General features: G+C 44.1%; 116 protein-coding genes, 14 tRNA genes, 1 pseudogene, 3 riboswitches and 2 other annotated features (1 of these 136 only partly in view). Of the genes and pseudogenes, 37 read left to right on the top strand and 94 right to left on the bottom strand.

The window, feature by feature from the left end; translation table 11 throughout:
• A protein-coding gene (gene dnaE / locus AC4EG4_RS16385; RefSeq protein ID WP_490988396.1) for a DNA polymerase III subunit alpha crosses the window boundary here: on the bottom strand, positions 1–1,922 show its 5' portion. It extends 1,135 nt beyond the left edge of the window; the window shows 1,922 of its 3,057 coding nt (coding positions 1–1,922); the start codon lies at positions 1,920–1,922; its stop codon lies off the left edge, out of view.
• A 17-nt stretch (positions 1,923–1,939) separates the two neighbouring features.
• Positions 1,940–2,884: a DHH family phosphoesterase gene (locus AC4EG4_RS16380; protein WP_490978819.1), complete on the bottom strand. Its 945-nt coding sequence runs from the start codon at positions 2,882–2,884 to the stop codon at positions 1,940–1,942.
• 93 nt (positions 2,885–2,977) lie between these two features.
• Between AC4EG4_RS16380 and AC4EG4_RS16375 the strand changes: the two genes are divergently transcribed.
• Positions 2,978–3,283, top strand: coding sequence for a YtpI family protein (locus tag AC4EG4_RS16375; RefSeq protein WP_490978820.1), 306 nt, complete (start codon positions 2,978–2,980; stop codon positions 3,281–3,283).
• 93 nt (positions 3,284–3,376) lie between these two features.
• On the opposite strand, the gene AC4EG4_RS16370 is transcribed toward AC4EG4_RS16375, so the two are convergent.
• A complete protein-coding gene (locus AC4EG4_RS16370; protein ID WP_490978821.1) occupies positions 3,377–4,684 on the bottom strand; it encodes a DRTGG domain-containing protein in 1,308 nt (435 codons plus the stop codon).
• Between the two features lie 346 nt (positions 4,685–5,030).
• Positions 5,031–5,711 (bottom strand): metal-dependent hydrolase, encoded by a 681-nt coding sequence (locus tag AC4EG4_RS16365; RefSeq protein ID WP_490988395.1) that lies wholly within the window; start codon positions 5,709–5,711, stop codon positions 5,031–5,033.
• A 224-nt stretch (positions 5,712–5,935) separates the two neighbouring features.
• On the opposite strand from AC4EG4_RS16365, the gene AC4EG4_RS16360 reads away from it, so the two are divergent.
• A complete protein-coding gene (locus tag AC4EG4_RS16360) occupies positions 5,936–7,033 on the top strand; it encodes a M24 family metallopeptidase (RefSeq protein WP_490988394.1) in 1,098 nt (365 codons plus the stop codon).
• 36 nt (positions 7,034–7,069) lie between these two features.
• Here the strand turns inward: AC4EG4_RS16360 and ald are convergent, their stop codons facing one another.
• Positions 7,070–8,188 (bottom strand): alanine dehydrogenase, encoded by a 1,119-nt coding sequence (gene ald / locus AC4EG4_RS16355; protein ID WP_490988393.1) that lies wholly within the window; start codon positions 8,186–8,188, stop codon positions 7,070–7,072.
• A gap of 255 nt (positions 8,189–8,443) precedes the next feature.
• Between ald and AC4EG4_RS16350 the strand changes: the two genes are divergently transcribed.
• Positions 8,444–8,950 carry a universal stress protein gene (locus AC4EG4_RS16350; RefSeq protein WP_490988392.1) on the top strand — a complete coding sequence of 169 codons (507 nt, stop codon included), beginning with the start codon at positions 8,444–8,446 and terminating at the stop codon, positions 8,948–8,950.
• A gap of 144 nt (positions 8,951–9,094) precedes the next feature.
• Positions 9,095–9,469: a VOC family protein gene (locus AC4EG4_RS16345; RefSeq protein ID WP_490988391.1), complete on the top strand. Its 375-nt coding sequence runs from the start codon at positions 9,095–9,097 to the stop codon at positions 9,467–9,469.
• A gap of 79 nt (positions 9,470–9,548) precedes the next feature.
• Here the strand turns inward: AC4EG4_RS16345 and AC4EG4_RS16340 are convergent, their stop codons facing one another.
• Positions 9,549–10,487 carry an NADP-dependent oxidoreductase gene (locus tag AC4EG4_RS16340; RefSeq protein ID WP_490978827.1) on the bottom strand — a complete coding sequence of 313 codons (939 nt, stop codon included), beginning with the start codon at positions 10,485–10,487 and terminating at the stop codon, positions 9,549–9,551.
• A gap of 153 nt (positions 10,488–10,640) precedes the next feature.
• Positions 10,641–10,684, top strand: a riboswitch (PreQ1 riboswitch).
• 6 nt (positions 10,685–10,690) lie between these two features.
• On the opposite strand from AC4EG4_RS16340, the gene queC reads away from it, so the two are divergent.
• Genes queC through queE form a run of 3 tightly spaced genes read left to right on the top strand, consistent with a single transcriptional unit; the run spans position 10,691 to position 12,482 of the window.
• The gene (queC, locus tag AC4EG4_RS16335) at positions 10,691–11,356 is read left to right on the top strand and encodes a 7-cyano-7-deazaguanine synthase QueC (RefSeq protein ID WP_490988390.1); all 666 of its coding nucleotides are present in this window, start codon (positions 10,691–10,693) and stop codon (positions 11,354–11,356) included.
• Positions 11,353–11,778, top strand: coding sequence for a 6-carboxytetrahydropterin synthase QueD (gene queD / locus AC4EG4_RS16330; RefSeq protein ID WP_490988389.1), 426 nt, complete (start codon positions 11,353–11,355; stop codon positions 11,776–11,778). The genes queC and queD overlap by 4 nt, the downstream gene beginning before the upstream one ends.
• Positions 11,775–12,482 carry a 7-carboxy-7-deazaguanine synthase QueE gene (gene queE / locus AC4EG4_RS16325; protein WP_490988388.1) on the top strand — a complete coding sequence of 236 codons (708 nt, stop codon included), beginning with the start codon at positions 11,775–11,777 and terminating at the stop codon, positions 12,480–12,482. Before queD ends, queE begins: the two co-directional genes overlap by 4 nt.
• 85 nt (positions 12,483–12,567) lie before the next feature.
• Here queE and AC4EG4_RS16320 read toward each other — a convergent pair whose 3' ends face one another.
• The 14 genes from AC4EG4_RS16320 to ezrA all read right to left on the bottom strand — a co-directional run bounded on the left by AC4EG4_RS16320 (position 12,568) and on the right by ezrA (position 25,561).
• Positions 12,568–12,909 carry a zinc ribbon domain-containing protein YjdM gene (locus AC4EG4_RS16320; protein ID WP_490988387.1) on the bottom strand — a complete coding sequence of 114 codons (342 nt, stop codon included), beginning with the start codon at positions 12,907–12,909 and terminating at the stop codon, positions 12,568–12,570.
• A 97-nt stretch (positions 12,910–13,006) separates the two neighbouring features.
• Complete coding sequence (locus AC4EG4_RS16315; protein WP_490988386.1) at positions 13,007–13,426, bottom strand: universal stress protein; 420 nt, start codon at positions 13,424–13,426, stop codon at positions 13,007–13,009.
• A gap of 143 nt (positions 13,427–13,569) precedes the next feature.
• On the bottom strand, positions 13,570–14,955 hold the full coding sequence (gene nhaC / locus AC4EG4_RS16310) for a Na+/H+ antiporter NhaC (RefSeq protein ID WP_490988385.1): 1,386 nt from the start codon (positions 14,953–14,955) through the stop codon (positions 13,570–13,572).
• 347 nt (positions 14,956–15,302) lie between these two features.
• Entirely contained in the window at positions 15,303–15,824 is a 522-nt protein-coding gene (locus tag AC4EG4_RS16305; protein WP_490978834.1) for an RDD family protein, read from the bottom strand.
• Positions 15,825–15,848: 24 nt separating this feature from the next.
• Complete coding sequence (locus AC4EG4_RS16300; protein ID WP_490978835.1) at positions 15,849–16,709, bottom strand: pentapeptide repeat-containing protein; 861 nt, start codon at positions 16,707–16,709, stop codon at positions 15,849–15,851.
• 129 nt (positions 16,710–16,838) lie between these two features.
• Positions 16,839–17,024 carry a hypothetical protein gene (locus AC4EG4_RS16295; protein WP_480335036.1) on the bottom strand — a complete coding sequence of 62 codons (186 nt, stop codon included), beginning with the start codon at positions 17,022–17,024 and terminating at the stop codon, positions 16,839–16,841.
• A gap of 76 nt (positions 17,025–17,100) precedes the next feature.
• Entirely contained in the window at positions 17,101–18,024 is a 924-nt protein-coding gene (locus AC4EG4_RS16290) for a class I SAM-dependent methyltransferase (protein ID WP_490978836.1), read from the bottom strand.
• A 54-nt stretch (positions 18,025–18,078) separates the two neighbouring features.
• Positions 18,079–18,585 carry a thiol peroxidase gene (tpx, locus tag AC4EG4_RS16285; protein WP_490978837.1) on the bottom strand — a complete coding sequence of 169 codons (507 nt, stop codon included), beginning with the start codon at positions 18,583–18,585 and terminating at the stop codon, positions 18,079–18,081.
• 35 nt (positions 18,586–18,620) lie between these two features.
• Positions 18,621–19,199, bottom strand: a complete 579-nt coding sequence (locus AC4EG4_RS16280) for an RDD family protein (RefSeq protein WP_490978838.1) — start codon at positions 19,197–19,199, stop codon at positions 18,621–18,623.
• Positions 19,200–19,211: 12 nt separating this feature from the next.
• Complete coding sequence (gene sppA / locus AC4EG4_RS16275) at positions 19,212–20,225, bottom strand: signal peptide peptidase SppA (RefSeq protein ID WP_490978839.1); 1,014 nt, start codon at positions 20,223–20,225, stop codon at positions 19,212–19,214.
• Positions 20,226–20,301: 76 nt separating this feature from the next.
• Positions 20,302–21,219: an EamA family transporter RarD gene (gene rarD / locus AC4EG4_RS16270; protein WP_490978840.1), complete on the bottom strand. Its 918-nt coding sequence runs from the start codon at positions 21,217–21,219 to the stop codon at positions 20,302–20,304.
• A 267-nt stretch (positions 21,220–21,486) separates the two neighbouring features.
• Positions 21,487–22,689 carry a tRNA uracil 4-sulfurtransferase ThiI gene (gene thiI, locus AC4EG4_RS16265; protein WP_490988384.1) on the bottom strand — a complete coding sequence of 401 codons (1,203 nt, stop codon included), beginning with the start codon at positions 22,687–22,689 and terminating at the stop codon, positions 21,487–21,489.
• A gap of 6 nt (positions 22,690–22,695) precedes the next feature.
• Entirely contained in the window at positions 22,696–23,799 is a 1,104-nt protein-coding gene (locus tag AC4EG4_RS16260; RefSeq protein ID WP_490988383.1) for a cysteine desulfurase family protein, read from the bottom strand.
• Positions 23,800–23,857: 58 nt separating this feature from the next.
• The gene (gene ezrA, locus AC4EG4_RS16255) at positions 23,858–25,561 is read right to left on the bottom strand and encodes a septation ring formation regulator EzrA (RefSeq protein WP_490978843.1); all 1,704 of its coding nucleotides are present in this window, start codon (positions 25,559–25,561) and stop codon (positions 23,858–23,860) included.
• Between the two features lie 153 nt (positions 25,562–25,714).
• On the opposite strand from ezrA, the gene hisJ reads away from it, so the two are divergent.
• Positions 25,715–26,515 (top strand): histidinol-phosphatase HisJ, encoded by an 801-nt coding sequence (gene hisJ / locus AC4EG4_RS16250; protein ID WP_490978844.1) that lies wholly within the window; start codon positions 25,715–25,717, stop codon positions 26,513–26,515.
• Between the two features lie 52 nt (positions 26,516–26,567).
• Complete coding sequence (locus AC4EG4_RS16245) at positions 26,568–27,047, top strand: GAF domain-containing protein (protein ID WP_490988382.1); 480 nt, start codon at positions 26,568–26,570, stop codon at positions 27,045–27,047.
• A gap of 48 nt (positions 27,048–27,095) precedes the next feature.
• On the opposite strand, the gene megL is transcribed toward AC4EG4_RS16245, so the two are convergent.
• On the bottom strand, positions 27,096–28,304 hold the full coding sequence (gene megL / locus AC4EG4_RS16240; RefSeq protein WP_490978846.1) for a methionine gamma-lyase: 1,209 nt from the start codon (positions 28,302–28,304) through the stop codon (positions 27,096–27,098).
• A gap of 329 nt (positions 28,305–28,633) precedes the next feature.
• On the opposite strand from megL, the gene rpsD reads away from it, so the two are divergent.
• A complete protein-coding gene (rpsD, locus tag AC4EG4_RS16235; protein ID WP_142829379.1) occupies positions 28,634–29,236 on the top strand; it encodes a 30S ribosomal protein S4 in 603 nt (200 codons plus the stop codon).
• On the top strand, positions 29,217–29,546 hold the full coding sequence (locus tag AC4EG4_RS16230; RefSeq protein ID WP_490988381.1) for a hypothetical protein: 330 nt from the start codon (positions 29,217–29,219) through the stop codon (positions 29,544–29,546). Before rpsD ends, AC4EG4_RS16230 begins: the two co-directional genes overlap by 20 nt.
• Here AC4EG4_RS16230 and AC4EG4_RS16225 read toward each other — a convergent pair.
• Entirely contained in the window at positions 29,543–30,385 is an 843-nt protein-coding gene (locus AC4EG4_RS16225) for an STAS domain-containing protein (protein ID WP_490978848.1), read from the bottom strand. The genes AC4EG4_RS16230 and AC4EG4_RS16225 overlap by 4 nt on opposite strands.
• Positions 30,386–30,734: 349 nt before the next feature.
• Here AC4EG4_RS16225 and AC4EG4_RS16220 point away from each other — a divergent pair, with 349 nt between their 5' ends.
• Positions 30,735–31,556, top strand: coding sequence for a cobalamin-binding protein (locus tag AC4EG4_RS16220; protein ID WP_490988380.1), 822 nt, complete (start codon positions 30,735–30,737; stop codon positions 31,554–31,556).
• A 47-nt stretch (positions 31,557–31,603) separates the two neighbouring features.
• On the opposite strand, the gene tyrS is transcribed toward AC4EG4_RS16220, so the two are convergent.
• The gene (gene tyrS, locus AC4EG4_RS16215; protein WP_490988379.1) at positions 31,604–32,869 is read right to left on the bottom strand and encodes a tyrosine--tRNA ligase; all 1,266 of its coding nucleotides are present in this window, start codon (positions 32,867–32,869) and stop codon (positions 31,604–31,606) included.
• Positions 32,870–32,944: 75 nt separating this feature from the next.
• Positions 32,945–33,132: a binding site (T-box leader), on the bottom strand.
• Positions 33,133–33,236: 104 nt separating this feature from the next.
• On the opposite strand from tyrS, the gene AC4EG4_RS16210 reads away from it, so the two are divergent.
• Positions 33,237–36,233, top strand: a complete 2,997-nt coding sequence (locus AC4EG4_RS16210) for a transglycosylase domain-containing protein (protein WP_490988378.1) — start codon at positions 33,237–33,239, stop codon at positions 36,231–36,233.
• Between the two features lie 96 nt (positions 36,234–36,329).
• Here AC4EG4_RS16210 and acsA read toward each other — a convergent pair whose 3' ends face one another.
• Positions 36,330–38,048: an acetate--CoA ligase gene (acsA, locus tag AC4EG4_RS16205; RefSeq protein WP_490978852.1), complete on the bottom strand. Its 1,719-nt coding sequence runs from the start codon at positions 38,046–38,048 to the stop codon at positions 36,330–36,332.
• Between the two features lie 166 nt (positions 38,049–38,214).
• Between acsA and AC4EG4_RS16200 the strand changes: the two genes are divergently transcribed.
• From AC4EG4_RS16200 to AC4EG4_RS16185, 4 genes are all read left to right on the top strand, one after another.
• Positions 38,215–38,847 (top strand): GNAT family N-acetyltransferase, encoded by a 633-nt coding sequence (locus AC4EG4_RS16200; protein ID WP_490978853.1) that lies wholly within the window; start codon positions 38,215–38,217, stop codon positions 38,845–38,847.
• A gap of 23 nt (positions 38,848–38,870) precedes the next feature.
• The gene (locus AC4EG4_RS16195) at positions 38,871–39,515 is read left to right on the top strand and encodes an acetoin utilization AcuB family protein (protein WP_490978854.1); all 645 of its coding nucleotides are present in this window, start codon (positions 38,871–38,873) and stop codon (positions 39,513–39,515) included.
• On the top strand, positions 39,512–40,663 hold the full coding sequence (locus tag AC4EG4_RS16190; RefSeq protein WP_490988399.1) for an acetoin utilization protein AcuC: 1,152 nt from the start codon (positions 39,512–39,514) through the stop codon (positions 40,661–40,663). Before AC4EG4_RS16195 ends, AC4EG4_RS16190 begins: the two co-directional genes overlap by 4 nt.
• A 285-nt stretch (positions 40,664–40,948) precedes the next feature.
• On the top strand, positions 40,949–41,083 hold the full coding sequence (locus AC4EG4_RS16185) for a hypothetical protein (RefSeq protein ID WP_490988377.1): 135 nt from the start codon (positions 40,949–40,951) through the stop codon (positions 41,081–41,083).
• Between the two features lie 150 nt (positions 41,084–41,233).
• Here the strand turns inward: AC4EG4_RS16185 and ccpA are convergent, their stop codons facing one another.
• The 13 genes from ccpA to AC4EG4_RS16120 all read right to left on the bottom strand — a co-directional run bounded on the left by ccpA (position 41,234) and on the right by AC4EG4_RS16120 (position 53,467).
• Positions 41,234–42,232, bottom strand: coding sequence for a catabolite control protein A (gene ccpA / locus AC4EG4_RS16180; RefSeq protein WP_490978856.1), 999 nt, complete (start codon positions 42,230–42,232; stop codon positions 41,234–41,236).
• Between the two features lie 100 nt (positions 42,233–42,332).
• On the bottom strand, positions 42,333–43,418 hold the full coding sequence (locus AC4EG4_RS16175; protein WP_490978857.1) for a bifunctional 3-deoxy-7-phosphoheptulonate synthase/chorismate mutase: 1,086 nt from the start codon (positions 43,416–43,418) through the stop codon (positions 42,333–42,335).
• A 170-nt stretch (positions 43,419–43,588) separates the two neighbouring features.
• Positions 43,589–43,918, bottom strand: a complete 330-nt coding sequence (ytxJ, locus tag AC4EG4_RS16170) for a bacillithiol system redox-active protein YtxJ (protein ID WP_490978858.1) — start codon at positions 43,916–43,918, stop codon at positions 43,589–43,591.
• Positions 43,919–43,933: 15 nt separating this feature from the next.
• Positions 43,934–44,755 carry a YtxH domain-containing protein gene (locus AC4EG4_RS16165; RefSeq protein ID WP_490978859.1) on the bottom strand — a complete coding sequence of 274 codons (822 nt, stop codon included), beginning with the start codon at positions 44,753–44,755 and terminating at the stop codon, positions 43,934–43,936.
• A 38-nt stretch (positions 44,756–44,793) separates the two neighbouring features.
• Positions 44,794–45,285 carry a DUF948 domain-containing protein gene (locus tag AC4EG4_RS16160; protein ID WP_490978860.1) on the bottom strand — a complete coding sequence of 164 codons (492 nt, stop codon included), beginning with the start codon at positions 45,283–45,285 and terminating at the stop codon, positions 44,794–44,796.
• A gap of 133 nt (positions 45,286–45,418) precedes the next feature.
• Positions 45,419–46,732 (bottom strand): UDP-N-acetylmuramate--L-alanine ligase, encoded by a 1,314-nt coding sequence (murC, locus tag AC4EG4_RS16155; RefSeq protein ID WP_490978861.1) that lies wholly within the window; start codon positions 46,730–46,732, stop codon positions 45,419–45,421.
• 152 nt (positions 46,733–46,884) lie between these two features.
• Positions 46,885–49,434: a DNA translocase FtsK gene (locus tag AC4EG4_RS16150; protein ID WP_490988376.1), complete on the bottom strand. Its 2,550-nt coding sequence runs from the start codon at positions 49,432–49,434 to the stop codon at positions 46,885–46,887.
• 7 nt (positions 49,435–49,441) lie between these two features.
• A complete protein-coding gene (gene ytpR / locus AC4EG4_RS16145) occupies positions 49,442–50,050 on the bottom strand; it encodes a YtpR family tRNA-binding protein (RefSeq protein ID WP_490988375.1) in 609 nt (202 codons plus the stop codon).
• Positions 50,047–50,862 carry a DUF1444 family protein gene (locus AC4EG4_RS16140; RefSeq protein WP_490978864.1) on the bottom strand — a complete coding sequence of 272 codons (816 nt, stop codon included), beginning with the start codon at positions 50,860–50,862 and terminating at the stop codon, positions 50,047–50,049. The genes ytpR and AC4EG4_RS16140 overlap by 4 nt, the downstream gene beginning before the upstream one ends.
• 65 nt (positions 50,863–50,927) lie before the next feature.
• A complete protein-coding gene (locus AC4EG4_RS16135; protein WP_490988374.1) occupies positions 50,928–51,245 on the bottom strand; it encodes a thioredoxin family protein in 318 nt (105 codons plus the stop codon).
• Positions 51,246–51,257: 12 nt separating this feature from the next.
• A complete protein-coding gene (locus AC4EG4_RS16130; RefSeq protein WP_490978866.1) occupies positions 51,258–51,773 on the bottom strand; it encodes a hypothetical protein in 516 nt (171 codons plus the stop codon).
• 59 nt (positions 51,774–51,832) lie between these two features.
• Entirely contained in the window at positions 51,833–52,351 is a 519-nt protein-coding gene (locus AC4EG4_RS16125) for a DUF84 family protein (protein ID WP_490978867.1), read from the bottom strand.
• A 42-nt stretch (positions 52,352–52,393) separates the two neighbouring features.
• Entirely contained in the window at positions 52,394–53,467 is a 1,074-nt protein-coding gene (locus tag AC4EG4_RS16120) for a M42 family metallopeptidase (protein WP_490988373.1), read from the bottom strand.
• 269 nt (positions 53,468–53,736) lie between these two features.
• Here AC4EG4_RS16120 and AC4EG4_RS16115 point away from each other — a divergent pair, with 269 nt between their 5' ends.
• Entirely contained in the window at positions 53,737–54,051 is a 315-nt protein-coding gene (locus AC4EG4_RS16115) for a PepSY domain-containing protein (RefSeq protein ID WP_490978869.1), read from the top strand.
• Between the two features lie 30 nt (positions 54,052–54,081).
• Here the strand turns inward: AC4EG4_RS16115 and AC4EG4_RS16110 are convergent, their stop codons facing one another.
• The 6 genes from AC4EG4_RS16110 to pepV all read right to left on the bottom strand — a co-directional run bounded on the left by AC4EG4_RS16110 (position 54,082) and on the right by pepV (position 59,500).
• Entirely contained in the window at positions 54,082–54,936 is an 855-nt protein-coding gene (locus tag AC4EG4_RS16110; protein ID WP_490978870.1) for a YtnP family quorum-quenching lactonase, read from the bottom strand.
• A 22-nt stretch (positions 54,937–54,958) separates the two neighbouring features.
• Positions 54,959–55,609, bottom strand: a complete 651-nt coding sequence (gene trmB, locus AC4EG4_RS16105; protein ID WP_490988372.1) for a tRNA (guanosine(46)-N7)-methyltransferase TrmB — start codon at positions 55,607–55,609, stop codon at positions 54,959–54,961.
• A 22-nt stretch (positions 55,610–55,631) separates the two neighbouring features.
• Positions 55,632–56,540, bottom strand: a complete 909-nt coding sequence (locus AC4EG4_RS16100) for a diacylglycerol/lipid kinase family protein (RefSeq protein WP_490988371.1) — start codon at positions 56,538–56,540, stop codon at positions 55,632–55,634.
• A gap of 97 nt (positions 56,541–56,637) precedes the next feature.
• Entirely contained in the window at positions 56,638–57,174 is a 537-nt protein-coding gene (gene thpR / locus AC4EG4_RS16095; RefSeq protein WP_490988370.1) for an RNA 2',3'-cyclic phosphodiesterase, read from the bottom strand.
• 86 nt (positions 57,175–57,260) lie between these two features.
• Positions 57,261–58,109 carry a D-amino-acid transaminase gene (dat, locus tag AC4EG4_RS16090; protein ID WP_490988369.1) on the bottom strand — a complete coding sequence of 283 codons (849 nt, stop codon included), beginning with the start codon at positions 58,107–58,109 and terminating at the stop codon, positions 57,261–57,263.
• Between the two features lie 17 nt (positions 58,110–58,126).
• Positions 58,127–59,500: a dipeptidase PepV gene (gene pepV, locus AC4EG4_RS16085; RefSeq protein ID WP_490988368.1), complete on the bottom strand. Its 1,374-nt coding sequence runs from the start codon at positions 59,498–59,500 to the stop codon at positions 58,127–58,129.
• A 302-nt stretch (positions 59,501–59,802) separates the two neighbouring features.
• Here pepV and AC4EG4_RS16080 point away from each other — a divergent pair, with 302 nt between their 5' ends.
• Positions 59,803–60,024 (top strand): DeoR family transcriptional regulator, encoded by a 222-nt coding sequence (locus AC4EG4_RS16080; protein WP_146557686.1) that lies wholly within the window; start codon positions 59,803–59,805, stop codon positions 60,022–60,024.
• Between the two features lie 40 nt (positions 60,025–60,064).
• Here the strand turns inward: AC4EG4_RS16080 and AC4EG4_RS16075 are convergent, their stop codons facing one another.
• A complete protein-coding gene (locus tag AC4EG4_RS16075; protein WP_490988367.1) occupies positions 60,065–60,778 on the bottom strand; it encodes a pseudouridine synthase in 714 nt (237 codons plus the stop codon).
• Between the two features lie 10 nt (positions 60,779–60,788).
• Positions 60,789–62,393: a putative polysaccharide biosynthesis protein gene (locus AC4EG4_RS16070; RefSeq protein ID WP_490988366.1), complete on the bottom strand. Its 1,605-nt coding sequence runs from the start codon at positions 62,391–62,393 to the stop codon at positions 60,789–60,791.
• A 127-nt stretch (positions 62,394–62,520) separates the two neighbouring features.
• Between AC4EG4_RS16070 and AC4EG4_RS16065 the strand changes: the two genes are divergently transcribed.
• Positions 62,521–63,804: a BaiN/RdsA family NAD(P)/FAD-dependent oxidoreductase gene (locus AC4EG4_RS16065; protein WP_490988365.1), complete on the top strand. Its 1,284-nt coding sequence runs from the start codon at positions 62,521–62,523 to the stop codon at positions 63,802–63,804.
• A gap of 243 nt (positions 63,805–64,047) precedes the next feature.
• Here AC4EG4_RS16065 and leuS read toward each other — a convergent pair whose 3' ends face one another.
• From leuS to AC4EG4_RS16050, 3 genes are all read right to left on the bottom strand, one after another.
• Positions 64,048–66,459, bottom strand: a complete 2,412-nt coding sequence (gene leuS / locus AC4EG4_RS16060) for a leucine--tRNA ligase (RefSeq protein WP_490978879.1) — start codon at positions 66,457–66,459, stop codon at positions 64,048–64,050.
• 41 nt (positions 66,460–66,500) lie between these two features.
• Positions 66,501–66,708: a binding site (T-box leader), on the bottom strand.
• A 44-nt stretch (positions 66,709–66,752) separates the two neighbouring features.
• A complete protein-coding gene (locus tag AC4EG4_RS16055) occupies positions 66,753–67,406 on the bottom strand; it encodes a 3-oxoacid CoA-transferase subunit B (RefSeq protein ID WP_490978880.1) in 654 nt (217 codons plus the stop codon).
• An 18-nt stretch (positions 67,407–67,424) separates the two neighbouring features.
• Entirely contained in the window at positions 67,425–68,117 is a 693-nt protein-coding gene (locus AC4EG4_RS16050; RefSeq protein WP_490988364.1) for a CoA transferase subunit A, read from the bottom strand.
• Positions 68,118–68,293: 176 nt separating this feature from the next.
• Between AC4EG4_RS16050 and mnmL the strand changes: the two genes are divergently transcribed.
• Both mnmL and mnmM read left to right on the top strand, forming a co-directional pair.
• Complete coding sequence (mnmL, locus tag AC4EG4_RS16045) at positions 68,294–69,247, top strand: tRNA modification radical SAM protein MnmL/YtqA (protein ID WP_490988363.1); 954 nt, start codon at positions 68,294–68,296, stop codon at positions 69,245–69,247.
• Positions 69,244–69,807 (top strand): tRNA 5-(aminomethyl)-2-thiouridylate-methyltransferase MnmM, encoded by a 564-nt coding sequence (mnmM, locus tag AC4EG4_RS16040; RefSeq protein WP_490988362.1) that lies wholly within the window; start codon positions 69,244–69,246, stop codon positions 69,805–69,807. Before mnmL ends, mnmM begins: the two co-directional genes overlap by 4 nt.
• Before the next feature lie 188 nt (positions 69,808–69,995).
• Here mnmM and AC4EG4_RS16035 read toward each other — a convergent pair whose 3' ends face one another.
• Positions 69,996–70,415 carry a universal stress protein gene (locus AC4EG4_RS16035; RefSeq protein WP_490988361.1) on the bottom strand — a complete coding sequence of 140 codons (420 nt, stop codon included), beginning with the start codon at positions 70,413–70,415 and terminating at the stop codon, positions 69,996–69,998.
• 24 nt (positions 70,416–70,439) lie between these two features.
• Positions 70,440–71,900, bottom strand: coding sequence for a SulP family inorganic anion transporter (locus AC4EG4_RS16030; protein WP_490988360.1), 1,461 nt, complete (start codon positions 71,898–71,900; stop codon positions 70,440–70,442).
• 178 nt (positions 71,901–72,078) lie between these two features.
• Between AC4EG4_RS16030 and AC4EG4_RS16025 the strand changes: the two genes are divergently transcribed.
• Together AC4EG4_RS16025 and AC4EG4_RS16020 are read left to right on the top strand one after the other, a co-directional pair.
• Complete coding sequence (locus AC4EG4_RS16025) at positions 72,079–72,621, top strand: recombinase family protein (RefSeq protein WP_490988359.1); 543 nt, start codon at positions 72,079–72,081, stop codon at positions 72,619–72,621.
• A 31-nt stretch (positions 72,622–72,652) separates the two neighbouring features.
• Complete coding sequence (locus AC4EG4_RS16020; RefSeq protein WP_490988358.1) at positions 72,653–74,542, top strand: LTA synthase family protein; 1,890 nt, start codon at positions 72,653–72,655, stop codon at positions 74,540–74,542.
• A gap of 74 nt (positions 74,543–74,616) precedes the next feature.
• Here AC4EG4_RS16020 and AC4EG4_RS16015 read toward each other — a convergent pair whose 3' ends face one another.
• From AC4EG4_RS16015 to AC4EG4_RS15985, 7 genes are all read right to left on the bottom strand, one after another.
• Positions 74,617–75,375 carry a TerC family protein gene (locus tag AC4EG4_RS16015; protein ID WP_490988357.1) on the bottom strand — a complete coding sequence of 253 codons (759 nt, stop codon included), beginning with the start codon at positions 75,373–75,375 and terminating at the stop codon, positions 74,617–74,619.
• A gap of 290 nt (positions 75,376–75,665) precedes the next feature.
• The gene (locus tag AC4EG4_RS16010) at positions 75,666–76,331 is read right to left on the bottom strand and encodes a haloacid dehalogenase type II (protein ID WP_490988356.1); all 666 of its coding nucleotides are present in this window, start codon (positions 76,329–76,331) and stop codon (positions 75,666–75,668) included.
• Positions 76,332–76,542: 211 nt separating this feature from the next.
• Positions 76,543–76,971, bottom strand: a complete 429-nt coding sequence (locus AC4EG4_RS16005) for a protein-tyrosine phosphatase family protein (protein ID WP_490988355.1) — start codon at positions 76,969–76,971, stop codon at positions 76,543–76,545.
• A 117-nt stretch (positions 76,972–77,088) separates the two neighbouring features.
• The gene (arsC, locus tag AC4EG4_RS16000) at positions 77,089–77,508 is read right to left on the bottom strand and encodes an arsenate reductase (thioredoxin) (protein ID WP_490988354.1); all 420 of its coding nucleotides are present in this window, start codon (positions 77,506–77,508) and stop codon (positions 77,089–77,091) included.
• A 34-nt stretch (positions 77,509–77,542) separates the two neighbouring features.
• The gene (locus tag AC4EG4_RS15995; RefSeq protein ID WP_490988353.1) at positions 77,543–78,838 is read right to left on the bottom strand and encodes an arsenic transporter; all 1,296 of its coding nucleotides are present in this window, start codon (positions 78,836–78,838) and stop codon (positions 77,543–77,545) included.
• Between the two features lie 13 nt (positions 78,839–78,851).
• On the bottom strand, positions 78,852–79,202 hold the full coding sequence (locus AC4EG4_RS15990; RefSeq protein WP_490978896.1) for an ArsR/SmtB family transcription factor: 351 nt from the start codon (positions 79,200–79,202) through the stop codon (positions 78,852–78,854).
• A gap of 190 nt (positions 79,203–79,392) precedes the next feature.
• Positions 79,393–80,184, bottom strand: a complete 792-nt coding sequence (locus tag AC4EG4_RS15985; RefSeq protein WP_490988352.1) for a TspO-related membrane protein — start codon at positions 80,182–80,184, stop codon at positions 79,393–79,395.
• A gap of 301 nt (positions 80,185–80,485) precedes the next feature.
• Here AC4EG4_RS15985 and paiA point away from each other — a divergent pair.
• The 3 genes and pseudogenes from paiA (at position 80,486) to AC4EG4_RS15970 (ending at position 81,899) form a co-directional block, all read left to right on the top strand.
• Positions 80,486–81,005 (top strand): annotated as a pseudogene (paiA, locus tag AC4EG4_RS15980) (spermidine/spermine N(1)-acetyltransferase).
• Between the two features lie 77 nt (positions 81,006–81,082).
• A riboswitch (guanidine-I (ykkC/yxkD leader) is annotated at positions 81,083–81,180 on the top strand.
• 63 nt (positions 81,181–81,243) lie between these two features.
• A complete protein-coding gene (locus AC4EG4_RS15975; RefSeq protein ID WP_490978899.1) occupies positions 81,244–81,585 on the top strand; it encodes a DMT family transporter in 342 nt (113 codons plus the stop codon).
• Positions 81,585–81,899 carry a DMT family transporter gene (locus AC4EG4_RS15970; protein ID WP_490988351.1) on the top strand — a complete coding sequence of 105 codons (315 nt, stop codon included), beginning with the start codon at positions 81,585–81,587 and terminating at the stop codon, positions 81,897–81,899. The genes AC4EG4_RS15975 and AC4EG4_RS15970 overlap by 1 nt, the downstream gene beginning before the upstream one ends.
• A gap of 93 nt (positions 81,900–81,992) precedes the next feature.
• Here AC4EG4_RS15970 and AC4EG4_RS15965 read toward each other — a convergent pair whose 3' ends face one another.
• Positions 81,993–83,039: a threonine aldolase family protein gene (locus tag AC4EG4_RS15965; RefSeq protein WP_490988350.1), complete on the bottom strand. Its 1,047-nt coding sequence runs from the start codon at positions 83,037–83,039 to the stop codon at positions 81,993–81,995.
• A 57-nt stretch (positions 83,040–83,096) separates the two neighbouring features.
• Positions 83,097–83,660: a TetR/AcrR family transcriptional regulator gene (locus AC4EG4_RS15960; protein WP_490988349.1), complete on the bottom strand. Its 564-nt coding sequence runs from the start codon at positions 83,658–83,660 to the stop codon at positions 83,097–83,099.
• Positions 83,661–83,799: 139 nt separating this feature from the next.
• Here AC4EG4_RS15960 and AC4EG4_RS15955 point away from each other — a divergent pair, with 139 nt between their 5' ends.
• Both AC4EG4_RS15955 and AC4EG4_RS15950 read left to right on the top strand, forming a co-directional pair.
• Positions 83,800–84,705: an ABC transporter ATP-binding protein gene (locus AC4EG4_RS15955; RefSeq protein WP_490988348.1), complete on the top strand. Its 906-nt coding sequence runs from the start codon at positions 83,800–83,802 to the stop codon at positions 84,703–84,705.
• Positions 84,706–84,778: 73 nt separating this feature from the next.
• Positions 84,779–85,480 (top strand): ABC transporter permease subunit, encoded by a 702-nt coding sequence (locus AC4EG4_RS15950; protein ID WP_490988347.1) that lies wholly within the window; start codon positions 84,779–84,781, stop codon positions 85,478–85,480.
• Positions 85,481–85,664: 184 nt separating this feature from the next.
• Here AC4EG4_RS15950 and AC4EG4_RS15945 read toward each other — a convergent pair whose 3' ends face one another.
• From AC4EG4_RS15945 to AC4EG4_RS15935, 3 genes are read right to left on the bottom strand one after another with little or no spacing between them, the layout of a single operon-like run.
• Complete coding sequence (locus AC4EG4_RS15945) at positions 85,665–86,789, bottom strand: sensor histidine kinase (protein ID WP_490988346.1); 1,125 nt, start codon at positions 86,787–86,789, stop codon at positions 85,665–85,667.
• Complete coding sequence (locus tag AC4EG4_RS15940) at positions 86,782–87,465, bottom strand: response regulator transcription factor (protein WP_490988345.1); 684 nt, start codon at positions 87,463–87,465, stop codon at positions 86,782–86,784. Before AC4EG4_RS15940 ends, AC4EG4_RS15945 begins: the two co-directional genes overlap by 8 nt.
• 30 nt (positions 87,466–87,495) lie before the next feature.
• Positions 87,496–88,059, bottom strand: a complete 564-nt coding sequence (locus AC4EG4_RS15935) for a VanZ family protein (RefSeq protein ID WP_490988344.1) — start codon at positions 88,057–88,059, stop codon at positions 87,496–87,498.
• A 409-nt stretch (positions 88,060–88,468) separates the two neighbouring features.
• Here AC4EG4_RS15935 and AC4EG4_RS15930 point away from each other — a divergent pair, with 409 nt between their 5' ends.
• Together AC4EG4_RS15930 and AC4EG4_RS15925 are read left to right on the top strand one after the other, a co-directional pair.
• Entirely contained in the window at positions 88,469–88,804 is a 336-nt protein-coding gene (locus tag AC4EG4_RS15930; protein WP_490988343.1) for an ArsR/SmtB family transcription factor, read from the top strand.
• A gap of 66 nt (positions 88,805–88,870) precedes the next feature.
• Positions 88,871–89,815, top strand: a complete 945-nt coding sequence (locus AC4EG4_RS15925; RefSeq protein WP_490988342.1) for a cation diffusion facilitator family transporter — start codon at positions 88,871–88,873, stop codon at positions 89,813–89,815.
• Positions 89,816–89,957: 142 nt separating this feature from the next.
• On the opposite strand, the gene AC4EG4_RS15920 is transcribed toward AC4EG4_RS15925, so the two are convergent.
• From AC4EG4_RS15920 to AC4EG4_RS15895, 6 genes are all read right to left on the bottom strand, one after another.
• On the bottom strand, positions 89,958–90,257 hold the full coding sequence (locus AC4EG4_RS15920) for a hypothetical protein (RefSeq protein WP_490988398.1): 300 nt from the start codon (positions 90,255–90,257) through the stop codon (positions 89,958–89,960).
• Positions 90,258–90,498: 241 nt separating this feature from the next.
• Positions 90,499–90,879 carry a hypothetical protein gene (locus AC4EG4_RS15915; protein WP_490978911.1) on the bottom strand — a complete coding sequence of 127 codons (381 nt, stop codon included), beginning with the start codon at positions 90,877–90,879 and terminating at the stop codon, positions 90,499–90,501.
• A gap of 209 nt (positions 90,880–91,088) precedes the next feature.
• Positions 91,089–91,544 carry an inner membrane protein YiaA gene (yiaA, locus tag AC4EG4_RS15910; protein ID WP_490978912.1) on the bottom strand — a complete coding sequence of 152 codons (456 nt, stop codon included), beginning with the start codon at positions 91,542–91,544 and terminating at the stop codon, positions 91,089–91,091.
• Between the two features lie 341 nt (positions 91,545–91,885).
• On the bottom strand, positions 91,886–92,545 hold the full coding sequence (locus AC4EG4_RS15905; RefSeq protein WP_490988341.1) for a pyridoxamine 5'-phosphate oxidase family protein: 660 nt from the start codon (positions 92,543–92,545) through the stop codon (positions 91,886–91,888).
• A 98-nt stretch (positions 92,546–92,643) separates the two neighbouring features.
• Positions 92,644–93,651, bottom strand: coding sequence for an LLM class flavin-dependent oxidoreductase (locus tag AC4EG4_RS15900; protein WP_490988340.1), 1,008 nt, complete (start codon positions 93,649–93,651; stop codon positions 92,644–92,646).
• Positions 93,652–93,665: 14 nt separating this feature from the next.
• The gene (locus AC4EG4_RS15895; RefSeq protein ID WP_490978915.1) at positions 93,666–94,472 is read right to left on the bottom strand and encodes an alpha/beta hydrolase; all 807 of its coding nucleotides are present in this window, start codon (positions 94,470–94,472) and stop codon (positions 93,666–93,668) included.
• Between the two features lie 95 nt (positions 94,473–94,567).
• Here AC4EG4_RS15895 and AC4EG4_RS15890 point away from each other — a divergent pair, with 95 nt between their 5' ends.
• Positions 94,568–95,077, top strand: a complete 510-nt coding sequence (locus AC4EG4_RS15890) for a gamma carbonic anhydrase (RefSeq protein ID WP_490988339.1) — start codon at positions 94,568–94,570, stop codon at positions 95,075–95,077.
• Between the two features lie 62 nt (positions 95,078–95,139).
• Here the strand turns inward: AC4EG4_RS15890 and metK are convergent, their stop codons facing one another.
• A complete protein-coding gene (gene metK / locus AC4EG4_RS15885) occupies positions 95,140–96,348 on the bottom strand; it encodes a methionine adenosyltransferase (protein WP_490978917.1) in 1,209 nt (402 codons plus the stop codon).
• 202 nt (positions 96,349–96,550) lie between these two features.
• Positions 96,551–96,663, bottom strand: a riboswitch (SAM riboswitch).
• A 320-nt stretch (positions 96,664–96,983) separates the two neighbouring features.
• On the opposite strand from metK, the gene pckA reads away from it, so the two are divergent.
• Positions 96,984–98,573 carry a phosphoenolpyruvate carboxykinase (ATP) gene (gene pckA / locus AC4EG4_RS15880; RefSeq protein WP_490988338.1) on the top strand — a complete coding sequence of 530 codons (1,590 nt, stop codon included), beginning with the start codon at positions 96,984–96,986 and terminating at the stop codon, positions 98,571–98,573.
• 53 nt (positions 98,574–98,626) lie between these two features.
• Here the strand turns inward: pckA and AC4EG4_RS15875 are convergent, their stop codons facing one another.
• From AC4EG4_RS15875 to AC4EG4_RS15865, 3 genes are all read right to left on the bottom strand, one after another.
• The gene (locus tag AC4EG4_RS15875; protein ID WP_490988337.1) at positions 98,627–99,406 is read right to left on the bottom strand and encodes an alpha/beta hydrolase family protein; all 780 of its coding nucleotides are present in this window, start codon (positions 99,404–99,406) and stop codon (positions 98,627–98,629) included.
• Positions 99,387–99,845: an RNA deprotection pyrophosphohydrolase gene (gene ytkD / locus AC4EG4_RS15870; protein ID WP_490988336.1), complete on the bottom strand. Its 459-nt coding sequence runs from the start codon at positions 99,843–99,845 to the stop codon at positions 99,387–99,389. Before ytkD ends, AC4EG4_RS15875 begins: the two co-directional genes overlap by 20 nt.
• Before the next feature lie 66 nt (positions 99,846–99,911).
• Positions 99,912–100,358, bottom strand: a complete 447-nt coding sequence (locus AC4EG4_RS15865; RefSeq protein ID WP_490978921.1) for a Dps family protein — start codon at positions 100,356–100,358, stop codon at positions 99,912–99,914.
• A 109-nt stretch (positions 100,359–100,467) separates the two neighbouring features.
• On the opposite strand from AC4EG4_RS15865, the gene yidD reads away from it, so the two are divergent.
• Positions 100,468–100,698 (top strand): membrane protein insertion efficiency factor YidD, encoded by a 231-nt coding sequence (gene yidD / locus AC4EG4_RS15860; protein WP_490978922.1) that lies wholly within the window; start codon positions 100,468–100,470, stop codon positions 100,696–100,698.
• 87 nt (positions 100,699–100,785) lie between these two features.
• Positions 100,786–101,868 (top strand): metal ABC transporter solute-binding protein, Zn/Mn family, encoded by a 1,083-nt coding sequence (locus AC4EG4_RS15855; protein ID WP_490988335.1) that lies wholly within the window; start codon positions 100,786–100,788, stop codon positions 101,866–101,868.
• A 69-nt stretch (positions 101,869–101,937) separates the two neighbouring features.
• Here the strand turns inward: AC4EG4_RS15855 and AC4EG4_RS15850 are convergent, their stop codons facing one another.
• The 8 genes from AC4EG4_RS15850 to AC4EG4_RS15815 form a co-directional block, all read right to left on the bottom strand.
• A complete protein-coding gene (locus tag AC4EG4_RS15850) occupies positions 101,938–102,606 on the bottom strand; it encodes an MOSC domain-containing protein (RefSeq protein ID WP_490988334.1) in 669 nt (222 codons plus the stop codon).
• 54 nt (positions 102,607–102,660) lie between these two features.
• A complete protein-coding gene (locus AC4EG4_RS15845) occupies positions 102,661–103,380 on the bottom strand; it encodes an AAA family ATPase (protein WP_490988333.1) in 720 nt (239 codons plus the stop codon).
• Positions 103,381–103,542: 162 nt separating this feature from the next.
• A complete protein-coding gene (gene menC / locus AC4EG4_RS15840; protein WP_490988332.1) occupies positions 103,543–104,604 on the bottom strand; it encodes an o-succinylbenzoate synthase in 1,062 nt (353 codons plus the stop codon).
• The gene (locus AC4EG4_RS15835; protein WP_490988331.1) at positions 104,595–106,028 is read right to left on the bottom strand and encodes an o-succinylbenzoate--CoA ligase; all 1,434 of its coding nucleotides are present in this window, start codon (positions 106,026–106,028) and stop codon (positions 104,595–104,597) included. Before AC4EG4_RS15835 ends, menC begins: the two co-directional genes overlap by 10 nt.
• A 63-nt stretch (positions 106,029–106,091) precedes the next feature.
• Positions 106,092–106,910: a 1,4-dihydroxy-2-naphthoyl-CoA synthase gene (menB, locus tag AC4EG4_RS15830; protein WP_490988330.1), complete on the bottom strand. Its 819-nt coding sequence runs from the start codon at positions 106,908–106,910 to the stop codon at positions 106,092–106,094.
• Entirely contained in the window at positions 106,907–107,734 is an 828-nt protein-coding gene (menH, locus tag AC4EG4_RS15825; protein WP_490988329.1) for a 2-succinyl-6-hydroxy-2,4-cyclohexadiene-1-carboxylate synthase, read from the bottom strand. Before menH ends, menB begins: the two co-directional genes overlap by 4 nt.
• Positions 107,731–109,431, bottom strand: a complete 1,701-nt coding sequence (gene menD / locus AC4EG4_RS15820; RefSeq protein WP_490988328.1) for a 2-succinyl-5-enolpyruvyl-6-hydroxy-3-cyclohexene-1-carboxylic-acid synthase — start codon at positions 109,429–109,431, stop codon at positions 107,731–107,733. The genes menH and menD overlap by 4 nt, the downstream gene beginning before the upstream one ends.
• Complete coding sequence (locus tag AC4EG4_RS15815; protein ID WP_490988327.1) at positions 109,418–110,809, bottom strand: isochorismate synthase; 1,392 nt, start codon at positions 110,807–110,809, stop codon at positions 109,418–109,420. The genes menD and AC4EG4_RS15815 overlap by 14 nt, the downstream gene beginning before the upstream one ends.
• A gap of 171 nt (positions 110,810–110,980) precedes the next feature.
• Between AC4EG4_RS15815 and AC4EG4_RS15810 the strand changes: the two genes are divergently transcribed.
• Both AC4EG4_RS15810 and AC4EG4_RS15805 read left to right on the top strand, forming a co-directional pair.
• Entirely contained in the window at positions 110,981–111,892 is a 912-nt protein-coding gene (locus AC4EG4_RS15810; RefSeq protein ID WP_490978931.1) for a 1,4-dihydroxy-2-naphthoate polyprenyltransferase, read from the top strand.
• Between the two features lie 119 nt (positions 111,893–112,011).
• Positions 112,012–112,977 carry a DMT family transporter gene (locus AC4EG4_RS15805; protein WP_490988326.1) on the top strand — a complete coding sequence of 322 codons (966 nt, stop codon included), beginning with the start codon at positions 112,012–112,014 and terminating at the stop codon, positions 112,975–112,977.
• 13 nt (positions 112,978–112,990) lie between these two features.
• Here the strand turns inward: AC4EG4_RS15805 and AC4EG4_RS15800 are convergent.
• The 14 genes from AC4EG4_RS15800 to AC4EG4_RS15735 all read right to left on the bottom strand — a co-directional run bounded on the left by AC4EG4_RS15800 (position 112,991) and on the right by AC4EG4_RS15735 (position 114,271).
• A tRNA-Glu gene (locus AC4EG4_RS15800) sits at positions 112,991–113,062 on the bottom strand.
• 6 nt (positions 113,063–113,068) lie between these two features.
• Positions 113,069–113,159 (bottom strand) — tRNA-Ser (locus AC4EG4_RS15795).
• 4 nt (positions 113,160–113,163) lie between these two features.
• A tRNA-Asn gene (locus AC4EG4_RS15790) sits at positions 113,164–113,238 on the bottom strand.
• A gap of 1 nt (position 113,239) precedes the next feature.
• Positions 113,240–113,316, bottom strand: a tRNA-Ile gene (locus AC4EG4_RS15785).
• Positions 113,317–113,330: 14 nt separating this feature from the next.
• Positions 113,331–113,404: transfer RNA gene (locus AC4EG4_RS15780), tRNA-Gly, on the bottom strand.
• A gap of 6 nt (positions 113,405–113,410) precedes the next feature.
• Positions 113,411–113,486: transfer RNA gene (locus tag AC4EG4_RS15775), tRNA-Phe, on the bottom strand.
• Between the two features lie 16 nt (positions 113,487–113,502).
• A tRNA-Asp gene (locus AC4EG4_RS15770) sits at positions 113,503–113,578 on the bottom strand.
• A gap of 3 nt (positions 113,579–113,581) precedes the next feature.
• Positions 113,582–113,658: transfer RNA gene (locus AC4EG4_RS15765), tRNA-Met, on the bottom strand.
• Positions 113,659–113,722: 64 nt separating this feature from the next.
• A tRNA-Ser gene (locus AC4EG4_RS15760) sits at positions 113,723–113,815 on the bottom strand.
• 15 nt (positions 113,816–113,830) lie between these two features.
• Positions 113,831–113,907 (bottom strand) — tRNA-Ile (locus AC4EG4_RS15755).
• Positions 113,908–113,915: 8 nt separating this feature from the next.
• Positions 113,916–113,989 (bottom strand) — tRNA-Met (locus tag AC4EG4_RS15750).
• A gap of 20 nt (positions 113,990–114,009) precedes the next feature.
• Positions 114,010–114,085: transfer RNA gene (locus tag AC4EG4_RS15745), tRNA-Ala, on the bottom strand.
• A gap of 6 nt (positions 114,086–114,091) precedes the next feature.
• A tRNA-Pro gene (locus AC4EG4_RS15740) sits at positions 114,092–114,168 on the bottom strand.
• 26 nt (positions 114,169–114,194) lie between these two features.
• A tRNA-Arg gene (locus tag AC4EG4_RS15735) sits at positions 114,195–114,271 on the bottom strand.
• Between the last annotated feature and the right edge of the window lie 47 nt (positions 114,272–114,318).

Raw genomic sequence — 114,318 nt, 5'->3', positions numbered from 1 at the left:
ATAACGCCGTAAGTTTCGCTTAAAATTGGCTCTAAAATGGGATGGACGTATTTCACGGCCTCCTGTTTGTGTTTCCGTCTGGCATATAACGGTATAAACTCCATCGGACCTGGACGGAACAACGCATTCACAGCGACAATATCGCCAAAAGCCGTTGGTTTGATTTGCTGGAGTGCACGGCGCATGCCATCAGACTCTAACTGAAAGACGCCAGTTGTATCCCCTGCTGCCAATAATTTATACGTTTCTTCATCTTGGAGTGGGATGTTCCGGTAGTCTATCCGTTTTTTTGTATCCCAATACACGAGCGCTCTGATCTGTTCGAGAATTGTTAAATTGCGCAGACCGAGAAAATCCATTTTTAACAAGCCTATCGCTTCCAGTTCATGCATGGGCCATTGCGTCAAGTATATGCCTTCGTTCCCTTTTTCAATCGGGACATGCTCAACTAACGGGGTTGGACTCAAAATCACACCCGCTGCATGCGTAGAGGCATGGCGCGGCAAGCCTTCCAATTTTAAAGCAGTCTTGAACCAGGATTTGCGCTCTTCCCGCTCTACAATCCAACTGTTCAATGCAGGTGAATCCTTTAAAGCCGAGCGAAGTGTCGTTCCCAGGCGGTTTGGAATCATTTTTGAGATGGCTTCGAGTTCTTCCGCTTCAAAACCAAACACCCGTGCGGTGTCCCGGGCAACAGCCTTGGCGGACAAAGTGCCAAATGTAATAATCTGCGCCGTTCGAACCGTACCGTATTTTTTCGCGACATAGTCTACAACTTCTTGGCGTCTATGGTCAGCAAAATCAATGTCAATATCCGGCAATGTAACTCGTTCTGGATTTAAAAAACGCTCAAAAAGCAAACCATGTTCAAGAGGGTCTACTTCGGTAATCTTCAACGAGTAGGCCACAAGCGAACTGGCCGAAGATCCACGGCCTGGACCTGTCATAATATCCTGGTCTCTGGCGTACTTCATGAAATCCGCAACAATCAGGAAATAATCAATAAAACCCATTGTTCCGATTACCGATAGCTCATAATCCAGTCGATCCTGGTAAGACGTTAAAAAGCCGGGTACCCGCTCTGACAATCCCCTTTTGCACAGCTCAGCAATATAAGCAGCTTTGTCGGTTTCCTGGGGCAGCGGAAACACCGGGAGCAGTTGGCGATTCATCGGAATTGTTACCTGACAGCTTTTCAGCAGATCGGCTGTGCACTCGAGCCATTCTGGACGGTCTGCGAACCAAGAAGCAAATTCTGTAAGGCTAGGGACGTAAGCACTGAGATGCTCTGGCTTCTGCCTTTGGGGATCATTTAATTTTAAGCCTTGGCCGATTGCAGAAGCTACCTCATAAGCAAAGGCATCATGCTCTGTCAAATAGCGGCTTTCGTGTGTTGCCATAATCGGCAGTGCTATGCTTTTGCAGACTTCAGCAAATGCCGATTCCTGATCTGACAGGATTCCACCCGGCCGTTCAATACTGCCAAACGCTTTTGAACCAAATAGCTCTTTTATGTATTCAAACACCGGCGTGCGGTCTGTCAACAGCCACTCGATTTTATTCGGAACAACGCAAATCAACCCTTCCCGGTAAGCTTTCAGCCATTGTTCCGGAATGGATTCTTTGTCTCTTGTCGCCAACGCACTCGAGATCTTTAAAAGATTGCTGTAGCCTTTATTCGACTGGGCGTACAATACAACCGGATAAGACTGTTCTTCATACTCGATAAATGCCGAAAGGCCGACTACCCCATGGATGCCGGCACGTTGGCAGGCTTCCCAAAACGGAAGAATGCCATACAGTTTCGTATTAACGATTGCAGCGGAAACGGCTCCTTGTTCCTTCAAATACGGGAAAAGTTGGTCAAGGCGCACCGTACTTTTCAGCAAATCAGCCGATGTGCTTATATGCGGATAAACCATTGACACACTCCTCCTCTTTATTTTGCGGCAGCACAGATTTCAGCAAGACGCTGAATTACCCGGTCCGCCTCTTCCCAAGAATAAGCCGTTGCGCCGGAAGCCATTGGATGGCCCCCGCCACCAAACTCTTTTGCTAAGGTATTGATGACTGGACCTTTAGAACGCAAACGCACCCGAATTTCAGTATCTTCTTCAATTAAAATAACCCAAGCTTTCATGCCTTTGACATTGCCAAGTGAACCGACCAGCAAAGAAGTATCCGTTGCTGTAACATCAAATTCTTTTAGGATATCTTTGGTGATTTTGACATGAGCCGCTCCATTTTCATCCATTTTAAAATTTTGGTACATATAGCCTTGCAAATGCAATAATTTGCGATCCATCTCGTACATGCCGTTGTGCAAGGCATTGCGGTCAAAATCGTATTTGATCAGTTCACCTGCGATTGCAAAAGTTTTTTGTGTGGTGCTTGGAAAAAGAAAGCGGCCGGTGTCTCCGATAATTCCTGCATACAGCAAACGTGCTCCTTTTGAAGATAAGGTCCAACCTTCGTGTTCGCGTCCATAAGCGAATAACTCATAGACCAGTTCAGATGCTGAGCTGGCAGTTGTGTCAACGGAGATAATATCGCCGTAGGCATCATCATTCGGATGATGATCAATTTTAATGAGCTTAGCGCCCATTTTGTAGCGCTGATCATCCACGCGCTCTGTATTGGCGGTATCGGTCACGATAACCAATGCTCCTTCAAAATCCTGATCTTCTACCTGATCAGGAAAATCCAGAAAGTCCATCGTATAGTCGTGTGTGCCTGCAGCCAAAATACGTTTGTCTGGAAAATTTTGTTCCAATAAGTATTTCAATCCAAGCTGCGACCCGTATGCATCCGGATCCGGACGCACGTGGCGATGAATAATAATGGTGCTGTATTGCTTAATTGTGTCGATGATTTGACTGTTCATTTCCGAGTTCCTCCATTTTATAAGGAAATCCATTCGCAATTTTGCTCAGTTCTCAGTACAATGATAATGAGTTTTGGAATTCAGGAGGTCCCTATGTTAATATTCGTTGTTTTAATCATTGTATCATTTGTTATTTATTTTTATAACAAAACAAAGCAATTCCGTACACGCACTGTTTTGCCCATTCGAAAAAAATGGTATGCTGCTCGTGCATCAATGGCGTTGGGAAGCTTTTTGGCCCTTTTCGGCATCAACCAGCTGTTCGTATTTCAAAGTGCGATCACGTACATTGTTTCAGCCGTTTTCATCGTACTTGGAGTGGCTCTCGTTTATTACAATTACAAAGCGTCCCGGCATTATCAGACATTTCTTGAAGAAGAAGCAGATTTAAACCCGTAAGCCACTTATCCAGGATAGAATATTTTAGGCAGCAGAAACACTCAGTCATGAGTGATTCTGCTGCCTTTTTTACTGTTGGAGAGGAATCTCAGTTTATCGATCCAGTAACTGGAATGTTAACATAGCCTTGCCCACGATTTCGTGATCAAGAGACACATCAACTTCAACTTTTGCAGACTTCCGGCTGATGTCCAAAATATTCGGATGGACAAACACTACGGCATCCAGCTGAACCGGTTTTAAGAAGTAGATTGAAATGTTTTCCAGTACACTATCTTTTCGATTTTTTGTTTTTAGAGCCGCTCCTGCAGCTTCCGTGAGAATCATTGTATACGCGCCGTGAGAAATTGAACCATAGGCATTGGTCATTTGTGGTGTGACTCGAAATTCCAATACTAGTTTATCATTGGACTGTTGATGCAGCTGGCTTTTGATGATGTCGTCGATGGTTTCACCCTGCTGCGGCTGACGTTGAGCAGTTTGGATTGCTTTCAATACATCCTGTCTGCTGATGACGCCTTTCAACTTGCCATGATCATCTGCAACTGGCATCAAATCAATGCCTTCCCAAATCATACGATGTCCTGCCGCGGCGACGCTAGTTTGCATAGAGACCGTGATGGGATCTTTGGTCATCACTTTTTCGACGATCTCAGTAGGCGGATGCCCAATCACGTCACGAGAAGTAATGATGCCGACCAATTTATTCGACTGATCGACCACCGGAAAACCGCCGTGTGTCGTTTCTTCATTCAATTCATGATATCTTCTGATTGGTTCTTTTACTTTTAAATACGCTGTCACTTCAAGTGGGATCAAAATATCTTCTATTAGAAGAATTTCTTTTTTGATTAATTGGTCGTAAATGGCCCGATTAATCATCGTTGCCACAGTAAAAGTATCGTAGCTAGTTGAAATAACCGGCAGTTCAAACTCATCTGCCAGCTTCTTCACTCCTTCGGATGCTTCAAATCCCCCTGTTACCAACACGGCTGCACCTGCACGAAGCGCATATTCATGTGCTTTGTAGCGATTGCCGACAATCAGCAAATTGCCTGCTTCTGTATAGCGCATCATGTCTTCAAGCTGCATCGCGCCAATCACGAATTTGTTTAAAGATTTATGCAATCCAGCTCTTCCCCCGAGCACTTGCCCGTCAACGATGTTGACGATTTCTGCATAGGTCAGCCGCTCAATATTTTCTTTCTTTTTGCGTTCAATCCGAATGGTTCCGACACGTTCAATGGTCGACACCAACCGTTTCGTTTCCGCTTCTTTGATAGCCCGGTAAGCAGTCCCTTCACTCACCTGAAGCTCTTTGGCAATGCGCCGCACCGAAATTTTTTCGCCGACGGCCAAGGTCTCTATATAATCCAATATCTGTTCATGTTTAGTCGCCATGATTTCACCCATTCTTTCTGCGTTCATGTACCTAATAGTGTAGCATAATTCAATGAAATGTGGAGGTGGCCGCTCAGTTCCGACAGGCATAAGGCGATCCAGCAGAGTGGTGCTCTATGCCACACTGCTGGATTGACTTATGTCCCGAGGAATTGGCCACCGCAACTGGACAATTAGAAAAGTGGAGGTGGCCTGATGGAAGGTAACCTATGAGCGCGACTTCCTGTCGCAAAGGTTACCATATTCACTTCCTGTGGACCTCCTGTGCATTTGGCAATCGAGTGAAACAGTTGGATAGAAAACAAAAACACCCAAAAAGCCAAGGCTCTCTGGGTGTTGTCCGTAATTATAATTCAATGCCGCCGCCTGGCTGCAGGATGTTGACTTCTGCATTTTTGACCAAGGACTTGAAGTGTTCGGGATCCTGTTTGATGGGTGGGAAAGTATCATAGTGTACGGGAACTACAACTTTAGGGTTTAACAGCTCAACTGCGTAAGCTGCATCTTCCGGCCCCATTGTGAAAAAGTCACCGATTGGCACGAAGGCTACATCAATGTCGTTAAGTTTGCCGAGAATTTCCATATCGCCAAACACTTCGGTATCTCCGGCATGATAAATTGTTTTGCCTTCTGCTTTAAAGAGAATCCCGGCTGGCATGCCGCCATAAATTGCTTCGCCTTCTTCGGTTGTATATGAAGAACTATGGAATGCTTTTGTAAATTTCACTGTGCCAAAATCAAATTCATGTGCACCGCCTAAGTTCATGCCAACTGCATTGACTCCTTGGCTTCCTAAGTAGTTAGCCAGTTCGACTGGTGCAACTACTTGTGCGTTATTGCTTTTTGCCAGTTCAATCGTATCCCCCACGTGATCGTTGTGGGCATGCGTCAAAAGAATGGCATTTGGCTTTTCATCGGCCACTTTCAAATCCGTCAATTCGTTTCCGTTAATGAATGGATCAATTAGGATCGTGAACTCGCCTGTTTTAATTTTTACAACTGAATGTCCGTGATATGAAATGTGCATACTATCCCTCCAATGAGTTTGTTATTGATTGTTGGAAATGTAAAAATGTTCATTTGTAATGATACCGATTTTATTATGGATATTCCACAATCTTGCTCTGTTTCCGACATGCAGGAACACGGCATGATTTCATGAAATACTTGCAAATGGCAGCTAGTAGTTTGATTCGCAGCTGATTTATCCCCTGATTTTTGATATGCTACACATGTGGAGGAGGAGTACATATGACCAAAATCAAGCAATTACAAAATTATTTAAAAGAACAGTCAATTGACGCTGCGTTTATTACCGATCCCTTTAACGTCTTTTATGTCAGCGGTTTCCAAAGCAACCCACACGAACGCCTATTGGGGGTGATGGTATTCACTGAAGCAGAACCTTTCCTGATTTGTCCGAAGATGGAAATGCCGGATGCAAAAAACGCCGGATGGACCGGCGAAATTGTAGGCCACGAAGATACGCAAAATTCGATGAAAATTTTATACAACACCGCGCAATCTCGTGGCATCGAGTTGAAAACCATGGCTATAGAAAAAGCCCATATGACCGTTGACCGCTATGATGCCATCCTTTCGTTTTTTGGTTCACTCGAAATTGTGCAGCTGGATGATCAGTTGAATGCTATGCGCGTCATCAAAGACGAAGCAGAACTTCAGATTTTGCGTGAAGCAGCTGCACTGGCCGATTATGCCATCGAAGTCGCTGCTAAAACAATTAAAGAAGGCATCACTGAAATTGAAGTGATGACAGAAATTGAATTGGCATTAAAAAAACGCGGGGTGACTCATATGTCGTTCGATACGACCGTGTTGACAGGCGACAAAGCCGCTTCGCCTCACGGAAAAACCGGCGACCGAAAACTGCAAAATGGTGACTTGGTGCTATTCGATCTTGGGGTTGTCCACAAAGGCTATTGCTCAGATATCACCCGCACATTGGCGCTCGGTGAACCTGGTGAAGAACAAAAAGCCGTTTATGATATCGTTCTGCAGGCTGAACTGGCTGCACTGAAAGCGGTCAAACCGGGTGTCACGGCAGCTGAGCTGGACCAGATTTCCCGCAAAGTCATTACAGATGCAGGATATGGTGAGTATTTCACACACCGCCTCGGCCATGGCCTTGGCATATCCGTTCACGAATTCCCTTCTATTCACGGAGCCAATCCAATGAAAATGGATAAAGGAATGGTCTTTACACTGGAACCCGGCATTTATGTTCCCGGCAAAGTTGGTGTCCGCATCGAAGATGATGTGGTCGTTACAGAAGACGGCTACGAAGTCTTGACAAAATTTCCAAAGGAACTTCAAATCATTACAAACTAACATCAAAAACGGCGCTGGAATCTTTCCGGCGCCGTTTTATTCCCCTAAAACATCTTCGACTGATTTGTACTCCAGTCCTTGGTCTAAAGCTACAGCCTCATATGTTACATAGCCAGCCAGCGTATTGATGCCTTTTTTTAAGGCATCATTGTCACGTACCGCCTGGACCAACCCTTTATTGGCAATTTGAACTGCATATGGCACCGTGACATTCGTTAAACCAATCGTAGAAGTTCTTGGAACGGCTCCTGGCATATTTGCTACTGCATAGTGGACAACTCCGTACTTTACATATGTCGGTGCATCGTGAGTCGTTACACGGTCGCTGGTCTCAAAAATCCCGCCTTGGTCAATAGCAATATCTACTACAACGGATCCAGGCTTCATGGACTTAATCATGTCTACCGTCACCAGTTTGGGTGCCTTTGCCCCAGGAATCAGCACCGCACCAATAACAAGATCTGCTTTTTTTACAGATTCGGCAATATTCAATGGATTGGATATCAATGTTTGGACATCCTGGCCAAACTGATCGTCCAGTTGGCGCAGGCGGTCCGGATTTAAATCCAGTATCGTAACGTTTGCACCCATTCCAACTGCTATTTTGGCAGCATTGGTCCCCGCAACTCCGGCACCAATCACACACACTTTGCCGCGCCCAACACCCGGAATTCCGCCAAGCAAAATTCCTGCACCGCCGTGTATCTTTTCAAGAAATTGAGCTCCGATCTGCGTAGACATCCGGCCTGCTACTTCGCTCATCGGCGTCAGCAAAGGCAGAGAACCGTTCGACAACTGAACGGTCTCATAAGCAATGCCGGTCACTTTTGCACGCAGCAGCGCTTGCGTCAATTGTTTTTCTGGAGCCAAATGCAAATAAGTGAATAAGATCAGCCCTTCACGAAAATAGCGGTATTCTTCCGGTTCCGGTTCTTTTACTTTCATGACCATTTCCTGCGCCCATGCCTCTTCGGCCGTGGCAGCGATTTTTGCTCCAGCAACTCGGTAATGTTCGTCAGTAAATCCTGAACCAAGTCCAGCTCCCGCCTGAATAAACACAGTGTGATTATACTGTTTTAAATGGACTACACCCGCCGGAGTCATCGCAATTCGGTTTTCATTGTTTTTTACTTCTGTCGGTACACCAATTCGCATCTCGAAACCCTCCTTTTTATCGTTAGTAGGATCCGTTAATTATTTATAAGAATTTTCTGAAATTATTTATATTTTAGCAGAAATTAAAGATTAACGCTCTAAATTGCTACTTTTATACTTGTAAACACGCTGTATATAGGGGGCAATAGTCGTCATTAATTAGACAAAAAATTCACTAAATTAACCTCAATTTAGCAGGAACCTTAAAACTTATAGCGAATTGTTTATAGTGAGAGACAAAAGGAGGAATTTAGGATGACATTAAAGTACAGTCAAATTCTAGTTGCAGTCGACGGTTCCAAAGAAGCAGAATGGGCATTTAAAAAGTCAGTTGGCATCGCCAAGCGGAACCACGCTACATTAAATTTGGTGAACGTCATCGATACCCGGTCATTCGCAGCCATCGAAGCGTACGATCGATCAATTGCTGACCGCGCTCAAAAGTTTGCGGAAGATTTATTGGACGACTACAAAAAAGAAGCTTTAGCTGCCGGTGTTGAAAAAGTGAACATCGTAGTCGATTACGGTTCTCCGAAAACCATGATTTCGCGTGACTTGGCTCAAAAAGTAGAAGCTGACCTTATTATTTGCGGTGCAACCGGATTAAATGCTGTAGAACGCTTCTTAATCGGCAGTGTCTCTGAACACATTGTCCGTTCGGCAAAATGCGATGTTTTGGTTGTACGTACAGAAGATGCTCAGGACGATGCGCCGGATGAATATTATTCTGAAGACAAATCAGGCAAGCCTGAAAACTTTTAACCTGATAAATAAAATGGGTTTGGCATCATAAGCCACAAACAATCTCACTCACACCGAAAGACCATCAGGGCTCTTGCTTGATGGTCTTTTGGGACTTGATTTCGATTAAGCACTAATTCAAATATTACAAAGGAGCTGAAGATCATGATCAGCAAAGTTGGGCAAGTTATGCTGTATGTCAACGACCAAGACGAAGCCTTAAATTTTTGGACAAAAAAACTAGGATTTTCTATAGTGGCTGAAGAAAATACCCACGGAATGAGATGGATTGAACTTGCGCCGTCAGAAGGTGCTGAAACAAGCATTATTCTACATAACAAAGAAGCCGTTGCCAGGATGTCGCCTGGAGTAAATCTAGACACTCCCTCCTTAATGTTTTTCACTGAAAATGCTGAAGAGCTGCACCAAAAATTTTCAGATCAAAGTATCACCGTTGGAGATATTGTGAACATGCCATCAGGCAAAGTGTTTAATTTTGCTGACAGTGAAAACAATTACTTTGCCGTCATGGAAAAGTAAATTCAAGTAGTGTTTAAAAGCACATTTTAAAAGAAGAGGTTTTGGAATGAGTACATTCCAAAACCTCTTCTTTGCTCGATTAAGATTTAATTTTAATGACAATTTTTCCGCGGGCATGATGAGATTCACTTAGTTCATGCGCATCTTTCAATCCCTGCTCCGTAAAATCAAAAACATGGCCAATTGTCGGTTTCAGTTCTCCCGAAACGTATAAGTTTGCCAGCTTTTGCAATTGTTCACCGCTCGGTTCCAACCAAAAATTACTGGCTTTCACACCGTATTCTTCAGCTTTTTCAGCAGAAGGCTGTCCGGCAATTGAAATCAGTTTCCCGCCTTTTTTCAGCACTTTAAAACTTTTGTCTAACACATCTCCACCCATCGTATCCAGTACCGCATCGAAATCTTCCAGCAGTTCGCTGAAGTCTTCTTCACTGTAATTGATTACCCGGTTTGCTCCAAGCGACTTGACCAACTCATCATTTTTGTCGCTTGCTGTTGTTGCTACGTAAGCACCAATGCTATTGGCAATTTGGATGGCCATGCTGCCGACTCCGCCTGCTCCTGCATGAATCAGCACTTTGTCCCCTTTTTTTACTTCTGCAAAGCCTACAAGGCATTGGTAGGCAGTCAATCCAGTCAACGGAATAGCTGCTCCTTCTTCAAAGCTCATGCTTTCTGGCATATGTGCCAAAAGCTCCATTTCAACCGGAACAAACTCTGCATATGTTCCCTGGCGTGTGGTGGCCGGTCTAGCGAATACCCGATCTCCCACACTGTAATGCTTAACGTTTTTGCCAACCTCAGCAATTACCCCTGCTGCGTCCCAACCTAAAATAATCGGAAATTCCCATGGCAGCATTTCCTGCAAATATCCTTCACGCAATTTCCAGTCAATCGGATTGATGGACGTGGCATGGATTTCCACAAGTACTTGGTTTTCATTGATAGCCGGTTTCTCCAGCTCTCTTTCTTTCAGTTGTTCCTTGCCTCCGTAATTGTCGATGACGATTGCTTTCATGTCACATCTCCCCTTCCAATATGTTCAACGAGATTCTTTACAAAATCAGTATACCTTACTAAAAGCAGAAGAGCGCTTTGCAGCACTTGTGCTTTCGGATAGTTCGATTCCAAAGCTGATTGACGCACATTATGGTATTATTAATGCTGTTCGCTTAAAGAGGTTCGCAAACTCCCTCTCTAAAAAACTAAGGAGTGTTTTAGATGAAAAATGAAAAAGCGGTCGTCGTTTTCAGCGGCGGCCAAGACAGCACCACTTGCCTGTTTTGGGCTATGAAAAATTTTAAAGAAGTTGCAACGGTCACATTTGATTACGGCCAGCGCCATTCAGCCGAAATCGAATGTGCCCGAAAAATCGCTGAAGAACTTGGCGTCTCGTTCAAAGTGCTGGATATGACTTTGATCAATCAACTGTCTGCGAATGCGCTGACACGGGACGACATTGAAGTGACCGCCAAGGAAGGCGAATTGCCTTCCACTTTCGTACCGGGCAGAAACTTGCTGTTCTTATCTTTTGCAGCAGTTTATGCAGATGCGATCGGTTCCCGGCATTTGATCACCGGCGTCAGCCAAACCGATTTCAGCGGCTACCCGGACTGCCGTGACACTTTTATCCGTTCCTTAAACGTTACATTGAATTTGGCAATGGACAAGCAGTTTATCATCCATACCCCGTTAATGTGGCTGGATAAAGCCGATGTGTGGGAACTTTCCGATACGCTGGATGCTCTTGATTTTGTCCAAGAAAAAACTTTGACTTGCTACAACGGCATTCCGAGCACTGGGTGCGGCGAATGTCCATCCTGCATATTGCGCAACGAAGGCCTTGCCCGCTACCAGGCGAAAAAATCGGCAGGTGCTGTCGAATGATGCAGCAATTTTACCCAACCACTGCACACGACTTTCAATTCGAGCTCAACAAAGACCTGCATTTTTCTGCCGCGCATTTTATTCCAAGTGAAGATGCAGGAAAATGCCAAGTCATGCATGGCCATACGTATCACCTCAACATTACCATTGCTGGCAATGAGCTTGACGGGACTGGCTTTTTGATTGATTTTAAATTAGTGAAACAACTGATTCATAAAAAATACGACCACAGCGTCTTGAACGACCATCCGGAATTTACGAACAAATTTCCAACCACTGAACTTCTTGCTCAGCAGGTGTGGCAATCCATTCAACAAGTATTGAAAACAAAAAGCAACCAGCCGAATTGCCTGCAAGTGATTGTACGCGAAACGCCGACGAGCTATGTGGTGTTCCGTCCGCGCAAGGAGGAACTGTTATGAAAATCCCTGTCATGGAAATCTTCGGTCCAACGATACAAGGCGAAGGCATGGTCATGGGACAAAAAACCATGTTTGTGCGAACCGCCGGATGCGACTATTCCTGTTCCTGGTGTGATTCAAAATTCACATGGGACGGCACGGGAACCAGTGTTTCCAAACAGCCTGCTGAGATTGTCGAAGAGCTTATCCAAACCGGAGGCGCAGCATTTTCACACGTCACTATTTCAGGTGGCAATCCCGCTCTTCATAAAGGCATTGGCGAATTGGTCGAGCTGTGCCATCAACAAGGTTGGAAAGTGGCCGTTGAAACCCAAGGGTCAATTTGGCAAGACTGGCTGACTAACATCGACGACATCACCTTGTCGCCAAAGCCGCCCAGCTCTGGAATGAAGACGGATTTTGTGAAACTCGATTTGTTTATGGAAAAGCTGCAGCATGCCAACGTCAGTTTGAAGGTTGTGGTGTTTGACCAGCACGATTTTGCCTATGCAGAAGAGCTTCATCAGCGGTATCCAGCGGTTCCATTTTTCTTGCAGACCGGCAACGAAGATACAGCTACAACGGATGATGCCCAGCTGGTTTCCGACTTGCTGCATCGTTATGAGCAATTAATCGATTACCACGTTCGTTCACCTATCATGAACGACGCAAAAGTATTGCCGCAATTGCATACCTTGGTGTGGGGAAATAAACGCGGCGTTTAATCCTTTTGCGGTTCACTCTCTATATCCTAAAAATATAAAGCCCCCGCCTAAACTTTTTATTAAGTTTGGGCAGGGGCTTTTCATTTTATGCTTTTTTTACAAATTCCGATTTCAATTTCATAGCGCCAAAGCCATCTATTTTGCAGTCGATATCGTGGTCGCCTTCGACCAGCCGGATGCTTTTTACTTTCGTACCAATTTTCAAAGTCGATGAACTGCCTTTGACTTTCAGGTCTTTGATGACGGTAACAGCGTCTCCATCTTGCAATGGCGTGCCGTTTGCATCTTTCACAATCTTTTCTTGTTCTGAGCTGTCAGCTTCTGCAAGCGGACTCCATTCATGTGCGCATTCAGGACATACAAGCAAACTGCCGTCTTCGTAAATATATTCAGAATCGCATTTAGGGCAATTAGGTAAAGTTTTCATTTGTTGTTTTCCTCCAAGCGGCCTTTCGACGGCGTATATGCAAATAAGACCAATCTTTTTTATTAGTATACCAGACTCCGTTATAAAGAAGTTCACGTTATTTTACGATCAGTACAGGGCAATTCACTCCATTCACGACTTTGCGGCTAACGCTGCCCAACACCATTTCAGATAACGCATTTAATCCTCTGCTGCCAATGACAACCAGGTCAAAATTTCTTTCGTTTGCCAGTTCAATAATCGCCGGTGCCGGTCGGCCATGCAAAATTTCAGTTTTGTAATAGATTTTTTCGCGTTCAAAGGCCTCTCGGATAGGCTGGGTTTTTTTCTTGCGCGACAGTTCAAATTCTATCGGGCCGCCATCATGAACTTCTTCATTGCTGTCTTCATTAAAATCCGAAACGTAGACAATCGTTACTTCAGCTCCTTTGGCCAACGAGGCCAATTGCGCAGCTTGCGTGCCAGCTCGTATCGAAGTTTCCGAACCGTCTGCAGCCAATAAAATTGATTTGTACATAATATCTACTCCTCGACTGTTTTTTTCCAAGTCGCAGCAGGATAAGAGTCTATATGCAATACTATTCGACTCATCCGATCGATTTCCTCCATTCCTTCAAAAAAGCAGGTGATTAACTGCATCACCTGCTTCTCCCAGCATTTTTATTTTGCTTCTTTATACGTCAAGGTCTTTCCAGTAAAGCCGAACAAGACAGTCAATAATGGCGATAACAGGCAGAAGAATGCGAATGGCAAGTAATCGAGCGTTGAAACGCCGATGACGCCCGTAATAAAGATGCCGCAAACACTCCATGGGACAAGCGGGTTGACCACAGTTCCTGCGTCTTCCATCACACGGCTCAAGTTTTTGCCGGCAAGCCCCACTTTATCGTATGGTTCTTTAAAAGCTTGTCCTGTCAGCAGAATTGACAGATATTGCTCCCCTATCAAGATGTTGATGCCGATCGCCGTTAATGCAGAAGCGGCAATGACAGAAGAGACTTTCTTCAGCAGGCTTTCCACTTTTGCCAGCAGGCATTGCACAATTCCTAACGTGAACAGCAATCCGCCCATGCTAAGCGCAAGCAGCACCAAAGCAACCGTGAACATCATGCTCTCCATTCCCCCACGCGACAGCAAAGAATCGATTTCCTCTATCCCCGTCGAGGAGACATAGCCGCTGAACAAGACTGAAAATAGCTCAGAAGCTGTTGAACTTTGATGCAAAAATGAAATGAGTATTGCAGTCACTGAACTTACTGCCAGCGTAACCAAAGCCGGCATTTTCCTAATCGTCAGCAGAATGAGCACAACCAGCGGAATGATCGTATACCAATGGATCATTCCCGTGGCTAACAACCCCTCTTTAAAAGCTGCAACATCTTGAATGCTTGTACCAGCTGACTCTGGAGAAAGCAGCGCGAACAAAATCAAGGTTATCCCAAATGCAGGAATCGTTGTCCATCCCATGTTGCGGATATGTTCAAAAAGATCCACACCGACAATGGTAGAAGACAAGTTTGTGGTGTCCGACAATGGCGACATTTTATCGCCAAAAAATGCTCCCGACACAATCGCTCCGGCCGTTATAGCCAAAGACAGGTCCATTGCGGTCGCCATGCCGATAAAAGCAACGCCGATGGTCGCAACAGTCGTTAGGGAACTGCCAATTGATAAACCAATTAATGATGTCACGATAAAAACAATGGCGTAGAAAAAGGCCATGGAAATGAGCGTAAATCCTGTGTAAATAAGTGTCGGAATGGTCCCGCTGATCATCCAACTGCTGATGAGTATGCCGATGAAGAAAAACAGGAAGACAGCACTCATGCCCGCACCTGCTCCTTCCACCAGCCCCTTTTCCATCTTCCGGTAAGAGACTTTTTTTATGGCTCCGTAAACGAACAAGAGCAAAATCGAAAACAAGATAGGAATATGCGGAACCGATTCAAAGCTGATGATGCTGACACTGATTACCAGAAAAATAAGAGCAGTTAAAATTAGGGCTTCCAGGAATCTGGGTGTGATGACTGACTTAATATTGTGCATAGCAAACTCTCCTTTTCTCTATAAAAAAAGAGAAAACCTCCTGTCCCCATAAAGGGACGAAGGTTTTCTCCGCGTTACCACCCAATTTAATGCTTTGTCTATACAAAGCATTCACTCTTTTTCGAAACGATCAAAGCTGATGGCGTATTTCATCCAATTTGCTGCCTGAATTCACACCTGCCATCCAGTCTCTTGCTGCTGCGCACAAATTGGTTACTAAACCATCGATCGAGATATTTATTAAATAAATGGACAAACTATATTTGTTTCTTTAGTTCAAGATCTAACTCTTTTTAAAAGTATATTGAAATAGATTCTACCAGTTCTTCTCGGCAAGTCAATAGTTTTCAAAGAAAATTTGATTTTACTACATAGGTTTTTGCTAAGCGGTCATAAAGGGACTGCTTGTCCTTTGTAAAAATAGCCATCAGAATATAAAGTAAGATCAAAACATAGACCAATCCCCCTATCAAATAATCTCCCAGCAACACTTCGCCATCTCCCAAGTAAATCATCCGGTAAGCCATAAAATGGGACAGCTCCCAAGGCAAAAACTTCAATGCCGTCCGAAAAGTCGAACGATAAATGGAAATAGGCTGCTCCTGCTTATCCACAACGCAAAGCTGCATTTTCCGTTTGCCGACCGTTTGCCTGCCCATTGTTGAATCCAAAATGATGAAGTAAAGGGAAACGGGCAGCGTCAACATGAGAAAGCCAGCAAGCTGAGCCGTCATCCGAGAAGCCTGAAACCAGTCTTGTATTGAAGGCATCACAAATAGGGAAAAAACTAGCAGCACTGCCAGATAAGCAAAAATCAACAGGTAGTCGATTGCAAAAGCTTTTAAACGAAGCCAAAAGCCGGCATACATCCAACTCCTCCTCTTCTCTTCAAATCATCGCATTTCACTCCAGTGAGCGGGCACAGACAATAAACTCGGTATTTTCGTGCAGGCGTTTCCTCTTGCAGAGTTCAACTGCATTTGCGTCAAATAAAGACTGCCCTTTAAATTTGCTCCCGACAAATCTGCATTTCGCAGATCTGCTCCGATAAAATCCGAGTTTCTTAAATCTGTATTGCCCAAATCCGCCCCAATCAAGTAGGCGCCTCTAAACAACGAGCCTCTCATGTCTCTTTCTTGCAGTTTTGCCTCAATTAAATCTGCTCCCTGGTAATTGCGTCCTTTTTTCCGGTTCATCTCTTTATTGTATCGGCCTGATTCAAGTCTAACGCTATCACTAACCTGTACCAGCATATTTTTAACATGCCGGCGATGATGAGGCAAATCTGTCGATAAAAGACTTTCAGCAGGGGCTAGAGTAAGTTGCTCAATCACTTGTCTGCTTTGGTGCAGATCCTCTTCTAATTCCCCTCTGCCGCAGCGCTCAATAGCTTGCGTTAAGTAAAAGATCATTTCCTGAAGCTGCTGCATGACCGGCAATACTTGAAACATTTGGTGAGCTGAATCTGGATCGTCTTTCCAGCTCACTCCACCAAAAGTCTGCTGAGAAACTTTTTGTCCCGCACCCAGACAGTCGAATACTGTACATCCGCTATAGCCCGAGAGTTTTAAGTTCCGGTGAATTCCACATTTGAAGTCTGATGTTAAGTTTCGGCATGGTACACCTCCTGCCTTGTCAACTGGAAAATCTGCAGAAGCAGTAAAACCCAGTGCGACACAGCAAAGAGCAAAACAATTTTCGCAATCCGCTCGAAAGACATCAGCACCATAGGCATCTTGAAAATTTGTCTGCATAGCATTCCTTCTCCTTTTAAATTAGTTGAGAAAGCGATTTAAATCAGTATACTTTTTTTTGCACAAAGAAAAAAGGCAGGGAATCGATCTCCCTGCCTTTTCAACATTCTTCCGTATGTCGATACTTTTTTACGTACCCATTTTGCGGCGGTTATTGCTGACTTTCTTTGATTGCTGGCTCTTCATCTTTTTGGTCGACAGTGAAGCATTGCCGCCTGACTGCTTGTCTCCAGCTTGATTTTTCTTAGCTTCCAGTTGGCGTTTTACGGCTTCCTGCAAACTGACTTTTTTTGGTGCTTCGTTTGACTCGGTCATTGCGCATCCCTCTTTTCATCAAAAAATGGTGCATCTGGATGTTTTTATAACTTCAGTATAGCATAAATCCGCTGCTTTATTCTTTGTTTTCTTTAAACCATCCGGTAACTTGTGAAAAGAATTTTGACATTGATTCCGGCTTTGACATATTCGGCACACGTGCCAATAACACTTCTTTCGGCGCTTTGACACCTTCTTGTTTTTTCTGCAAGACCAAGATTCCCTTCGCATGAGCCGAATTTTTAAACAGGCTCTCCGGCAATTCCATTACCGATTGGATATGGGCATGTTTCTTTAGAAAACTGTGCAATTGGCTCGCTTGTGCAGATTCAAACAACGCTTTAGGGACAATAAAAAACAAATAACCGCCTTCAGCCGTGTGTTTTAACGATTGCTCGATAAACAAATGGTGGGCAAAAGACATTCCTTCATCCGCTTTCAATTCGTAGGTGGCTGCTGTTTCTTCGTCCGGGTAGTACCCTACCGGCAAATCTGAAACAACAACATCAACCGGATCGATCAATAAGGGCTGCAGAGCGTCCTGCAGATAGAACGTAATCGGCTGTTCCACCAGGTTGCCAGCGTTTGAAGCCAGGCGAATCAACAAATCATCCAGCTCCACGCCCGCTCCCGTTAATCGACCATCCAAATAGTTCATGACCGTCAATAGCAAGTTGCCGGTTCCGACAGCCGGATCCAAGATGACGGCTTGTTCTTTTTTGACAAACAGCTCTACCAGATACCCCACTAATAAGCCAAGCGCATCCGGCGTCATTTGGTGATGCGGCTGGACATGCTCTTTCATGCCTTTCAATACCGCCAGTTGAAGCGCTTTGCGAATATCTTCTTTGCTGGATCCCTCTTCTGGCTTAATGACTCCATCCAGCCAATTTTCCGTTGTTGTCAACAAGCTTTCCAAGTAAGCATTTTCCTGCTCTTGCTGGATTTTTGTCGTGTGGTTATCAATAAAATAAAACGTTTTTTCCATGGTTGAATTCATGCGTTCGCCGTCCTCAATAAGGAAACCCACTCTTTTGAGTGGGTTTCCTTTGTATTAGTTTGTTAACTTTCTTACTGCGTCTAACGCTTTGTCGTAATCGGGATGATCCGTTCCTTCAGGGACATATTCCACATAGGCGACTTTGTCATGTTGATCAATGACGAAAATCGAGCGGGCCAGAAGCCGAAGTTCCTTCATCGTCACTCCGTATGCTTCACCAAATGAAAGATCCCGGTGATCCGATAACGTCGTAAGTGCATCAACTTTGTTGATTTCCGTCCAGCGTTTTTGCGCAAATGGCAAATCGGCTGAAACGGTCAGGACCGCTACATGATCGCCTAACGCCGCTGCTTCATCGCTGAAGCGCTTTGTCTGATCTGAGCAGACGCCGGTATCCAATGATGGAACCACACTGATCAGCCGAATTTTTCCAGCAGTATCCTGCAATGTCACCGGATTCAAGTCCGTCCATAAGACCGAAAAATCTGGAGCCTGATCTCCCACTTTTACTTCTTTATTGGGTAAAGTAACAGGGTTTTTCTTGAATGTAATTTGTACCAATCAAAACGCCTCCCTTTCATTGTCTCTTCATCATACTAAAAGGCGCGGGTTTCTTGCAACCCAGACCCATCTTGGCGTTTTTTCTGAACCAACTTGTTTTTTCTGAAAGAGTCCTCGTGCACCACTGTCGTATCTGCAATATAGTCATGAACCCCTTGCTTTAACGGCGTAAATCCGACAATCCAGTAAAGCGGCAGGATCGTCACTGAAATAAATCGGCCGATCCATTCCCGGAAAAACAGAGTTGTCCAAGACAAATCATCCGATTTCAAAGATACTACCCGGATGCCCATGATCATTTTCCCAACAGTTTGTCTGAAAAACTTAGTCATTAGCACAAAATAGCCATAGAAAACGACAGCTGATAAAATGGCATACGGTGCATACCAAGGGATGCCGCTTGTTTCAAGACCGAGAAGCGCAAAGACCGGCTTGACCAAAATGGATGTCAGCCCTGCGATAACCAAAAGGTCGATTAAATATGCCCAAAAACGCACCCAAAAACCGGCAGGCTTCCGTTCATAGAAAAGAACTTCTTCGTAGCTCGGCGTGTCGGGACGCTGTGATTGGACTTGCACTTTTTCTGCTGTTTCATTCGTTTCGTGGTCTGTCATCATGGTCCCTCCTTATTTATCACCGTATAAATACATCATACGCGGAGAACTGTATTCGGTAAGCATTTTTGTAATCATCTGTGTTTCTACATCATTGCCAAAGAATGAACCCACTTTCATCGACAATAATGAGCCCCATCCTTCTGAAGCCCCATATTGGAATACTTCTGCATTGCCCAGATCAAAATCAGCTTTGACTTGATCAATAACGTCTTCTTCAAATCCGAAATCATCGGCTAAGTTGACTTCAACAGCTTGGCGGCCATTCATGACACGACCATCTGCAACAGCTCTAACTTCGTCTTCAGTCATGCCCCGGCCTTCTTCAATGACATCAACAAACGATTCATATGAATCATCCAGCATCTCTTGAAGAAGTGCACGTTCATCATCTGTCATGTCGCGGGTTGCACTCATAATATCCTTGTACGGACCCGACTTGATGGTAACGAAGTCTACACCGTAACGCTCTGCCAGTTCGCCATAATTGACGCTTTGCATGATAACCCCGATAGAACCGGTCAAGGTTTCTTCGTTGACAAAGATTTTATCTGCGGGTGCAGCAATGTAATACCCGCCTGAAGCCGCTGTTGCTCCCATAGAAACGTAAAACGGTTTTTGGGTTTCTTCCTGGATTTCAGTGATTTTGTCGTAAATTTCAGCTGATTCCACTACTCCGCCACCCGGTGAATTTACCGTAAGCACGACAGCTTTAACTGAGTCATCCTCTTTAACATTTTCCAATTGTTCCATAAAGAACGAATGGTTATAGCCGGCTGCTCCAAACAAAGGCGATGCCTCTCCCGTGTCTTGGATTACCCCGTCAACATTCAAAACTGCCACACGGTTGTCAAAATCGCCATCCTCAATGACAACTTCCGACATACTTGATTGTGTGGTCGCCATTAACTCATCGACGCCTTCGCCAAACCCGCTTTGAAGAAAAGCGAAAGCTGAGTTGATGACCAATGAAATTCCCAATACGACTGCAGCTGCTACTAAAGCGATCCATCTTTTTGTATTCATTTGTGCAATTCCCTCCTTGGTTTCTACTCTTTACTATACGGGAAACAAAGGCAAATGTTTCACCAGAAAAGCAAATTCATACCGAAATTTTTCGGTTGGCCTTTCGAATTCCCCGTGCTTCTATAAACTTCGAGGAAGTAAACAAGATCAAAGCACTCCAAATCAAGGAGAAAGAAATGATGTCTATTGTAGTGAAGGCTTCTCCATAAATGAAGACTCCGATCAACAGCATGAGCGAAGGTGCAATATACTGCAGAAACCCAACCATATAAAGCGGGATTAATGGGGCTCCGATAGCAAAAAACAACAGCGGCAAAGCAGTGACTACACCACTGGCAATTAGCAGAATATCTGTGGTCAGTCCGGTATGCAAAAAAGACACGCGGTCAACCGACATCAAATAGACATAGTACGCAATCGCAATAGGAAAAACAAACAAGGTTTCAATTGCCAACCCACGCAGCGCATCCAAACGAATGGTTTTCTTGATTAGGCCATAAAAAGCAAAACTGAAAGCCATGCCTAGAGCAAGCCACGGCAAAGAGCCAAAAGAAAGGGTTAAAATCAAGACACCTGTGGCAGCCAAAAGAAAGGCAACTTTTATCGCTGGCGATAGTTTTTCCTTTAGGAAAATAGCGCCGAGGAGCATTGAGATTAACGGATTGATGTAGTAGCCCAGGCTAGTTTCAACAATTCGGTCATGTGAAACGGCATAAACATAAAAAAACCAGTTCGCAGAAATCAGAAACGATGCCAGCATCAACAAGAAGAATTTCCTCTTGGAAGCCCACAGCATTTTCAGGTCAAGCCACAGCTGGCGGCCTCCATTTATTAAAAGAATGAATCCTAGTGTAAATAAGAAAGACCATATGATTCTCCCTGCTAAAACTTCGTCTGCTGGAACATGATCAATTTGCTTCCAAAAAATTGGCATGAACCCCCATAAAGTATACGTTAAAATAATGACCAAAATACCTTTTTTAGAATCTGTCATCCTGCATCGCGCACCAATCTTTATATATTTTGTATTTCGAAATAACAGTCTAATTATAGGCTCATCTTATCTGTAAAGTAAATAAAGAGAAACTCCCACTCCATGCGTCGCAGCGGTCAGGATTGGTATGCTTCATGCAACGGTTTGGATATGGCTAACCATCCTACAGCGACCATTTTCCAAAAGAAGAAACTTACCGGAAGACAAGCATTGGGCAAATCGAAACTATGATTCAAAAAGAGCCGCCCTAAAGAGGCGGCTCAACGCTTATAATAGATCGGCAAATTGATCAACTTTGACGCGTGGGAACTTGATGATTTCCCGCTCTGCCACTGCTTCTTCGATTAGCCCATCAAATGAAACAAAGTTCTCATAGTACTCCACTTTTTCAAGTTTTGGCTTGGTTTTGGGATTTGCCGGCGTGAAAATGGTGCAGCAATCTTCAAACGGGCGAATCGAAATATCATACGTTCCGATTTGCTGAGCTGTATCGATAATTTCCAGCTTATCAATTGCAATTAGTGGACGAAGAATCGGTGTGTTTGTCACAGCATTGATTGCTTGCAGGCTTTCTAGGGTTTGGCTTGCCACCTGACCCAAACTTTCGCCTGTGATAATGGCGCGGCAATTGGTTTCGGCCATGACAAGGTCTGCAACGCGCATCATCATTCGGCGTGTAGAGGTCATCGTGATATTGTCTGGTACTTGTTTGTGAACTTCTTGCTGCAGCTTGGTAAACGGAATGATGTGCAGATTGACGGATGAACCGAACTGCGATAATTTTTCAGCAAGGTCAAATACTTTTTCCTTCGCACGGTCGTTAGTGAACGGTGGACTAAAGAAATGGATCAGTTCCAAACGGACGCCGCGTTTGAGCATGTGGTATCCGGCAACGGGACTGTCCAAACCGCCAGACAGCATCAATAGCGCTTTCCCTCCAGCTCCTACAGGCAAGCCACCAGCTCCTTGAATTACTTCTGCCATCATATAAACTGCTTCTTCACGCACTTCCACTTTTAAATCGATTTCCGGATCTTTCATTTGGACTTTCAAATTCGGAAAAATTCTCAACACGTGCGAGCTTAATTCTTTCATGATTTCTGGTTTTTCGTGTGGAAACTCTTTATATGGCCGTTTGACAGAAACTTTGAAACTTTTGTCGGTATCTTGGATTTTAGCAATGACTGCTTCTGCCGTTTGTTTCATTGCCTCAAGATCCAATTCACAGGCAGTTACCGGGCTGAACGATTGGATGCCGAACACTTGCGGCAACCGTTCAATCACTTGTGCCAATTCCAGTTCACTGTCCGATGTAATGAACATTCGATCGCGTTCAGCTTTAATTTGGATGTGTTCCAAATCAGAAAACGTTTGCCGTACATTGTCGCGGAGCCGCCCAATGAACGAACTCCGGTTTTTACCTTTTGTTGATAACTCGCCGTAACGAACGAGAATTTGATTGGTTTTCATAGTAGATTAAACTCCTTTTATGGTGCGGTAAACCCGCTGAAATGCGCTTTGCAGCGCGAGAATGTCTTGTTCTTCGGTAAATGCTCCAAAACTGATGCGGATGACGCCATCTTTAAACTCGCGCGGCAGACCGATTGCTTCGATCACATGGCTTGTATTGCTGCTTTTTGATGAGCATGCACTGGAAGTAGAGACGATGACCGAGTCTTTTTGCAAACCGGATACCAGGACTTCACCTTTGATGCCTTTTACCGCCACCGACAGTATATGCGGAGCTGCCCGTTCCGGACTGACCACCCTCACGCCTTTAAACGCTGAAAAAAACTCACGCAGCTTGTCGTTCCACTCACGATGCAGCGGATTGGGTTGCGCCAACCTCAATGCTTTCGCCAAAGCAATAGCATTTGGAACGGACACAGTGCCGCTTCGGACTCCCGCTTCCTGACCGCCGCCGTACTGAATAGCCTCCAACTCTACTCCAGAATAAGCCAGCAGCCCAGTGCCTTTTAATCCATGGATCTTATGGCCCGACACGGACAATAAATCAGGCATGGCTTTGGGATTGAGTTCCAGCTTGCCCATGCTTTGAACGGCATCCACGTGAAACAAGATCCGTTGCTCTTTCAGCAATGCCGCAATCTCCGCTATTGGATGGATGGTGCCAATTTCATTGTTGACGTGCATAAGAGACACTAAAATCGTATCCTTTCTCAGCGCATTCATCAACTCATCAACATCGATCGCTCCCGAACGGTTGACAGCCAGACGCGTAACGATAAAGCCTTCCTTCTCCAACGCAGCCAAGCTATTTAGTACGGAAGGATGTTCCGTTGCAGAAGTGACAATATGTTTGCCCCGGTGCTGGTAGCTTCTGGCAGTTCCAATTAAAGCCAAATTATTTGCTTCTGTTCCACCGGAAGTGAAAACAATTTTTTCCATATGCAAGTGTTCTTTCAGCTGGCTGCGTGCGGTTTCCAGCAAATCTTCTGCCTGGTTTCCTAATGCATGCAGCGAGGCTGGATTGGCATAAAAACGCTCATTTGCTGCTACAAAGGCATCGAGCACTTCTTTTCTTGGCCTAGTCGTCGCACTGTTGTCTAAATAAATCATGTTCCGCCTCCGAAAAGAAAACCACCAGCTCATTCGCTGGTGGTTTACATTTTATTTTTTAAATGCGCCAAGCATCTTCTTTGACCAGCACTTCGATGCGTTTCATCGAACCGGGTTCAAAGTTTTCAACTGCAGTTGCCGCTTCTTCCAATGCTTTTGTATACCGAAGCTGACGGAACGACTCTTCCGCTCCTTCCAGCTTGGCATCCAACTCTAAGTTGGATTTACGGTAACGGTTGCCGTACTGAATGATTCGTTCAATCAACAGCACATTTTCAACCATTTCAACCGCTTTTGCATGGACGTCATCAATGCTTTTCTCAGCTTGCTCCAAATAATTATGAACCAACTTAATATTCAGTGGCACTTCACGCAAAGTTTGCATGGTAACAAAAAGATGTTCTTCTGCTTCTTCCAACCGGACATCCATGTCTTCTGGAATCCCGGGAATGTTCGCTTTATGCAGCACGCGGTCTGTTTCTTGCAATTTGCGTTTTAACTGCTCGACTTTAGTACGAGCTTTGTTTTCTTCAATGCGCAGGCTCTTCAATGAAGTCATAAAATCGTTTTGTGTTGAATCCACAATCGACAGATCTTCACGGATATGAAGCAACTCTTCTTGAAGGCTTGAATATGCGGATTGATCTTCTTCCAAGCGTGAACGCAATAAGTCATAGCGTTTTGCTAACTGCTCCATCTTCTCCATGCAAGACTTTGGAATGGCCGCTTCGCTTTCGCTGATTTTGTAGCTGTGCTGAACGTATCTGCATTCCTCTTCCATCTCTTGAGTATCACGAGCCACTACTTCTAAATGGCGTTCGGTATCGATACGGAAATCGTCAATATAATGCTTAGCCTCGACTTCTTTTTCCAACAGTTCGTAAAACGAGTCGATCTGATCTTTTATTTTTTCAACGGCAATTTTCGTTTGTTCGATTTCCAATTGCGCAATTTTCTCTTTCAGCACGTCCAACTCTTCTTCGATCTCATCCAATTGAAGCGTTAGCTCTAAATGCCCCAAATAATAAGATTGCTCTTCCATTTCGCTTTTGCCTTGACGCAATTCAGCAATATAAGAAGGAATTTTCGTCTGGACGTCCGCCAATAACGGTGGAATGTCATCGACTAACAAAAATGCTTGTTCGCCCTCAGTAGATAAGCTGATGACAATTTCGCGGGCTTTTAAGTAATTGCCTTCATTCGTCAATTTCTCGTATTCATCAAACATCGGAATGAACGATTCAATTCGTTTCTCGAGCGGTCCGGCAGCAGCCCCGTAAGAATGCTGGTGCGCCAGCAAATTTTTGCGGGCACGTCGGTATTTTTCTTGAATCAAATCAATTTCGCTGCGATTCTTTTCTTCGCTGCCAATCAATTCTTCCAGTTCGACCAGGATGGTGTTCATTTGTTGATCCACGCTGTCGATCTTCACTTCGGTTTCCTGTTCAAGCTTTGTCGCTTTGCCAAAACGGAAGCGGTTGATTGCCTCCTCAGCGTCATATAGGGAAGCATCTATTTTTGGAATATGCACATCCATAATTTCTGTCCATACGTTGCGCCAGCGTTCAAACATTTCTTCCGTCTGGCCGTTCATGTTTAATTGCTTCACTTTTGTCAATTCTTCTAGTATCGGTTTATTTTGTATTTGCAGTTTTAACTGTTCCAAGCGCTCAATTTCAGCCAGATGTTTTTTGCGAAACATAAAGCCGATGATCATTATCGCTATTAGAATGATGACCGCAATGATGATATACTCCATCATAAGTCATATAGCCCCCTGTTCCAAAATCACATTACCAGTTATACGTAAATGTATTCATGATTCTTTTATTTTAACATGTATTCTACTCTTATGTTTGCCAAATTAGAAGAAAAGCGATTATATTTTTTTATAGAAAGAAAAGAGGATGATTTTATGAAACGAGATGGTCACATTCATACGCATTTTTGTCCTCACGGGACAAAAGACTCTACAGAACGCTATATTGAAAAAGCAATAAACTCGGGTTTTACGGATATTTCGTTTACCGAGCATGCCCCGCTTCCACTTAATTTTACGGACCCTACTCCTTTGAAAGACAGCAGCATCAGCATGGACCAGCTGACTCCTTATATGCATGAAATCAATCGGTTAAAAGCGGTCTATCAACAAGACATTCGCATCCGTGCAGGATTGGAAGTCGACTTTATCGCAGGGTATGAAAAAGAAATCACCTCTTTTTTAAATGAAATTGGACCAGCCCTGGATGATTCTATTTTGTCCGTTCATTTTCTAAAAGTGAATGATCAGTATTACTGTGCGGATTACAGCAAGGAAGTTTTTCTGGAGCTAGCGGCTGCAAGCGGTTCTGTCGAAGCGGCCTACGGACTTTATTACAAAACGCTGGAAGCCTCTATCCAGGAAGACCTTGGACCATTCAAGCCAAAACGAATCGGGCACCCGACCTTGATCCATAAATTCCAATTGGCACACGGCCAAAAAATTGATGACACTGCGCAAATCCAGAACATTTTGCAATCAATGAAGTCAGCTGGATTCGAACTGGATGTCAACAGCGCAGGCTTGTCGAAACCCGACTGTCTGGAAGTTTATCCACCGCTTCCTTTCATTGAATATGCGGAATCGCTCGGTATCCCACTCGTTTTCGGATCAGACGCCCATAATGTCGATGACTTGCATAAGCATTACGAGAAAATTTATACTAAACTAAGTTGAACGGTTTCTTCTGGAAAGTATTCCAAACTAAAAAATGAAATGAGGTTATTTTTTGTTTACACAAACAGATTACAGCGGCAGTAGTTTAGAACAGTACCAAATGCTTTCAAAGCAATTGGATGCATTGCTAGAGGGTGAGAAAAATAGCATCGCCAATTTGAGCAACGCTTCTTCTTTGCTCAATCAATTTCTTGAACGCACCAATTGGGTCGGTTTTTATTTAATGGAAGAAGGAGAGCTTGTACTTGGTCCGTTCCAAGGCCTTCCTGCCTGTGTCCGAATTCCAGTTGGCAAGGGTGTTTGCGGCACAGCCGTTGCAGATAAAAAAACCATGTTGGTAGAAGATGTTCATGCATTCCCCGGACATATCGCCTGCGATGCGGCATCTCGTTCGGAAATTGTCATTCCATTGATGAAAGAAGATCAGGTGATCGGTGTTCTCGATATCGACAGCCCAGAACTGAGTCGATTTACTGAAGAAGACCAAAAGGGTTTGGAACTTTTCACTGAAGTATTAATGAAACATCTATAAAAACAGCAAGACCCGAAACTCGAAATTCGAGCTTCGGGTCTTTTTTGACTATATTTCCTGAAGTTTTGGTTTTACTCTTTCAAACGCTTTGTTCAAATCCTCAATCAAGTCGTCTGTATGCTCAAGTCCGACCGACAGCCGCACCAAAGAGTCGCTGATCCCCATTGCCTTTCGTTTTTCCTCAGGGACGACCGCGTGAGTCATTGTTGCTGGATGCTGAATCAATGTTTCCGCATCTCCGAGACTCACTGCAATCTTGATCAACGATAAGGCATTTAGGAAAGCCTGAGCTTCTTTTTTACCTCCTGCGATTTCAAAGGAAATCAATCCCCCGCCTTGGCGCATTTGCCGCTTTGCAATTTCTACTTGCGGATGCCCATTGTCATACGGATAATAAATTTTCTTTACCAGATCCTGTTGTTTCAGAAAGTTTAAAACGGTTTTAGCATTGTCAACATGGCGATCCATCCGCACGTGCAAAGTTTTCAGTCCTCTCAGCAATAGCCATGCATCAAATGGCGACATGATGCCGCCTACGTCCTTTTGCACCGTCATCCGAATGTGCTGCATTTCTTCCGCGTCGCGCCCCACCAAAATCCCGCCGACCACATCCCCATGGCCATTCAAGTATTTGGTTGCGCTGTGCAAAACAAAATCCGCTCCCATCTGCAACGGATTCTGCAGATACGGCGAACAGAAGGTGTTGTCTACGACCACTTGGAGCTTGTGCTTTTTCGCTACTGCCATCACTGCCTGCAAATTAACCAGTTCCATTGTTGGATTGATCGGCGTTTCCACATAGATACAAACCGTTTCTGGCGTGAGTGCCTGCTCGACTTCCTGCTCGGTAGTCATGGAAACGAGATCATGCGTGATCCCATACTTTTCTTCCATAATTTCCAGCAAGCCATACGTACAGCCGTAAATCCCTCTCGAGCACAGTACGTGGTCACCGGCTTTGGTTAAATAAATCAAAATAGCACTGACCGCAGCCATCCCCGACCCGAAAGCCAATGCCCCTTTGCCGCCTTCGATCTCTGCCATCCGTTCCTCCAGCACGCGAACTGTCGGATTGCCGAGCCGTGAATAAATATTGCCTTCACAGATTCCCGCAAACCGATCTTCCCCTTGTTCTGCATTGGCAAAAGAATACGTCGAAGTTTGATACAGCGGCGTCACCAAACTATCGTGATGACTGGCACCATCATAGCCTTTGTGGATAACCGCTGTTTCTAGATTCATTTGTTTCCCTGTCATAAAGTTCACCCCTTACCCGGAATAGAAAGCGCTTACATTATATCTTAAGTCCATTCTACCCTGAAGCATCTGAAAAAGGAAGTCGGCATTTTCAGTGGCATCTTTGGATTTCTATTGACTTCAGAGTTCGAAATCGGTTATACTATGCTTTGTGTAAAATAATCGCAGCAGTTGTATGTGCGTGTTCGTCCATTTTATTCCTCATAGCAGGTGTATCGTGTAACTCTTTGGCTGCTGAGCGAAGGTACAAGAATATAAAATGGCTTGCAGCATGAATGCATCTGGTTTTTATTTTACTCTAAAAACCAAAAACAGAGGAGGAGACTACTATGTCTCGTTATACAGGTCCATCATGGAAACTGTCACGCCGTTTGGGAATTTCTCTTACAGGCACAGGTAAAGAATTAGAAAAACGCCCTTACGCACCAGGTCAACACGGTGCTAACCAACGCAGAAAAGTTTCTGAATACGGTTTGCAACTACAAGAAAAACAAAAACTACGGTTCATGTACGGAGTTAACGAACGTCAGTTCAAAACTTTGTTCAACAAAGCCGGCAAAATGCCTGGTAAGCACGGTGAAAACTTCATGATCCTTCTTGAAGCTCGCCTTGATAACGTTGTTTATCGTTTAGGTCTTGCGCGCACTCGTCGCCAAGCTCGCCAAATCGTAAACCACGGCCACATCCTTGTTGATGGCAAACGCGTTGACATTCCGTCATTCAGCGTGAAACCAGGACAAACAATTGCTTTCCGTGAAAAATCAAACAACCTTGATGTAGTAAACGAAGCAATCGAAGTAAGCAACTTTGTTCCTGAATACGTAACTATCGATACTGATAGCAAAACAGGAACATTCGTACGCCTTCCAGAGCGCAGCGAATTGTCTGCTGAAATCAACGAACAATTGATCGTTGAGTACTACTCACGTTAATTTTAAATTTTCGGAAATAGTAGTTTCGGTAACCCTCAAAACCTTGTTTATTCAATGGTTTTGGGGGTTTTTGTTTGCGCCATTTTTCGATTTTGCAAACAAACTGGCGGATAGCGCAAACAAGTTGTTTTATCCTGCAAACAAACTGGGTTTTTCCGCAAATAAAACCTGTATTCTGCAAACAACTCAAGCTTTTCCGCAAACAACAAGCACAATTGATGATCTCTTCTTAATAAACACTCAAAAATTTGCTGCATGCAATAAAAAAATCCCTGGAGCCCGATTAGGCTCCAGGGATTTTGTTGGTTAAACCAAGTGGATTCGATTTTGCTTTAATGCTTGAGCGATTGTGTTATAAACTTCTATGTCGACAAACTTGATGCCCAATTGTACAGCAGTTTGCGCGATGACCGGGCTGATGCCGGATAATGCGACGCGAACGCCGATAATTTCCAAACCTTTGATCAATTGAAACACTTGCTGAGCCACCATTGTATCAATCAACGGCACACCGGAAAGATCGATAAACAGCTTTTCTAAATCGTGTTTGGAGCTTTGCGCCAATGCTTTTTCAAACATGATTTCTGCGCGGTGCGGTGTGATTTCACCAATTAATGGCAGCACACCTATTTTCTCAGCCAATAAAATAACCGGAGCGCTCATCTCGATAATCATTTGCTGCTGCGAATTCATCCGCTCTTCTGCAGCTTTCGAGTTTTTATCTGTAAACTCAACAATGACTTTACTGATGGTCTGGACTACTGCTTTTGACCACTCTGCAAATTTTTCATGGCTAATCTGCTCTTTGTGGTTCAGGACGTACTCTCCGATTTCATCCAAGTATTGCTGCTGCGTCCGGAAAAATTCTTCAATGACTTGCACAATTGGCGTATCCAAATGCGCATCATCCATTGCGATCGTCTCAATCCAATCCTGAAAGCCCGATAGAAACTCACGCTGGTCTTTTTGGAACATCGCACAAAAGCGAAGATGGAATTCGTGGTTTTGATTTTTTAAAGTAGCTACTTTATCCGGATCGGTCAAGCCGTAAACGCCTGCTTTACTTTTATCTAATGAAAGGTACCAGTCCTCTGTCATTTTCCAGGTCCGTGCGCTTAAGTGATCAAATAAATCTTGGTCTTTCAACATTTAACAGCCATTGCATCGAGTGAAAATACCTTGCATTGCTAATGCATTGCAAGTTTTTCCGATTCACTCTGCAACAGCTTCACCCCGCTCTCGCTTATAATTTCACTCTAGTATTTACCGGAGTGCATGAAGTTGCATTTTCTCTTATAACCATGCTTACCCAATTTTATACAACATAAACTCTATCCTTTATATTGAAGATCTCATTTTCATAAAAAACAGATAGAAATATACGGATATTTCTTTTAATATTTCCATCTTTATCATACTTTGTTTAAACTATTTCTTCAATCGGCAATAATGTTTTTCTTCAAGCGTGGTAAACTGAAAAAAACGGAGGTGGAAATCGATGCGAATCGTTTCAATTTGTCCGAGCAATACGGAGTTGCTGGCTTTTTTAAACGCTGAACATTTATTGGTTGGTGTTGATGATTATTCTGACTGGCCCCAAAATGTTACGGCATTGCCGCGGCTGGGGCCTGATTTATCGATTCGAATGGACGAACTGGAAGCTTTGAAGCCTGATTTGGTCTTGGCCTCATTGAGTGTGCCTGGAATGGAAAGAAATGTGGATGAACTGGTCCGAAGAAAAATTCCTCATCTTGTGCTGGATCCCCAGACACTTGATGAGATTGGCCAGGACCTTTTAAAGGTGGCTGATGCTTGCGGAATAAATGCTGCTACGATTCATACTGAGTATACGAACGCTATTGAAGATATTAAAGATCGGGGCCAGCAAGCTGCAACGCGCCCTTCTTTATACTGGGAATGGTGGCCAAAGCCTGTTTTCACTCCCGGTAACATCAATTGGCTAACAGAAATCAGCCACATAACTGGCGCTCGCAACTCTTTTGACGATACAGATTCAGCCAATGTCCAAACCGATTGGGCTGATGTGCTCAAACGACAGCCTGATTATATTCTCTTAGCCTGGGTTGGTGTTTTAACTGCCAAAGTAAAACCTGAACTTGTCAAAAAACGACCCGGTTGGACCGAAATGAAAGCCATTGACCATGTCCATGTAATGGAAGAAGAATTGTATTGCCGCCCTTCTCCCCGACTGATTGAAGGAGCGATCCGGCTCGGCAAACTGATTCATCCCGAACAATTCGAAGACATGGAATTGCCGCGTTTTATTCGAGACAAGCAATCATGCAAGAAAATCCTTTAGAGCGAGTAAAAGCCGTCCAATTTTTTGGACGGCTTTTACTCTACTAATTATTGAAATTGCACCATATGGTATTTCTTTTTGCCGCGGCGGATAATAGCAAAGGCATCTTCCAAGCGATCTTTTTCATCGACAGTGTATTCCAAGTCTGTCACTTTTTCACCATTCACAGAAATTGCACCATTGGCAACATCTTCCCGCGCCTGTCGCTTAGATGAAGAAATTCCTGCTTCGACAATCAAATCAACAATGGATTTATTTTCTTTGGCCATTTGAACTGAAGGTACATCCTTAAAGGCTGCTTTCATCTCTTCTGCAGACAAAGCTTTCAAGTCCCCGCTGAACAAAGCTTTTGTAATGCGCTGTGCATCGGCAAGCGCTTCTTCCCCATGGATCAGTTTGGTCATTTCTTCTGCCAGTGTTTTTTGGGCTTTGCGCAAATGCGCTTCTGTTTCTACTGCCGCTTCCAACGCTTCAATTTCTTCGCGGCTAATAAAAGTAAAAATCTTCAAATATTTGATCACGTCGGCATCCGCCGCATTGATCCAAAACTGGTAGAACTCGTAAGGACTTGTCTTTTTCGGATCCAGCCATACTGCACCGCCTGCCGATTTGCCGAATTTCGTTCCATCCGCTTTTGTTACAAGCGGAATCGTAATGCCGAATGCTTTGGATTCCTCGTCATGGGTTTTGCGAATCATTTCAAGGCCTGAGGTAATATTGCCCCATTGATCGGATCCACCAATCTGGATGCGGCAATTGTGCTCATTGTACAAATGGTTAAAGTCGATTGCCTGAATCAAGGTATAGGAAAACTCCGTGAATGAAATGCCCGTCTCTAAACGGGAGGCCACTGAATCTTTTGCCAGCATGTAGTTGACCGAAATCAGTTTGCCGTAGTCGCGCAAGAATTCGATGACACTCATTTTGCCAATCCAGTCGCGGTTGTTGACCATTTTTGCTCCGTTCTCGGATTGAAAATCAAAGATTTGTTCCATCTGCACTTTGATGCCTTCCACGTTGCGGTCAATTTGCTCGGTCGTCTGCAGCTGGCGTTCTTCATTTCTGCCAGACGGATCGCCGATCATGCCCGTAGCTCCACCGACTAATAAAATCGGCTGGTGGCCATGCATCTGAAAGCGGCGCAGCGTCAATAGCGGAACAATGTGTCCGATATGCATGCTGTCTGCTGTCGGATCCACTCCGCAGTACAAGGAAATTTTCTGTTCGTCGAGCAGTTTCTCCATTCCCTCTTCGTCTGTCTGCTGGTACAGCAGACCACGCCATTGTAAATCCTGAATCAATTCGTTAGCCATTCCAATTCCTCCTTAAAGTTATAAAGCACGAAATCCAGGGAAAACCGCATAAAAAAAGTCCCTGCATGAAATTCATGCAAGGACGCTATTGCGCGGTACCACCTAGCTTGGAGAATAACTCTCCCTCTCATCATGTGCCAAACGGGGCACTTCCGTAAACTCCAGACCTGTAATTCAATCCACGCATCTTGACCGGTTTGCACCAACCACCGGCTCTCTTGACAAAATTGCATGATCTACTTCGGATCCTTCAACGTTTGAATATGAAATATACTAGTAGTTTACTTTATTATTTAACATTGTCAATAAGTTTAGATGGAATTATAAGAATATGTTATACTATAAAGGATTTTAGGAGGATGATAATGTGCTTGAAAAAATTAAAAATTGGATAAGCAAGACTGAAGAAACAACCGATAGATGGACTTCAACAAAATGGTTCAAACGAATGAGCATAACGACAGGGGTTATTTGGAATTTGGCTTTGATCCTCGCGATTGTTCTTGTTACGGGCGGCGTTTTTGCTGCATCTGTCGGAGCTGGATATTTTGCCTCACTGGTGGATGAACAAGAACTCCGCACCGAAGATGAAATGCTCAGTGAAATTTATAGCTTCCAAGAAACATCGGAACTGTATTTTGACAATGAAGTGTATCTCGGCAAGTTGCAGACCGATTTGGAGCGTGAAGTTACAACTTTGGATAATGTGGCGAACTACGCAAAAGATGCCGTTCTCGCTACTGAAGATGAGTATTTCCTTGAACACGAAGGAATCGTGCCGAAAGCAATTCTTCGTGGCCTGTTCCAGGATGTTTCGAATTCAGACAGCCAAACTGGCGGCTCTACCTTAACACAGCAATTGATCAAAAATCAGATTCTGACAAATGAAGTTTCCTATGAACGGAAAGCAAAAGAAATCCTTTTGGCCATGCGTTTAGAAAAGTTCATGACAAAGGATGAAATCATGCAAGCTTACTTGAACATTGTTCCTTACGGCAGAATTTCTTCCGGCGCACATATTGCAGGAATTGAAACTGCTTCAAAAGGAATATTCAATGTCTCGGCCAGTGAGCTAAATTTGGCCCAGGCAGCATTTATTGCCGGCATTCCAAAAGCGCCATACAGTTACACCCCTTATTCAGAGGGTGGCGAACTTAAAGATGAAGCGGGATTGCAGCCAGGTCTTGATCGGATGAAAACAGTCCTTTTCCGAATGAGAGAAACGGAATATATTACGCAACAAGAATACGATGAAGCCATCGCATATGACCTGATGGCTGATTTCCGCCAGAACGAATCACGTTCTTATTCCGACTTCCCCTTTGTTACTGTCGAAATAGAAAAACGCGCATCCCGAATCATTATGGATGTGTTGGCGGAACAAAATGGCATCGATCCTGCCACACTGGAAGAAAATGATAAATTGTATGAAGAATATGCCATTCTAGCTGATCGAGCAGTACGCTCAAACGGCTATCGAATTCATTCAACTATCGACAAGGAAGTTTACCAAGCACAAGAAGAAGCGCAAAGAACTTATGAATCCTATGGTACGACTGTAAATGGCAGAGGATTGAACGATGTCGGTGAAGCAGTCGACAAGCAGTTCCCTGTTCAAGTCGGCAGCATCATGATTGAAAATGGAACCGGACGCATTATCAGTTTTGTTGGCGGCCGTGATCATGAAACTGAGAATTTAAACCATGCCACTTCTGCTTATCGCTCAATGGGCTCTACCGTCAAACCTTTACTGGTTTATGGTCCCGCAATTGAGTTAGGCCAGATCGGTGCAGGGTCTCCTCTCGTTGATGTGAAGTTCTCGCACATGGATGGCAACACCATGTGGGAACCATCAAACTTTGTTTCTTCGAGCGAACAAGGCATTATGCCAGCACGCGATGCTTTGGCACAGTCTCAAAACTTGCCGACGCTTCGCCTGTTTGCCCAAATTCAGCAACAAATGCCAATTCAGTATATGATGAACGCTGGATTCTCACGTGTTGAAGAAGCTGAGAACAACAATTATTCTTCTGCTCTTGGCGGAGGAATTGAAGCATCTGTAGAAGAAATTACCAATGGCTATGCAATGATTGGGAACAATGGACAATTTGTAGAAACCACAATGATCGACAAAATTGAAGATGCAGACGGTAATGTCATTTATGAGCACGAAGCACAGGCGCAAGAAGTCTTTACTCCTCCAACTGCTTATGTCTTGACAGATATGCTGCGTGATGTTTTTAATACCGATCGTGGAACAGCAAACCGTGCCAATAATTTATTAAAATTTAATGCCGACTTTGCTGGAAAAACAGGTACTACACAAAGCACCACCGATGTTTGGTTAGTTGGCTACAACCCGAATGTCACCATGGGCGTATGGCTTGGCTATGATTCGGAAGAATTTACGCTGTCACGCTTTGAAAATCGTGATTTACCAGCGTCTCTTCGCGTCAATCAGTTATGGGCGCGTTTGATGAATGCCAGTTATGATGCCAGTCCTGACCTTGTCGGAACTTCAGAAGAGTTCAAGCAACCAGAAGGTGTCGTTACTAAAGCATTTTGTGGAATTTCTGGATTGGCGCCTGGCAGTGCCTGCCAAAGCGCTGGACTAGTACGTTCAGATTTATTTAATGCTGAAGCAATGATTCCAACGGAAGCAGACGATAGCTTAACAAGCGGTTCGTTTACAACAATTAACGGAACGCGCTATGCGGCTTTGTCAACTACGCCAAGAGAGTTTACCTCGGGCGGAGGCATCGGTGTTTCACAAAAATACATCGATCGCATGATGGCTCCATTTGGTGGAGACGCTGGCAAACTGTTCCCGGGCAACTCGAGATTTTCTTCGGTTGTTTCAGGAGCTGTGTTCAATGCAGATGGCTCTGCTCCAAGCGGAGTCCGAGCAGCCATTAGCGGCAGAACGATTACTTGGACCAACTCCGGATCTAATGATGTCGTTGGCTATCGAGTTTACAGAGGCGGTTCACGAGTAGCTTCCATCTCAGAAGCGAGAGGCAATTCATATACTGCTTCTGGCGCAGGAAGCTACACAGTAGTAGCAGTGGACATTACAGGCAGACAATCTGCTGCTTCGAACACGGTCAGCATTGCTGCACCGCGTCCTGAACCGACACCGACACCGACACCAGCGCCAACACCGGAAGCTGCTCCAGAAGAACAGGAAGAAGCTCCACCTGCTGAAGAGGAAGTTGAAACTCCTCCTGCTGCAGAAGAAGAGGAAGCTCCACCAGAGGAAGAGCCTGAAGCTGAACCGGAAGAGCCCGTTGAAGAAGAACCGGCTCCAGAAGAACCGGAAGAACCCGCAGAACCTGAAGAGCCTGCTGAAGAAGATGCAGCTTAACACAGGCAAAGCCCGAGTCGCCAAGTAGGCGATTCGGGCTTTATCTATTAACCAAAAAAGCAGCAGGAAGAGAATTCTTCCTGCTGCTTTTCCCTATTAGTCTTCCATTGTGGATAAATCCCCGGTTGGCAAATCCAGTTCCCAAGCTTTCAATACCCGGCGCATAATTTTCCCGCTCCGAGTTTTTGGAAGCTTGTCTTTAAATTCAATTTCACGCGGAGCTGCGTGGGCAGCCAGCCCTTTTTTCACAAATTGTTGAATCTCTTGGACCAATTCTTCTGATGGCTCGTACCCATCAACCAAAGCAACAAATGCTTTAATGATTTCGCCTCGAACAGGATCCGGTTTGCCGATGACACCGGCTTCTGCAACCGCAGGATGTTCCAGCAGTTTACTTTCCACTTCAAATGGGCCGACACGTTCTCCCGAGGTCATGATGACATCATCCACACGCCCTTGGAACCAGAAGTAACCTTCTTCATCCATATAAGCTGAATCTCCTGAAACATACCATTTATCCTTCAAAAAGTAAGAATCGTATTTTGCTGGATTGTTCCAGATCTGGCGCATCATCGAAGGCCAGCCCTTTTCAATCGCCAAGTTGCCCATTTGGTTAGGCGGCAGTTCATTTCCTTGGTCATCAACAATTGCGACTTTGATGCCTGGCACCGGTTTGCCCATTGAGCCTGGCTTAATATCCATTGAGGGATAGTTGCAAATGGTCTGGGCACCTGTTTCTGTCATCCACCACGTATCATGGATCCGCTTATCGAATACTTCTGCTCCCCATCTGACCACTTCAGGATTTAATGGTTCTCCGACAGACAATACGTGGCGAAGAGTTGATAAATCGTATTCTTTTACTAAGGCATCTCCCGCTCCCATTAGCATTCGGAATGCAGTCGGAGCGCTGTACCAAACCGTTACCCCAAAATCTTCGATGGCTTGATACCAGCCGTCTGGCGAGAAGCGTCCACCCAGTATGACGGTCGTAACACCGTTCAACCAAGGTGAGAATACCCCGTATGCAGTCCCGGTTACCCAGCCTGGGTCTGCCGTACACCAATATATATCGGTTTCATTAAAATCCAAAACCCATTTACCCGTTTGGTATTGCTGCACCATTGCATATTGGGCATGGAGCACGCCCTTAGGCTTGCCTGTAGAACCCGATGTGTAATGCAGCACTAATCCATCTTCTTTATCAAGCCATTCAAGCTCAAATTTATCGGAATTTGTCGGCAAATGTTTCATGACATCGATATGGCCATCCTGCTCTTCGATGTTTTCTCCCACTAGATAGATTGTTTCCAATTTTGGCAAACGGTCAAAGGGCACTCGCTCCAACAGTTCAGGTGTCGTGATGATGGACTTTGCTTCGCTGTCATCAAGACGGTCATAGATGGCGCCTTCCATAAATGCTTCAAACAGCGGCCCAACAATCAAGCCCATTTTTAATGCTCCGAACATCAAGAAATACAATTCTGGAGAGCGCGGCATGAAAATAAAAATCCGGTCTCCTTTTTCCAGATTTGAAGTTGATTGAAGCAAGTTTGCAGCTCGATTTGTCATGCGCTTCATTTCGTAAAATGTATATGCTTCGTGTCTATTTTGATCTTTGTAATAAAGCGCTACTTTATTTTTTCGATGAGAGTCTGCATGGCGATCGATTGCTTCATGAGCCATGTTGACTTTGCCGCTTTCATACCAACTAAATTCCTTCTCGACTTCTGCCCAATCAAAGTTGGCAGCTGTCTCTTCGTAATTATGTAATTGATGATTTCCTTGTCGTGCTGGTAACGCTTCCACTTTCATCCTGATCACCCTTTCACATTGATTACTTTATATTCTACAACATTGTGACAATTGAATGCGAACTATTTTAACTTTTTAGAAAATAGTGCTTGTTTCACCAGCTTTCTTCCAAATGTCATTATCATTCATGTATAATGTAGCTAATTGTATCCTAGGCGGTGAAATGATGGAACATCAGAAAACGTACCACTCTGTGGAGTTGGAAACTCAACATGGCACTCTTATCATTGAGGGTCCTCTTCCAGGAAAAAACTTGAGCGAACTTGATTTTCATGAAGACCTCGTTGCATTTAGGCCACCCGCTCAACAGCACAAAGCAATTTCTGAAATTGCAGACCTGCCGGAAGGCCGAATTCTCATAGCCCGAGAAGATAATATGATCGTTGGTTATGTCACGTTTCTTTACCCCGACCCCCTTGAACGCTGGTCGGAAGGAAAAATGGATAACTTGATTGAGCTTGGGGCGATTGAAGTCATTCCGAAATACAGGGGCAGCGGCGTCGGCAAGTCGCTATTAAAAGTTTCGATGCTAGATGAGGCTTTTGAGGATTTTATCGTCATTACGACCGAGTATTACTGGCATTGGGATTTAAAAGGAACAGGGTTAAATGTGTGGGAGTACCGTAAAATTATGGAAAAAATGATGCAAGCAGGCGGATTGGAATACTACGCTACGGATGATCCAGAAATCAGCTCGCATCCAGCAAACTGCCTGATGGCCAAAATCGGCAGCCGTGTTGACACTGAATCCATCCAAAAATTTGATCAACTGCGGTTTATGAATCGTTATATGTATTGAGTTAACACAAAAGGGGTGTCCGTATGTTAGTAGAAGAAATTATGAGAACCGATGTCCATACGCTGAGATCAGACCAGACAGTACAAGACGTTATGCATTTATTTAAAGAAAAACGGATTCGCCATGCCCCCGTCGTTGATGATGGCAAAGTAGTTGGGATCGTCACAGATCGTGATTTAAAAGATGCTGTCCCTTCAAGATTTACTGTAGCACCAAAGGGTGAGCCTTATAAAAAGAACGTTTCTGAAATTATGACTCCTAATCCAATTACGGCCCATCCTCTTGACTTTGTGGAAGAAGTAGCCATGATTTTTTATGAACAAAAAATCGGCTGTATTCCGGTAGTCAGCAATAATAAGCTGGTCGGCTTCCTAACAGAAACAGACCTTTTGTATACCTTTATTGAATTGACTGGTGCACACCAGCCCGGCTCACAAATCGAAGTACGGGTAAAAAACCGATCCGGCATTCTGTATGAAGTTTCAAAAGTGTTCCATCAGCAAAATGTTAATGTGTTGAGTGTCCTCGTTTACCCCGACAGAGAAAATAGCAGCAATAAAGTGCTTGTTTTCCGCGTTCAGACGATGAACCCACTCGCCATCATCAATGATTTGCGTAAAGAAGGATTTGATGTCCTATGGCCAAGCATGCCGCAAGTGAACGAATGAAGCATGCGGTATTCATCTTTTCAGAAGATCAACTGGGGTATAAATTTTCTGAAACTCATCCTTTTAACCAGAAAAGGCTTGTATTGACGATTGACTTGTTAAAAAAAATGAATGCGCTTCCAGACGATTTAATTGTACCGGCTCGAATTGCAACGGATGAAGAATTGCTGTTAGCCCACGACGAGCGCTATATCGATATTGTCAAAAAGGCAAGCCGTGGCGAAGTAACACCCGAAGCCGGTGAAAGTTACGGAATTGGCACTGAGGATACGCCTATCTTTGAAAATATGCATGAAGCCAGTGCTCGGCTGGTCGGCGGAACATTAACAGCTGTCGACTATGTCATGGAAGGAAAAGCCCAGCACGCGTTAAACTTAGGCGGCGGTTTGCATCACGGTTTCAGAGGCAAAGCATCCGGTTTTTGTATTTACAACGATAGCTCAGTAGCGATAAATTACCTGAAAACCAAATACAACTCCCGTGTGCTGTACATTGATACTGATGCGCATCATGGAGACGGTGTACAATGGAGCTTTTACGATGATCCGGATGTCTGCACGGTCTCAATTCATGAAACAGGACGCTATCTCTTCCCTGGGACAGGCAATATCAACGAACGTGGCAACGGCCAAGGATACGGAACTTCTTTTAATTTTCCAATCGATGCGTTTACAGAAGATGAATCTTTTCTCGAAATTTACCGCACTTCTATGAAAGAAATCATTGAATTCTTTAAGCCGGATGTTATCTTAACGCAGAATGGTGCAGATGCCCATTATTTGGACCCTCTGACCCATTTATACGGGACGATGAATATTTACAAGGAAATACCCAAGATTGCTCACGAACTCGCTCACGAGTATTGTGAGGGCCGCTGGATAGCTGTCGGCGGCGGAGGTTACGATATTTGGCGGGTAGTTCCCCGTGCCTGGTCCTTAATTTGGATGGAAATGAACAATTTCCCCATTCCTTCCGGTAAATTGCCTGAATCCTGGATAGCCCAGTGGCAGCCAGAATCTCCAGTCAAGTTGATTGATACGTGGGAAGACCCACCAAATATGTACCAGGCGATCCCGCGAAAATCTGAAATTACCGATAAAAATCTTCAAATGCTGAACAAAGCTCTTTATATGATTCGTAATAATTAAAAAGAATACACGCAGCCTGAGAGAAACTTCTAACAAGTCGTGGATTTCCGAAGCTTACCGTTCGCTTTCGGGCCCACAGGATGTGGGTCATGCAGCAGGTGCGACAGGACGTCGCGTCCCCTGCCGCCCGGGCTCGCGTCCAAGCCTCCTCAGTCACGCTGTTCTCTGCGGGGTCTCGACCGTCTCGCTTAGCCGCTGGAGTCGAACGGACGCTTCTCCAAACCACTTAGTAAATGTTCTCTTTTTTAACTGTAGCGGAAGGCGGCGACTCCTACGGGAACAGTGATGGAGCAAAGCGACAGAGCGACACGAGCTGGAGCCACTGGACTGAGCGCAGCGAGGGAAGCGGCAGAAGCCGTGCCCGTGGAACGCGTCCGCCTGAAGCGAAATGAATGGGTGATGCCTTTTTCAACAAGCTGAGAGCCAACGGAAATAATTCCGTTGGTTCTTCAACTTTACTTATAGAATTTTTAAAAAATCATCTTTATCGAACAACAGAGTGGATAAATGATAAAAGCTGACTGGATTTTCATCCAGTCAGCTTTTGCAATTTTTTTAGAGGATCCACCATCAATCGTTTTTAGTCGATTGTCTTTCTTCAATGCGGTATGGAAGAATCACTTGGTTTTCTTCAATTTCCTCATTGTTCATATACTTCGTCAACAAGCGCATCGAGACGGCACCGATATCGTAAAGCGGGAAAGCAACTGAAGTCAGCATAGGACGGGCCATACGCGCCAGTTTTGAATTTTCATAGCTGATGACTTCTGCATCAGTCGGTATTTTTTTGCCCTGTTCTTCTAAACCGTGAATGACGCCGATGGACATTTCATCGTTGCTGACAAAATAAGCAGTCGGCTCAAATGGTGCCAAGGTTTGCACAGACTCGATGCCTTCGTCATAAGAATTATTGCATTCAACGACCAAATCATCATCGTAATCGATGCCTGCATCCGCCAAGGCTTCGCGGTAAGCTTTCAGTTTGTATTCTTTGTTGATCATTGAAGTTAATGGACCTGATACAAAAGCAATTTTCTTATGGCCATTATCGATAAACTTCTTAACAGCTTCATAAGCAGCGCCATAATAATCAATATTAACCGAAGCAATTGCTGCGGATTCGTCAATCGAACCAGCCAGAACGATCGGAGTCGGTGAACGTTCCATTTCGTATAAAAGTTCGGTTGAAATCACATCACTCATAAAGACGATTCCATCCACTTGCTTCCCGAGCATGGTCTCCAATAACTGAAGTTCCTTATTTTGGTTCTGATCCGAGTTGGATAAAATGATATTGTAGCGGTACATTGTAGCGATATCTTCAATTCCACGGGCCAATTCAGCATACATGCTATTGGAAATATCGGGTATGATGACGCCGACCGTCGTTGTCTTCTTGCTTGCAAGCCCACGAGCAACAGCATTTGGACGATAGCCCAATTCTTCTATTACTTTCAGTACTTTCTTTCTTGTGGCAGGTTTTACGTTTTGATTGGCATTCACTACACGTGACACAGTAGCCATGGAAACGTTTGCCTCTCTTGCCACATCGTATATCGTAACGGTCATTGTGCGCCCTCCTTTTCCAGTCTTTCTCTAATCATACGACAATTTCTTCAATAATATCAACTAAAAAAAGAAAAGCCGGAGTTTGTCCGGCTTTTCAAGACTATATTTTCATTTCGTACTGTTTCATGAATTTCATCAATGAATCGTAGTATTCATCGAATTGGCCTAAATCCATTTGCTGTTGAGCATCAGACAATGCTACTGCTGGATCTGGATGAACTTCAGCCATAACGCCATCTGCCCCGATCGCAATAGCTGCTTTCGCAGCTGGCAACAATAGGTCACGGCGCCCTGTAGAGTGAGTTACGTCAACAAATACCGGTAGATGCGTTTCTTGTTTTAAGATTGGAACAGCTGAAATATCTAATGTGTTGCGTGTCGCTTTTTCATATGTGCGGATACCGCGTTCACATAGAATAATGTTTTCGTTTCCTGAAGCGATGATGTATTCAGCAGCATTGATGAATTCTTCAATCGTTGCCGACATTCCGCGCTTCAATAGAACTGGTTTGTTAATTGAACCAACTGCTTTCAGCAATTCAAAGTTTTGCATGTTGCGGGCACCAACTTGAACCACATCCACATAATCAAGAGCAGCTTCAAGATGTCCTGGTGTCACGATTTCTGAAACAACAGCTAGATTAAACTGGTCAGCAGCTTTTTTCAGCATCTTCAACCCATCTAATCCAAGACCTTGGAAATCGTAAGGTGATGTGCGCGGTTTGTAAGCTCCACCACGGATCATTTTCAACCCTTTTGCTCCAATGGCTTCTGCAACTTTTGAAACTTGCTCTTGTGATTCTACTGCACAAGGACCGAAGATGAAGGAAGGATCACCGGCACCGACTTGTTCACCGTTAATCGTGATAACAGTATCTTCGGCTTTCTTTTTACGCGAAACCAATAATGCTTTACGTGTATCTTCTTCTTGCATATTTAAGGCCGATTTGAAGATTTCTTTGAAAATATGATCAACGGTCTTCTGTTCTAATGGACCGTCATTATTATCTTTCAACAAATTCAGCATATGGCGTTCCCGTAACGGATCGTAACGGTCAACCCCTTGCTTTTCTTTCAATTTTCCGATGTCTTGGATAACGGAAGCTCTCTCATTGATCAGAGACAGAATCTGCAGGTTGACTGCATCCACTTTTTCTCTTAGTTGCTCTAATTCTAAATTACTCATTCTTTAACTTCCCCTTTCGCGAATTACCTTTATCAGGTGACTCATATTATCATGATAGGACTATTATAAGCAAACAATTCGGGAAAGTCACGAAAAACATTTTAGCGCTTCAACGCGCTAAAGTATTTTCTGCATCAAAAAAGCCGAAGCATCAAGGCTTCGGCTTTTTTTCAGGCTAGAAATTCTTGCATCGATTCTCTTTTGATTTTGTTGTGGGAAGCGTGCCAGTCTACTTTTTGGCTCGTAAAATGGAATGCTTGAGGCGATTCATGCTTGATGCCCGTAATCTCTTCAATTGCTTGAGAGAATTCCCGATCTTCTTGAACTACGAGATATAAAAAGATCTGGTTTGGATGCAGCGAGCAATACTCGTTATACTCATTCCATGCTTCAGCCGATACTGGGCACGTACTGCTATGCTTAAACAACCAATAATGCTGATTGTGTCCTACTGCCTGTTTTAAGCTATCCAGACTGTTTACTTGCACTAAGTTTTTCATCTAACCGCTCCCAGATTAATTCTTTTTGTTGAAGTTATTGCTTGTTGATGCGCTGTTGCTTGATGCATTTGACGATGATTTATTGCTTGTGTTGTTGCTTGTGTTTGACGATTTGTTGCTGTTGTTATTGCTTGTGTTTGATGATTTATTGCTGTTGTTGTTGCTGCTGGTCGTGTTTGGACCTTTGCTTGCGTTTGCTGTGTTGCTGTTTGTGCTGCTGCCTGTATTGCCAGCTGTTGACGAACCTGAATCTGATTTTTTTTCTTCCTTCACTTCTTCAACTGCTTCTTTCAAAGCATTGGCAGTAGACGTGAACGCATCAGAACCTTTGTTGTCAGATTTGTTTGCAGAGTTTTGAACAGTTGAGTGAATGTCGATGGACTCTTCGCCTTCGGAAGAAGCAGTGCCGTCGTCCATAGGCGAGTTTCCGCCTTTCATGTTTTTCACTTTATCAACCACTTTAGTGGATTGATCTTTCAATTGCTGTGCAAAGCCAGTTGAATCATCATTTGACGAATCCGTTTGTTGAGACGCTTTTTCTTTCAAGGTAGTAGCTTGCGTTTTCAAGTCAGCTTGAAACTCCTTGCCCGATTTAGGTGCCAGGAACAAAGCAGCTGCAGCTCCAACGATTCCTCCAACTAAAATACCGATTAAAAAGTTTGAACCGCCGCCCGACTCTTCGTAATCATAAAGATCGTCATAACGGTTTGAAGCACCGTATGATTGTGGAACGTAATCGCTTTGCTGATAATTCTGGCTGCCCTGTGTATAAGAATCTTTGTTATACTGTGAATCATTAAAATTGGATTGAGTATAGTAATCTTTGTTTTTGCTCATTGATATTACCTCCATTAATTTTTTTAGTAGAGCTGGATTTAGTATTGCTCGTTATGTGGCAATTTCTTTTGTTCAGGTACTGGTGCATAAGCTTCGTTGGCACGAGTTTCATAAATTTTACGCTCGTTCCATTTGTCGCGAATTCCCATGACCACATTGCCCCATTGAACAACTTGAGCAATTTTGTCTTCGTTTTGTTCGACTTGCACGCCAACTTTTGAAGTGATGTGGCGAACAGTAGAGTTCAGATCAGTAACTGAGTTGCCGACGCCTTTCACTGCATCGACGACACCATTCAATTTCTCTGACTTTACTTGAATGTCTTCAGCAAGTTCATTTGTTTTATGCAATAGATTTGTTGTTTCCAACGTAACCCCCTGCAATTGATTTTCAAGACCGGCTACGGTGCCTGAAACTTCTTTTAATGTGTTTTTCAACGAATTTAATGTCATTGCCAACGCTACGCATAGAACTAAGAATCCAATAGCGGCTACGATCGCGGCAATGTAAAGCAAGATTTGCCAATCCATCCTGTTTCCTCCTCTTAACGAATTATGTTATATCCTATTTCTACCCTTGATGAGTTTGGATTAAACACGGTCTCTATTATTATTCAACAAAAATAATTACATTCCTGCATAAAAAAACAGTTTAACTCAAAAGTTAAACTGTTTTTTCTGTATTTAATTCATTTTCAAAAGCTTCTTGGAATTTGGTGACGTCTCCAGCTCCCATAAACAAGAAAACGGCATTGCCATGCTCTTTCAATCGATCGACTTCATTCAGTTCCAGCAAACGACTGCCGTCAATTTTTTCTGACAGGTCTTGTATTTTCAAGGTGCCGGCTTTCTCGCGGGCAGATCCAAAAATGTCGCACAAATATACATGATCTGCTTCGTTGAGGCAATCGGCAAACTCCTGCAAAAATGTTTGCGTCCGTGTAAAGGTGTGGGGCTGGAAAATCGCAATGAGTTCCCGATCCGGATACTTTTGGCTTGCTGATTGCAAGGTTGCACGGATTTCTGTTGGATGATGGGCATAGTCGTCAATTAAAATACGGTCCCCAATTGATGTCTGGGTAAAGCGACGCTTGACGCCTTCAAAGTCTTCAAATTGCTGTTGAATAATATCAGCAGGGATACTTTCATAATGGCAGAGCGAAATAACAGCCAACGCATTCAAGGTCGCGTGGTCGCCAAACATTGGAATTGTAAAGGTATGGAAAAATTCATTGCGGATCACTACATCAAAAGTCGTTCCTGCAGTCGTTTTCACTATATTTCTTGCTTGGAAGTCGTTTTCTTCTCCAAAGCCATAGTAAACAACTGGAATAGGTGCCTGAATTTGTTGAAGGTATTCATCGTCCCCGCAAGCAATGATGCATTTTTTTACTTGTTGAGCCATTTCTTCGAATGCTTTGAATACATCATCGATTCCAGTAAAGTAATCCGGATGATCGTAATCGATATTGGTCATAATCGCGTAATCCGGATGATAAGCAAGAAAGTGGCGGCGGTATTCACAAGCTTCAGCCACAAAGAAATGAGAATCTGCCTGTCCAACGCCAGTTCCGTCTCCAATTAAATACGATACAGGTTTGTAGCCGGCCAATACGTGGGCCATTAATCCTGTAGTCGACGTTTTTCCATGTGCCCCCGTAATAGCAACAGATACATACTGCTTCATCAAGTCACCCAAAAACTGATGGTAACGAATAATGGTTGCACCTAAATCACGCGCTTGTATCAATTCAGGATGGTCATCACCAAATGCATTGCCTGCAATTATAGTCATATCTTTTTCAATATTGTTGGCATCGAAAGGCAAGATGGTGATGCCTCTCTCACGAAGCCGGTCTTCTGTGAAAAAATGCTGTTCGATATCTGAACCTTGAACTTGTTCGCCCATATCATGCATGATTTGTGCTAGTGGACTCATACCGGAGCCTTTGATTCCGGTAAAATGTAAAACTGTCATAAATGAACCTCCTGTGGGAGTTGAAAATTAGTCTACATAAATCGCAGAGCGAGTTCTATAGCTGATGAAGATAATGTATTATTATATCACATATTTACTAATGCTTGAAATGAGTCAGTATTCTTTATATTCGAATCATCGTTCCTGATATTTTAATGAAACACTTCTTCAATGTCGGTTTCTGTGATTAATACCGAGCGGGCTTTGCTGCCGTTCTGCTCGGAAATAAAGCCATGCTGTTCGATCAAATCCATCAATCGGGCTGCACGGTTGTAGCCAATATGAAACTTCCGCTGCAAAAGAGAAGTCGACGCACTGCCCTGCAACATGATAAAACGGCAAGCCTCTTCAAACAAATCATCCTGTTCAACCGATGATTCACTGCGTTTGATCAATTCTTCTTCTTTAAAAAAGTATTCAGGCTCACCTTGTTGTCTGGCATGTTCGATGACTTTTTCAATTTCATCATCCGTCACGAATGTGCCCTGCAATCTGCTAGGTGCTGACATCCCGTTGCCAAGATACAGCATGTCCCCTCTTCCGAGAAGGCGCTCCGCCCCCTGAGAATCCAGGATGGTTCTGCTGTCTACTTGTGATGAAACGGAAAATGCAATACGCGTTGGAATATTGGATTTGATCAATCCCGTAATCACATCTACGGATGGACGCTGCGTGGCAATGACCAAATGGATTCCGCAAGCACGCGCTTTTTGTGCAATGCGGCAAATGGAATCTTCAACATCCGAAGGAGACATCATCATCAAGTCCGCCAATTCATCGATCACAATTAAAATATAGGGCAGATGTTGTGCGTAATCGCCTTTTTCTTTCACTAGCTTGTTATATCGGCTAATGTCGCGAACACTACTGTGTGCAAATAACTGATAGCGGCGTTCCATTTCTTCCACTGCCCATTTAAGAGATGCCGTAGCCGCTTTGACATCTGTGATGACAGGACTGACAAGATGCGGTATATGGTTGTATGGTGCCAGCTCGACCATTTTAGGATCGATCAGCAGCAATTTCAAATCTCTAGGCGATGACTTATACAATAGACTGACCAATATTGAATTGATGCAGACGGATTTACCGGACCCAGTCGCTCCGGCAATCAAGCCATGCGGCATTTTGCGCAAATCCAATGTTACCGGCTTCCCCGTCAAATCCAAACCGAGTGCAGCTTCTAATGGAGAATCCGACTCTTGGAATACGGGGCTGTCGATAATTTCTGAAATGCGCACTGCACGGCTTGTACGATTGGGAATTTCGATTCCGATCGAACTTTTTCCAGGAATCGGTGCTTGAATCCGTATATCTCGAGCCGCCAAGGCCAGTTTTAAATCGTCAGCTAAATTGCGTATTTTGCTGACTTTTATTCCTTGGGCGACTTTTAATTCGAATTGCGTGACGGCAGGCCCTTGGACTGTGCTTAAAATCTCAGCTCTGATTTGAAAATGAGACAAAGCTTCGATCAAGCGCATCCCTTGCTCTTCCATCCATTCTTCGTCTTTCCGGTCATTTTCCGGCGCCATCAAGTATTCAGACAAGGGAAATTGGTACGCTTTGGTTTCAGCTTCTGATACTGCATTCAGCGCATATGCTGGCTGTTCATTAGAATCTGCCGTTTTTTTTTCCGTGGTTATCACGGGAGCTTCAGCCGTTTCGCGAATAGGTGCGGCTGACGGTTGGGATTCAGCTTTTTTTTTCAGCAATTCTTTGTCTGATTTAAGCATCAATACATTGAACGGCACGGTTTTTTCACGCTTTGATGCATATTGTGATTTCATTTTTGTTTCGGCAGTTAATTCAGGTGGTGATGGCATTTCTGGATTCGGCTGTTTTGGCAGCTCGGATTGTTTTTTCGGCTCTTGCTCTGTCTCAGACGCCAGATCAATTTCCACATCTGGTTCTTGCTGTTGTTCCAGATTTCGCCCTACTTCCAATGCCGTTTCATTCACAGGAACCAATTCTTGGTTTTCTGTAGTTTCAACTGTTGGAGATTCCATATGTACCTGGGTTGCTTCATCTGTATTTTTGTCCTCTTCGGATAAGGGCAATTCAACATTTTTCACTTCAACCCTATCCATTGCAAGAGGTTCTTCGGTTTTTGGCATTTCTTCTGGAGTGTCATGAACAGATTGCTGCGTCTCTGGGTCTTTATCAAAGATCGGTGCAAACTCATGCTCAACTACGGGTCTTGGTTTATGCCAGCCGGCTCTTGCTCTTTCTTGAATGGCTTCGTCATGCAGTTCACGATTGTATTTGCTTTCTCTTTCTTCTGTCAGTTTTTGAGTTGGGGCAGGACGTGCCGTATTATAGCCATACACCGATGATACGGAGCGGCTTGGTTCAAAACGGCGTGCCGTATTGACAGGCAGTTCTGCGGCTTTCCGTTTTGCCGCTGCAGCTGATGGGCGCACGGGCGCCTCTTTTGGTCCCATAATGGGTTTTTCCACTGGCACAGACTCTTTCCGAAGAATCTCTCTTTCACGTTCATCAAAGATCGGCATCTTGGGACGCTTTTCTGTGCGCTTTACGTCATGAATAAAATCATCTTTTTCCTCATCTGGGATTAACGGAAAACGAAAAGGTGCTTTTTCTTTTTTGACGGCCGGGGGCGGCGTTTCATAGACAACTTCTTCTTCGGCTTCATCGGCGTCGTCTGTAAACATGCGATTCCATACGTTTTTAATCCAACTCATATGGCGGTCACGCCTTTACTTGAAAAGCTGAACCGATTTCGGCATCTTCAGGCAGCACCAGAATGCCTTTTTCCTGAGGTGCGTCCGGCAAAGCCAATTCTTTTGCTGAACAAATCATTCCAGACGATGCCACTCCCCGAAGTTCTGCGTCTCGAATAATCATACCTGAAGGCATAACAGCCCCTACTTTAGCCACAACCACTTTTTGCCCTTGTTCAACATTTGGAGCGCCGCAAACGATTTGCAGCTGCTCTCCACCGATAGCCACTTGGCAAACATTCAATTTATCGGCATTTGGATGCTTTTCTTTTGTTTCCACAAAGCCCACGACAAATTTTGGTGAAAAATCTACTTCCAATGTAAAATCGATGTCATTTTTCGCCAGAGCGTTTTGTAAAGCTGTGACAAGTCCTTCAGACAGCTCTACTTGCTCCCCTTCCGGAAATTCCGCATAGCTTGACGCATTGAATAAATTAAATCCAGCAATTGTGCCAGCCTCATCTTTGATTAATGTTACATCTCCCGACTGCTCAGGATGAATTTTTTCTGGGGTTTCGGTTTGCAATTGAACCAGCAGCACGTCGCCAATTCCGTGTTTATTATAAAATGCATTCATTTTTTATCGTTCTCCTTATTCGGTCTATTTTTAGCCAGTATAAAGATTGGCTCAAGTTCGTCATTTTCATAAATGAACGACAAAGAAGTAATCGGCACTTTGCCATTTGTAAAGAAATGCATGGCCATTTGTGCGAGCACGTCATATCCCGTTTCATTTTGGATATCGCCGATAATCAGTACGTCCTGATGCGGCACAGACACGGTCATATCTCCAGTAATTTTTGCTTTCATTTCTTTTAGGAAAGATTCATTTAAAATGCGTGAAGCGTCATAGCCGTCATTTTCATTTAGAAAATAAAAGATATTGCCCGCAACATGATCTTCTTTTACAGCGGTTTTCAGTTTTTTCACTTGAAACTTCGCAATTTCCTTGATCTGCTCTTCTGACAGACTTAATGAATTTAACACATTTTCGTCAATTAAGCGATAGGTAGTGCCGGCATCCAAGGCAAAATAAATGCGTGTTTCGGCTGTATGATCAGCCGTGATGAACTTGTGGCCCTCATTGGATTCGGTCGGAAACGAAGTTGAGCGGATGACGGGAAAAATATGCTCAGTTGATTTCATTTCACCTTTTGCTTCCCGTTCCATTGCATCGAAGGTTTCGGTAATCGTGTAGACAATTTCTTCGATGGCAGTGTCGCCTCTTGCTTCAAATCGATTGATTACTTGAGGCAAAGAGATGCTCATGCCTTTGCCTATTTCCTGGTGATGGATGTGAGCTGTTTCAGTTTCACGGTCATAGCGCCATTCCAATTGACGGCTTGGCATCCGTTCTCTAAGTATATTAAAAAGTTCAGTAGATTTCATCGTTGTTTTGGCCTCGCTTTCATAAATAAACGGTTCGGCCTAGTCTAGGCGAACCGTTTTTATTATTATTTTGGCAAATTCGAAATAAATCCTTCGATTTCTGCTTGTGTTTTGCGGTCTTTGCTAACAAATCGTCCAGTTTCCTGTCCATTTGCATAAGCTAAAAAACTTGGAATGCCATAGACGTCCTGTTCGATGCACAAATCAATAAACTGATCGCGATCTACGGATACAAAAGTATAATCCGGGAACGTTTTTTGGACTTCAGGCATAACAGGATCAATGACACGGCAATCCGGACACCAGCCTGCTGTAAACATGAAAATTGCTGCAGATTCTTTTGTCAATTCATGAAATTCTTCTGTTGATTGTAAGCTTTTCATTGTGCTGCTCTCCTATTCGTCACTATCAATTGAACGGACTGTTTTCATCATCCAGTCCATATTTTGTGGGATTTCGCTTTCTGTGGTAACCGTCGTAAGTTTAACACCGCCGGCGCTGACCACAAGTTCCAACTGGTCTTCCGCAATTTCTTCTACTGTCGCAAATCCGAAACGGCCGTTTTGCTGAAACGTTTCGTCGGCTACCCAGAGCTGTTCCGTATCTGCTTTTTGAAGGTCATAGAAAAAAGTACTGGCAGCTCCTTCATTTGGATTGATTAGCAAAGTGTAAGAATCGTTGCCTTTGGTAATCAAACTGGCAAAGCCGTCAGAAGGTTCCTCAACGCTGTAACCATTCGGCACATACAAGCTTGTTGCCCCTGCTGTATCATTCGTGTTTTCTGGCTCTGCATCAAACGCGTCTTGCGCGTCAGCCAATCCCTTTACAATCTGCTCTTCTGGTGTTGCAGTGCATGCAGCCAACCCAGCCGTCAGCACAAGCAGCATAAAAATCAATCCATACCGAGGCACACTTATTCCCCCTAACATTACTGCTCCTTATTTTAAAGGTGTTTACTAGGACATGCAACTTAATCGCTGTTTCGCTGGTATTGCCCAACCAGCAGTTTAACGACGTGGCTAAACATTTCTCCCCGATTGACCAGCCCATCTGTCAGAATTCCAATTGCGCCTTTATGGTGGCGAATGCCGCTTTCATTGGCATAGTCATCCATAACTGGACCGAGTTCTTTGCCGTTCTTGAGTTGGGCTGCAATTTCTTCTGGCAACGGAAGTTGAGCACCGGCCGCCGTATACAAGTGCCCCTCCTGCGTAGCGAGAGCTCCCCAATTGCACAAATAAAGAACTCCATCCATTTCGTAAACACCACCCTCTAAGCCAATCGCAAAATCAAAATCGCCTAAGGCCGTGTTTGCTCTGTTTACTGCCCCTTGGCGCGTTTCCTGCTGCGAGAAAGGCTGCGCTGAAACAGCGGATTCCGCATCTACAGCGGATAAATCAATGGTCCATTCCAAATTTTTAAATACACTTGATACTGCATTGATTTTCGCCGGATTTTTTGAGGCAATTGCTGCACGAATTTTTTTCATCTCCACCGTTCCTTTCCAAAAAAAAGAGCCCGCAGGCACTTTTCAGACATTTTGTTTGATGGTTTCTAGCGTCGTTCGGTCAGTCGCTTTGACTAATTTTGTCAACAGCTCTTTAGCTGCAGCATAATCATCTGTATGGATAATAGACGACGAAGTATGGATATAGCGGGAACAGATGCCGATAACCGAACTTGGAATTCCCTCGTTCGCTGTGTGCACACGCCCTGCATCTGTACCGCCTTGTGAGACAAAGTACTGATAAGGAATATTATGTGTTTCAGCAGTGTCCAAGATAAATTCACGCATGCCACGGTGTGTCACCATACTTTTGTCGAGAATGCGCAATAAAGTTCCTTGCCCAAGCTGTCCGAGTTCATTTTTGTCGCCTGTCGCATCATTCGCCGGGCTGGCATCAAGCGCGAAAAATAAATCTGGCTTGATCATTGTGGCAGCGGTTTGAGCTCCGCGCAAACCGACTTCTTCCATAACTGTTGCACCGGAAAATAATTGGTTCGGCAATTTTTCATCTTTTAATTCCTTTAAAAGTTCAATTGCCAATCCGCAGCCATAGCGATTGTCCCAAGCTTTAGCCATGATTTTCTTGTCGTTTGCCATGGGTGTAAAGGGGCTGAACGGTACGATTTGCTGTCCTGGACGAATGCCCATTGACAACGCGTCTCGTTTATCATCCGCTCCAATATCGATCAGCATATTTTTTATTTCCATTGGTTTGCTGCGAAGTTCATCACTTAACAGGTGCGGAGGAATCGAGCCGATCACACCAGGAATGACATTTTCGCCAGCAATAATATCAACGCGCGTCGCCAGCATTACCTGGTTCCACCAGCCGCCTAACGTCTGAAAACGAAGCATGCCGTTATCGGTAATTTGCGTGACCATAAATCCTACTTCATCCATATGGCCTGCAACCATAATGCGAGGTCCGTCCTGTTGTCCATCTTTGACACCGAAGATGCTGCCCAAATTGTCTTGGATCAGACGATCAGATACTTTCTCCAGTTCTTGCCGCATAAATTTACGAACTGCGTGTTCACTGCCTGGAGCTCCCGGCAATTCCGTTAAGGTTTTAAACATTTCACGTGTTTCAGCATTCATATCAAAATTCCTCCTATGTAAGTCAAGCAGATTCTTTATCATGCATCGTATGTTATTTTGGATAGTTTGGAAAACAAAGTCTATCTGAAGTGATTCTTTAAATCTGTCTTCAATGTTAGCATCTCTACTCTTATTCAGTTTAGAGCTTTTATCAGATAATTTCCAGTTTTATATTTCGTTTTTCGAAAGAATTGGATCTTTAATGCTTTCATTTCGCCCTTCAAAATATTTATGGTACAATTTATTCAGTAATCAGAGGAGGGATTTTCGTGAATAATCGTGATTTACTTATTGGATTTGCTACCGGCGTAGCAGCAGCCTATTTGGTCAAAGAACTGTACGATCGCAAGGAAACACTATACCCGGCAGATGACGTCTTAAAAGAAGTCAAATCTGCATTTAAAGAAGAAGGCCCAATCGATGGCTCTTGGATTTTCATGAAAACCGAGCCTTATAAGCAACACGCGTTAAGTACTGAGGTCTATAAAGGCGGCATCACTCGCCACAAAGAAGACGAACTTCAACAATTCGAATTTTTGGCTGATGCCTTCACCGGTGCAGTGATCGAAGTAAAACAAGTGTAAACAAAAAGGAGCCAATTGGCTCCTTTTTTGTTATACTGTTTTTTCTTTGCGAACAAGCGATTCAACGATTTCTTTGCCGTCTGCGCTCCATTTTAAGATGCGGTAATAGGCATCATGGTAAAAACTGAAGTAGTAGCCTTTTTCCAACGCTTCCCTCATCAGCTTTTCTTTTGCGTAAATCGAGTCCATTGGATAATCGTCAAATGCCAATACCCATAATGGATTTTGATGGGCATGCGTTGGCATAATATCCGCCATATGCAAGATGGTTTCATTGCCGCTAGTCATTTTGATGACGCTATGGCCATCCGAATGGCCGCCGGTATGAATTAATGTGATAGCGTCAAATAAGATTTTTTCGCCTTCAAACGTCTCCACTTGTCCAACAATTGGTTCCCAATTTTCTTTCCAATATGTGTTGCGTGAACGGATATTCGGGTGCTGCATTTCATTCCACTCTGCTGCAGACACATGGATTTTGGCATTCGGAAAAACCGATACCAAGTCGTCGCCTTGCCACTTTGTCAAACCTGCTGCGTGGTCTCCGTGAAGATGCGTCATCAAAACAGTATCAATATCTTCGACTGCCAAACCAAGCTCAGCCAAATCCGCTTCAACCCGTGACTGTTCGGAAACCCCTAAATTGCGCAGTTGGCGATCTGTTAATTTGCCGTCTCCCAAACCGCTGTCGATCAAAATATTATGGCCATCAAACTGCACCAGTATCGGGTGTGTCGGCAATTCAATTTGATTTTGTTCGTTGGCTGGATAACGTTTAGACCAGATGACCTTTGGCACTACCCCAAACATCGTGCCGCCATCCAAAAAAGTCGTTCCCCCATCAAGCCACGTTAAAACCATGTCGTGAAATTGAAATTTCTGCATTCCCTTTTCCCCCTTGTCATGATTAACTAACTGAGAACTGTGCTTCCATCCGGTAAATCGGCTGTCCTTTTTTCGAAAACTTCTCTTCGTATTCCGTCATGATGTTCCATTCGGGTTCATTGGCGTGAAGATCCAAAGAAACCTCTTTTAATAACATACCATAATCAGAAATGCTCGTAAGCGAATATTCAAAGAGTTTCCGGTTATCCGTCTTAAAGTGGATTTCTCCATTTTCCGGCAATACAGCTTCATAAAGTTCCAAGAAAGATTCGTGCGTCAAACGGCGTTTGGCGTGGCGTTTTTTCGGCCAAGGATCCGAAAAGTTCAAGTACAGCCTGTCCACTTCCCCTTTTTCGAAATACTCGGCGATTTTTTTGGCATTTACTTTCAAAAGCCGCAAGTTGGGGATGCCGTGTTCTTCTTCCAAAACAGTTTCCAAAGCTGTGACAATCACACTGTCGAACAGTTCGATGCCAATGTAATTGATAGTTGGATTAGCTTTTGCCATGCCAATAATAAAGCGGCCTTTGCCGGTTCCAGCTTCGATGTGGAGCGGATTTTTATTGCCGAAAACCTCTTGCCATTTTCCTTTTTGCTGTTCTGGGTCCGGAATGACAATCTCCGGATGCGTATCGATTAAATCTGCTGCCCATGGTTTAAAACGTGATCTCATGTTTCATCCTCTTTCTATTCGATTAATTTATTGATTTCCAATCATACGGACTGATCGAATAAATGACCATTTCGTTTGGAGGGCTCAGGCCGGCATCATCACCATCAACGTGCCGGCAAACGGGCTTATCAGTCGACAGCCGGAATTCCTTGCTGCTCATCTGACTGACCTCTTTAAAACGTGTATGTGCTCCGCTAAATACCGTACCAAAAACCAGCAATAGTTTCAAACGCGAAATGTGGTGGACGACTGTCAATTCAAGCAATCCATCGTCCGTTTTTGATGCAGGAGAAATCTTCATCCCTCCCCCGAAATACGGCTGATTATTGACGGTTGCCAGCCAGACATCCTTATAGGTAATCATGCGGCCATCGACTTCTACGGACAAGGTGAACTTTTCGAATTTCAGAAAGGTCTTGACCACATAAAGGACATACGCCAGTTTTCCAATGCCCAATTGGTTTAGTTTTTTCTTGATAGCGGATCGATTGACGGCAATGCTGATCTCTGCGTCAAACCCAATACCTGAGCTGCTGACGAACTGACTTCTTGCCCCATTGGTGAATTGGCCAAGATCTTCTCTGCGGAAGGAAGGCTTTTCGAGAAATTTTTCAATCGCTGATGCGTCCTTAAATGCACCATAAGCTCTGGTGAAATCATTGCCGGATCCTGCTGCCACGGAACCCACAATCAAATTTTTGCTGCCGGCAGCGCCTACGATGATTTCACGCAAAGTGCCGTCGCCGCCAAACCCAATCACTAAGATAGGTTCCTGCAGTCCCCGGTAGCCAGCAGCTATTTCAGTAGCATGCCCCGGGAAGCGCGTAATGACTTGCTCAAATGGAAAGCCAATTGTCCGTTCAAAACCTTGCCATTTTTTTAAGGCTCTGCCATTGCCCGCTGCGGGATTAATAATAAAGACTGTTTTCATAAGCACTCGCCTTTAGACGTATTAGAAACGATTGAAATTGCACTCCTGTTTTGACCACTCGCAAAGTTACTTCACAAGGACTCTCTATTTGAAGAGCCTACCTTAACAGATAATTCGCTACTTTTTGATAACGGAGATTTCCTTTTGGCGCAATTTGAAACAATGAAAACTCCGTTACTTCAAACGGCATCTTGTTGATTGAAAGTTGCGGTTCCCCAGGAGTACCCCCAGCCCATTTGCTGGCCAAAGTGATATGCGGGACAAACGCTTTTGGATCAAACTGAATTTGAAGCCGTTCAAGAGACTCCAGTACTTGCCGCTGCAGGGCTTCCAGCTCTTCACTGTGCTCCAGCGAAGCATAAATGATCCGCGGAGTGGAAGGATTGCCGAAGGTTTTGATGCCATCAACGGTCACAATAAACGGCGACTGCTTGATACTAGAAAGCAATTTCTCAACCTGATCTATGTCACCATATACATCCTCACCAATGAACAACAGGGTCATGTGCATATCCTCTGGAGGCGTCTGCCTTTTGTGGCTTTGCAAATTCCATGAATGCCGTTCTTTGTCCAACTTTCCCGCGATTTCCAATGGAATTTTTATTCCAATAAAATAATGAGGTTTGATTGTCATCACCTGCTTTCAGTTTACCATGTGCCCAGACACAAAAAAATAGTGACTGGCCGGAGCCAATCACGTTTTTTCTCTATATCTTGCGTTTAAGATTTTACGCCTACTGCAATGCGAGCTTCAAATGCGGTTTGCAGTTTGCGGGTCAAGTCTCCAGGTACGCCCTGTCCGATTTTTTGGCTGCCGATTTCAACAACCGGCATCACTTCAGTTGTCGTAGAAGACATAAAAAATTCATCCATCTCAAGTGCTTGGGTTTTGGTGAATGCCGTTTCCTCTACCGGTATATCCAATTCATTGCATAGCTCAAGAATGACCCTTCTTGTAATGCCGTTTAAGATCAGGTTATTAGCCGGATGCGTATAAAGAGTGCCGTTTTTAATGCCGTACATGTTTGATGAACAGCCTTCTGTTACTGTTTCACCACGGTGCAGAATGGCTTCGAAAAACCCTTCTTCAGTAGCTTCCTGTTTTGCCAATACATTGCCGAGCAAATTCAAGCTCTTGATATCGCAGCGCAGCCAGCGGATATCTTCGATAAACTTGGCTTTTACACCGGATTTCATGCTTGCAACTGGACGCTCCACTGATTTAGTATTGCCGGTAATGACAGGCTCTGACTGGGTCGGGAACTGGTGCTGGCGCTCTGCAGCCCCACGCGTAATTTGTACATATACTTGGCCATTAGTAATATTATTCACTTCAACAAAGTCATACATCATCTTGTGAAACACATCTTTTGTGTGAGGAATGACGATTTTTATTTTATCCGCACTTTCATAGAAACGGTCAATATGTTCTTCTGCTGTAAACAAATTTCCGTCGTACACGCGAATTACTTCATAAATTCCGTCTCCAAACTGATAGCCCCGGTCTTCCTTCGAAATCACCAAATCCTCTTCACGAATAAACTCTCCATTGTGCAAAATCAAATCCATATCCATTCCCTCTTTCCTCATTTTTTGCAAGCTAATTGATAAATCGCTTCTGCATAAATCGCAGTTGCTTTAATTAAATTGTCGATGTCGACAAATTCATCCGCTTGATGTGCAACATCTGGTTCGCCAGGAAACAGCATGCCGAATGCTACACCTTTATCCAGTACGCGTGCATAGGTGCCTCCTCCAATTGTCAGGAGATCTGCTTTGTTGCCTGTCTGTATTTCATATGCGCTTTGCAGCGTCTTGATGAACGGATCGTTTTCGTCCACATAATGAGGAGGAGAATTAGACGCAATGTCCAATACAAAATCCTTCAATTGGTAAGCAGCCATCTTTTCTTCAAACGGGTAACTGACAGAATAGCGCATGCTGACCGTGATCATGGCCGTTTTCTTTTTCTCAAACCGAATAATTCCCGCATTAAACGTCGTTTCTCCAGATTGTTCGTCCGAAAAATCAAGGCCGAGCTTGCGGCCACGTGAATCTTTGTAAAAGGTATCCGCAACAAACTCAACAAACTTTTGGCCGTCACCTTCCAATCGGTCTTTCAAAAACAAGGCTAGAAGAACTCCGGCATTGATGCCATTATCCGGTTCCATCGCATGGGCCGACTTGCCATTTAAAGTCAATTCGGTTGACGCGTTATGCTGCTCCACAATGCCAGTTACTTCGTGCTTTAAACAAAATTCTTTAAAGTCTTCCTGCCATTCTGCCAACTGCCCATCTAAAATAGCCACTGCTTTATCTGGCACCATATTGGTCCGATGTCCGGCAATAAATGATTCCAAGATGGCATCTTCATGCATGGAGAAAGTCGAAAAATTCAAACTGGCGATGCCTTTTTCAGCATTAATGATGGGGAAATCAGCATCCGGTGCAAAAGCTGAACCAGGCATTTCCTCTGTTTCAAAATAGCGGTCCATACAGCGGAAGCCGCTTTCTTCATCTGTGCCGATAATTAAGCGCACACGCTTTGTAAATTCTACATCCAACTCTTTCAGCATGTTCAATGCCGTCCATGCCGCGATTGTAGGACCTTTGTCATCGATGGCTCCACGGCCATAAAGGCGGCCCCCTTGAATTTCCCCGCCAAACGGATTTTTTGTCCATCCTTCGCCTGCCGGCACCACATCAACATGCCCCAAAATTCCAAGCAGCTCTTCGCCTTGCCCAATTTCAAGATGACCGGCAACGTCCGCTACATTTTTCACGGGATATCCGTGAGCTTTACCTTTTTCCAAAAACCAATCCAATGCCTCTTTGACTTCTTTACCAAAAGGAGCTGTTGGCGTTGTTTCTTTACTCAATACACTAGGAATCGCGATCAACTCCTGCAATTCACTCAGCATAATTTTCTCGCGCTTTTTTGCTTCTAACAGCCAATCCATGTTTCACACTCCTTTTTGTTATCGCTATTGTACACCTTTTTTCAGGAAATTAAAGAATTTGCCGGTAATTTACACAAAAAATTCTGTCTTTCAATTGTAATTTTTACGTAAAAATAATGGAAAATGATAGAATCCAAAATGTTTTTCCGCTATAATCAAATTGTCAGATTAGTAAGATTGACACATCTTTTAGGAAAAGGGGCTGTCTTTGGCATCCATCATAAACTTGCTGTATAAGCATCAGCATATCGTCCGCTTGTCTTTGCCAATGGGAAAAAAGATGAAGGAGTGGTTCTATTAATATGAAACCTACAACCGACCGCATGCTCATTCGAATAAAAGATATGTATAAGTACATTCTCGAAAATGGGACTGTAACGACGCAAGATCTTGTCGACGAATTCGGCATCACTCCTCGCACCATTCAAAGAGATTTGAATGTGTTAGCCTTTAACGACTTGGTGATCAGTCCAACTCGGGGCAAATGGACAACGACGCAACGAAAAGTGAAAATGACGTCCTAAAAAGATTTCCTAAACAAAGAAAATGACCGCAGCTATGCGGTCATTTTCTTTGTTTTAAACTCGTAACTTCCTCTTCCGTCAAATGGCGGTATTCCCCAAGCTCCAGATCGGGATCCAGGCCCAATGGCCCCATCGATAAGCGCTTTAAGTAGACTACACGTTTGCCAACGCTTTCGAACATCCGCTTCACCTGATGGAACTTGCCTTCCGTAATGGTCAATTCAATTTTGGAAATTGGACCGCTTTCCAGAATGTTCAGGGTGGCTGGCTTTGTTACATAGCCATCGTCAAGCGCCACACCCTTCTCGAATGCCTCTACATCCTCTTCCGTAACCCGCCCTTCAATCAGCGCATAATAAGTTTTGTCCACATGTTTTTTAGGAGACAATAATTCATGTGCCAGTTTCCCGTCATTTGTCAATAGCAGAAACCCTTCGGTATCCTTATCCAGACGTCCTACCGGGAATGGCTCAAAATGCTGTTCTTGTTCGTCCAGCAAATCGATGACCGTCTGATCGTATTTATCTTCTGTCGCCGATATGACGTCCTGCGGCTTGTTCATCAGCAAGTAAATAAACTCGGTGTAAACAACAGCCTCTCCGCCTACTAGCACGATGTCGGCATGTTCATCGACATGCACTTTCGGATCACGAACAACTTCTCCATTTACTTCCACCGCTTTTGTCTTCAGCAGGATCTTAACTTCTTTTCTAGAGCCGTAGCCCATATTGGAAAGGAATTTGTCTAAACGCATTGTGTCACTCCTAAAAGCCGAATTTCCGGGTAATTCTTGTTATTTTTGAGCCCAACAACTTTTGCGCCAAGCCGGTCTTCAATCCAAGATAACCATAGACGATTGCGCCAACGCCTCCAACTAGGATGATGCGCAGCAATGATTGCAATTTACTATCCATGCCGATAAACAGATCCAATCCTGACAATGCCAGGTAAACTGCTCCCGCCATGATTAAGTTTAAGATGACGATCAGGATAACGCGTCTTCCCACCATCTGCGAGCGGTAGTTCATGGTTTTGACAATAACCAACATGTTCATGCCGATGGCTACCAAATATCCAATGATGGTTGCTGCTATTGCACCGTCTGTTTCAAAACGCTCGATCAGTGGTGTATTCAGAACTGCTTTCAGCAGAAGTCCAGTAGACAAGTTGATGATAATCCATTTTTGTTTATTGATTCCCTGCAAGATTGACGCCGTTACCGGAAATGCCGAGAACAGGATGGCAACCGGCAAATAATGTGCCAGAATTTCAGAGCCTACGTCACTGACTTCATAGAACACATGGTACAACTCATCCGACAGCATTGTCATGCCGATAACTGCAGGCAACGTCAGGAATAACATAAGCTGGATCGATTGGTCCAATGTCCGTGACACTTGAAGATGTTCATTGCGCGTAAAATGTTTCGTAATTAATGGAATCAAGGCCATGGAAAAACCAGTGGCCAGCATAACTGGAATCATGACCAATTTGTGGGCAGTCAAGTTCAGAATTCCGAGCAAGTCAATTTCCGAGAAGTTGCCCCCGGAGCTCATCGCCCGGTTAAAGGTCATTAAGTCGACGAATTGAAACAGCGGATTGGCAATGCCGAGGAAAATAACCGGGACTGCATAAACCAATATTTCCTTATACATATCCCGCAACTTAACATCATATGATTCAACCGAAGTTGCCAGCAGACGATTGTACTCCGGCTTTTTCTTTTTCCAGAAATAGCCCAGAGTGACAATTCCGCCAAGCGCCCCGATTGCCGCAGACAAGACAGCAAACTGAATCGCTGTTTTGGGTGTGCCGTCAAATAGATAAATGACAACAAAAGCCCCGCCCAATAAGAAAATAATGCGGACGATTTGCTCGACCAGCTGTGAAACAGCGGTTGGCATCATGTAATTATAACCTTGGAAAAAGCCTCTCCAAAGACTCATAAACGGTACGACTATCAGCGCAAAGCTGACCCAGCGAATCGCATCGGTAACGTCTCCAACCGAATAAATGCGTTCGTCTTCAGAGATCGTGAGACGAGCAAGCGGTTCCGCAAAAAGATAAAGCAATAGAAAAGAAACAAAGCCGGTAATCATCATTGTCAGCAAGCCTGACTTTAATAATCGCCTACCTGTTTCATAATCCCCAAGAGAATTATATTTGGCGGTAAATTTCGAAAATGCGATTGGAGCACCTGAAATAGCCAAAGCCAGCATCAAGTTATACGGAATGTAGGCGTATTGATAAAGACCGATATTGTCTTCTCCCACCATGCTGTAAAACGGGATAATATAAATAACGCCAAGGATTTTCGATAACAATAAACCTAATGTTAAAATGGCTGTACCTTTGATTAATGATGACATTTTGCACTTCCTGACTTGTTCATGATAAAAGCAATCTACACGATAGTTTACACCTATAGATGAAATTACTCAACGTGTTTCGCCTCATCGTGTATACTGAGAGAAAAACGAAAGCGAGTTCTTATTTATGTATGACGTTATAATCATCGGCGGGGGTCCCTCCGGTTTAATGGCATCAATTGCCGCAGCTTCCAACAACCAAAAGGTTTTATTGATTGAAAAAGGAAAAAAACTTGGAAAAAAATTAATTATTTCCGGCGGCGGCCGCTGCAACGTAACCAATCGCCTGCCGCTTGACGAAATTGTGAAACATATTCCAGGGAACGGGCGTTTTCTGCACAGTCCGTTCTCCGTATTCAATAACGAAGACATCATTTCCTTTTTTGAAGGTCTTGGTGTTGCGTTAAAAGAAGAAGACCACGGCCGGATGTTTCCGGTCTCCAACCGGGCACAAGATGTGGCGGAGGCCATGTTTAAGGAAATGGACCGGCTCAACGTTACAGTGCTGCTCGACTCACCCGTCAAGAAACTATTAATGACGGACGATCGAATTACAGGCGCACGCCTCCATACCGGCGAAGAATACACAGCCAAAGCAATTGTCGTGGCAGTTGGCGGCAAAGCTGTACCACAAACCGGTTCTACGGGTGATGGCTACCCATGGGCTGAAAAAGCGGGACATACCGTAACCGATCTATACCCAACCGAAGTGCCTTTGTTGTCAAAAGAATCATTTATCGTCAGCCGCGAGCTTCAAGGCCTTGCGCTGCGCGACGCAGCTGTAACGGTCTTGAACAAAAAAGGCAAAGTGCTGGTGACCCACCAGATGGACATGCTGTTTACGCATTTCGGCTTGAGCGGTCCCGCTGTTTTGCGCTGCAGCCAGTACGTTGTCAAGGAAATGAAAAAAAATGGCGGAGAGCCTGTTGAAATGAGCATCAACTCGATGCCTGACGAAAATGCAGAATCTGCTTTTCAGCTGCTCGTTAAGATGATGAAAGACGAACCGAAAAAATCGGTGAAAAATGTTTGGAAAAGCCTGGCTCAGGAGCGGTGGCTGCTGTTTCTTTTGGGACGCGCAGGCATCGATCCACAAATGACCGGCGCAGAATTGTCCAGCGACAAAGTGCGAACATTTGCCCAGCAACTGACGGCTTTCACAATGTTCGTAAACGGCACACAGTCGATTGAAAAAGCGTTTGTCACTGGCGGCGGCGTCTCCATTAAAGAAATCGTACCAAAAACGATGGCTTCCAAAAAGAAACCCGGATTGTATTTCTGCGGTGAAATTTTGGATATCCACGGTTATACAGGCGGCTATAACATCACCTCAGCACTGGTGACTGGCAATGTCGCCGGCCGAAGCGCTGCGCAGTTTGCGAAAGAAAGCCTGGTTGAAAACGGCGTTTAAGGACTATAACATCGATAACCCAAAAAGAGTCAGACTGAAGAAGTTCCAGTCTGACTCTTTTTTATTATTTACATCGGTCCGTCTTAAGCCTGTCGGGGCTACCGGAAGACTTCGCTTTTCTTTGTCCAGACTCCGTCTTCCAGCCCCTCGGGGTCTTAAGTCAGACCGGCTGTGCGGCAAAATGCGCCGCTTCGCCGATCCGCCTTAAGCCTGTCGGGACTACCGGAAGACTTCGCTTTTCTTTTACCCTACAACTATATTGACCAATTTCCCTGGAATGACGATGACTTTGCGTACTTGTTTGCCGTCTGCAGCTTTTTGGACATGTTCGTCTGCCAGCGCTGCTGTTTCCAGTTCTTCTTTGGTGCTGTCTTTGGCGATCGTCAACTTGGTTTTCACTTTGCCGTTCACTTGCACGACGACTTCTACGACATCGTCCACAAGTTTCGACTCGTCGTATAGCGGCCAGTTTTCATATGAAACTGATCCTTCATGGCCCAATTTCTCCCAGAGTTCTTCTGCTACGTGAGGTGCGATTGGCGACAAGAGTTTGACAAAACCTTCTACATATTCTTTTGGAATCGAATCGACTTTGTAGCCTTCGTTAATGAAGACCATCATTTGCGAAATCGCTGTATTGAAACGCAATCCTTCGAAATCATCCGTCACTTTTTTAACAGTCTGGTGATAAATTTTCTCCAGCTTGCCATCATTCGCTTCAGTAACTTTCGCACTTAGTTGTTCTTCGTCCATCAACAAACGCCATACGCGGTCCAGGAATCGACGGGAGCCGTCCAAGCCGTTTGTCGACCAGGCAATGGAAGCTTCCAAAGGACCCATGAACATTTCATACATGCGCAATGTATCTGCCCCGTGGCTTTCGATAATTTGGTCCGGGTTGACAACATTGCCTTTTGATTTCGACATTTTTTCGTTGCCTTCTCCTAAAATCATGCCTTGGTTGAACAACTTCTGGAACGGTTCTTTGGTCGAGACCACACCGATGTCGTAAAGCACTTTATGCCAGAAACGCGCATACAATAAATGAAGCACAGCGTGTTCGGCACCGCCGATATAGACGTCAACCGGCAGCCAGCGTTTCAAGAGTTCCGGATCTGCCAGCATTTCGTCATTGGTCGGATCGATAAAGCGCAAGTAATACCAGCAGCTGCCTGCCCATTGCGGCATCGTATTGGTTTCTCGGCGCCCTTTCATGCCGGTTTCCGGATGGACGATATTAACCCATTCGTCGATATTGGCAAGCGGTGATTCGCCTGTGCCGCTCGGTTTGATGTCTGTCGTTACCGGCAGCATCAACGGCAAGTCTTTGTCTTCTACCGGAGTCATCGTACCATCTTCCCAGTGGATAATCGGAATCGGTTCACCCCAGTAGCGCTGGCGGCTAAATAACCAGTCGCGTAGACGATATGTGATTTTCTTTTCACCGACTTGTTTTTCAACCAACCAGTCGATGGCTTTTGCAATGGCTTCTTTCTTGTTCAAACCGTTCAAGAAATCGGAATTGATTAATTCGCCGTCCCCTGCATAGGCTTCTTCATCAATCTTGCCGCCTGAAACAACTTCCACAATTGGCAAATCAAATTGCTTGGCAAATTCGTAGTCGCGCTCGTCATGAGCCGGAACTGCCATAATTGCACCTGTTCCGTAAGTTGCCAAGACATAGTCGGCAATCCAAATCGGCATTTTTTCGCCGCTTGCTGGATTGGTCGCATAAGCACCTGTGAAAACACCCGACTTATCTTTTGCCAAATCGGTGCGTTCCAAATCACTTTTCGTCTTGACATCATCAATGTATTTTTCAACAGCTTGTTTTTGATCAGCTGTTGTAATGCTAGCCACCAATTTGTGTTCAGGAGCAAGTACTGCATAAGTTGCACCGAAGATTGTATCCGGACGTGTCGTAAATGCACGGAAGGAATGTTCCGTATCAGCTACTTGGAATTCCAGTTCCGCCCCTTCCGATTTGCCGATCCAGTTGCGTTGCATGTCTTTCAGGCTTTCCGGCCAATCCAATTCATCCAAATCTTCAAGCAAACGGTCTGCGTACTCCGTGATGCGGAGCACCCATTGGCGCATCGGACGGCGTTCGACCGGATGGCCGCCGCGTTCTGATTTGCCGTCGATTACTTCCTCATTGGCTAAAACTGTACCCAGTGCCGGACACCAGTTAACGGCCACTTCGTCCACATATGCCAAGCCTTTATTGTACAACTGGATAAAAATCCATTGCGTCCATTTGTAATAAGAAGGATCCGTTGTATTGATTTCACGGTCCCAGTCATAAGAAAATCCAAGTTCTTGAATTTGGCGCTTGAACGTCGCGATGTTTTTAGCTGTAAATTCTGCCGGATCGTTTCCAGTATCCAATGCGTATTGCTCTGCCGGAAGTCCAAATGCATCCCAGCCCATCGGATGAAGAACATTATAGCCTTGCATACGCTTCACACGGCTTAAAATGTCTGTTGCGGTATAGCCTTCCGGGTGACCCACATGAAGTCCTGCGCCCGATGGATACGGGAACATATCCAATGCGTAAAATTTCGGTTTTGATGGATCATCCACCATTTTGAATGTTTTATTGTCTTGCCAGTATTTCTGCCATTTCTTCTCCACTGTCTTGTGCTTGAATGTCATTTCCTGTTCCTCCTCAAAATAAAAACTCCCGTCCCTTATACATAAGGGACGGGAGTTTTTCCCGCGGTACCACCCAAATTAGCGATCGCTCGCTCAACTTGATTCCTTAACGCGGAAAACGGTGTATCTTACTTGGTTTCACATACACGGACTCCAAGGCGAGTTCAATCATGTGTTTTGCCGGCTTGCACCACACGCCGGCTCTCTGCGGAAAACACACAACCTACTAGTCCTCTTCACTGTCATTGGTTATACACTCTATTTTAGACGAGCCGCCGTTTTTTGGCAATAGCTTAAGAGACTTTGACATTGTCGGTATTTAATGGTGCATCTGTCGAATCAATGATGTCCTGGACCGTAAAGCCTTCAAATACTTCTGACAACACAAGTCCCGCTTCAGTCACTTCGATGACGGCACGTTCTGTGATGATTTTATTGACCACGGCTTTGCCCGTCAGCGGCAAGTCGCATTGCTTTTTGATTTTGGCGGAACCGTCTTTGGAAACATGATCCATAATAACGATAACTTTTTTCGCACCATGGACCAAATCCATCGCACCGCCCATGCCCTTGATCATTTTCCCAGGGATCATCCAGTTGGCTAAGTCGCCATTTTCTGCCACTTCCATACCACCAAGAATCGCCACATCGATATGTCCACCGCGGATCATTGCGAAGGATTCCGCACTTGTAAAGAACGCAGATCCTGGAATGGTGGTAACCGTTTCTTTTCCGGCATTGATCAAGTCTGGATCGACTTGGTCTTCAGTCGGATAGGGCCCAATTCCCAAAAGTCCGTTTTCTGATTGAAGCACAACGCTTTTGTTGTCAGAAATGAAATTGGCTACCAAAGTTGGCATGCCGATTCCGAGGTTGACGTAATCGCCATCTTTGATTTCTTTTTCGGCTCGCTTGGCAATTCGTTCTCTCACTAATTGTTTGTCCACGATTTTCTCCATCCTTTCCTAAACAGTACGCGTCGTTAGACGTTCAATGCGTTTTTCCTGCGTTGCCTGAAGCAAACCTTGAACATAGATGCTTGGCGTTTGAACATGGTTCGGATTGATGTCGCCAATTTCCACGATTTCTTCTACTTCTGCAATAGTGATTTTACCAGCTGCGGCTGCCAGCGGATTAAAGTTTTGAGCGGTCTTGTTGTAAACCAAGTTGCCCATTTTATCAGCCTTGTGCGCGCGAACGAGCGCAAAGTCAGCTTTTAACGCATGTTCAAGTACATGCTCTTTGCCATCAAATTCACGGATTTCTTTTCCGTCAGCCACAGTTGTGCCAACGCCCGCTGGTGTGAAGAACGCAGGAATTCCTGCTCCGCCCGCACGCATTTTTTCAGCCAGTGTTCCTTGCGGCGTCAATTCCACTTCGATTTCACCAGACAACACCTGGCGCTCGAACTCTTTGTTTTCGCCTACATAAGAACCGATCATTTTTTTGATTTGTTTATTTTTCAATAACAGTCCAAGGCCCCACTCATCCACTCCACAGTTATTGGAAATGACGGTTAGGTTGGTAACCCCTTTGTCCACTAGTGCTAAAATCAATTGTTCAGGTATTCCCACTAATCCGAACCCGCCTACCATAATCGTAGCGCCGTCCTGGATCTGTTCAACTGCTTCTTTTGCAGAACTGTAAATCGGTTTCATTCCATTATGCCCCCTCTGCCTTATCAACTAAAAATGATAAATAAAACGCTTCCATTTCAATTTAAACAAACTATCGATACAAACGCAATATTCTTAATAAATGGGTCTTTCATTATTGAACATTGTTGGCTGTTTTGTCTGCGTGCTACACTATCATATAGAGGAGTTGTTTTAACATGAATTCAGAATTTCCTTTTTCATCTGATGGAAAACGCTACTATACATGGAATCGCCATTTGCGCGACCATTTTGGCTTTAAGGTGATGAAAATTGCACTCGATGCAGGGTTTGATTGTCCAAATCGGGACGGGACGGTTGCCCATGGCGGCTGTACATTTTGCAGCGTCGCGGGTTCCGGGGATTTTGCGGGAGACCGTGTCGACTCGATTGCTGATCAGTTCGATAAAATAAAAGAAAAAATGCACCGCAAATGGAAAGACGCAAAATACATGGCTTATTTCCAGGCCTACACAAATACACATGCTCCGCTGCCGGTCATCAAAGGAAAATTTGAAGCGGCACTCGAGCAGGACAATGTCATCGGTTTAAGCATCGCGACGCGGCCAGACTGCCTGCCGGATGATGTGGTGGATTACCTTGCTGAGCTGAATGAACGGACGTACCTGTGGGTAGAACTCGGACTTCAAACGGTTCATGAACGGACAGCGCTGCTGGTAAACCGCGCCCATGACTTTGAGAGCTATGTCGAAGGCGTCACGAAACTGCGCAAACGCGGCATTCGGGTTTGCACCCATATCATCAACGGTTTGCCGCTTGAAGACCAGGACATGATGATGGAAACTGCACGTGAAGTGGCCAAACTCGATGTGCAGGGCATCAAGATTCACTTGCTTCATTTGTTGAAAGGCACACCGATGGTTAAGCAATATGAAAAAGGCATGGTCGAATTTCTGGAAAAGCAGGAATACATTAATTTGGTGGCTGATCAACTCGAAGTGCTGCCGCCTGAGATGGTGGTTCAGCGCATTACCGGCGACGGCCCCATTGACTTGATGATTGGGCCCATGTGGAGCGCCAATAAATGGGACGTCCTGAATGGCATTGATGCTGAACTGGAACGCCGCGGAAGCTGGCAAGGGAAATTGACGGCCGGGAGCGTGGCTCGATGACCTTGCAGCGCGTTTTGCCTTATACAAAATTGTTACTCGAACAAGCCGTTTCCCCAGGAGACTGGGTAGTTGATGGGACGGCAGGAAATGGCCATGACACGCTTTTTCTTGCGGACTTGACTGGAGCTTCCGGCAAAGTTTTTGCCTTTGATATTCAGGCAGAAGCGATCCGAGCAACAGCTGAACGGGTCCAGCCACTTCAGCACGTCGAACTCGTCCACGACAGCCATGCTAAAATAAAAGAATACGTGACCCAGCCCATTTCAGCGGCAGTCTTCAATTTGGGTTATTTGCCAAAAGGCGACCACAGCATTATCACCAAAGCACAGAGCACATTGGCAGCACTTGATCAATGTTTGGAGCTTCTACAAGTTAAAGGTCTGCTGCTTGTCGTCGTATACAGCGGCCATGAAGGCGGCAGCGAAGAACGGGACGCAGTCATGGATTTTGTCTCCGCCCTGCCGCAAAAATCGTTCGACGTTTTAAAATACGAGTTTATCAACCAACTTCATTCTCCGCCCTTCCTGTTGGCGATTGAAAAAAAGCAGGCAACCAAATAAAAAACGCGCAAAAGAGCAGCCGCTCTTTTGCGCGTTTTATTTTGAATTCTACGCAAATCACTTTTAAACGAGGTCAATGAATAGATTCCCGGAAACTGCCGAGCGGCTCCAGCCATTTTCAAATGTCATACGCATAACAGTCCTCGTCCAAAGTAAAAAGAGCCCATTTAGAGCTCTTTTTACTTCTATTATTTAACAATCAACACCGGGCAATTTGCACGTTTTACTACTTTGTGGCTGACACTGCCCAAAACCATTTCCTGCAAACCGTTTAACCCACGGCTGCCGATGACCAGAATATCGAATTTTTCTTTGTTGGCATATTCGACAATCGATGGTCCCGGTGTGCCATGAAGAATTTCCACTCTGTATTTCACATCTCCAGCTGCCATGATGTCTTCAACCGGCTGAAGTTTTTTTCTGCGCTTCAAATCCAATTCCACCGAACTGCCGCTGTGCAGCACTTCATTTTTGGAACTGTCATAGTCTGCGACATAAACAATGGTCACCTGAGCTTGCGCCGACCCTGAAGCCAACTTTGCGGCTTCTTTAGCTGCACGTTCCGAATGATTGGAGCCGTCTACTGCTAGCAATATTTGGTTGTACATGTTTTAGCACTCCTTTTTTCCTTTTTAATGGATTGGTAATTTGGCATGATCGCCATTATAGATTGCCAGCTGGTCAATCAGCTTTTGGCTTCCGGTATCCAAGCCAATAATTTCCACAGTGTTGCGGTTTTCTCTGAACTTCAAGACGACCCGATCAACGGCACCAACGCCAGAGTCATCCCAAATATGCGCCTCGGTAAAATCAATAACAATCTTTTGGCCTTCCACTTCATAGTCGAATTTCTCGAGAAAATCTTCCACGGAAGCGAAAAATAGTTGCCCAACGACATCATAATGCGTATCTTCTAGCAATTTCTTTTTCACTTTGATTTTTGATATTTTCGCAACAAAGAAAATAGCACTTAACACGACACCTGCTAATACGCCAATGGAAAGGTCATGTGTGTAAACAACAATTGCGACTGTCGCGAGCATGACAATCGAATCGGCTTTTGGCGCTTTTTTCAAGTACGTGAACGACGACCAATCAAAGGTACCGATGGAGACCATAATCATGATTCCAACCAAAACTGGCATCGGAATTTGTATGACGACATTTCCTAGTACGATAATAAGGAACATCAGAAAGGTTCCAGCAACCAGTGCAGACAATCTTCCACGTCCGCCTGATTTAACGTTAATGATAGACTGGCCAATCATGGCACAACCTGCCATGCCACCGAAAAATCCAGTAACAAAATTGGCAATTCCTTGTCCTCTGGACTCTTTATTTTTATCACTTGGCGTACCGGTCATATCATCAACAATATTAGCTGTCAGTAACGATTCCAGCAATCCAACTACTGCCAAAGCCAGTGAATAAGGCAAAATAATCATTAAGGTTTCCAAGTTTGCTGGTACGTCCGGCAACAGGAACGTCGGCAATGTCTGGCTGATTGTCCCTAAATCCCCTACTGTTCGCAAGTCAAATCCAGCGTAAATAGCAGCTGCCGTTAAGACAACTAGCGCAATTAATGGAGCTGGAATTGCTTTAAAAAACCGGGGAACGATGTAGACAATCGCCAGTGTGATGGCGACAAAAACATACGTTAAATTATTGATGCCGACAAAATGCGGCACTTGAGCCATGAAAATCAAGATGGCCAATGCATTGACGAAACCGATCATGACAGCCCGGGGAATAAATTTCATTACCTTCGCGACTTTAAAAACGCCAAAAATAATTTGGATAACCCCTGTTAAAATGGTGGCCGCCAGTAAATATTCCAAGCCGTGATCCCTTACCAGCGGAACCATCAACAAAGCCATAGCTCCAGTTGCAGCAGAGATCATTCCGGGGCGCCCACCCACGAATGCGATGATTACAGCGATGCTGAACGATGCATACAATCCAACCATGGGGTTAACACCCGCGATGATGGAAAATGCGATCGCTTCAGGAATTAATGCCAAAGCAACGACGATCCCCGCAAGGATATCTCCTCTAATATTCCCGAACCACTGAGATTTAATTTTTTTCCACACAGTACCTTGCTCCTCACACTCAATATTTTTTATGGCTTTTAACTCTCATAAAAGCCGCGTCCTTTTTGCAATGGCATTAGTGTATCATCACCTTCCCCAAAATAGAACCTTTTTGGAACTTTTTTTATGCATTGTATGTTATAATAAGGGCAATCAATTATGCAAGGGGATTTTTATAGTGTTAGTGGGATATGCAAGACCAAGCGTTGAAGATCCAGATTGTCAAAACCAATTAAATTTATTGAAAAATGCAGGTTGTACTGATTTTTTTTCCGAAGAACACGCTTCACCTAAAAATCGAGAGCAGCTTCACAAGCTATTGGAAACGGTAGTGTCTGGGGATCAGATTGTTGTTTCTAAACTGTATACATTTGCAGACTCTACCCGACATCTAGTTGAACTATTGGATAAACTCGAATCAAAAGGCATAACGTTCCTTTCCATCCATGAAAATATTGAAACCGATTTGGGCAAGGAATATCCGTTTTCTAAAATTCTTCACTGCCTCACTGATTTTCAACGCGATGCCATCAGCGAAAAAACCAAAGCCGGCTTGTCTGTTGCGAAAGAAAAAGGTGCAGTCTCAGGCCGTCCAAGAAAACCAGATGAAAATGTAAAAAAAGCAATTGAAATGTACGACAGCAAACGCTATAGTTTAGCTGAAATTAAGGAAAAGACCGGCATCAGCAAATCCACTTTATACCGCTATTTGGAATATTAATGCTTGGCATTCCTCCAAAAGGAGATTTTACATGTTAACTAAAAAATGGCCGAAACACACAATACTGGCAATCGCTATTATCGCCACTTGGCTAAAAACGTATATTGCCTATCAAACAGGCTTTTCCATTACAATTGATAACCTTATGCAGGAAGCGATCCTGTTTCTCAGTCCGCTGAGCTTGCTTCTCTTCTTATATGGATTGTCTTTGTTTTTCAAGCAGCAAAAGAACAAAAATCGTTACTTGCTGTTGATGACTTTGGTGACTTCCATTATTCTTTACGGCAATGTAGCGTTTTACCGATTTTTCAGCGACTTTATTACATTGCCGGTGCTATTTCAAACCGATAATTTTGGAGATCTCGGTTCAAGTGCTGCCGCAAGCATCTATCCAATGGATATCCTTTATTTCAGTGATTTCATCCTATTGTTGATAGCTGTCAAATTCCTTAAGGTTAAGGAAGAAAACCAAGAATCACGTAGCAGCCACCGGAGAGCATATTTTGTACTTTCTGGCGCGGTGTTGTTTCTAAATCTTGGATTGGCCGAGGCAGAACGTCCACAACTGCTGACACGCAGTTTTGACCGTGAGATGCTTGTCAAAAACTTAGGCATGTACAACTATCATTTGTATGACATCTACGTTCAATCCAAATCCCAAGCTCAGCGGGCATTTGCAGATGGCTCCGAACTGACAGAAGTTCACAACTATGTTCGGGCCAATCAAGTTGAGCCGTCAGAAGAAATGTTTGGAATTGCAGAAGGCAAAAACTTGATTGTCGTCACACTGGAATCGATGCAGAGCTTTACAATCAACGAGCAAATGAACGGACAGACCATCACCCCATTTCTTAACGAACTGACAGAAGACGAAGATACGGTTTATTTCCCGAACTTCTACCATCAGACAGGACTCGGCAAGACTTCCGATTCTGAATTTCTGCTTGAAAACTCTCTCTATCCGCTAAGCGGTGGAGCTGTTTTCTTCACTCATGGGGGAAACACTTATAATTCAATGGCTGAAAAACTTGGCAACCAAGGCTATGCGACTAACGTCCAACACGCCAATAATAAAAGTTTTTGGAATCGCGATATGATGTACGAATCATTAGGAATTGATGAATTCTTGGATATTCAAAGCTATACGGTTGAAGAAGGCCAAGCAGTCAATTGGGGAATGAAAGACATCCCATTCTTTGAACAATCGGTTGCCTATATGGCAGAAATGCCGCAGCCATTTTACAGCCGTTTAATCACCCTAACCAATCACCATCCCTTCACTTTAGATGAAGAAGACAAGCTGATTGATGAGTTCGATTCCAACTCTGGTACACTGAACCGCTTTTTCCAGACAAGCCGTTACTTGGACGAAGCTGTAAAAGAATTGTTTGATGATTTGAAAGAACAAGGTCTTTACGAAAATTCGATTATTGTTATGTACGGAGATCATTATGGCATTTCAGAAAATCATAACGAAGCCATGGCGCAGTATCTTGGGAAAGAAGTAACGCCTTATGAATCGGCACAACTTCAGCAGGTTCCTTTCTTCGTCCATATTCCAGGCTCTGGGCAAGGACATGTAAATGAAGTAATTGGCGGCCAGGTCGATATACGTCCTACCATCCTTAATTTGTTGGGAGTAGAAACAGATATGGACATGCAGTTCGGAAGCGATCTATTTTCCGAAGAACACGAAGAATTCGCGATTTTCCGTGATGGCCGCTTTGTGACCGAAGACTATGTTTATGCTGGAAATACTTGTTACGAAAACGGTTCTGGCCAGCCTATTGACCGCGAACTATGCGCTCCTTACATGGAACAAGCTTTAACAGAACTGAACTATTCAGAAACAGTGATTAATGGCGACTTGCTCCGATTTTACGATGAAGAAACAGGCCAATTAATCAACACAGATCAATAAGAAAAAAGGAAGATCGAATGCTCTTGGGCATTTGATCTTCCTTTTTTTATGAAATGCAGCAGTTACGCAAGCCGTTAAGCTTCCAGTTCTCTTTTCTTCTTGATGCTGACTAAAGCACCGACCAACACAATTCCTAACAACACTGCCCAGAAAATCAGCTTCCATTCAGTTGAGTGGGCAAAGTCGTACGGCAAAATTCCGAGCTTTTCGTGTGACAAGGTCAGGACAGTCAATTTAACGCCTACCCATCCGACAATAATAAAAGCGGTTGTTTCCAATTGTGGATAATCTGCCAACAGCTTGACGAATTTGTGAGCGGCAAAACGCATAATGATAATACCGACCAAACCACCGGCAAGCATAACGCCGAATTGCCCGCCATTGATTCCGCCAATTTCCATATTTCCAAGGTGCGGCAATGTCATAGCCAAAGCAACTGCAGCAAGCATGGAATCGACAGCAAATGCAATGTCCGCCAGCTCAACTTTTAATACCGTCATCCAAAACCCAGCGCCTTTTGTTTCTTCTGGTTCTAATGTATGTTCTTTCCCTTTTCGCTGATCGTAAATATGCTTGAACGCGATGAATAATAAATAAGCGGCTCCTAAAGCTTGAATCTGCCATACATCAACCAACAGCGTAATCATGAACAAAGCAGCAAAACGGAAAACAAATGCGCCCATCAATCCATAAAACAAAGCTTTCTTCTGCTGTTCTTTTGGCAAGTGCTTCACCATGACCGCCATGACTACTGCATTGTCCGCAGCAAGCAACCCTTCTAATGCCACCAATACTAACAATACCCACAAATACTCCAATAAAATTGCTTCCATTTTCCATCATCCCCCTAATTTTTGCCAACAAAAAAGACCCTTGCCTAATTAAAGGCAAAGGTCTCGCTAAGCAAATTTCTGCTATTACAACCGATGGCTATGAACCATGTAATGACGATTGTAAAATAGGTTTCCCTAAAGCTACTCCCCTTTGACGTGAAGTCAAAAGTATATTTCGTTGTATAAACAGAATAGCACAAGCTTGCTTTTTTGCATACATATTTTTTGTCGAAATTGTTAATTATTTCATTCTTCAATAAAATAGCTCTGCACTTCAATCAAGCGGTCTTTTATTTCCACTTCAATAAGCCAGTTAAATCTTGAAAGATATGGTCTGGATCCAATTCGAGTTCTTCTACCGGCAAGTTTTTGCGGTTGATCCAAGCAGTTTGAAACCCAAAGTTTTTTGCGCCTGAAATGTCCCAGCCGTTGGAAGACATGAACAGAATTTCATTTTTTTTGATGCCAAGTTTTTTCCATGCATACTCATATGCTGCAAGTGCAGGCTTGAACTGTTCGATTTCATCAACGCTGATTATGTGTGAAAACAATTCGGCCAATCCCGCATTTTTAACTAGGGGATCAAGCATATCATGCGAACCATTGGAAAAAACAACGAGGTTTTGATCTTTAAGTTGAGTGAGAACTTTCTCCACTTCCTCATAAAGCGGCAAATGTAAATAAGCTTCGAGCAACTGCCGCTCGTTCTGTTCACTGCTTTCGAGTCCATTTTCTTTCAAGGTGTACTTTAATGCCTGCTTTGTAATGGTGTACAGTGTGGCATAGTTCCCCATCAGTTGGCGCAGCATAAAATATTCAACTTGTTTGGTTCTCCACGTTTGGCTGATCTTCTCGCCATAGCCCGGATAAAGATCTTCGCACTCTTTTTTGATTGCTGTTACATCAAACAATGTTCCATATACATCAAATACGAATGCTTTTATAGATGGTTCCATTAATACCCTCCTTTAGCGCTTTGCTTTATAGAAAAGCCTTTTCCATCTTATACCCCAAATCTAAAGTGCTAGTCAGTCCTGCTAAACTTGGCAATAGCAACCGATACATTATACTCATTTGGATAGAAAGAATACGGTGTGCTTTACCTAATCAAAGTCAAAATAAAAAAGCTCATAACTGAGCTTTTTCGTCTGATTATCACTTAAAAGATTAGTCTTTATAAAAAATTCGTTCGAGTGATTCTTTTAATTGTGGTTTGACACTAATTTTTGAACGAACAGCAGTCGCTTGAGCTTCTGCTTCTTCAATCGTATCAGCCTGTCCAAGTGCCAACAGCGTGCCAATGGCCACAGTGCCCGTTCGATTGCTTCCCCCGGCACAATGAAAGTAGATTTTCTTGCCGCCGTTAAAAGCATTTACCACTTGGTCGATCGCATTTTTAACAGATTCATCCTGCTGTTCATCAGAATCATCCACGATGGGGCTATGAACTCTTAGGTAATCGTAGTCGCCTTCTGTCGCTTCTGCGCGTAAATCCACGACCACATCAATTTTTTCATCTCTTGCAGCATTCGCAGCGTCGGCCGCTCCACCAATATAAATACGGCCTTGAATCAATTCTTGATATTCTTTCGTCATATGAATTCCTCCTGCCAAACTAAGTTACCTATCTACTTTCTCTGCTTTAGAATATCTTGATGAAAAACTAGCCGAGACACAGTACCTAAGCTTTTTTTACAAATCTCTTTCGTTTGTTTATTTGCCGGTTTCCGCAAATTGACGAATCCGCTCTCCAATTTCATCACGGACGGTTTGGAAGACCGTCCATTTTTCATCATCGGTGCCTTCTGCTTTCGCTGGGTCGGTGAACCCCCAATGATCGCGTTTCACGTGAGGCGGTGTCATCGGGCATTTGTCGGCAGCGTCGCCGCACAGCGTTACGACAAAATCGGCATTGTTCAAAATTTCCAAGTCAATGATATCGGAAGTTTGGTCAGAAATATCGATATCTACTTCGTTCATGGCTTTTACGGCGTTTGGGTTCAGTCCATGTGCTTCAATGCCAGCACTCAAGACTTGCCAATCATCCCCAAGAATTTGTTTTCCCCAGCCTTCTGCCATTTGGCTGCGGCAGGAGTTGCCTGTGCACAGAAAATACAAGGTTTTTTTCGTCATAAAAGTAAGCTCCTTTTCCAAGTCGAATAATAGATTAGATAATCAGCAGCCATAAGTAAAGTCCGGCAAGGGTTGCAATCAGCGTTGGAATCGTTAAAATGATGCCGACCTTGAAATACGTCCCCCATGAGATTTTCACCCCTTTTTGCGATAACACATGAAGCCAAAGCAACGTAGCGAGTGAACCAATTGGCGTAATCTTAGGCCCTAAATCTGATCCAATGATGTTCGCATAAATCAAGGCTTCGCGAATAGTTCCCGTTGTTTGGGTCTCAGAAATAGCCAACGCATTGATCATGACAGTTGGCATGTTATTCATGATTGATGACAGAATAGCTGCGATAAAGCCCATTGACATCGTCGCTACAAACAATCCTTGATCTGCAGCGGTTTGAATAACGTCTGCTAAAATGCTGGTCAACCCGACATTTCGAAGTCCGTAAACCACGACGTACATGCCGAGTGAGAAAAAGACAATGGCCCACGGTGCACCGCGCAAAATGATGCGTGTGCGCACAGCTGCGCTCTTCTGTGCCATCAGCAAGAAGAAAATGGCAATGACGCCCGCCACGATTGAAACCGGTACACCGATAAATTCACTTGAGAAATAACCGATCAGCAATAAGGCGAGAACTACCCATGACAGGCTGAACATTTTGTGATCTTTGATGGCGTCTACTGGTTTTTTCAAGTTTGTTGCATCGTAGCTTTTCGGAATATCTTTGCGGAAGAACAAATACAGTACCAAGATGCTGGATACTAAAGCAAAAAGATTTGGAACAACCATGCGTGAAGCATACTCGACAAATCCAATGCCGAAAAAGTCGGCTGACACGATGTTGACTAAGTTACTGACAACCAACGGCAGCGACGTGGTATCTGCAATAAACCCGCTGGCGATAATAAATGGAAAAATCATTTTTTCTGAGAAGTTCAAGTTTCGGACCATTGCCAGGACAATCGGTGTTAAAATCAACGCGGCTCCGTCATTCGCAAACAAGGCGGCTACAAACGCACCCAGAATGCTGACAAAGACAAACATGCGCAATCCGTTTCCTTTGGCGATTCTCGCCATATGTAAAGCTGCCCACTCGAAAAATCCGATTTCATCCAAAATTAATGAAATGATGATGATGGCAATAAAAGCAAGTGTTGCGTTCCATACAATTCCTACTACATCCCCTACATCTTGAAAATCGACTACCCCAACCAATAAGGCAAGTATTGCACCGCCAATGGCTGACCACCCAATCGATAGATTGCGTGGCTGCCAAATGACCAGTACAAGCGTGAGGAGGAAAATCACCGATGCTAAAACAACTTGTAACATATAATTCCCTCCATTATCTGCAACTAATGCGCAAACCTTGTTTTTCTAATTCCTGGATCCGTTCGTCCTGACTTGGTATGAATGCCAGAATGTGCAGGACCATTTCGTACATTGCACTGTCTGCGTTCAATGAATAAAAAATCCACTGCCCTTTTCGGTTTTCCTTCACCAATCCAACATCGCGCAATTTCCGCAAATGCTGGCTGATGGCCGGCTGTGTAATATTAAAAATTTCTACAAATTCACACACGCAGCACTCATTTTTTTCCAACAACTTCATCATCGAAAGCCGGGTTTTGTCTCCCAGAAGCTTTAACACGGTGCTCGCCTGTTCGATTTCAATTTCCTTCGCTTTTACTTCCATCTTTTCTGTCACCTCATTCATTGGATTTTTAAAGCTTTGGAATTTCTGTTATTGCTGTTATTGAAACTTACAATATCATATCAGCATATACTTATATGTTCAAGGGCATTATTTTAATAATCAAAGCCCCAATACAAAAAGAACAGATTTATATGATCTGTTCTTTTACTATTGCAGCTAATTTTTGACTTCAAGTCATGATGATCTCCGGACGCCAGTTGTTTTTGTAGTTCTTCTCTGGAAACCATCCTCTACTAAGAATATAACCAGTCGCTGCAAAGGACAAAATCGTGAGCGGAAGTGCTTCCTTGCCGACTAAAACTAAACCAACGACGATTGCGCTAAACGCCCACAGTATTGTTGCATAATAAACTTTCTGATAGCCAGTTTCTTTCAATAAAAGCAAAGATGTCAGTAAGGCTGCCGCTAGTATGCTTGCTTGCCAAACCGTACCCGCTGCACCAGTGACCGGCCATCCATAATAAGCAAGCGCAGAAGCCAGATTTGCGAACACTGCAACAGTTGTCCACCCATAGTACATGGCAAAGCTACCAGAAACGATAACGCGTTCTGCCGAATTGAATACTGAACCCTCGATTTCCAAAAAGATTGAGCGAAGGACTATTCCCATTCCGGCAAACACAGCAACAGTTCCCCAAAGCCACTCGTTTGAAGCACACCAAATCCAAAATGCAAAGCCTGCAAAAACCACCATGGACCTTAAAGCGATCTTATCGTAGACAACTCGAGAATAAGTAGCCGGCAGAAGCTGATAAATAGCGTAGGCAATCGTTCCAAGGACAATGACAGACCAGATGGAAAAAGCATAACCTGCGGGAGTGATCAAAGGATTTGCGCCTTCTCCTTCAAACAAGCGATTGTCCCCTCTTTGTGCAATCCAAACGGACACAGGCTGCAACAAAGAAAATGCCAGTACTGCTGCACGTTTCAGTTTAACAAAAACTTTTTTCAGCCACTTCAAGTTTGTTCCCTCCCAATTTATTTTATTGTATGATTAGCGCATAATTCTATTTCCCTTTATTATATACTGAATTATCAGTTTTAAAAGAATTCACTCTTCTAAACCAATTTGTAAATACTCAGCAGCAAATATTCCCTTAGCCTTATTAGGATTTATTAAGCAATCATTTGCGGTTTTAGTTGCATGTTCAACTAATTAATAATATATTTTCTTTATTCATTTTTATTGCATTTGCAATTAAGTTTGGTAAAAGAATATTCTATAGAGGAAGTATTAATGCTGTAAAGGAGCGACAATCCAGATGCCAACTATGATCAAAGAATGTACACTTGAAGACCTGTACGAACTTCAAACGATTAGCATCGAAACATATACCGAGACGTTTAAAGAACACAACACGCCTGAAAATCTTGCTGCCTATTTGGAACAAGCATATCCATTGGACAAACTCGAACGCGAATTGCGTGTAACTTTTTCGTATTTCTTTTTCATTTATTCGGACCAGCATCTTGCTGGATACCTGAAGCTCAACACCTATGACGCTCAGACAGAACCCATGGGTGAGGATGCACTGGAAGTTGAACGAATTTTATGTAAGGAAAGCATTTCAAAAGTTAGGGATTGGCAAGGAACTATTAAACAAAGCAATTGAAATGGCGCGTCAACAAAACAAACAAACCATTTGGCTTGGTGTCTGGGAAAACAACGACAATGCGCTCGCATTTTATCGAAAAAAAGGATTTGTCCAGACAGGATCGCATTCTTTTTACATGGGAGATGACGAGCAAACGGATTTGCTCATGGCCAAGACACTTCGGTAATCCTTTTGAATGTTCAATCGATCAAGTTAATTGAAGTACTTTACCCAAGCATGTACAATACAAGGTAATTGCATATCTGAAATGTTTTCTAGGGTTCCGCAGCATTTACGCTGGTCTGGTCCGAGAGAAAACTCACAGCTTTGCTGTGTCACGGAAGGACAAAAGCCTGGGAGAAACTGTTTTTACAGTTCTCCCAGGCTTTTTTATTTTTATCACAACAATTAAGGAGGAAGTTAAAATGAATTCAAATTGGCTAAAAGTAATAATTGCTGCAGGTTTTGAAGTGATTTGGGTTATTGGCTTAAAACATGCGGATGGCTTTTGGGATTGGACAATTACAGTCATCGCAATTGCCATCAGTTTTACGGTCATGATCATGGCAGGACGTAAGCTGCCGGTCGGAACGGTTTATGCGGTTTTTGTTGGGCTTGGAACAGCAGGAACAGTCCTTTCTGAAATCGTCATCTTTAACGAGCCTTTCAGTGCAGCCAAACTTCTGCTGGTCGGTGTTTTGTTGGCAGGCGTCATCGGCTTGAAATTAGTAACGAAAGATCCAATTTCTGAAGGAGGAGAAGCATAATGGCATGGACCGCACTGGTTTTAGCAGGTATTTTTGAAATGATTGGTGTGGCGATGATCAACAAGCTGCACCAGGACCGCAACTGGCAGTCTCTCCTATTGTTGATCGGTGGTTTTGGAGCCAGCTTTGTGTTTTTGGCTTATGCCATGGAAACTTTGGCAATGGGAACAGCTTACGCCATTTGGACGGGGATTGGCGCCTCAGGTGGAGCCATACTTGGCATGCTTTTTTACAATGAAGAAAAAGACTGGAAACGAATTCTTTTTATTGCCATGGTACTGGGGGCGGCAGTAGGGTTGAAACTGGTTTCTTAATTGGAGAAACTTACCTCACCTATAAATCATACTAAAAAGGGTACAGAAACTGAACCTCAGTTTCTGTACCCTTTTTCAATAGATTCATATACCTTATTTTCGCGGCTTCAAAGAATTAATATCCTTTACTAATGCACCGACATGTTCCGCCTTAGTCGACCAGCTGGTGCAGAACCTGACAACACTCTCGGTTTCATTTATTTTTTCCCAAGTGTGGAATGCGTATTTTTTACTCAATTCTTCTATCTCCCCATTTCTGAGGATTGGAAATTGCTGATTGGTATTCGAATCATATCTTAATTCAATTCCATTGCTTTCAAAAGCTGATCGAAGGGTCATTGCCGCATCGACTGCATGTTTGGACAACTCCATGTACAAACCATCTTGAAACAGCGTCTCAAACTGGATGCCCAGTATGCGGCCTTTCGCTAAAAGCCCGCCTCGTTGTTTGATCATATAGCGGAAATCTTTTTTCAATGCCGGGTTTATGATTACTACAGCTTCTCCAAACAAAGCACCTATCTTGGTTCCACCGATATAAAACACATCACACAGTCTCGCGACATCTGCCAAGGACAAGTCGTTTCCTTCTGAAGCCAATCCGTATCCCAGCCTTGCACCATCCATCATTAAGAGCAACTCGCAATCAAGACATGCCTTCCGAAGTTCTTCCAGCTCTTTTTTGCTATAGGTGGTGCCCAATTCTGTCGGATTCGATATGTAGACTAAAGCCGGTTGGACAATGTGCTCGTGAGTGGGATCACTCCAATGCTCTTCATGAACTCGCTTAACCTGTTCTGCGTGAATTTTTCCATCTTCACTCGGCAAAACGAGGACTTTATGGCCCGTTGCTTCAATGGCGCCGGTTTCATGAACGGCAATGTGGCCCGAATGTGCAGAAATAACACCTTGGTGCGGCCGCAAAACTGAAGCTATTACGGTCGTATTGGTCTGCGTACCCCCTACTAGAAAATGCACATCTGCTGAGGGTGTCTCGCAAGCATCCTTTATTAACAATTTGGCTCGTTCACTATATTCATCCGTTCCATACCCAGCGCTTTGTTCTTCGTTGGTTTCCAGCAGCCGTTCCAAAATTCGCCTATGTGCACCTTCTGCATAGTCATTTTCAAATCGAATCATTTCGTTTTCTCCCACCCTTTCAATGTTGAATAAACTCCAAGTATTGATGAGTTTATTTCAACCATTTAATTGTTTCATGACTCCCTCACTTGATAGTCCTGCTAGCAGCTCCATAAGCTTCTCCAGCGATGGCGCTTCCTCATCATTAAACCAATAGCTGAGTACGCCGATCATCGCTGATAACGCATATTCCAACGTATACTCCAATTCAAAGCCATCTTTAGCTCCTTTGTCAATCAGTGTTCGTTTCATCAATGGCTTCATGCTGCCTTTGATTTTTGCTTGAAAGGCAGGATCACCGCGCTCTCCTAAAAGCACGCCAAGATATTTGCTGTGTTGCGAATAGACATTCACCAATATTTCGAATGGGAATGGATCATCTGCTGAAGACAATTGATTTATTGGGAGTTCCTGCAATTTGATAATCAACGTATTTTCGATCTGCTCCAAAATATCGTAAACATCCGTAAAATACTCGTAGAATGTTGATCGATTGTATCCGGCTTTCGTGGTAATCTCTTTGACGGTTATTTTTTCTATTCGCTTTCCGCAATAAATTCCCCAAAAGGCATCGATTAAGTTTTGTTTTGTTTGAGCAGTAACAGATCCAATTTTTTTCATCCTTTTGCCCTCACCTTCTAGTTCTAAAATCCGACATTCCCGTTAAACTGTTGGTTGATAGCGCAACTAGCCCAACTTACACTTAAATCATACGACAGGTTGTCGGATAAATAAACGCACAAGGATGAGGTGGATTCATATGACAGCAATAAACATTCAGCATCTTACAAAAGACTTTGGAAATAATAAAGGGATCTTCGACGTTTCGCTTCAAGTCGAACAAGGAGAAGCAGTTGGCTTTTTAGGTCCCAATGGAGCAGGAAAAACGACGACTATTCGCCACTTGTTGGGGTTTATCCGACCACAAAGCGGAAAGTCCACTATCTTGAATTGGGATTGCTGGAGCAACCCCCAAAAAATACAACAGCATCTCGGTTATTTGCCTGCAGAAATTGCGTTTCCTGAAAATATGACCGGCACACAACTAATTCAGCATACCGCAAAAATGCGCGACCTATCGGATACCGCCAAAGCACAACGTTTAGTGGAAATGTTTGATTTAGAACCATCCCCTCCAATAAAGCGGATGTCTAAAGGAATGAAACAAAAAGTAGGGATTGTCTGTGCATTTATGCATGACCCCCAAGTCTTAATTTTGGATGAACCCACAACAGGTTTGGACCCTCTCATGCAATCAGTTTTTATCAAACTGATCCATCAGGAAAAACAGCAAGGAAAAAGCATTCTGATGTCTTCCCACCTCTTTGAAGAAGTGGAAGAGACCTGTGACCGGATTGCCATGATTAAGGAAGGACGATTACTTTCAGCGATTGCTACTCAAGACTTTAAACAGTTTGACAGAACTGCATTTAAAATAAGCTTCCGAAACCTCCAGGACTTCCAATCCATTCAGAACGAAGCCTTTAGAATTCGGGAAGTTTCTATAAAAGACCTGCACATGGTACTTGAAGTGAAAAATCAAGAAATCAATCAACTGCTGCATGCTCTTTCTGAGAGAGAAGTCGCTTCTCTTCACGAAATAAAGAGCTCACTGGAAGAATCGTTCATGCGTTTCTATAACGGAGGAGAGGATGTCCATGTTTAACAAAGTCCTATTCATCCATTTGATGAAAACAAACTTCAAAATTTTCTTTATCATTGCAGGTGCATTATCTTTATTGATCGGGATTATTATGGCTATTTTCACTCCCGAAACCATGAATGAGATTGCACGAGCAAGCGCAGATGGCCCCGTAAATCCATTAGGAGATATTTCAACACTCATCGCTTTTATTGCCAATCAATACTTTGGAAACTTCGCCCTGATTTTTGCTATGATTTATGCCGTTATTGTTGGGAATAAACTAGTAGCAGAGCAAGTGGATAAAGGCAGCATGGCTTTTCACCTTTCAATGCCTATCACGAGAACACAATATACCTTTACGAGTTTTGTTTACTTCGTTTCTTCCCTTACAGCTATTTTCATACTGGTATTTGTTATAGGTTATGGAATGGCAGAGCTTGTTCAACCTGGTGAATTGCCCATTGGAACCTTTTTTGCGCTCACGCTGGGTTCGCTATTATTACACCTGGCAATCAGCAGCATAACTTTTTTTGCCTCCTGTTTATTCAACCGTTCCAGCAACTCTCTTGCACTGGGTGCCGGACTGACTGTATTTTTCTTTGCTGCGAATATACTTTCTGGAATGAATGACAGTTTGACTTTTTTTGAAAATTTGACGCTCGTCACGCTGGTCGATTCCACCGCCATTATTCAAAGCGGCAGTTACGGAGTTCAGTTCTTTATTCTGGCTGGAATCTCATGTGTTTTTTATGTACTCGGCATTAGTGTATTTAATCGAAAAGATCTCCCATTATAGACTGTTTTAGAACCTAGGAATTTTAATGCAGAAATATCTATCTGATAAAGTAAAAGACAGTTATTTAAAACCTTCTCTTGTTAAAATGAAGTTTTTTCTGGCAGATTTTCAGTAAAATTCTGGTCTAGTGACAATTCATTTGAACCTATAAAAAAGAAACTTCATCTGAAGTTTCTTTTTTCGATTACAGTATTTCATTCACATTGCTGTTGTATGTTGGAAACCTCACGACAAAAGTTGTTTTCTCATGTGTACTTACTGCTTGGACTTGTCCCCCGTGCAACTCGACGATGCTTTTTACAATCGCCAATCCTAGACCAGAGCCACCAGATTCTTTTGACCGTGATTTCTCAACCCGATAAAAGCGATCAAAAAGATAAGGAAGCTCAGCAGCCGGAATCTTGGGACCGTAATTGCTCACTTCAATTATAATCAGTCTATCTGAATCCATTACGCTTATATCAATGTATTTTCCATCTTTTCCGTACCGAATGGCATTTTGAATAAGGTTTTCAAATACCCTTGCCAGTTTGTTGCCGTCTCCCCAAATATACGGATCTGCTCCTGTTGATACAAAATTCCTTATTTCCATTCCTGCTTCCTGCACCTGTTGCTGATACTGCATAGCCAACTGGTTCAGCATTTCTACTGGGTTGATGGGCACTCTATGAGAAAGAGACTCTTTGTTTTGGACTAAGGTGTATTCAAATAAATCATTAATGACTTGATGAAGCCCTTGTGCTTTATTGTGCACAATTTGAACGTAATGGCGCAGCTCGACTTCGTCTTTGTACTGGTCCCCATTTACAAGATCCAAATAACCGACAATGGACGTCAGAGGTGAACGAAGGTCGTGGGCCACATTGGTGATCAAGTCGTTTTTCAGTTTTGCGGACTCTTGTTGATCGTTGATCGCGTTCTCTGCTTGGGCAATGATTGTGTTTATCGTGCTTGCCCACTCGTTTAATTGGGGATCATCCACGTTTGCAACCCTTTCTCCAAAATGCCCTTTTGAGATGTGCTTGATTTCTTCAAGCATGTCTTTTCTTGAGCTTTTAACATATCTTTCTCGTTCATAACAATAGAACAGATAAAGAAAACTCCCAAAAATCAGAACAACGAAAATAATCAATGCAGCAATTCCAAATGACCCTACTAGTTCTGCCAAGTCAGCTAACCTAGAAGATTGGCTTTTCAATGCGCTGATGATCGTTGCTGTTACAATAAACACCAGATTCGTGAAAATAGCTGAGAGAATGAAGTACATTAGCAATTTCCATTTGGGAACAAACGCGATGACTTTATTCAATTTTGTACCCAACTCCCCATACTGTTTGAATAATGGCTTCTCCCGGCACCACTGACTCAATCTTGTCGCGAAGGTTTTTAATGTGTACCATTACTGTTTTATTTGAGCCCATGCTGCTTTCCTTCCATACTTTCTCGAATATTTGTTCTGAACTGAAAACCTTCCCTTGGTTTTTGGCTAACAAATACAAAATATCAAACTCAATCGAAGTGCATTTAATTTCTTTGCCGTTTGCCATAGCTTGATGGCTTTGCTTGTTGACCGACAGCGTGTTGATTTGAATAATGCCGTCATCTTTGCTGAATGGTTGGTAATTGGCTCTTCGCAACAACGATTTGACTCGGACCGTTAGCTCAAGCGGATTAAAAGGTTTGATCATGTAATCATCCGCACCTGTCATTAACCCCAAAATCTTATCCATATCCTGTACTTTGGCACTGAGCATCAGAATTGGCACCTGGCTGTTTGCGCGAATTTTTTTGCATAATTCCAGCCCATCCATATTCGGCATCATCACATCCGACACGATGAAATCTATCGAATTCTGTTCGATGACTTTTAACGCTTCCACTCCATCCTGTGCCAGGAGGATCTCATATCCTTCGTTTTTCAAGTACACGCTCACCAGTTTAGCAATTTCCGCATCGTCATCAACAACCAGCACCGTACTGTTCACTGATATTCCTCCTAAACACATAATAATTTTTTATACTGCTTTTCTTAAACGGAACTTATTTAAGATATTATTCAAGCTTGGTACTTCTGTAATGAGTTTGACTAGCCAAAACCCTACTGCCGTTCCTAAAGCATTGGCTAGCAAATCATTGATATCAGAGCTTCTTCCACTTCCAAGTGCCACCCGAATCAACAATTGCATCGCTTCAAATGATAGGCTCACTAAGAAGCCTGCATAAGCTGCTTTTTTCCATGAATTGCACTTTTGCAGCAGCAATGGCAGGTACATTCCGAGGGGCACCAGCATAGCCACATTCAATAGAAACGTTGTTAAATCGATTGTTAACACCGGTATAAAATTAATTGAATTATACCATGGAGTTAAATTGGCGTACTGTCCGATATTTACATGAATGGGGAATAAAACTAAATGAACTACACATAAAGAATAAAACACAAAAGATGATACTAATAGGAATTGGCCTAAAGTGTATCTTCCTTTCAGCAGCTTCCCTATCGCAACGAAAAAAAACGCGAAATATAATGGCACCAGGATGTACCAGGAATTGATTGTAAACATGATTGAATCCGTCATTTGTCTTCCTCCTTAAAATTTACTGCATTACATAGCTCTTTTTTATTTTTTCTGAAAAACTAAATTAAAATCCTATTTGCTTTTTTAAAAGTACTCATCGATCACTCTCCTCTAAAGATTCAATAAGCCCCTACCCCTTTTTTGAGCTCATGTTTTTAGTATAGGAATGAAAAATAAAGTTTTTAAAAAGAAAGCGAGAAGCTTTTTTAAAAATATGATGCTGATTAATTATTAGCAGAGATTTATCGGATTCATTTTATTCAGGTGAGATAATCTCTTCAAATCTATAAAGACAAAACCTGCAGCCGCTGCCTTGACTTTCAAAGCCAGTCAGTTCTATAATCAATATATGAACATATGCTCATATATAAGTTTTAATTGTGTGCATTCTAATTGGGGGTCGATGGCCATGAACGAGCGTTTAAAAGATGATAAGGAATTTTTTGAAAATGAACATCCGTTAGATGAGGAAACCTTGATTGTCGTTTCTCAAACATTCAAAGCACTGAGCGACCCAACACGAATTCGCATTTTGAATTTGCTTTGTATTGCTGAACACTCTGTTAATGAACTCGCTGAAAAATTAGATTTGGGACAGTCTACCGTATCCCATCAATTACGTTTTTTAAAGCAATTGCGCTTAGTCAAATTCAGAAGAGCCGGAACAACTCTCTACTATTCAAAAGACGACGACCACATTATGAATCTCTTGAATCAAGCCATTGAGCACGCGGCTCATAACTAAATATGGCTTGATAACGTTCAACACCGCAGTTTAATTTTTTTCAAGAGATTGGAAGGAGAATTCAAGATGGCACATGATCATAATCATGACCACACTCACGGAGCCAACGAAAAAGTATTGATGATTTCTTTTCTAATTATCACCAGTTACATGATCATTGAAGCCATCGGCGGTTTCTTAACAAATAGTTTGGCCCTTTTATCTGATGCTGGCCATATGCTGAGCGATTCCATTTCATTGGCAATCGCCCTGATTGCCTTTAAGTTGGCCGAAAAAGCGGCTGATCGCAGCAAAACTTATGGCTACAAACGGTTCGAAATCCTGGCTTCCGTCATAAATGGCGTGACCTTAATAGCGATTGCCGTTTACATTTTTTACGAAGCCAGCAAGCGTTTTGCACATCCTCCCGAAGTCGCCACGACCGGCATGCTCATTATTAGTGTGGTCGGTCTGGCAGTGAATATTCTTGTTGCCTGGATTATGATGCGGGGCGGAGATACGCATGACAATTTGAACATGCGTGGTGCTTATCTGCATGTTTTAAGTGATATGCTGGGTTCTGTTGGTGCCATAACAGCTGCATTGCTAATGATTTTCTTTGGATGGGGATGGGCAGATCCTGCAGCAAGTGTAATTGTTGCAGTGCTTGTTCTCAGAAGCGGCTATTTTGTTACTAAAGCTGCGGTTCATGTTTTGATGGAAGGAACTCCCCAAAACATTGATGTCGATGACATTTTGGAGACCATCAGCAAAACACAAGGCGTCCAAGGTGTTCATGATCTTCACATCTGGTCCATCACCAGCGGCATGAATGCCCTATCCTGTCACGCAGTAGTCGATTACCACTTAACGGTCGCAGAAAGTGAACAAATTCTCCACAACCTTGAACACAGTCTCGAACATAAAGGGATTTCTCATGTGACCATTCAAATGGAAACAGGTGCACATAAACACAGCAACTCTATTCTGTGTACTGCAAAAAATGCGGTGGCGCATGAACATCAGCATTAATAGAGAACAAACTTCAAATTTCATATCTATTAAAAAAAGCTCCTTAGCTAAGGAGCTTTCAGGCTGCAGAAGAGCTCTTCTGCAGTTTTTATGAATTTATTTGCCGAGCATTTGAGCAAGGCAATCCAAATTTGTGTTTTCTTTATTGTTCATGTTCCTCTTTTTTGCTAGATGCTGTATAAACGAAATAGCCTCCCAATAAACCAGCGGCTGATCCTAAAGCAAGGGCGGTTCCTGTGGGGATAGGAAAAATCATACCGACTACAAGTCCTGCCAAGGTTCCCAGAAGCATACCTAATGGAATTGAACTATCCAATAAAATTTGCGCCTCTTGTGTTTTTTTCCTGCCTAAAGTACCTTGTTTTTGTTTCGTCTTCAATTTTTTAATCACGAATAGTGAAATCGCCCCCACCAGCATAATCGGCAGTACGATAAGAAAAATGTCAATTGCTAATTCCACGTAAAGGACTCCTTTCATGTTAAGTAATTCAAACTTATAATTACTTGTTGCGACAACGTGTTTTCAGCGGTTTTGATTGCTTTTAAAATGAAACTATATAAGTCGAACTTTGGACGCGAGCCCGCGGTTTTGCGGAATATCGACAATGAAAGATTAGTAGTTCAACTTATATAGCTATATTTGTTCATGTACTTCATTTTCTTAACGTGACAAAACCATAAGATTAATTTCCAACACTTAAAGCCATACTTTCAGTCTGGCCATTCCAAGTAATTTCTACTCTTATCTCTTCATCGCCTTGCATCACCGCGCACCCATCACAAAAGCTGCTCCCCATGCTTCCAGTTTTCTCGCTGATTGTGATTCCGGTCCCTTCAGATCCTCCCAAATCCGTTTCAATTTTATAATCGATTGTGTCGGGTGCTTCTCCGCTTCCGGTAAACTTAACGGTTCCACTTTTATCTTCTCTATCTCCATTGGAAATATTGACAGCATAAAACACATCCCAGTTTTCACTGCTGCCTGAAAAGTCGTATCGTTCACTGCTAACGCCGCACCCGCTTAAGATAGCAAGCAAAATTAGTAACAAAACGAACTTTTTCACCTTTGTCCATCTCCTTATACGAGAAACCTCTTTAGTCTTAGTCTAAATAATACCAAATAAACCCATTTAAATCTAATATTAATAGAATATTCTTTCACTATGAATTGTCGTTTTTTACTAAGAATGACCATACAACTTATACCTGTCTTCTCAAAATCACACAAAAAAACGTCTGACCTGAAGACCAGGTAGACGTTCCTTTTTGATTTTTACGTATCTTGGTTTGCTTCTTCGGTGTCCCGGACATTCTTCTGTACCGTGACCACCGCGAACAAGCTGAGAACAAACGAAATGCCATAAAAGCCTTTTTCGCTCAAAGTTATGCTTCCTGCGTTAAACAGGCCAATTGCCATGAGTGCTAATGCTGCAATCAGCGCAAACCAGCTGATGCCAAAATACAAGTTTGTGACGCGAATTCCTTCGTCTCGGTCTCGCACTGCTTTTTGAAGCGATACTGCGGCGTAAAGCCCTAAAATTAATAACGTAATATAATAGCCTTTTTCGTTTAACTCCATTACTGCATTGTATAAACCAATTAAATAGGTCGATACCCCAATCAGTAGAGCCCCCCAAGCTGCACCTTTAAATGCTCCCGTTGGTTCACCAAGTCTGCGCTTTTCTACCGTTTTTTTCATGAACTCGTCATCGTCTTTCTCACCTAACATACAATCAGCTCCTCTTATCTGCAACACGTGATTTATATATGCAGGACATCTTTCACCTTAATTTACAAGGTGTTACATCCGTTGAATTTTTTGAATAGCTGCTCTCTAAGCATACAAAATGTGGTTATCAGACAGATCTGGTTTCCTGAATAAAATACAGGTGCAAAGTTAAAGTAAACATTTGTAAACACTCTCAGTAATAGTTATATTTTATCACAAGATAACTGTCAAACTAACTATTTATTGTGAAGTAATTTCGGGTTATTGGCATATGGGAATTTGATTTATTTACCTATTTATAAACTGCTAAATAAATCGAAATAAGAACATCTTATTTACTCTTAATACAAATTGTCCCGATAGCTCTTTTGCAGAATTTTTCCCATTGCCTCTTCATCTACATTTGGTAATTTGGCATGGGCTGCTAAGATTTTTGCGCCTTTTGGAAGATCCTCATCATTTGCCCATGCTTCAGGGCTCCACAGTCCGGAACGCCGGAACGCTTTGGCGCAATGGATAAAGCATTCTTCTACGTCCACGCCAATTCCAAGAAGAGGACGCTTCCCGTTGACTGCCATTTTTTCTAACAATTCCTCGTCTCGGACCACACTGGCTTTGCCGTTAATGCGCAAGGTCTCGCCCAGTCCTGGAATGAGAAACAGCAAACCGATATTGGGGTTTGATAAAATATTCCGCATGGAGTCCATCCGTTTGTTGCCAGGTCTTTCAGGAATGACTAGTTGACTTTCATTTAGCACGTAAACAAAACCCGCTCCGTCTCCCCGAGGAGAGACGTCACAAAATCCGGAGACGTCCGAAGTTGATATTGTCAGAAACGGTGATTTCGCAATAAATTCTTTGCAGTGCTCATCTATGTAGGAGATGACTTTATTGTTTACCAATTCACTTGGATTCCCGGTAATTTCTCGAAGTTCTTCCACTGTCTCGATTGTATTCGGAAATGTTGGTTTGGTTTTCACTTGGATCCATCCCTTTCGCATTCATTTTCTTTTAGTAATCTTCCTTTGGTGTAACTTACTAGTCAGCATCCAAAACCTCAAAACGGAGGACTTTGCAAAAAAAGCCAACAGGAAATTTCCTATTGGCGTTTTTTTATTTCTTCCGCTACTAACTCGAAGGTTTTCAGTTTGTCCTTAAAATTATAAGCAGAGGAAACCAACATCACTTCGTCTGCTCCGTACTCAGCCGCCAAAACTTCCAACCGGTCCACGACTTGACCCGGGGTTCCGACAACCATACGCCGGCGGTTTTCGGCCACCAGCAATTTTTCGAATTTGGAATAGGGATAAGCCAAAGCTGTCTCGGGCGGCGGTGTGCCTTTTGATGGCATCCCTTGTGCGCCCATGCACAGCGAAAGATCCATTGAAGAAGCAACCCGTTCTGCCAGCTCGGGTGTTTCCTGGCAGACCACAAAAATTGCAAATCCGACATGCGGCGTGCTGCCTTTATAAGAGTTGAAGTGTTCACGGTATTCTTTCGCAAACTGCTGTCCGCCTTCACCGTTGATGAAATGCGCAAACATATAGGGAAGGCCTTTTTCTGCTGCCAGCTTTGCCGAGTTTTCGCTTGAGCCGAGCATCCAGATTGGCGGACTGTGCTTTGTAAGCGGTGTGGCTTTCATCCCGTAATACGGATGTTCTTCAGGAATGGAGTCCGTCAAGTACATGCGAAGATCATCGATTTGTGCAGGAAATTGGCTGGTGTCCCGCTTTTTTCCTTCGTTCAATGCATAAGAAGCACGCGGCATACCACCTGGAGCCCTGCCAACTCCCGCATCGATTCTATTTGGATATAAAGCTTCCAGCAGTTTAAAATTTTCAGCGACTTTAAAAGCCGCATAATGCGGCAGCATAACACCGCCAGAACCGAGGCGAATGCTTTTTGTCACAGCACCCAGGTGTCCAATCAACACTTCTGGGGAAGAGCCGGCCAATGTGGCTGCATCGTGATGTTCGGAAACCCAAAATCGGGTGTAACCCCATTTTTCGGCTTTTTGTGCCAGGATCGCTGTCTGTTTTAACGCTTCCTGAGGCGAGCTGCCTTCTGAAATGGGTGATTGGTCCAGCACGCTATAGCTAAATGCCATTGTCATTCTCTCCTTTATTCGTGGATCAAGTACCCGACCGATCGCAAAACGGTATGAATAAATCCTTGCGTCGCCAAAAAGACTTCCTCTTTTTCCGGTTCTTGAAAGATGTCGTGGTAACAGTATTTCCATTCTTTGTAGCTAAACTCAGTCAGCTGCTGTTTTAATAGCCATTGTCGCGCAACTTCCTTTTCGGTGATTGCGTCCCGTTCTGCTGTGTGCAGATAAGTTGGAATCTGCGGATACACCTCAACAGCTGCTGCGGTTTCTTTCATATAGCTCTGCAATTCTTTAAACCAGGCTGCAGTTACAACAGTATGATACAAGTTGTTTTCAGCTCCCTGTTCGAGGCTGAATTGGCTTCTTGTGAGGTCACGCAATGCAATCTCGTGGTCCATTTTTCTGCGTCCTGTCAGCTGAGCAACACCTGGAAATGAATTGGGCGCTTTTGGCGGCAACTTTTTTAACTGCAGCCAAGGAGATGTAAAAATAGCTCCCGCCACGTTAAATTTACGATTGCCAAGAACATTCATTGTGATGGTGGCACCGAGGCCGTGGGCAATGACAAACACCGGCAGATCATTTTCCGATGACAGCTTCAGCATATCATGTACCGCCTGTTCGTAGACATCAAACGATTCGCGGTGAACCTTGTCGGCTCCAGCGTTTTTGCCATGGCCCGGCAAGTCTGCCATATAAACATCGAATCCTGCCGCTCGCCATTTTTCAATTTGCCATGCATAGCGCAAATGCTGCTCATATGCACTATGGATCAGCACAACTGTTGCCTTAGCCGTTCCTTCAGCCTGCCATTTCCACATAGTCCAACTTCCTTTCCATTCCAAGCTCCAATTTGACGTTTTGATTTGATTTGTTACGATATAGAATATCTTATCTTTTTTAAAGGAGCTTTGCCATGATTTATCCATTTAAAGACAAATTCCCCCAAATTGATCCATCCGTTTTCATCGCAGACTACACCACCATTTCTGGTGATGTGACGATTGGCGCCGATTCATCAGTTTGGTTTAATACTGTGATTCGCGGTGACGTATCCCCCACTGTTATTGGCAATAAAGTGAATATCCAAGATCTTTGCATGCTGCACCAAAGTCCTGGCAAACCATTGGTGCTAGAAGATGAGGTAACGATTGGCCATCAAGTGACCTTGCACAGCTGCACCATTCGAAAAGGGGCATTAGTTGGGATGGGTTCGATTATTTTAGACGGAGCAGAAGTTGGAGAAGGCGCATTTATTGGTGCCGGCAGCCTCGTGCCCCCCGGAAAAATCATTCCACCAGGCATGCTCGCTCTCGGACGGCCAGCAAAAGTTGTCCGTGAACTGCGCGAAGACGACAAAGTGGACATGGAACGAATTGTCCGCGAATACGCTGAAAAAGGCGCTTACTACAAGTCTCTTCAATAGGGCTAGCACAAAAAAGGACGATCCGGCAGGAATGCCGGATCGTCCTTTATTTTTATACAGTTTTAGATACCAGCTTCAACGCCAGCTTGTTCTTTCAAAAGTGCTGCTTTGTCCGTACGCTCCCAAGGAAGATCAACATCTGTACGGCCAAAATGTCCGTAAGCTGCTGTCTGCTTGTAGATTGGGCGGCGAAGATCAAGCATTTTGATGATTCCAGCAGGACGCAAATCAAAGTTCGCGCGTACCAAATCATCCAATTTGTCTTCGTCCACAATGCCGGTGCCAAATGTATCAAAAGCGATCGATACTGGATGTGCTACACCGATTGCATATGCCAATTGCACTTCACATTTATCTGCCAGGCCAGCCGCTACAATGTTTTTCGCTACATAACGTGCAGCATAAGCTGCTGAACGGTCAACTTTTGTTGCGTCTTTACCGGAAAATGCGCCGCCGCCGTGGCGAGCATAGCCACCGTAAGTATCTACGATGATTTTGCGGCCAGTTAAGCCTGCATCTCCCTGAGGTCCGCCAATAACAAAGCGCCCCGTTGGGTTAATGAAGTATTTGGTCTCTTCGTCAATCCATTTTGCCGGAACGACTTCTTTGATGACGTACTCTTTGATGTTGCGTTGAATTTGCTCAAGTGTTACTTCTGGGTGATGCTGCGTCGAGATAACAATTGTGTCCACACGAAGCGGCTTATTGTTTTCGTCGTACTCAACAGTTACCTGTGTTTTGCCATCGGGACGCAAGTAGGGAAGAATTTCTTCTTTGCGCACTTCAGCCAAACGGCGCGCCAATTTATGTGCCAATGAAATCGGCAATGGCATCAATTCTTCTGTTTCGTTGTTGGCATACCCGAACATCAACCCTTGGTCGCCTGCTCCGATATCATCCAATTCTTTATCAGTCATTTGGCCTTCGCGTGACTCAAGCGCCACATTGACTCCAGCAGCAATATCCGGTGATTGCTCATCGATTGCTGTTAGCACTGCACTTGTTTCTGAATCGAAACCGTATTTAGCTCGTGTGTATCCAATTTCTCTTACCGTTTGTCTAACGACTTTCGGAATGTCCACATAAGTAGAAGTGGTAATTTCTCCGGCTACTAAAACCAGCCCTGTCGTTACAGTGGTCTCGCATGCAACACGTGCGTTTGGATCTTCGGTCAAGATTGCATCCAAAATAGCATCTGAGATTTGGTCACAAATTTTATCCGGATGTCCTTCTGTTACTGATTCTGATGTAAATAATCGACGGTTTTTCAAAAAATGTTCCTCCTTATATCCTGCGAGATTGCTCTCGAAATTGATACGGTACTCGTTTCCCATGTCAAGTCCGTTCCAGACAAAATCCAGATTGAACTTCAAGCCGTTTGTGGCCTTTCACACGAGGATTAAGGGCATTCCATAAAAAAATCCCTTCACTCATTCATCATGAGGAAAGGAGAATCATCATAAGCACCTTTCACTCTTATCATCCAAGGCCTGTGCACCTTGCTTCAGGTTTGGCACCATCACTGCGTATGCAGCAGGTTGCCGGGTTTCATAGGGCCTGTCCCCTCCACCAGCTCGGAATAAGAGTATCCGTTCAATTTTTCATCATACGGAAATAGTACTGGGATGTCAATGATTTTTTCGAATTAAAATGAGATAGTAAATTGCCTGCTGCTCGTTCCGCTCATTCCTCCCGCTCTCTACAACTCGTTATATAGGCAAACCCATTTGTATGTCTTGTACAGTTTATTTACTTGCAGATTCCTGCCTCATATAGAGTCTATCCAATAATTTTTGATTTCCGAAGGGGATTAGTATAGACTAATAAACCTAATGTGTTATACTAATGAACGAATATACATCCTCCCCATCGCCATGGGAATAACAGAAAAGGAAGGTACATATATATGACTTCAGTGAACTTTGCAAATGATTTAAAGGATCTTTTAACTGGCCAAAATGTACATGTTCAATTATCAGTGCCACAACTAGTGGAAGCAGCAACATCCCGCGGGGAAGCCGTATTGACTCGGGAAGGCGCTGTAAAAGCGGAGACAGGAAAATACACGGGCCGCTCACCGAAAGACAAATACATGGTGGAAGAAGAAAGCTCTAAAGACAAAGTCGACTGGGGCAATGTGAACCGTCCAATTTCTAGCGAAGTGTTTGAAAAATTATACGCTAAGGTGATTAAGCACTTAAAAGAAAAAGATGCTCTTTTCGTTTTCAAAGGATTTGCCGGAGCGGACCACGAATCACGTGTGCCAATTCAAACCATCAATGAATACGCGTGGCACAACTTGTTTGCCCACCAACTGTTCATCCGTCCGTCAGCTGAAGAGCTGCAAGCGCATGAAGCTGACTTCACGGTGGTTTATGCCCCTACATTCATGGCAGACCCTGCAGTTGACGGTACGGCTTCAGAAACATTCATCATCGTCTCCATGGAACAGCGCATCATTTTAATCGGCGGAACTGAATACGCCGGCGAAATGAAAAAATCGATCTTTTCTATTATGAACTACTTGTTGCCAGAAAGAGGCATTCTTCCAATGCACTGTTCAGCAAACGTAGGACAAGATGGCGATGTAACTTTATTTTTCGGCTTGTCCGGTACCGGCAAAACGACCTTGTCAGCAGATGGAGACCGCAAGCTGATCGGTGATGACGAGCATGGCTGGTCTGATAATGGCGTCTTCAACATCGAAGGCGGCTGCTATGCAAAAACCATCAACCTGTCGCGTGAAAACGAACCGCAAATCTATGACGCGATCCGTTTCGGTTCGGTTTTGGAAAATGTGGTTGTTGATCCGGATACACGCATCCCGGATTATGACGACGGTTCATTAACTGAAAACACACGTGCCGCCTACCCAATGCAGGCAATTGACAATATTGTAGATCCTTCAGTTGCGGGTCACCCAAAAACGATTGTTTTCTTGACTGCAGACGCTTTCGGCGTATTGCCTCCAATCAGCAAGCTGACAAAAGAACAGGCTATGTATCATTTCCTTAGTGGCTACACATCAAAATTAGCTGGTACAGAGCGTGGCATCACTATACCTGAAGCAACGTTCTCAACTTGCTTTGGTTCGCCATTCTTGCCGCTGCACGCAACGGTATACGCTGAAATGCTCGGCAGCAAAATTGATGAGCACGATGTTCAAGTCTTTCTTGTCAACACCGGCTGGACGGGTGGAGTCTATGGAGTCGGCAGCCGCATGAAGCTTTCTTACACTCGGACAATGGTTCGCGCTGCCATCAAAGGCGAATTGAATGATGTGCCGACTGAAAAAGAAGCTATCTTCGGCCTTGAAATTCCAGTACAAGTACCTGGTGTACCAGCCGATGTGTTAAACCCACGCCATGCTTGGGCAGATAAAGAAGCATACGATTCAAAAGCTGTGGAATTGGCACAAAAATTCCAGGAAAACTTCCAGAAGTTCGGTACTGTCGCACCTGAAATCACAACACTTGGCGGACCACTTCAAAAATAAGCATCCCTTAAAGCCCGTTCGGAGTAAAATCCGAACGGGCTTTTTTTACTTTCCTATTGCTCTTTATCTCTCATCCATTGGCAAATTGCCCGAACTGTTTTGCGATTGGCAGCCGGTGGAAAGAAATGCGTATAATCTTTGAAATACCAAGTTTCGTATGGCTGATTGTTGAGCGCTAGAGTTTCTTCTAGCAGATAGGCTTGGGCAGGAGAGACGTTTTCATCCTGAAGGCCATGGATAATGAGCATGGGCGCACAGCTTTCTTCAATCCGCATCAACGGATTGCGTTCTTCGTATGCGGCAAGCGCCGTATTGGGTGTGCCGCCGTAAAGCCGTTTCATCATGCGCCGCATGTCTGGCCGCTCTTTATAGGTCAGCACCGTATCTGTAACTCCGGCCCATGTGACAAGCGAGGTAATGTCCGAACGCAAAACGGCGGTCCATAACGCCATAATGCCACCGCGGGAAAATGCCAGCAAGTGCACGTACCCGTTGCTGTATTTTTTTAAGACATCCACAGCGTGAACGGCATCCCAACGATCCGCACCGGCAAATTCGTCTCGGCCTTCGCCGCCTCGATTGCCTCTATAGTACGGAGCAAATACCACAAAGCCTTGTGCAGCGAACTGGGCAATACGCGCAGGGCGAACCATTCCAATCGACTGGATGCCGCCTCGTAAATACAAAATGCCGCTATAGTTTCCCGGTTCTTTTGGTTCTGCAAGCATTCCTTTGACCTTCAATCCTTCTGACCAATAAACAATTTCCGTTAAGCGTACATTGGGATTTGGTGAAGGAAAGTGTTTTTTTGATTTAATCTTCCCATTTTCCAAGCTGCTTCACCTTCTCTATAATTTTCCTCATTCCAGCATCTTTCATTAGAAAACTGAACTCATCGTCCAGCTTTAATTCCCCCATTAAAACAATTCCCTTTGTTTCAAGTAGCGGAATTTTATCCACTTTTTCAACTTCAGCTATAAAAACAGTCTTGCAGAATGGTTTCGCCGAATGCACCACATACTCTGCAAACCATTCCAGCTCTTTTACTTGAGCGCCGGTCTCTTCGTATACTTCCCGTTTTGCAGCTCCTTGTAAACGTTCCCCAGCTTCTACTTTCCCTCCTGGAAACTCCAGGCCCCGCTCGTTATGTTGGGTCAGCACCCACTTGCCCTCGTATTGGCAAATGACCAGTACATGCCTGCTTTCTAAAGAAAAGCTATTTTTTTCAAATGATAGTTCACATTGATAACCATTTAGATCCTGATACTGCATTTTTCCACCTCGATGCCATAAGAAAAACGTACACTAACTTTCAGTGTACGCTTGTATACTTCTATTTTACTTCTTTTCGCCAAGGAATGCTGATAACATCCATGAATGTTTTTCAAGGTTCTGATGGATGGCATTAAACATGTCTTCTGTCATGTCATCCCCATCTGCCGCTGCCAACTCCATGCCTTTTTTCAATGATTTCATGATTTTGTCGTAGTCACTAACCACTGTATCGACCATATCTTCAGCTGACTCTTTGCTATTAGCCTCTTCAATTACGGACAGCTTAAGCTGCTCTTTCATTGTAGCCACAGGTTTCCCACCCAGTGCCAGCAAACGCTCCGCGATTTCGTCCATATGAAGAGTTGCTTCGTTGTACAATTCCTCGAATTTCACATGCAATGTAAAGAACGAAGGCCCTTTTACATACCAATGAAAATTATGTAATTTTGTGTAGGCAACTGACCATGTCGCCACTTGTACGTTTAATTCTTGGTTTAATTCTGTAGACATTTCCAATCACACTCCAATTAGTTTTGATAAGTACTTATACTTTATTATTACCTCTAATCCCCCTACAATAAACATACGATGTAATCTATCCGAAAAGAGCTGAAGAACTATGAAGACAATGCTACTGAAGACTTTTCGCTTTTATCAGCGGTTTATCTCTCCTCTGTCGCCCCCAAGCTGCCGCTTCTATCCAACGTGTTCGCATTATGGCATTGAGGCTGTAGAAAAACATGGCGCCTTAAAAGGTGGATATTTGGCAGCCAAACGCATCTTAAGCTGTCACCCTTTCCACAAAGGCGGAATCGATTTTGTCCCGGAAGAATGGCCACCAAAAAAATAATTGGTGGTTTTTCTTGTGTTTTTTGGAATCATCCTGTAATATTCAACTAGTCATTAAAACGTAACGATTACATTTTGGAGGTAGAACATGAAAAAGATCCTATTACTGGCAACCTTGCCACTATTATTAGCCGCTTGTGGAGATACAAGTGAAGAAGCTCAGAGTGTGGATGAAAACCCTGAAAAGCTCGAAGTCTATACAACAGTCTATCCCCTCACTTATTTTACAGAACGCATTGCTGGCGACTTGGTGAATGTGCAATCAATTTATCCGGCAGGTTCAAATGAACACACCTTCGAGCCGACACAGCAAGAAATGATCGGGCTGGCAGATGCAGACTTGATGTTCTCTATTGGACTTGGCCTGGAAGGATTTATTGACAGCGCCCAAGACACTTTGCAGAACGAAAATGTTGAATTTGTCGCGACTGCTGACGCTATTTCAGACGAAGAACTGGAAGCAGCTTTAGGCCATAGTGATGAAGCTCATGACGAAGAAGCACACGATGAAGAGGCTAACAGTGACGAAGCGCATGACGAAGAAGCTCACAGTGAAGACGCACACGATGAAGAAGCTCATAGTGACGAAGCGCATGATGATGAAGCACACTCAGAAGAAACTGGAAGCCACGACGGCCATAACCACGGTTCGACCGATCCGCATGTGTGGATGTCTCCATCACTAAGCGAAAAACTGGCAGAATCGATTAAAAATTCATTAACAGAAGCAGATCCAGAAAATGCAGCTACTTATGAAAGCAACTACACTGAACTGGTCGTGGAACTGGAGACCTTGGATCGCTCGTTCGAGGCTTTGGGCGAACGCGTTACTAAAGACACTTTCTTCGTGTCTCATGCCGCTTTCAGTTATTTGTCAGAGCCGTATGGTTTTGAGCAAGTGGCGATTGCCGGCTTGAATAGCCAGGATGAACCTTCGCAAAAAGAGTTGACGGAAATTGTTGATCAAGCAAAAGCAGAAAATATAGAGTACATTGTCTTTGAACAAAATGTTTCGTCCAACCTGACTGAAGTCATTCAAAATGAAGTAGGTGCAGAAGCGATTGAAATGCACAATCTCGGTGTGTTGACACAGGAAAACATCGACAACGAAGAAACCTATTTCACATTGATGGAAAAAAACCTGCAAGTTCTTGAAACGATTCTTAAATAATTAAAGACAAAAAAAGCACGGCTGCAAAATTTTGCAGCCGTGCTTTTTTCTATTATCTTTATAGCTAAGTCAGCTTCCCGCTGTCAACTTGATTAATCGCTTGGTCAGGAACTGACGCCATTCATCCGCCAGTTCTTCTGCTTCAAGCACTTTGACAATCCCATCGATATCTTTTGTTCGGTGGAAATTGATTTCATTGGCATAAAGGACAGATACTCGCTGAGGATCTTTCGCCACTAGACGGACAGGCGAGTCAGCTCTGATTATGCCCTCTTCCAGTACCCGGCATAAATAACCGGTATATCCGGTCCTCACCATTTCTTTCAGCAAAGGTTTCATGTCAAGGCGCCTGTCAATGGTATTGCAGGGAACACGCCCTTGCGTTACTTGGATGACCGCCTCACCAATTTGGAAAATATCACCGATGCAAATATCCTGCTCCAGCATATTCGTTATGGTCAAGTTTTCTCCAAAAGCAGCACGGGGCAACTCCGTTTCAAAATGGCTGTTCCAAAGATCATAATGCTCATGTGGATAAATGCAGACAGCACGCTCCGGTCCTCCGTGGTGCTTCACATCAGCTACGCCATCGCCATGAAAACCATCTTTGCTTAGAAATACTTCCTCTACTTGCTCCTTACGAATTGCGGTTTCTACTTCCTTGCCATTTTCGTAAATCATTTTTTCGGGCAATCCGACAGCAAAGCTTGTTATAACTGCCTTCCCAAAACCTCTCATATGCCACCCCACCTTTATCAATCAGATCTACTTTTCTCTATCTGCAATAAATTATCAATCGTCCAATATTTCTTTTAAAAATTTTTCTCGATGATCCAGAAAGTATTTCGTAATTCGATAGTGATCGGTCTCTTCGTATTCGATCTTCTCAATCGATCCTCCGTCAAAACTGAAAATTTCAGCATCCGGATACCCAAGCAAAATAGGTGAATGAGTGGCGATGATAAATTGGCAATCGTCTTCTTCGGTCAAGTCTTTTAAAATCCGCAGAAACGTCAACTGGCGCTGCGGAGACAATGCTGCTTCCGGCTCATCTAACAGGTACAAAGCACGGCCGTTAAAGCGGTTTAAAAATAATGACAGGAACGATTCACCGTGGGATTGTTCGTGCAACGAACGGCCGCCATAAGACTGAAATCCATCCCCGTCAACCTCTTCAAGATGAGTGGCGAAATGATAAAAGGATTCTGCCCGCATAAAAAACCCATTTGTTACTTTTGGCATCCAGGAAAGACGGATATAATCGCCCAGTACAGATTCCGATGCATGGACATCATATGAATTATTGCGTCCTCCACCCGCTGTATGGAATCCACATTTATCGGCGACTCCTTCAAGAAGCGTAGATTTGCCAGATCCGTTTTCTCCCACAAAAAATGTAACCGCACTGCTCAAATCCAATTGGTCCAAACTGCTAATCAACGGAATATCAAACGGGTATTGTTCAAAATCTTCAATGTTCTCTTTTATCAAACTGATCCGATTTAAAAACATTTGCCCAGCTCCTTGCGCGCTGCTTCTATTCTTTGCCTGCAAAATAAAACTAATACTTATTCAACAATTATAATTTTTATTCATTATCCCATACTTTATTCCCAGTGAAAACCACTGTTCTGATTTTATTTCCTTTTATGTAAAAGCCTGAATGCAATCGATTCAGACTACTTGGTATCCCAAGCCTGGCTGATCGCTTAAACGAATTTCACCGTTTTCTACCGTAATTTCCGGTTCGATAATATCTTTTTCCCAGAAATGCCGGGAAGCTGAAAAATCGCCTGGATAGGCTATTCCTGGCAAAGAAGCCAATGCCAGGTTATGGGCTTTTGATACACCAAACTCTATCATGCCCCCGACCCACATCTCAATGGAATTTGCCTGGCATAAGCGAACCACTTTCAAGGTTTCAGTCCAGCCGCCAAGCCGGCTCATTTTCAATACCACAATGTCGCCTGCTCGCTGATCGATCATTTGCTGAACATCTTCCAGACAAGCAATGCTTTCGTCCAAACAGATTTTCGTCTGGAGTTCTTTTTTTGCCTGTGCATGCAATGCCCATTGCCGTTCGCCAAAAGGTTGTTCAATTAGCGCAAAACCAATTTCGTCAAATGCCATCAACCGGTCAAAACTGTTTGCTTGAAAGCTGCCATTGGCATCTGCAAAAAACTGCAGCTCCGGATAAGCAGCGACTACGGATTTTAACAAAGCAACCTCCATGGCCGGATGTATTTTTATTTTGACTCGCTTATAACCGGCTTCGGCAGCACGGGCTACCTGACCCTCAATTTTCAGCGGATCCGCTGCTACTACAATGCCTGCAGGAACCGGTTGCTGAGAGCCTCCTACGAACTTCCACAATGGCTTTTTTTGCTGCTTGGCGAACAAGTCCCACACGGCCATTTCTATAGCAGCTTTGGCCATTCTATTGCCTTTAACCGCAGCAAACAAGTCCCATACCTGCTGTGGGTTCTCAAAGCTTTTATTTATGAGCAGCGGCACTAGAACTTGTTCCAGCACAAACCGGCAGCTGACGATGGTTTCTTCCGTATACCATGGCGTTTCAAAAGCCACACATTCCCCGTAGCCAACGTGACCCGCCTCACCTGTGACTGAAACCACGATCACTTCCCGTTCTTCCACTTGCTGCAATACTGTCTTGAACGGGGACCGCAGCGGCTGTCGAACTGTTTTCAGCTGGATGTTCCGGACTGTTACAGCCATGCTCTCAGCTCTCTTCTCAATAGTTTGTTCGACGCATTGCGCGGCAGCGACTCGACAAATGACAGCCTTTTTGGCACTTTGTAAGAAGCCAGCTGCTCACGGCAATACACCAGCAATTCATCCGTTGTTGCTTCTTTGTTTAGCACCACAAATGCTACAGGAACTTCGCCCCAGTTTTCGCTTGCTGCACCACAGACACCGGCTTCCCGAATAGCCGGATGGGCCAGCAAAACTTTCTCAATTTCCGCTGGGTAAACGTTCTCTCCGCCCGAAACAATCAGATCTGAACGCCGGTCCACGACAAATAAAAAGCCTTCTTCATCCAAATAGCCAATGTCTCCCGTATGGAGCCAGCCGTCTTCATGCACATTCCGCTCGCTAAATTTGCCAATATAGCCCGGCGTCACTTGAGGCCCGCGAATGAGAATTTCTCCATTTTCTCCTGGTTTTTCCGTATCATCTATTTTGACTTCGTATAAAAATAGCGGTTTGCCGGAAGAGCCTATTTTCCGCTCCGCATCTGCCGATTGCAAAGTTGTGGTCTGCGAGGACGTTTCCGTCATTCCGTAGGTTTGCAAAACCGGAATTCCACATTTTTCGGCACGCTTGATGTAATCGACTGGAATCGGTCCGCCACCAGCAAGAACTGCTTTAAACCGAGGAGACGCATGTGTTCGAGATTGTTCCACATTGCTTAAAATCCGTTCCAGCATAACTCCTACGACTGACATATGAGTCACGGTACCCTTACAAATTTCCTCTGCACTGCGCTCCGCATCAAACTTTTCATAGAGCCGCACACCCATGCCGTAAACCAGCGACCGCATCAAAATCGAAAAGCCACTGATGTGGAACAAGGGAACGGAACACAGCCACACATCGTCAGGTGCAATGCCGAGATTGAGCGCTGAAGACACCGCACTTGAAAAATGATTTTCGGCTGTTTGCCGAACGCCTTTGGGATTGCCTGTAGTTCCGGATGTATACATGATGGAAATGGTGCGGTCCTGTCGCCACTGTTGCTGCGGTTCGAATCTCACCGGCACAGCTGCATCGAGTTCACTGAATAAAATTATTGTGGAGGATGTCACTTTACCTGTTAGCTGATCGGCCACCAACACGTGGTCCACTCCAGAATCTTCGATTTGATACGCCAGTTCTGCTTTCGCCAACCGCTCGTTCAGCATGACCATTTCGCAGCCCAAATGAAGACAGCCATACATGACAAAAACAAACGCTGGATTCGACTTTGCCAGAATCGCGACACGCGAATCTGCTGTTATGCCGAGTGCAGTCAATTTACCGGTATATTCAAGCGCCAGGTCATTAGTTTCTGAAAATGTCCATTGCTTTTCCCCAAACGACAAAGCCATTCGATCGCCACTCAAATAACTCCGCTGGCTTAACCAGTTCGGATACGTCATCTAAAAAATCCTTTCTTCAAAAAAAGCTGTCCCCTGGGAGGACAGCTTTCAATTATTCGATAATCACGGGAAACGCGGGAATTGGCCAAAGTCCGGTTTGCGTTTTTCTTTGAACGCATCGCGGCCTTCTTTTGCTTCATCCGTTGTGTAATACAATAGGGTTGCGTCTCCAGCCATCTGCTGCAGTCCAGCAAGGCCGTCTGTGTCAGCATTCATTGCGGCTTTAACAAAACGCAGTGCAGTCGGGCTCATTTCAAGCATTTCCTGGCACCATTGAACCGTTTCATCTTCCAACTGCTCAAGAGGCACAACTGTGTTAACTAAGCCCATATCCAATGCTTCCTGCGCATCGTACTGACGGCATAGGTACCAAATTTCACGCGCTTTCTTATGTCCGATGATGCGAGCCAAGTAACCCGACCCGTAGCCGGCGTCAAATGAACCTACGCGCGGCCCTGTTTGGCCAAAGCGTGCGTTGTCTGCAGCAATCGTCAAGTCACAAACTACGTGCAAAACGTGTCCGCCACCGATTGCGTACCCTGCCACCATTGCGATGACCGGTTTTGGAATCACACGGATCAAACGCTGAAGGTCAAGAACATTCAAACGTGGAATTTCATCTTCCCCAACATAACCGCCATGTCCGCGTACCGATTGGTCGCCGCCTGAACAGAAAGCCTTTTCGCCTTCGCCAGTCAAAACAATGACGCCTACATCTGCATTGTCGCGTGCACGTGAAAATGCATCAATCAACTCATGAACTGTTTTCGGACGGAAGGCGTTGCGCACTTCCGGACGGTTGATGGTAATTTTTGCAATGCCATTAAAAATTTCATACTTAATATCTTCATATGTACGTTCTGTAATCCACTCGCGTGTCATGATTTTCCTCCTTGATAGTTCAAACTTAAATACTCTCTTACTATTGTAGCAAATTCAACAGGTTTTTCCACATGTATCGCATGGCCGGCATCAATAGTTTTGTGAACAGCGTCCGGCAATCGCTCAGACATCTCATTGGCGATCGCCTTAAATTTCTTATCTTGCAGTCCCGTTATCAACAAAACCGGTATGCCCAGCTTTGTCAACCGATCCCAATAAGACGCCTGTGCACCGGTGCCCATGCCCCGCAGGCTGTTCGCAAGGCCCACCGGGTTTTGTGCTAAGCGCTCTTCCCGGACAGCTTGCTTCACCGGCTCAGGCAAGGATTTTTGGCTGTCAAATAGTGAAATATTTTCCCAGCGGTCAACAAATTCTTCTATTCCGCCAGCAACAATTCGTTCGGCCAGCTCTTCATCGCGCTTGCGGCGTTCTTGACGCTCCACTTCACTCGACAGTCCAGGAGAAGCACTTTCCAACACCAATGCGTTAATGCGCTTTGGATATCTGCAAGCATATGCAAGTGCCGTCCGACCGCCCATTGAATAGCCGACAAGCGTCAAGCTTTCCAAATTCAATTGTTCGAACAAAGCATCCAAGTCTTCCAGCTGCCTCTCCATAGAATAAGGCTCAACCGTTTCCGGACAATCCGTTTCGCCATGGCCGATCAAATCGATCAGGACGATTCTAGATTCATGCCAAGCTTCAATAACGGGCTGCCAGCTTTTTGTGCTTCCCGTAAAGCCATGTAAAAAGACAACCGTTTGTTGTTTGTCCCCGTTCATGATTTCAAGGTGATAACGGGTTCCGTTAATAGCAAGCTTCATTGCTTGGCCAGCTCCTCGTCAAAGCGGCTCCATAGCTTACGGTGTGTTGTGACATTATGCTGGCGCTCTGTAAACACTTCAATGATTTTGACGGGTTTGTCTTTTGGCTGATCCAACGCCTGTACCAATTGTTCTGCCGTTTCCACTGCAACATACTGCGCATCATACATTTTTGCGGCATCAACGAATGTCAGTCCTGTCGGCGTGCCGAACAAATCCTCAAAATAACGCTCTTCCTGAGACTGCGGCAAATAAGAGAATATCCCACCGCCATCGTTATTCATGATGACAATCGTCAAATCCGTTGCTTGCATTTTGGACGCTATCAACCCGTTCATGTCGTGCAAAAATGACAAGTCTCCGATATACAGAAACGCTGGACGCTGGTTTGCAGCCTGGACGCCAAATGCCGTCGACACCACACCGTCAATGCCATTTGCTCCGCGGTTGGCATAAATCACGATATCCCGAGCTGTCGCTTTAAAGTAAGTATCGACATCCCGAATTGGCATGCTGCTGCCAACAATCAAATCACAGGCATCAAGTTTATCAAAAAATACTTTTGCCAAGACGCCCTCATCCAACTCTTCCTGGCAATGGCGGTTGACCACTTCCCAGTAAAGTGCTGAAGCAGTTGTCCATTTTTCACGGTACGGGTTCTCCTGCTTCTTTTCTACTGGCATGTGCCATAACGCATTTGCGGATGACTGAATGTGATGCGTAGCAAGCGATTGAGCATCCCGCAGCATGGGACTTTCGTCAAACACTGCATATACTGCCGGTTTTACTGCAGCCAGGAACAAAGTGAGCGGCTTCGACACCGGCTGTGGTCCGATCCGGATAACTGCTTCTGGTGCAACTTCTTTTTTAAATGTTTCATTTTTTAGTAAGGCATCATAAGAATCAATAATGAGATGTATTGCTTCTGGAGGAACATTGCCTCGCAGATTTGATAACGGATCTGCCAGTACCGGCCAATCGAGCTTTTGGACAAAGTTCCAGAATTCATCCGGCATTTGCGCAGTCATTTCTCCAACAATCAGCAAACCCTTTTCTTTTGTCAGCAGGTTTTGCAGAAATTCCTGGCTGCTGGCCGATAAAGCCATTTCTCCGCCGAAATGAGCGATTTCCCCAAAGCTTTCATAAGCCTGGTCAAAATCGATGCGCAGCGGTTCTCGGAACGGTACGTTGACATGTACAGGTCCTTTTGGTTCGCTGCTGGCATTTTGGACAGAGCGATGCAGATGGCGGGACAGGAATGCCAATTGGTTTTCTGTTTCTGGCATTGGCAAATCTGTCGCCCATTTGACGTGAGACCCAAACAAATTGACTTGGTTGATGGCTTGTGGCGCTCCGACTTCGCGCAGCTCATGCGGACGGTCTGCCGTTACAACGATCAATGGCACACGTGCATAATAGGCTTCAACGATTGCAGGAAAATAATTGGCGGCTGCAGTACCCGATGTACACAACAGCATAACTGGTCTGCCGGAAGCTTTTGCCATGCCGAGTGCAAAATAGGCGGCTGAACGTTCGTCAATCTGCCGGTAAACCGTTAGGCCTTCCTGCTTCATGCAAGCATAGGCAAGCGGTGTGGACCGGGATCCTGGACTGATGACAACATCCGACACCCCCAGTTCGACCAGCGAATGGGTAAATGCAGATACGTATTCGGTTAATGCTTTACGATTCGTCACTCCATTGACCTCCCAATGCCCGAAGCATCGGCCTGAATTTAACCCATGTCTCGTCATACTCTGATTGCGGTGTGGAATCTGCTACAATTCCGCCGCCCGCATATAAATAAGCTTTTTCGCCATCCAATAAAGCTGAACGGATCGCGACGGCGAATTCGCCGTCTCCTTTGGCATCAATCCAGCCGATAGGAGCTGCGTAATAGCCGCGATTCATCGCCTCGTATTTACGGATCATCTCCAAAGCTTCTAATTTCGGTTCCCCTCCAAGCGCCGGAGTTGGGTGAAGAACCTCTACCAAATCAAACAAAGTAGCACCTGGATTTAATACACCTTCCACTGGTGTATACAAATGCTGGATATCTCTAATTTTTAACAACTTAGGCAATTTAGGGACAACTGTCCGGCTGCAGTTTGCTTCAAATACTTCGCCGATCATCTTCACCACGTATTGATGCTCTGCCCGATTTTTCGGGTCTTGCAGCAAAGCTTCGCCCAGTTCGATGTCTTTTTCCATGGTTTTCCCTCGAGGTGTAGAACCCGCTAAACACGTTGAGAGTGCTTTTCGGTCTTCCACTTTCACCAACCGCTCTGGAGTCGCTCCAAAGAAAAACTGTTCTTCTGCCTCCAAGCCAAACAGGAAGCTTTCAGGCTGTTCATTGGAAACTTGATAGAGTGCTGAAGCCGGAGAAAGCTTATGGTCGTATTCCAGCTTTAGCGTTCTTGCAATCACTACTTTTTCCACTTCTTCAGCCTTTATAATATCGGTTACTTTTTGAACCGAAGCCATGTATTCTTCTTTTCTCATTTCTGTTCGGCCAATCGCCCGGGGCTTATCGTATTTATCCACTTCTGATACTTGAGCCGCGTGAATCAATTTGTCGCGCTCTTTGCGCATCGCTTCAAACTCCGCAAAGCTTTCTTGTTGATCCGTGATGAGATGAATGCTGACAAAAGCCTGCTCACCTTTTAAAATCAACTGAAAAGTCGGCACTGCAAAAAAAGCCTGTGGGAACCTTGTCCATTCACTCGGCTTGTTGTTCAAAGGATCGAATGAAAAGCCTCCAAAAAGTACAGGTTGAACCGAATTTTCTTCATTGACAATTTGGCGGCACAAGCTCTTCCAGTCTTCTTTGATTTTCTCAAATCGTCCTGTTGATTCACCTGTAGAAAGAACATGCGCATGGCCAATTCCAACCAAGGTGAATGTCTTTTCCCGATTTTGCCAATACATGCGTTTTCCCTTATGTTCATCTCCCCCGGCTTCAAAAAATGCCAATGCAGACATCCGGGTAACTTCAATTGTTTCCGTATAAAAGCGGTAGCCTTCGTATTGGCTTTCCGCAGGCTGTTGGATCGATGAAGACGATTCTGAATTCACCTGAATACCTCCGTTTTAAGACAAGCGTCTCGTTTATTCCACTAACTGTTTTACTTTTTAATCTCTATCCTCTATCATACTCTTTTCTACTAAAATCAGCACATCATTTGCTGTATTCCCTTCTATTTTGAAGTACAATAAACAGTGGAAAGAATTAAAGGAGAGATAGAGATGACACATTCACTACAAGCGGACAGCGGATGGCGCGTTTGGTGGCAGTTGACCCGCCCGCATACATTAACCGCATCCTTCGCTCCCGTTTTCTTGGGAACGATGATTGCTTTAAACCATTCCCCTATTGATTGGATTTTATTCCTGGCGATGCTTGTCGCAAGTTTGTTGATTCAGGCGGCCACCAATATGTTCAACGAATACTATGATTTCGCCAGAGGCCTGGACAATGAAAACTCTGTCGGCATCGGCGGCGCAATTGTTCGAAACGGCGTCAAACCTAAAACTGTTTTGGCTTTAGCTCTAGCATTTTATGGGATCGCCGCGGTTATCGGAATCTATATTTGCTCACAAACCAGCTGGTGGCTTTTGGTTGTTGGGGCAATTGCGATGATGATCGGCTATTTTTACACAGGCGGACCCTACCCGATTGCTTACACGCCTTTCGGTGAACTATTTTCCGGAGTGGTTATGGGTTATTTGATCGTCATCATTGCATTCTACATTCAAACCGGAATGGTGACATGGGAAGCTTCCTTGCTTGCTGTTCCAAGTACCTTATTAGTAGCTGCAATTATGTTGTCCAATAATATCCGTGACATTGTCGGAGACGAGGAAAGCGGCCGCAAAACATTGGCCATTTTGGTTAGACGGCCTGCTGCGGTCAACATTCTTATGTGGTTCTTTATCTTGGCGTACGCTTGGATTGTCATTCTTGTCGTTACAGGAATGCTGACACCTTGGGCCTTGCTGGTCTTTCTCAGTGTCTTAAAACCGATTAAAGTCGTTCAGATCTTCAAACGCTTCACTGAACCGCTCAAAGTGATGCCAGCCATGAAAGATACAGGCAAAACGAATACCTTTGTCGCATTCTTGCTCGGCATCGGATTATTGATTGATTACCTTCTATAATAATGTGTAAAAGGGATTCCACAGGGATCCCTTTTTAGTTTGAATAACACTATGATGAAATTTAAGCATGCGGTATAGTAGATAAATCATTAAAAGTGTTTGTTTTAGGAGGCTGTCGGATGAAACCCATTATAATTGGCATTATCGCTGCTTTTTTCTTTGCCTTTACTTTTGTACTAAACGCTACAATGGAAGCCAGTGGCGGGAGTTGGATTTGGAGCGCCTCTCTTCGCTTTATCTTCATGATTCCCTTTTTGCTGGTGATTGTCCTCTTCCGAAGAAACCTGAAGCCGTTACTGCAGGAAATGAACAGAAACAAAAGAGCTTGGTTGTTATGGAGCTTTGTCGGATTCGGTTTATTTTACGCTCCCCTGTGTTTTGCTGCTGCTTACTCCCCAGGTTGGCTTATTGCAGGCACATGGCAAATTACTATTATCGCAGGTACACTTTTGGCCCCGCTATTTCTAATTACGATACATAGCAATAAAGAGACAATTCAAATACGAGGAAAAATCCCTCTAAAAGGCTTGTTAATCTCGTTTATTATAGTCGCAGGGGTTTGTTTGATGCAGCTAGAGCACCTGGCAGCCGTATCTTCCACAACATTGTGGCTTGGTTTTATTCCAGTAGTGATCGCTGCTTTTGCATATCCGCTCGGCAATAGAAAAATGATGGATATATGTGAAGGCAGGCTGGATGCTTATCAGCGAGTTTTAGGAATGTCTTTAGCCAGCTTGCCTTTTTGGCTCTTGCTATCGCTTTATGGCGCCATTACAGTAGGCGGACCAACAGCGTCGCAAAGCTTTCAAACTTTGATCGTCGCAATCAGCTCAGGCGTTATTGCTACCGTTCTTTTCTTTAAAGCTACAGATCTGGTTAGGGGAAACATGCAAAAGCTAGGCGCCGTTGAAGCCACTCAATCGATGGAAGTTTTATTTGCTTTAGTAGGTGAAGTTCTGTTTCTATCCATTGCTTTTCCATCCGGTTTATCGTTATTTGGCATATTGCTCGTGATGCTTGGGATGATGCTTCACAGCTATATTTCCACTAAAACGAAAAAAAGCGTCATGCAATTAAATGCATGACGCTTTTTTATAATGACCCCTACGGGATTCGAACCCGTGTTACCGCCGTGAAAGGGCGGTGTCTTAACCGCTTGACCAAGGGGCCTAATACTGGCGGAGAAGGAGGGATTTGAACCCTCGCGCCGGTTGCCCGACCTACACCCTTAGCAGGGGCGCCTCTTCAGCCACTTGAGTACTTCCCCAGTATGGCTCCGAAGGTAGGACTCGAACCTACGACCATCGCATTAACAGTGCGGTGCTCTACCACTGAGCTACTTCGGAATGGTGGGCCTAAATGGACTCGAACCATCGACCTCACGCTTATCAGGCGTGCGCTCTAACCAGCTGAGCTATAGGCCCATATGTATAAATTATGGAGCGGGTGAAGGGAATCGAACCCTCATCATCAGCTTGGAAGGCTGAGGTTTTACCACTAAACTACACCCGCAAAAGATGGTGGGTCAGGACGGAATCGAACCGCCGACACTTAGAGCTTCAATCTAATGCTCTACCGACTGAGCTACTGACCCACAACTTTGAAAAAAATGGCGGTCCCGACCGGGATCGAACCGGCGATCTCCTGCGTGACAGGCAGGCATGTTAACCGCTACACCACGGGACCATTTGGTTGCGGGGGCAGGATTTGAACCTGCGACCTTTGGGTTATGAGCCCAACGAGCTACCGAACTGCTCCACCCCGCGATAATGATATAAATTGCTTCTTACACATTCTTTAATAAAAATTGTCCACACATTTTAAAAATAATGGAGGAGGAAGAGGGATTCGAACCCCCGCGGGATTTGACTCCCCTGTCGGTTTTCAAGACCGATCCCTTCAGCCAAACTTGGGTATTCCTCCGTGATAATAGATAAATGGTGGACCTTGCAGGACTCGAACCTGCGACCGGACGGTTATGAGCCGTCTGCTCTAACCAACTGAGCTAAAGGTCCTAAAAAAGTGGCGGCAGAGGGGATCGAACCCCCGACCTTACGGGTATGAACCGTACGCTCTAGCCAGCTGAGCTACGCCGCCAGGATCTTTATTAATATAGTTGGTGGAGCCTAGCGGGATCGAACCGCTGACCTCCTGCGTGCAAGGCAGGCGCTCTCCCAGCTGAGCTAAGGCCCCATTGTTTGGTCGGGAAGACAGGATTCGAACCTGCGACCCCTTGGTCCCAAACCAAGTGCTCTACCAAGCTGAGCTACTTCCCGAACTTGAATTGCTGAGGGTAAAAATATGGCGCGCCCGAGAGGACTCGAACCTCTAACCGCTTGATTCGTAGTCAAGTACTCTATCCAATTGAGCTACGGGCGCTTGCAATCTATTCATTTGGTTTTGCATAAATGGTGCCGAGGACCGGA

The organism is Planococcus sp. TJ-201 (assembly GCF_058268495.1).
This window is presented reverse-complemented; position numbering and strand designations above follow the sequence as displayed.

Coding starts and splice junctions, on each gene's coding strand:
- AC4EG4_RS16050 (WP_490988364.1), bottom strand. CDS start 68,117: ATGAAACCGATTTACAGTTCTGCAAAAGAAGCAGTTGAACAGATCCAG.
- mnmM (WP_490988362.1), top strand. CDS start 69,244: ATGACCTTGCAGCGCGTTTTGCCTTATACAAAATTGTTACTCGAACAA.
- AC4EG4_RS16125 (WP_490978867.1), bottom strand. CDS start 52,351: ATGAAAAAAATTCGTGCAGCAATTGCCTCAAAAAATCCGGCGAAAATC.
- mnmL (WP_490988363.1), top strand. CDS start 68,294: ATGAATTCAGAATTTCCTTTTTCATCTGATGGAAAACGCTACTATACA.
- AC4EG4_RS16075 (WP_490988367.1), bottom strand. CDS start 60,778: ATGCGTTTAGACAAATTCCTTTCCAATATGGGCTACGGCTCTAGAAAA.
- megL (WP_490978846.1), bottom strand. CDS start 28,304: ATGACAGGGAAACAAATGAATCTAGAAACAGCGGTTATCCACAAAGGC.
- thiI (WP_490988384.1), bottom strand. CDS start 22,689: ATGAAAACCAATCAAATTCTCGTTCGTTACGGCGAGTTATCAACAAAA.
- AC4EG4_RS16080 (WP_146557686.1), top strand. CDS start 59,803: ATGAAACCTACAACCGACCGCATGCTCATTCGAATAAAAGATATGTAT.
- queE (WP_490988388.1), top strand. CDS start 11,775: ATGAAAATCCCTGTCATGGAAATCTTCGGTCCAACGATACAAGGCGAA.
- AC4EG4_RS16005 (WP_490988355.1), bottom strand. CDS start 76,971: ATGACGAAAGAATATCAAGAATTGATTCAAGGCCGTATTTATATTGGT.
- AC4EG4_RS16190 (WP_490988399.1), top strand. CDS start 39,512: ATGAAGCATGCGGTATTCATCTTTTCAGAAGATCAACTGGGGTATAAA.
- AC4EG4_RS16200 (WP_490978853.1), top strand. CDS start 38,215: ATGGAACATCAGAAAACGTACCACTCTGTGGAGTTGGAAACTCAACAT.
- menC (WP_490988332.1), bottom strand. CDS start 104,604: ATGGCTGTAACAGTCCGGAACATCCAGCTGAAAACAGTTCGACAGCCG.
- yiaA (WP_490978912.1), bottom strand. CDS start 91,544: ATGTTAGGTGAGAAAGACGATGACGAGTTCATGAAAAAAACGGTAGAA.
- AC4EG4_RS16100 (WP_490988371.1), bottom strand. CDS start 56,540: ATGAAAACAGTCTTTATTATTAATCCCGCAGCGGGCAATGGCAGAGCC.
- AC4EG4_RS15955 (WP_490988348.1), top strand. CDS start 83,800: ATGACAGCAATAAACATTCAGCATCTTACAAAAGACTTTGGAAATAAT.
- AC4EG4_RS15975 (WP_490978899.1), top strand. CDS start 81,244: ATGAATTCAAATTGGCTAAAAGTAATAATTGCTGCAGGTTTTGAAGTG.
- AC4EG4_RS16015 (WP_490988357.1), bottom strand. CDS start 75,375: ATGGAAGCAATTTTATTGGAGTATTTGTGGGTATTGTTAGTATTGGTG.
- AC4EG4_RS16195 (WP_490978854.1), top strand. CDS start 38,871: ATGTTAGTAGAAGAAATTATGAGAACCGATGTCCATACGCTGAGATCA.
- ezrA (WP_490978843.1), bottom strand. CDS start 25,561: ATGATGGAGTATATCATCATTGCGGTCATCATTCTAATAGCGATAATG.
- AC4EG4_RS15805 (WP_490988326.1), top strand. CDS start 112,012: ATGAAACCCATTATAATTGGCATTATCGCTGCTTTTTTCTTTGCCTTT.
- AC4EG4_RS16165 (WP_490978859.1), bottom strand. CDS start 44,755: ATGAGCAAAAACAAAGATTACTATACTCAATCCAATTTTAATGATTCA.
- pepV (WP_490988368.1), bottom strand. CDS start 59,500: ATGGATTGGCTGTTAGAAGCAAAAAAGCGCGAGAAAATTATGCTGAGT.
- AC4EG4_RS16360 (WP_490988394.1), top strand. CDS start 5,936: ATGACCAAAATCAAGCAATTACAAAATTATTTAAAAGAACAGTCAATT.
- AC4EG4_RS15965 (WP_490988350.1), bottom strand. CDS start 83,039: ATGATTCGATTTGAAAATGACTATGCAGAAGGTGCACATAGGCGAATT.
- AC4EG4_RS16290 (WP_490978836.1), bottom strand. CDS start 18,024: ATGAATTCAACCATGGAAAAAACGTTTTATTTTATTGATAACCACACG.
- AC4EG4_RS15970 (WP_490988351.1), top strand. CDS start 81,585: ATGGCATGGACCGCACTGGTTTTAGCAGGTATTTTTGAAATGATTGGT.
- AC4EG4_RS16175 (WP_490978857.1), bottom strand. CDS start 43,418: ATGAGTAATTTAGAATTAGAGCAACTAAGAGAAAAAGTGGATGCAGTC.
- AC4EG4_RS16370 (WP_490978821.1), bottom strand. CDS start 4,684: ATGGCGACTAAACATGAACAGATATTGGATTATATAGAGACCTTGGCC.
- AC4EG4_RS15905 (WP_490988341.1), bottom strand. CDS start 92,545: ATGCGAAAGGGATGGATCCAAGTGAAAACCAAACCAACATTTCCGAAT.
- AC4EG4_RS15850 (WP_490988334.1), bottom strand. CDS start 102,606: ATGAGAGGTTTTGGGAAGGCAGTTATAACAAGCTTTGCTGTCGGATTG.
- AC4EG4_RS15925 (WP_490988342.1), top strand. CDS start 88,871: ATGGCACATGATCATAATCATGACCACACTCACGGAGCCAACGAAAAA.
- sppA (WP_490978839.1), bottom strand. CDS start 20,225: ATGAATACAAAAAGATGGATCGCTTTAGTAGCAGCTGCAGTCGTATTG.
- rarD (WP_490978840.1), bottom strand. CDS start 21,219: ATGACAGATTCTAAAAAAGGTATTTTGGTCATTATTTTAACGTATACT.
- AC4EG4_RS15855 (WP_490988335.1), top strand. CDS start 100,786: ATGAAAAAGATCCTATTACTGGCAACCTTGCCACTATTATTAGCCGCT.
- AC4EG4_RS15900 (WP_490988340.1), bottom strand. CDS start 93,651: ATGGCATTTAGCTATAGCGTGCTGGACCAATCACCCATTTCAGAAGGC.
- AC4EG4_RS16065 (WP_490988365.1), top strand. CDS start 62,521: ATGTATGACGTTATAATCATCGGCGGGGGTCCCTCCGGTTTAATGGCA.
- AC4EG4_RS16365 (WP_490988395.1), bottom strand. CDS start 5,711: ATGCACATTTCATATCACGGACATTCAGTTGTAAAAATTAAAACAGGC.
- pckA (WP_490988338.1), top strand. CDS start 96,984: ATGACTTCAGTGAACTTTGCAAATGATTTAAAGGATCTTTTAACTGGC.
- AC4EG4_RS15835 (WP_490988331.1), bottom strand. CDS start 106,028: ATGACGTATCCGAACTGGTTAAGCCAGCGGAGTTATTTGAGTGGCGAT.
- AC4EG4_RS16350 (WP_490988392.1), top strand. CDS start 8,444: ATGACATTAAAGTACAGTCAAATTCTAGTTGCAGTCGACGGTTCCAAA.
- trmB (WP_490988372.1), bottom strand. CDS start 55,609: ATGAGATCACGTTTTAAACCATGGGCAGCAGATTTAATCGATACGCAT.
- AC4EG4_RS16300 (WP_490978835.1), bottom strand. CDS start 16,709: ATGCAGACAAATTTTCAAGATGCCTATGGTGCTGATGTCTTTCGAGCG.
- ald (WP_490988393.1), bottom strand. CDS start 8,188: ATGCGAATTGGTGTACCGACAGAAGTAAAAAACAATGAAAACCGAATT.
- AC4EG4_RS16375 (WP_490978820.1), top strand. CDS start 2,978: ATGTTAATATTCGTTGTTTTAATCATTGTATCATTTGTTATTTATTTT.
- AC4EG4_RS16020 (WP_490988358.1), top strand. CDS start 72,653: ATGTTAACTAAAAAATGGCCGAAACACACAATACTGGCAATCGCTATT.
- AC4EG4_RS16220 (WP_490988380.1), top strand. CDS start 30,735: ATGCGAATCGTTTCAATTTGTCCGAGCAATACGGAGTTGCTGGCTTTT.
- AC4EG4_RS15890 (WP_490988339.1), top strand. CDS start 94,568: ATGATTTATCCATTTAAAGACAAATTCCCCCAAATTGATCCATCCGTT.
- hisJ (WP_490978844.1), top strand. CDS start 25,715: ATGAAACGAGATGGTCACATTCATACGCATTTTTGTCCTCACGGGACA.
- ytkD (WP_490988336.1), bottom strand. CDS start 99,845: ATGCAGTATCAGGATCTAAATGGTTATCAATGTGAACTATCATTTGAA.
- AC4EG4_RS16380 (WP_490978819.1), bottom strand. CDS start 2,884: ATGAACAGTCAAATCATCGACACAATTAAGCAATACAGCACCATTATT.
- thpR (WP_490988370.1), bottom strand. CDS start 57,174: ATGACAATCAAACCTCATTATTTTATTGGAATAAAAATTCCATTGGAA.
- AC4EG4_RS15865 (WP_490978921.1), bottom strand. CDS start 100,358: ATGTCTACAGAATTAAACCAAGAATTAAACGTACAAGTGGCGACATGG.
- queC (WP_490988390.1), top strand. CDS start 10,691: ATGAAAAATGAAAAAGCGGTCGTCGTTTTCAGCGGCGGCCAAGACAGC.
- queD (WP_490988389.1), top strand. CDS start 11,353: ATGATGCAGCAATTTTACCCAACCACTGCACACGACTTTCAATTCGAG.
- nhaC (WP_490988385.1), bottom strand. CDS start 14,955: ATGCACAATATTAAGTCAGTCATCACACCCAGATTCCTGGAAGCCCTA.
- AC4EG4_RS15995 (WP_490988353.1), bottom strand. CDS start 78,838: ATGTTACAAGTTGTTTTAGCATCGGTGATTTTCCTCCTCACGCTTGTA.
- AC4EG4_RS16150 (WP_490988376.1), bottom strand. CDS start 49,434: ATGAGTTGGATTAAAAACGTATGGAATCGCATGTTTACAGACGACGCC.
- AC4EG4_RS15990 (WP_490978896.1), bottom strand. CDS start 79,202: ATGGAAGTAAAAGCGAAGGAAATTGAAATCGAACAGGCGAGCACCGTG.
- menB (WP_490988330.1), bottom strand. CDS start 106,910: ATGACACGCGAGTGGATTACAGAACGTACATATGAAGATATTAAGTAT.
- ytxJ (WP_490978858.1), bottom strand. CDS start 43,918: ATGAAAAACTTAGTGCAAGTAAACAGTCTGGATAGCTTAAAACAGGCA.
- AC4EG4_RS16120 (WP_490988373.1), bottom strand. CDS start 53,467: ATGAATGCTGAAACACGTGAAATGTTTAAAACCTTAACGGAATTGCCG.
- dat (WP_490988369.1), bottom strand. CDS start 58,109: ATGGATTTGATTTTGCACAATGGAGAGTTTATTCGTGAAGAGGATTTG.
- AC4EG4_RS15810 (WP_490978931.1), top strand. CDS start 110,981: ATGACACATTCACTACAAGCGGACAGCGGATGGCGCGTTTGGTGGCAG.
- menH (WP_490988329.1), bottom strand. CDS start 107,734: ATGAAGCTTGCTATTAACGGAACCCGTTATCACCTTGAAATCATGAAC.
- murC (WP_490978861.1), bottom strand. CDS start 46,732: ATGACAGTTTTACATTTTACCGGAATCAAAGGCTCCGGTATGAGTCCA.
- AC4EG4_RS15930 (WP_490988343.1), top strand. CDS start 88,469: ATGAACGAGCGTTTAAAAGATGATAAGGAATTTTTTGAAAATGAACAT.
- leuS (WP_490978879.1), bottom strand. CDS start 66,459: ATGACATTCAAGCACAAGACAGTGGAGAAGAAATGGCAGAAATACTGG.
- rpsD (WP_142829379.1), top strand. CDS start 28,634: ATGTCTCGTTATACAGGTCCATCATGGAAACTGTCACGCCGTTTGGGA.
- ytpR (WP_490988375.1), bottom strand. CDS start 50,050: ATGAATGCATTTTATAATAAACACGGAATTGGCGACGTGCTGCTGGTT.
- AC4EG4_RS16340 (WP_490978827.1), bottom strand. CDS start 10,487: ATGAAAGCAATCGTCATCGACAATTACGGAGGCAAGGAACAACTGAAA.
- AC4EG4_RS16135 (WP_490988374.1), bottom strand. CDS start 51,245: ATGAAAAGCTTACAATCAACAGAAGAATTTCATGAATTGACAAAAGAA.
- AC4EG4_RS16160 (WP_490978860.1), bottom strand. CDS start 45,285: ATGGATTGGCAAATCTTGCTTTACATTGCCGCGATCGTAGCCGCTATT.
- arsC (WP_490988354.1), bottom strand. CDS start 77,508: ATGACGAAAAAAACCTTGTATTTTCTGTGCACAGGCAACTCCTGCCGC.
- ccpA (WP_490978856.1), bottom strand. CDS start 42,232: ATGACCGTTACGATATACGATGTGGCAAGAGAGGCAAACGTTTCCATG.
- AC4EG4_RS15895 (WP_490978915.1), bottom strand. CDS start 94,472: ATGTGGAAATGGCAGGCTGAAGGAACGGCTAAGGCAACAGTTGTGCTG.
- acsA (WP_490978852.1), bottom strand. CDS start 38,048: ATGAAAGTGGAAGCGTTACCAGCACGACAAGGAAATCATCAATTACAT.
- AC4EG4_RS16260 (WP_490988383.1), bottom strand. CDS start 23,799: ATGATTTATTTAGACAACAGTGCGACGACTAGGCCAAGAAAAGAAGTG.
- AC4EG4_RS16140 (WP_490978864.1), bottom strand. CDS start 50,862: ATGAAATCTACTGAACTTTTTAATATACTTAGAGAACGGATGCCAAGC.
- AC4EG4_RS16280 (WP_490978838.1), bottom strand. CDS start 19,199: ATGACAGACCACGAAACGAATGAAACAGCAGAAAAAGTGCAAGTCCAA.
- AC4EG4_RS16295 (WP_480335036.1), bottom strand. CDS start 17,024: ATGACCGAGTCAAACGAAGCACCAAAAAAAGTCAGTTTGCAGGAAGCC.
- AC4EG4_RS16320 (WP_490988387.1), bottom strand. CDS start 12,909: ATGAAAACTTTACCTAATTGCCCTAAATGCGATTCTGAATATATTTAC.
- AC4EG4_RS16225 (WP_490978848.1), bottom strand. CDS start 30,385: ATGTTGAAAGACCAAGATTTATTTGATCACTTAAGCGCACGGACCTGG.
- AC4EG4_RS16185 (WP_490988377.1), top strand. CDS start 40,949: ATGGAGCAAAGCGACAGAGCGACACGAGCTGGAGCCACTGGACTGAGC.
- AC4EG4_RS16070 (WP_490988366.1), bottom strand. CDS start 62,393: ATGTCATCATTAATCAAAGGTACAGCCATTTTAACATTAGGTTTATTG.
- AC4EG4_RS16315 (WP_490988386.1), bottom strand. CDS start 13,426: ATGTACAAATCAATTTTATTGGCTGCAGACGGTTCGGAAACTTCGATA.
- yidD (WP_490978922.1), top strand. CDS start 100,468: ATGAAGACAATGCTACTGAAGACTTTTCGCTTTTATCAGCGGTTTATC.
- AC4EG4_RS16110 (WP_490978870.1), bottom strand. CDS start 54,936: ATGCAGAAATTTCAATTTCACGACATGGTTTTAACGTGGCTTGATGGG.
- AC4EG4_RS16010 (WP_490988356.1), bottom strand. CDS start 76,331: ATGGAACCATCTATAAAAGCATTCGTATTTGATGTATATGGAACATTG.
- tyrS (WP_490988379.1), bottom strand. CDS start 32,869: ATGGCTAACGAATTGATTCAGGATTTACAATGGCGTGGTCTGCTGTAC.
- AC4EG4_RS15960 (WP_490988349.1), bottom strand. CDS start 83,660: ATGAAAAAAATTGGATCTGTTACTGCTCAAACAAAACAAAACTTAATC.
- AC4EG4_RS15845 (WP_490988333.1), bottom strand. CDS start 103,380: ATGTTTTTAAATCGGATCAGTTTGATAAAAGAGAACATTGAAGATTTT.
- AC4EG4_RS15935 (WP_490988344.1), bottom strand. CDS start 88,059: ATGACGGATTCAATCATGTTTACAATCAATTCCTGGTACATCCTGGTG.
- AC4EG4_RS16345 (WP_490988391.1), top strand. CDS start 9,095: ATGATCAGCAAAGTTGGGCAAGTTATGCTGTATGTCAACGACCAAGAC.
- AC4EG4_RS16305 (WP_490978834.1), bottom strand. CDS start 15,824: ATGTATGCCGGCTTTTGGCTTCGTTTAAAAGCTTTTGCAATCGACTAC.
- AC4EG4_RS16035 (WP_490988361.1), bottom strand. CDS start 70,415: ATGTACAACCAAATATTGCTAGCAGTAGACGGCTCCAATCATTCGGAA.